Origin of the sequence: Thermus composti (assembly GCF_014647535.1) — a bacterium.
Taxonomy (GTDB): domain Bacteria; phylum Deinococcota; class Deinococci; order Deinococcales; family Thermaceae; genus Thermus; species Thermus composti.
The window spans coordinates 1-109,377 of sequence record NZ_BMPJ01000001.1; the positions used below are offsets into that span (position 1 = coordinate 1).

Below are 109,377 nucleotides of genomic sequence, written 5' to 3' on the forward strand. Positions count from 1 at the left end.
TACCCATCGCCTGGGTAGCTAGGGTGGCGGCGTGAATAGTGTCGGAGCGAATAACCGAAGGGGGGATTCTTTCCTCCTAAGATTTCCGCGCCTTCATGGTATCGCGCGGCCATGAGTGCCTGTTGCCGAAAAGCCCTACCTGCCTAACCGAAGCCTTATAGCGCTCTTCTTATTCCCCTCTCACCTCCTTTCGGGGCCCATTCTTGGGGGCCCTTGGGTCTTCTGTCAACCCCCCCTTTTGGGGGGGTCATCCTTAGGGTGGCCCGGGGGTGTGAAAAGGGCGTAAAGGCTAGCGGCGCTCGTAGGAGAGGACCTGGAAGACCGGCTTCCCGCCTTTCAGGCTCGGTAAGAGGACGGGCCGGTTGGCCTGGGGGATGCGGATGTACACCACCTCCGCCGCCTGCCCGGCGGCGTCGCACTTCGTCTCGTTGCCGGCGCTGGTGGTGCAGAACGTGTTGCTTATGACCGAGCCGAAAAGGACGTTTTTCTTGACCACGCGGAACATGCCCCCCGCGTAGATGGGAGCCATCACGTACTGCCCCTGCTGGTAGACGTTCTTTTCCGCCACGAGGCCCAGGACATGCTCGGGGAAGAGGCCGTGGGCGGTCTGGGGGAGGAGGTTCCCGTTTAGGTCTATGTTCCCCCCCGTGCCCCCATAGGCCAGGACGGCCAGGGTGGCGCTTTTCCGCCCGCCGGGGCCGGAGGCCTTGTACTCCGTGGGCTTATTCAAGACCAGGTCTAGCCCCTCCAGCACCACGTCCCCGTAGACCTCCAAGAGGCCTTGCCCCCCGGAGTAGGTGTACCTGAACCCGCCTTGGCTCCCGTCCGGGCGGGTAAAGGTGCAGTCTATGGTCTTGGTGCCCAGGGTTAAGGTGCCGGAAGTGAGGGCGCTCAAGCAGGAGGGAAGGCTAAGCCCTGGGGGTGAGACGAGGCTCACCACGTTCCCAACCCGCTGGATGCGCAGGGCAGCCTTGGCTTGCAGGCAGGCCCGCCAGGTGCTATAGCCTTGGCAGGCCTCCGAGTCCAGCTTTTGGTCCAGCTCGGGGAAGGAAGGGGGGTTGGCCAGGTCAAAGGCCCCCATGGCCTCGGTGCAGACCCCTTTGTTGTTCTGGCAAACGTCCACGTTGTTCCCGGTAATGTCCTGGCCACCCCGTCCCACGAAGACCCCCTTGACCTTGTTGTTGGGTTCGCCGATTTGTGTGCTGCCGCCCACGGAAATTTTGCCGTACTGCACCCTAAGGCTTGCGCAGAGGTCCTGGGCCCGCTGGTAACTGGGCTCCACTCGGTTGGTAACCTCGGCGTAGGTGGTGAGGTCATACCAGTTGTAAAGGGCGAAGTTGCCGTTGGCCTCTATGACGTACTGGTCCGGGTCGTTAGGGCTTCCCACCACGTAGATCCCGCCCCGGATGGTGGCCCCGCCGTTCAGCCACTTGTTCGCCTGGCCCGCGCCGGCGAAGATAGCCTGCTCCAAGTAGTCCGAGTTGCTGATGCGGAAGGTGGCCTGGACGGTGGCCCGGGCCCCGCCCGAGGTGCCCCGGGAGACCAGGGTGAAGAGCTGGCCGTCGTCTTGGTCCCGGAAGAGGGTCACCGTGTAGCTCCCGATGGGACGGCCCTCGGCGTCCACCACGGGCTCGTTGGTGACCAGGGTGAGCTGGTTGTTGACGAAGGGGGTGGGCGTCCCGTCCCGGTCCAGGTCCAGCCCGGTTACCAAGGAGGTGAAGCACCCCGCCCCACCCCCCGTCTGCCCTTGCTGCTCTCGCCACACGTACTGCTGGAAGAGGACTGCCTTGTACTTCTGCAGGCCGGCCTCGGCGGCGTAGAAGGCCTGGACGGAGGTGGTGTCGTTGCGGGTTACCCAGAGTTCAATCTGGGTGCGGAAAAAAGTGCCAAAGACCAGAAGGGCGATGAGGGCCATCAGGGCCAGGGTGGCTACCAGAGCGATACCTTGCGACCGCATGCTTGCCTCCTTACTCGGGTAGGGGCTTGAGGTTGGGCAAAAGCACCTCTTGCCGAAGGGCGTAGCAGGCCCGCCCGGGGGGGCAGGTCACGGTTTGGCCGGAGACCGTGGTTAGGGAGGCGGGCCCCGCTCCCCGCACCGGCTTTAGGGAGTAGGCCACCACCTCCACGATGGCGGAGCGGGGATAGGCTCCCGTTCCGCAACCGGGGTCGTTCCGCTCCGTGCCGTCGCTGCACCGGTAAACGATGTCCAGGGCTAAAAGGCCGTCCGCCAGGGGCTGGAAGGAGGGGGTGGGGAGGGTGCAATCGCTGCCGGAGGTGGGGGTGGCGTTGACGTCGCTGCGGCGGAGGGTGTCCCCTTGGAAGTCGTAGTCCACCCGGCGGCAGGCCTCTTCAAGGCTACGGAGGCTCGTCACGTAGTAGAGGCTGAGGGTATCCTTGGCCCCGCCGTCCGTGCCTTGGAGGACCTGGCCCAGCGGGAGGGCGAAGGCCCGGTTTTGGCTTCCCCGGTTCCAGTAGCGGGCCCCTGCCATCTGGAGGTCCCCGGCGACCACCTGCATCACCATCCGGACCCGGTCCTGAAGCTCGCTTTTGGCCTGGCTTTCCCGGCCAAGCTCCGCCGTGCTTATGAAGTAACGGGTGGTCACGGCCAAGACGGTGATGAGGATGGCCATGGCCACCAGGATCTCTAAGAGGGTAAAGCCCCGGCGCGTCATTCGCGGCCACCTCCCGGAGGGGGGCAAGGGGCGGGCTTGTCCTGGGTAGGGGAAGGGTAGACATCGTAGCAGGTGACGCGGCGGCCCATGGTGACCCTAGGGCCCCGCTGGTGCTGGGCGGTGACCACCAGGGTCACCACCCCTTCGCCCAGGATGCCGTTTTCCCCATAGATGCGCCAGACCACCTCCACGTTTCCCAGGGTCTCGCTCCCCTGGCAGGGGACGTTGCGCAGGTTGCTGGAAGAGCCCCCCCGTAGGGCCGAGGGGGGGTTAACCCGGGTGGGGCAGCTGTAAAAGTAATCCACGAAGTAAAAGCTTCGCCCCGTGGTGGGATCGTCTGCGTAGAGGGGGTTGGTCGTCGTCTCGCTTTTGAGCACATCGGCGGACTTTTGTTCCAACACTTGGACCGCGGCCGCCTTGGCCTCGGTGGCGAAGCGGCTTTGCGCCGAGGCCCTGAGGTTGCTCACCTGGCTCATAAGCAGGGCGCCGAAGGCGATGCCCACCACCGCCAAGGCGATGAGGGTTTCCACTAGGGTGAGGCCTTTTTCGTTCATGGGATGTTTGCCCTCCCTTGCGAGGAGATCTGGACGGTCCGGGTATAGGTGCCTGCCCGGTTGGCCAGGGTGATGGTAAGGGCCTGGGAGCTGATGGGAATTCCCCGGGAATCAAAGACGAAGAAGGCCTCTGCCGGGCTTTGTAGGCGCACCTGGGCCCAGTCCCCTTGGCCGAAGAGGACGGCTTGCAAGGTGGGCTCGCCGGGGTCGTACTGGCCGTTGTGGTTGGTGTCTAAGAAGACCCGGTAACTCCCGCTTCCGGCGTTGCTGAAAGCCAGGCCCGCGAACTCGTTTTGCCGGATGGCTTCCAGCCGGGCCCGGGTCACCTGGGCGGCCAAGGTCTGGGCCGCTTGGTTCACGGCGGTGCGATCGGAGCGGAGTTGGCCCACACCCAAGGCCAGCAAGAGGCCCAAGATGGCCAGGAGAACGAGGAGTTCTAGAAGGGTGAGGCCCAGGGGCTTCTGCATGCCTAGCTCTCAAGTTAGCCCCGGGTCTTGGGGCGCGCATCCCCCAAATGGGGGGTCACTCTACCCGGGCCCGGCCCTGCTGGCCAACCACCACCTTGCGGGTGGCGTTTCCCGCCCGCAGGACCAGGGTGGCGGTGATGGGCTTGGCGGGGAGGCCCCTGGGGTCAAAGAGGAGGGGAAGGTTGCCCAGGGCGCTCTTCTCCGGGTCAAGGCGCACCCGGGCCCAGTCCCCTTGGCCGAAGGCGACGCGCTGGATTTCCTCTCCCGGGTCGTAGCGCCGGTTTTCGTTGCGGTCCAGGAAGAGGGCGTAGCCCCCTGCCCCTTCGGTGAAGAGGTGGAGCCCGGCAAAGGCGTTCTGCCGGATGGCTTCCAGCCGGGCCCGGGTCACCTGGGCGGCCAGGGTCTGAGCGGCCTGCTCCAGGGCCAGACGATCTGGGGATAGGCGGGGCAGGCCCAAGGCCAAAAGGACCCCTAAAACGGCCAGAACCCCCAGGAGTTCCAGTAGGGAAAACCCCCTTCCTTGCATCTTGCCTAAATTATAAGGTGAGGTATTCCCCAGGTAGTATACTGGCCCCATGGGTGAGGTTTACATCGTCTCGGCGGCGCGTACCCCCATCGGCAGGTTCGGGGGGGCGCTCAAGGACCTAAGCCCCGTGGACCTGGGGGCCCACGCCATGCGGGCCGCCCTGGAGCGGGCCGGGGTGGAGGGGAAGGCTTTGGACCTCTACGTCTTCGGCAACGTGCTAAGGGCCGGGCACGGGCAGCTTCTGCCCCGGCAGGCGGCCCTCAAGGCGGGCATCCCCAAGGAGGTGGACGGCTACCAGGTGGACATGGTCTGCGCCTCGGGGATGATGGCCGCTCTGAACGCCGTCCAGTTCCTGCGCACCGGGGAGGCCCACCTGGTCCTGGCGGGGGGGATGGAGTCCATGAGCCAGGCGGGGTTCTACCTCTCCCACCGGGCGCGGTGGGGGTACAAGTTCCTCATGGGCGCCCCGGAAAACCTCCAGGACATTCTCCTTAGGGACGGGCTTTCCGACCCCTTCACCGGGGAGGCCATGGGGGAGCAGGCGGAAAGGCTTGCCCGGGACCACGGGGTGACGCGGGAGGCTGTGGACGAGGCCGCCTACCTCTCCCACAAAAGGGCGGCGGAGGCCACGGAGAAGGGCCTTTTCGCCTGGGAGATCGCTCCCCTCGAGGTCCCAGGGAAAAAGGGCCCGGTGGTGGTGGACAAGGACGAGGGGATCCGCCCCGAGGCCACCCTGGAGTCCTTAGCGGCCTTGAAGCCCGCCTTCCGCAAGGACGGCCTCCTCACCGCGGGGAACAGCAGCCAGATCTCCGACGGGGCGGCGGCCCTCCTCTTCGCCTCCGAGGAGGCGGTGAAGGCCCACGGCCTGAAGCCCATCGCCAAGGTGCTAGGAGGGGCCTGGGCCGCCGGGGAGCCCTGGCGCTTCCCCGAGGCCCCCATCCCCGCCGCCAAGAGGCTTCTGGACCGGCTGGGGCTGCGGGTTTCCGATTTTGGCCTCTTTGAGAACAACGAGGCCTTCGCCCTGAACAACGTCCTCTTTAGCCGCCTCCTGGGGGTGCCCTACGAGAAGCTCAACGTCTTGGGCGGGGCGGTGGCCTTGGGCCACCCCATCGGGGCGAGCGGGGCGAGGATTCTAGTCACGCTTCTCAACGCCCTAAGGGTGAAGGGGGAGGAAAGGGGCCTCGCCGCCATCTGCCACGGCACCGGGGGCTCGGTGGCCTTCGCGGTGGAGCTCGTCTAGCCTCAGACCAGGCCGTCCAGGTCAAAGGCCTCGAGGCGGAACTCCTCCAGGGCCACCCGGAAGGCCCCGTTTTGCGCCAGGAAGCGGGCGGCCTCTCTCAGGGTCGCCTCCACCCAGGCGGGGTCGTTGCCCAGGACGCTGAAGCCCACCACCTCAAACCCCCAGGCGTCCAGGCCGTAAAGCCTTGCGGCGGAGACGGGGAAGCGGGCCTTGAGCCTTTCCAGGGCCGGCTTGATGAGGGCCCGCTTCTCCTTTAGGCTTCGGGCCGGGGTTTCCAGCCTTGCCGTGTAGAGGCCGAGGTAGGCTTTCATGGCCTTCAGGAACAGTCTCGGGCACGAGGGGCTTTAGGGCAAGGGGCGCGCATCCTTTAAGCTTTCCCCACGGAGCGTCCGCCCTAGGCCAGGCCCTCTTTGGGGCCCCCACCGTGGCGAAAGCCACGGTGGGGTGTTTAGAACATGGGCCCGATGCGGAAGTGGAGGATGCCCGTGGGCTTCTCCGGGCTGAAGGCGTAGTCCAGGCGCAAGGAGGGGAGGAGGACGCCGAAGACGTCCAGGTCCAGCTGCAGGCCCACCCCCGCCCCCCACTTGAGCCCTCCCGTGTTGTCGGCGAGGCCCAGGTCGGTGAAGAGGATGCCGTAGAGGTTGGTCCCCCCCTGGGGGGAGAGGTTGAAGTTGTAGCGGTACTCGGCGCTTCCCGTGGCGAAGAAAAGCCCGCCGTACTTGCGGTCGTCGTAGCCCCTTAGGAGGAAGGCCTCGGCCCCGCTCCCCGAGAGGTAGAAGCGCTCGCTTGTGGGCGGGGCCCCCAAAAGGGTGCCCGTGGAGAGGCGGAGGGCCAGGGCCTGGCGCTTTTCTGCATCCAGGCCAAAGTAAGCCTTGCCCGTGGCCACCAGGGGGACATAGGCCTGCCGGCCGCCGGTGTCGGGGAAGGAGACGCCGAGGCCGGTGTTCAGGCTAAGCTCGTAGCCCTCGGTGCGGAAGCGGGGGTTGTCCACCTGGAGGTAGCCTAGGCCGGTGTCCAGGCGGAGGTTCCAGGCGGGGGTGGGGAGGAGGCTTTGGGCTAGAGAGGGGTTCTTGTACCCGGTCCCGTCGCAGTAGCGGGGGTTCGTGGTGTCGGTGATGGCGGGGTCACAAGGGGCGCCCGAATCGTAGACCTCGAGGGCGTACCGCAACCTTTGCGCCGAAAGGCCGAAGGAGACCCGGAGGTTGGGGAGTTCCCGGGAGAAGGGCCGGGCTACGGAGAGGGTGAGGCCGGTGCGCCGCTCCGTGTACTGCCAGCCCGTGTCCGTGGTGCCGTCGTAGAGGATGTTGTTGCCCACGGGCACCGTGTAGGCGCTAAAGGAGACCTGGGTCCGCACTTCCTTGAGGTCCCCTAGGTCCAGGTAGAGCCAGGGGATGGCGTAGCCCAGGGAGAAGGAGAGGTTGTCCCGGGCGTCGTTTTGGATGAAGGCCAGATCGGCGCTTACCTGGTGGGCCAGGCCGAAGAGGTTGATCTCCTTGAAGCTCAGGGTTCCCGACCACCCTTCCAGGGAGCTCCAGCCGATGGCGGGTTGGAAAAGCCCGGTGCGGGCCTCCTTGAGGCTTAGGACCACGTAGACCTCGTCGGGGTTTTCCCCGGGGGCGAGGGAGACGCGGGGCGGCTCGGCGAGAAGCCCCGTGGAAAGGAGGTTGGCGATTCCCCGGCGGAGGGCCTGGACGTTGAAGAGGCTTCCCGGCTTGGGAAGCTCCCTTAGGACCACCTCCTCCTGGGTGCGGTGGGGGCCTTCCCACGCCAGGCGGTAGCCCGCCACCTTGAGCTCCACCACCTCGAGGCGGTAGACCCCGTCCTGGAAGCCGTAGCGGATATCCGCCACCTCGTAGCCCCTTTCCTGGTAGTAGCGGGCAAGCCTTTGGGCGTCCTCCTGGGCGAGGGCGGGGGTGTAGACCTCCCCGGGCTTGAGGCGGAGGAGGGAAAGGAGCGTCTCCGTGGGGAAGGCGGTGTTCCCGGAAAGGTCCACCCGCTCAATGGTGCCCCCCTCGGGGCCGGCCTCGAGGCGGACCACCACCCCTTCCCCTTCCGGGACCAGGGTGAAGTTGACGATGCGGGAAAGGCGCTTGGAGAGGGCCTGTATCCCCTCCAGGAGGGCGTTATAGTTCAGGTAGTCTCCAGGCTTCAAGGGGAAGTCCTCCAGGGGAAGGTCCTCCCCCTCCACCCGCACCACCTTAAGTTCCCGCACCCGCACCGTGAGGACGCCCCCTTCCAGGGCGCTCGCCTCGGGGTTAGGACCGCTAAAGCGGTAGCCCGCCTCCTCGTACCGCCGGGCGATGGCCCTCAGGGCCTCCTGGTACTTGGCGAAGTCAAAGGGGCCCTTTAGGGGCTCTAGAAGCTTGAGGAGTTCCGCCTCGGGCAGGAGGCTTGCCCCTAAAAGGCGCACCTCCTTCACCTCCGGGCTTTCCTGGACCCGGAAGGTGAGGCGCATTTGGCCTCCCACCTCCTTGGCCTCCACCTCCACCTGGGGGGCGAAGGGGAAGCCGTTTTGCCGGTAGGCCTGGGCGAGGGCCTGGGCCGCCTCCTGGGCGCGAAGGGGGTTGTAGGTGGCTTCCTTTCCGATGGCGAAGTTCTCTTCCAGGAAGCTTAGCAGGCGCTCCTCGGGGAAGGCCTTGGCCTCCACCTTGACCTCGGCGATGGGGGGGTAGGGGACGAGGACCATCTTCAGGACATCCCCTTCCAGGGAAAGCTGGACCTCTCGGAAATAGCCCGTGGCCAGGATGGCCTTGCGGGCCTCCTCCAGATCCCCCGGCTCGTCCCCCACCCCGAAGGGCAGGGCGGCCTGGGCCAGGGCTTGGAGGACGGGGTCCGCCCCTTCCACCACAATTTCCCGTAGGGGGGCTGCGAGGGCCAGAAGGGCGAAAAGGCCCAGGGCAAAGAGGCGCTTCATGGACGGAAGCTTACCCAAAGGCCGTTAAGCCTGCGTGAGAGTAAAATGCCGGGTATGGAGCTCTACCACAAGATCCAGGAGGCCGTGGCCTACATCCGCTCCAAGACGGATTTCGCCCCCGAGGTGGCCGTGGTCCTGGGCTCGGGGCTTGGGCCCTTGGCCGAGGAGGTGGAGAAGGTGGCCGAGATCCCCTACGGGGAGATCCCCCACTTTCCCGTCTCCACCGCCCCGGGGCACGCCGGGAGGCTCATCCTAGGGCGCCTCGAGGGCAAGCCCGTCCTGGTCTACAAGGGTCGGGTCCACTACTACGAGGGCTACTCCGCTGAGGAGGTGGTCTTCCCCGTGCGGGTGGGGTTTTTCCTCGGGGCCAAGACCTTTATCCTCACCTCCGCCGCCGGGGGGCTTAACCCCAGGTTTCGGGCGGGGGGGATCATGCTCCACCTGGACTACATCAACTTCGCCGGGGCGAACCCCCTTCGGGGCAAAAACGACGAGCGGCTTGGCCCCCGCTTCCCCGTGATGTTTGAGGCCTACGACCCGGAACTCATAGAGCTTGCCCGCAAGGTGGCGCGCAGGCAGGACCTCCACCTCTTTGAAGGGGTCTACGCCTGGTTCATGGGGCCAAGCTTCGCAAGCCGGGCGGAGCTTAAGCTTCTGCGGGAGCTCGGGGCGGACGCCATCGGCATGTCCACGGTGCCCGAGGTGATCGCCCTCCGCCACCTGGGGGCTAGGGTCCTGGGGCTTTCCACCATCACCGACATGGCGGTGCCGGAACGGGAGCACCACGCCACGGAGGAGGAGGTCCTTAGGGTGGCGGCGGAGACCGGGCCCGTCTTCCGCCGCCTGGTGCGGGGGATTCTGGCGGCGCTTTAAATGGGGCTTCCTGAGGTCTTGGACAAAATTGCCCAGGCTTGCCGGCGGGCGGGGCGGGACCCCAAGGAGGTGCGCCTGGTGGCGGTGACCAAGGGGCGCTCGGTGGAGGAGATCCAGGAAAAGGTCCTGGCTTACGGGGCCTTCCCCTTGGGGGAAAGCCGGGTCCAGGAGGCCTTGAAGAAGATGGACCTCCTAAAAGCCGAGTGGCACCTCATCGGCCACCTGCAGCGCAACAAGGCCAAGCACGCTCCCCGCTTCGCCCTCATCCACTCCTTAGACTCCCTGCGCCTGGCGGAGGCCCTGGAGGGGGTGGGGGAGAAGGCGGGGGTGCGGCTTCAGGTTTTGGTGGAGGTGAACCTGGGCCGGGAGCCCCAGAAGCACGGGGTCTTGGAGGAGGAGCTTCCCGAGCTCATGGCCCGCCTAAGGGAGATGCCCCACCTCGAGGTCCTGGGCCTCATGACCGTGCCCCCCATCGGCCCCGAGGGGGTGGTGCGCCCCATCTTCCGCAGGCTTTCTGAGCTCGCCGACCGCTACGGCCTTCCCGAGCGCTCCATGGGCATGTCCGACGACTACGAGTGGGCCGTGGAGGAAGGGGCCACCTTGGTGCGCGTGGGCCGGGCCCTTTTTGTAGACTAGGGACACATGGACCTGACGCCCTTGGACGTTCGCTACCAGGAGTTTCCCGTGGAGTTCCGGGGCTACCAGAGGCGGGCGGTGCGGGAGTACCTGGCCCGGGTGGCCGAGGTCATGGAGGGGCTTCTCCGGGAGAACGAGGCCCTAAGGCAGCGGATCCAGGCCCTGGAGGAGGAGGCGGCGCGCCTCAAGGAGACCGAGGGGGAGCTCAAGCGGGCAGTGGTGGCCGCCGAGAAGATCGCCCGGGAGCTCAAGGCCCAGGCCGAAAGGGAGGCGGAGCTCATCCGCAAGGAGGCGGAGGCCACCAAGGAGGAGATCCTTCGCCAGGCCATGGAGGAGCTTAAGCGCCTCAAGGGGGAGATGGAGCGGGCGAAGCAGGAGAAGGCCTTTTTTCTGAGCCAGGCCAAGGCCCTGGTGGAGGGGTACCTGGAGGCCCTGCGCCGTTTGGAGAAGGCTCCTTGAAGGGCTTAAGCCCCAGGTAGAGCCAGAGGCGGTAGAGGGTTTCCCGCATCCAGTAGGCCAGGGAATAGTGGCCCTCCACGGGGTAGCCGTCGGCCTTCAGGCCAAGAAGCCGCGCCAGAAAGAGGGCCCGCTTCAGGTGGGGGGCGTCGGTGATGAGGAGGACCCTTCCCTTGAGGTAGGGCTTGAGGAAGAGGAGGTTCTCGTAGGTGCTTTGGCTTTGGGTCTCGCAAAGGAGGGCCTCTTCCGGTACCCCGTGGTCTCGGAGGTAGCGGCAGCCCACCTCCCCTTCGCTCCAGAGGTCCCCTTTGGCCTTCCCCCCGGCCACGGCGATCCTGGGGGCGAGGCCCTTTTGGTAAAGGGCGAGGGCCGCCTTCAGGCGGCGCTCCAGGGCGGGGGAGGGCCTTCCCCCGTACTGGGCCGCCCCTAGGACCACCAAAAAGGCGTAGTCCTGGGCCAGGGCCGGGAGAAGAAGAAAGAGGAGAAGAGCCCAGCGCACGGGGTTACTTTACGCCTTGGCCTCGCCCTTTTGCTATACTGAAGGGGCATTGGAGAAGATCTACGGGAGGACCCAAGGGCTCAAGAAGAGCGAGCTTAAAAGGCTTTCCAACCTCTACCGCAGGCGCTTGCCCCCCGAGCGAGTCCTCACCCCCGAGCTGGCCCTGGTCCTGGCGGGGCTTTCCCAGGAGGTGGGAAGGCCCATAAGCCTCCTTCTGGACCGGGAGGGCCGGGTGGTGCGGGTGGGGGTGGGGGACGCCAAGGACCTGCCCATCCCCGAGGGGATGAGGGGGGAGTGGCGGCTTTCGGGCTACCGCCTCCTCCACACCCATCTTTCCCCCGGGGGGCTTTCCCGGCCGGACCTCTCCGTCCTCTTCCTAAACCGGCTGGATAGCCTGGCCGCCCTGGAGGTAGAAGGGGGAAGGCCCACCACCTTGCACCTGGCCTTCCTCTCCCCGCCCAAGGCCCTGGAGGAGGACTGGCGGATCCTTCCCCCAAGGCCCTACTTCCAGTACCTGGACCTGGACCTAAGGGCCGAGGTGGAGGCCTTGGAGGAGGAGCTCGCCCGCCAGGCCCGGGTGCGGGAACTCCAGGACGGGAGCGGGGAAAGGGCCATCGTGGTGGGGGTGGACACCGGGGAGGGCCCCGAGGCGGAGGCGGGCCTAAGGGAGCTCGCCGAGCTCACCCGCACCGCCGGGGGGGTGCCGGTGAAGCAGGTTCTCGTTTACCGCCCTCACCTGGACCCTCGGTACCTGGTGGGCCTCGGCAAGCTGGAGGAGCTCAAAAGCCTCGCCTACCACGAAAACGCCTCCACCCTGATCTTCGGCCTGGAGCTATCCCCCACCCAGGCCCGGGAGATAGAAAAGGCCACGGGGCTAAAGGTCCTGGACCGCACCCAGCTCATCCTGGACATCTTTGCCCTCCACGCCAAGACCCCGGAGGCCCAGGCCCAGGTGGAGCTGGCCCAGCTCAGGTACCTCCTCCCCCGCCTGGTGGGGAAGGGGAAGGAGCTTAGCCGGCTTGGGGGCGGGATCGGTACCCGGGGCCCCGGGGAGACCAAGCTGGAGGTGGACCGGCGCCGGCTCCAGGAGCGGATCGCCCACCTCACCCGCAAGCTGGAGGCCTACGCCCAGCGGCGGGAGGAGACCCGCAGGCAACGGCGCCGCCGGGGGGTGCCCCTCATCGCCGTGGTGGGCTACACCAACGCCGGCAAGACCACCCTCCTCCAGGCCCTGGCCCGGGGCGGGGAGCCGGGGGAGGACAAGCTCTTCGCCACCCTGCGCCCCCTCACCCGAAGAGGTTTTCTGCCGGGGGTGGGGGAGGTGCTCTTCACCGACACCGTGGGCTTCATCCGGCGCATGCCCGAGGAGCTCCTCACCGCCTTCCGGGCCACCCTCGAGGAGGTGCGGGAGGCGGACCTTCTGGTCCACGTCCTGGACGCTTCCGAGGAGGGGGCTTTGGAGCGCTACCGGGTGGTGGAGGCCCTTCTGGGGGAGCTCGGGGTGGAGGCCCCCAGGGTCCTGGCCCTTTCCAAGGCGGACCGGGCCGCCCCCTACGACCTCCTCTACCTGGGGGAAAGGCTTGGCGGGGTGCCCGTCTCGGCCCTCAAGAGCACGGGGCTTGCCGAGCTCAGGAAGGCCCTGGCCGAGGCCCTCCTTAAGGCGGGGGTGGAGCCCCAGGCCTGGGCTCAGTACACGTGAAACCCCTTAAGCCCCGCCTCCTCGGCCCAGTGGACCTCCACCTCCTCCACCCGGGCCAGGCGGGGGCCCTGCCTTAGGTGCTGGAGGAAGACCTCTAGGTCCTCCTTGGGGCCTTCCGCCACCACCTCCACCCGGCCGTCGGGGAGGTTTTCCGCGTAGCCGGAAAGGCCTAGCTCCAAGGCCTTCCTCTGGGCGAAGGCCCGGTAGCCCACCCCTTGCACCTTTCCCTTGACCAAGGCCAAAAGGCGCGGCATGAGGGCATTTTAACCCGCCTCACCCCCTCTTTTTCATCTCCCTCGCCTATCCTTGGGAAGGATGCGGCGCCTCTGGCCCTTGGGGGTCTTCCTCTTCCTCCTTCTTCTCCTTTCCTGGCCACCCCTCCTTCAGGGGGTGGTGGAACGGGGCTTTGCCCTTGCGGGCTTCCAGGGGCGGGTGGGGGCGGTGCGGGGGAATCTCCTTTTCGGCCTCTCCCTGGAGGGGGTGGTCCTGAGGGGCCCGGGCCTTGCCCTTGAGGCCCAAAGGGCCGTGCTCCGCTACGATCTCCTGGGCCTTTTGCGGCGGGAGCTTCCCTTAAGCCTCCGCCTCGAGGGGGCCCGGCTGAGCCCCACCTGGGAGGCCCTCCTCCCACAAAGGCCGGGCCCCCCGCCCGCCCTAAGGTTTGTCTTCCGGAGCCTGGTCCTAAAGGACACGGAGGTGGTCCTGCCCCGGGGGAAGCGGCTTTTCCTCCCCTCCTTGCGCCTTGCGCTTCAAGGGGAAAACCCCTACCGCTTCCTGGCCCGGCTCCCCGGGGGGAGTTTCCAGGGGGAGGCCAGGGCCCTTTCCCCAGACCTCTCCGCCTGGGAGGTGGGCTACCGGGGGGAGGTCCGGGGGCTTTCCTTCTTCTACGAGGGGCTTAAGGGGGGGAGGCTTTCGGGGACGTGGCGGGTGGGCCCCGAGGGGGTCTTCGGGGAAAACCTCGTGGAGGGGGGAGTGGTGGAGCTCGTGGGCTTCACCCTAAGGGAGGTGCGGGGGCCCATCCGCTTCCAGAAGGACCGGGTGGAGGCGGCCCTCACGGGGGTGGGCCTCGAGGGGCCCCTTTGGGCCCGGGCCGAGGTGGACCTGGGGAAGGAGCGCTACCGCTTCACCCTGGAGGGCCGCCCCAAGCTTCCCGCCCTGGCCCGCCACTACGGGCTAAGCCTTCCCGTGGAGGGGGAGGGGCGGCTAAGCCTTAAGGGCGAGGGCTGGGACGAGGTGAAGGTCCAGGGGGCCTTCGCCGGGGAGGGAAGGCTTCTTGGGGAGCCTTTCCGCCACCGGGGGACCCTTTCCTTTGACCGGGTCTTCGGCCTCGAGGCCGAGGCCGAGGGGCGCCTTTTTGACCGCACCTACACCCTGGCTTTGGACCTCCTGGGAGGGCGCTATGGGGTGCGCTACCGGGACTCCCGGGGAAGCGGCCTCTCGCTTGTTGGGGAAGGGGAAGCGTATAGGGGCGAGGGGCAGGCCGCCTGGCCCAAGCCCTTGGAGGGGCTTGCCAAGGTGGCCTTCTCGGGGAAGGGAAGCCGCTGGGAACTCCGGGTGGAAAGCCCTAAGGTGGCCCTTCCCCTCTTCAAGCCCTTGGACCTCTCCGGGGAGGTGCGGGGGGAAGGGAGCCGGGTCCAGGGGCGGCTTGGGCCTTTGGGGCTTTCCGGCACCTGGGAGGCCCTGGCCCTCACCCTCGCCCCCACCCCCTTGGCGGTGGGGCGCCTCGAGGGGGAGGGAAGGTGGCTTGGGGGAAGGCTTTCCGCCGAACTCCGCTACGCCTCCCCCTACGCCGCCTTTCCCGTGAGGGTCCTCCAGGGGGAAAAGGGCTTCCGCTTCCAAAGCCCCTACGGGGAGGGGAGCTACCAGGGCGGGGTTTTGGCCTTGCGCCTAAGGGACCTTCCCATCCAGGCCCTGGACGCCCTCCGGCTTTCCGGGGAGGCCCGCTACGGGGAAGGGGGGCTTTCCGGGAGCCTCCGCCTCCTGGGCCGCTACCTGGAGGCGGAGGCCCGGCTTGAGGGCCTGGGGGCGGAGATCCGGGGGAGGCTTGCCACCCCCTTGGGGGACCTGTCCTTCGCTGGGGCCTACGATCCCTCGGGGCTTCGGCTAAGGGCCCAGGGGCTTTCCCTGGTCTACCGGGAGGGCGTAAGCCTCAAGGGGGAGGCGCGCCTTGGGGGCTTCGCCTTGAGGGCCGACCTGGCCTATGGGGAGGGCTTTTCCGGCTTCGCCGAGCTCAAGACCCCTTACGGGGTGGAGGCGAGGCTTTTAGGGGAGGGGAAGCGGCTTGGCCTCGCCCTCGAGGGGTACGTGGAAGGCGGGGGGGAGGTCTATCCGGAGCTACGCCTTTCGGGAAGGCTTCTACCCCCTTTGCCCGAGGGGCTAGCCCTTCCCCCTTTGGCCTTCACCCTGGACCGGGAGGCCTTGCGCATGGCGGGCGTGGGGGAGGTGGGCCTAGGGGGGCGGTTTCCCTTTCGGCTTTCCCTTCCCTTCCGCTACCGGGGGCTAGAGGGGCACCTCCAGGCGGAAGGGGACCTGGAGGGGGGAAGGGTGCGCCTCGCCACCCCTTACGGGGCGGTGGAGGGGAAGGGGCCTTGGCGGGCCTTGGCCTTGGAGGGGGAGGGAAGCCTGCCGGGCCTGGGGCCCTTGCGCCTTGGGGGGGCGGCGGACCTCCCGGCCCTGGCCTACCGGGGGGAGGTGGGGCTTGACCGGCTTGGCCTCACCCTGGGCGTCTTCGGGCAGGGGAAGGCCTTCCGGCTTCGGGGGGTGGGGCCTGGGCTAAGGATCTTAGGGGGCTACGGGGAGGAGCTTAGCCTCCTCCTCCAGGCGGAAGACTGGGACCTTTCCCCCTTGGGCCTCCCCTTGAAGGCCACGGGCACCTGGGGGGATAGAGGGGGTAGGCTTCGCCTGGTGAGCCCCTACGGGGAGGCGGAGCTTAGGGGAGAGGGCCTCCTCTCGGCCCGGGTGCGCTTTTTGGGGCCCTACCTGGAGGGGGAGGGCGCCCTTTCCCCGGAGGGCTACGCCCTGGACCTGAAGGGGCGCTACCGGGCGGGCGGGGTGGAGGTCCAGGGGGAGGCGCGAGGGGAGGGTTCCTGGGAGGCCTTGGCCTTGGCGGTGAGGGGCGAGGCGCGCCTTCCCTACCTGGGGCTCCTTCCCTTCCAGGGGCGGATCTGGGGAGAAAAGGGGGTGCGCTACCGGTTGGAGGGCCCGGTGCGCCTGGAGGGGGAAGGGGCCTCCTACCGGGGAAGCTTTTCCGTGCCCGTCCAGGTCCTGGGAAGGGAGGGGGAGGTTTCGGGGCGGTTCCAGGGGGAAGGCCTCCAGGTGGCGGCGGAGGGGGAAGGGGTTTTCGCCGGGCTTCCCTTTTCCTTCCAGGGAGGCTATCGGGACAAGCCCTTCCTCGCCCTCCGCTACGCCGGGGGGGAGGTGGTTTGGGAGGGGGAGGGGGTGCGCCTGGCCCTGGAGGAGGTGGCCCCCTTGGCGGAGGCCTTGGGCGTGGACCTTTCCGGGCGGGTCCAGGGGCAGGTGGACCTGGAGGGCGGGGGGGAGGTCCTGGGGGAGGTTGCCCTTTCGGGGGAGCCCTTGAGCCTGGCCTATGGGGAAAAGCGCCTTCGCCTCTTCCTTCCCCGGCGGGGCCTGGGGCTTCTTTGGGACATTCCCAAAGAGAGGGTGGAGGGCCTTGGGGACCTCCAGGGCGGGGGCAGGCTCTCCTTTAGGGAAGTGGAGGCCACCTTCCGCTACCGGGGCCTCGAGGCCGCCCTCCAAGGCCCTTGGGAGGTCCTGGCCCTGGGGGTGCGCTACGGGGGGGTGGGGGAGACCGCCCTTGAGGCCACCCTGGACCTTCCCGCCCTCAAGGGGGAGGGGCGGCTCCGCCACGCCTCGGCCTACGGGGAAGGGGCCTTGGACTTGCGCTGGGAAGGGGCCCGCTATTGGGGAGAGGGGCGCTTCCAAAGCCTCCTCTACCTCCGGCAGGAGGGGGCCCTCCGGCTGGAAGGGGAAGGCGGCCGGGCCCGCCTGGTCTGGGAGGCTCCCCTTTCCCTGGAGGCGACCTACGATAAGGGGCTTTCCTTGGCCCTCGAGGGGGAAGGGGAGGTGGCGGGGTTTGGGGTGCGGGCCGACCTCGCCTATGGGGAAAAGGGGTATAGGGGGTGGCTTCGGGCGGAAGGGCGGGGGCTTCGCCTCGAGGCCCTTGGGGAGGGTCCTTTGCGCCTTTCCTTGAGGGGGGAGGAGCTTCCCGGGGAGGTGGAGGGAGAGGCCACCCTGGAGGGGCTTCGCCTCCTGGGAAGCGCCCGCTACGGTTGGCGCCTCGGGGCGGCAAGCCTTGAGGCGGAGGCCCGCTTCCAATGGGACCTGGCCCAAAGGACCCTGGAGGTCCTGGGGGAGGGGGCCTTGGTGGGGGAAGGGGAGAGGGTTCCCTTCCGCTTCGCCCAGGAAGGCTTCTCCCTGGCGGGGCTTCGCCTATGGGGGGAAGCCCCGGGCTTCCGCTTGCGGTTGGAAGGGGAGAGGCTTTCCCTGGCCCTGGACAAGGACCTCACCCCCTTTGGCCTGCCCGCCCGGGCCAAGGCGGAGGCGGAAGGCCCCTGGCAGGGCCCCGTGGCCTTCCGCCTGGAGCGGCCGGAAGGGGCTGTGGCGGGAAAGCTTTGGCTTCTCCCCTTGCGGGCATCCTTCTCGGGGGAGGTCTACGGGGAGGCCTTGGCGGGGGCGTACGGGGCGGAGGGGCTTGTCCTTCGCTTTTTGGGGCCCAGGCTTTCCGGGGAGGCCCGCTATGGGGAGGGGCTTTCGGGGCGGCTTGCGGTGGCCTACGCCCTTTCCCTAGGGGCCCTGCGGGGGGAGGTGGACCTGGGGGCAGGGACCTTCCGCCTAAAGGGAGAAGGGGGGCTTACGGGGGAGGTGGAGGGGGGGTTTTGCCTGCCCAAGCCCTTTGGGGGGTGCTCGGGCCTCGAGGCCTCCCTGGCCGGGGCCCTGGCCTACGGGGAGGTGGGCCTGGAGGGGCGCTACCGCTACCGGGCCGAGGCGGGGTACCTGGGGGTTCTGAGCGGGGAGGGGCGGCTTGCCACCCCTTACGGGGGGGTGCGCCTCCTCGGGCGGGGGCTCGGGTTGGACCTGGCGGGCGAGGGGCTTCCCCTTTCCGGGAGGCTGGACCTTTCCCCCTTCCGCCTGGCCTACCGCTACCAGGGGGCCTTGCCCCAGGGCCTCGGGGTTTTGGAGGCGGAAGGCGTCTACCCCGGGGCCTGGCTTAAAGGGGTGTACCGGTACGGGGAGGTGGCCTTAGGCCTTAAGGGGCTTCCCGGCTTCCGGGTGGCCTTGGAAGGGGAGGGGCTTAGGGGGGAGGTGGGGCCGGAAGGGGTGAGGCTGGACCTGGAGGGCTTCGCCTACGGGCCCTTGCGCCTAAAGGGGCAGGTGGCGGGCCCCTGGCGGGAGGTGGCCTTGGCCTTGGACCTGGAGGCCTTAGGCCGCAAGGCCCACCTAGAGGGCCGCTACGGGGAAGGGCGCCTAAGCCTGGATTTCTCCGGGGACCTTTCGGGCCAGGTGGCCTGGGACGGGGTTTGGCGGGGGGAGGTGGCCTTCCGGGAAGGGCGGCTTGCCCTTTCCGGCGAAAAGGCCCTGCCCCACCTGAAGGGAGAGGTCTTGGGGCAGGCGGTGGCCTTGGCCTGGCCCCACCTCCTTCTGGGGGGGCTTAGCCTGGACCTGGTGGAGCGCCGGGCGGAGGGGGAGGCCCGTCTGCCCGGAGGGGTGGAGGCCCTGGGGGAAGGGGAGGGGCTCGCCTTCGCCTACGAGGTGCCGGGGCTTGGCCTGCCCCTAAGGGCCCGCCTGGACCTGAAAACCCTTGCCCTGGAGCTCACGAGCCCGGAAGGGGAAGGGGCGCTCCGCTACGCGGAAGGAAGGGTTTCCGGGGCCTTGGCCCTGGGCCTTGGGGATGTGGCCCTGAGGCTTGGGGGGGAGGGGGAGCGGGTGGCCCTCTGGGGGGGTCATCCCGCCTCGCCCTGGTGGGTGGCGGGGGCGGGGGAGCTTGCGGGGTGGGTGGGCCTGGACGGGGCCTACCGCCTGGACTACCGGGCGGGGGCGCAGGCCTTAAGCCTGGAGGGGAGGCTCCTTTCCGCCCGCCTCTTGGCCCAAGGGCCCTACCTGCAAGGGGAGCTCACCTACCCCTCGGGAGGGTCGCTGGCCCTGGACCTGCCCCTCCCTCCCTTGGAGGCCCGCTTCCAAGGGCGCATCGGGGGGGAGGGCTACCGGGTGGAGGGGGTCTTGGCGGGCGGGGTGGGCCGGGTCCAGGTGAAGGGAAGCCTCCTGCCCCTTAAGGCCGAGCTCCTCTTGGAGGAGGCGGCCTTGGAGGACTTCGCGGGGCGCTATGCCCCATACCTGAAGGGCCGGGTCTCGGGGCGGCTTCTCCTGGAAGGGATGCGGGCCCAGGGGAGCCTCGAGGGGCGCATAGGGGTTGGGGAGGACGTCCTTCCCTTCGCCTTCACCGGGAGGGTGGGGCCCGGAAGCCTCCAGGGGGAGGGGCGCCTTGGGGAGAGTTCCTTTAGCGTGCGCCTGGCCTCGAGGCTTCTGGAACTTCGGGCCACCCCCAGGGGCTTCCCCCTTCACCTCCTCCTCGCCGCCGTGGCCGGACCCTTGGAAGGGGAGGCCTACTGGACGGGGGCGGTGCGGCTTCGCCTGCCCCTCGCCGACTGGCGGCAAGGGGAGGGGGTCTTGGTGGGGGAAAACCTGGTCTTCCGCGGGGGCGGGGACGAGCTTAAGGGGCGGGCCGCCTTCCGCTTTGCGGGGGGGCGGTTGAGCGTGGACTACCTCCGCCTTTCCGGCAAAGGGCTTTGGGAGGGCGGGGGGTACTGGAGCCCCGAGGGGAGCGACCTCTACCTCTCCCTAAAGGACACGGTCTTCACCCCCGTGCTCCAGGTGGTGCCCGCCCTCAAGCCCTACCGGCCCGAGGGCTCGGGGACCCTGGACTTGCGCCTTACCTCCCAAGGGTTCCAGGTGGGCTTCCGGGACTTCCGCTTCCGGCTTGGCCCCGTGGCGGGGTACCTCCCCCAGGGGCTTCTGGCCCTCAACGGGGGGGCTAGGGCGGAAGGGGAACTGACCCTCACCGCCCCCTTCCCCGGGCGGGCGAGGCTTGGCCTCGAGGGCACCCTCCAGGACTTCCGCCTCACCGCCAAGGGGGAGGTCTCCCTCCCCGGCCTCCAGGAGACCACCCCGGCGGAGGTGGCCTTCCGCTACCCCGCGGGCCTCACGGAGGTCCGCCTAGGGGGGCTGGAGGTCCAGGGGACCCTCTTCCCCTTGCGCCTTGCGGGGTACGGGCGGGTGAACCTTTCCTACCCCGGGCTTTACCTCCAGGAAGGCTTGTTGCAGGTGGAAAACTTCTTCCTCTACCAGGAGGGAGGAACCTACCACCTTACCGCCAGCGCCAAGATCCTCCAAGCCCGCCTGGCCCTCGCTTCCCGTCAGGGGGAAAAACGGGTCCAGGGGGCCGAGCAGGAGCCTATACCCTTGGTCTTTGAGGGGGTTCGCCTTTACGCCGAACGGGGGGTGTTGATCCAGGAAAGCCTGGCCCAAGGGGAGTTCCGCGGCGAGGTTTACCTAGGGGGCACCTACGCCGACCCCTTCCTTTCGGGGGAGGCCAGGCCGCTTTGGGGGAGCCTGCGGCTTTGGGACGTGCTCTTTTCCGTGGATCCGCAGGGAAGCTACCTCCGCTTTAGCCCCGACCGGGGAATCTTGCCGGAGTTCCATCTGAAGGCCTCCGGTGAGGCGCGGGGCCACACCCTCTATCTGGAGGCGGAAGGGCGTTTTGTTCGCGAGGATGGGCGGGTGAAGGTGGAGCTCAACCCCAGGTTCACCTCCGATCCCGAGCTCACGGAGCCCGAGATCTACGCCCTTTTGGCCCTGGGAAGCCCCGATCTTTCCCAGGTGGGGGAAACCCTTCCCCAGACGGCCCTGAACGCCGCTTTGGCAAACTTCATCCTGGGCCAGCTGGAGAAGGAACTGGCCCAGGCCCTGGGGCTAGACCAGATCCAGATCTCTACCCCGGTGTTCCAGGGGGGGGCGCTGGAGGACACGCGGTTTTCCGTGGGGAAGTACCTGAACCCCAACGTCTTCCTAGGCTACGAGGTGGACCTCCGGGGAAGCCAGTCGGTCCACGCCCAATACCAGCGAGACGGACTTACCCTAAGCCTAGTCTCCCGGTTCCCCGTCGGGGAGAACGTGTACCAGAGCCTGGCGCTGGGCGTGGGCTACCAGCTTACCCCTCAGCTGGGGCTTTCCTTGGAGCTGGAGACCGGGGAGGCCCTGCGCTTTAGCGTGGGCGCCCTCTACCGGTGGTAGCATGGCAGCCGGTATGCGCGCCTTGGCCAAGCTGGCCCCGGAAGCGGGCCTAACCCTGGTGGAGCGCCCCGGGCCCGAACCGGGCCCGGGGGAGATCCTGGTGCGGGTGGAGGCGGCCAGCATCTGCGGCACCGACCTCCACATCTGGAAGTGGGACGCCTGGGCGAGGGGAAGGATCCGCCCGCCCCTCGTCACGGGCCACGAGTTCAGCGGGGTGGTGGAGGCCGTGGGCCCCGGGGTGAAGCGCCCCCAGGTGGGGGACCACGTGAGCCTGGAAAGCCACGTGGTCTGCCACGCCTGCCCCGCCTGCCGCACCGGGAACTACCACGTCTGCCTGCAGACGGAGATCCTAGGGGTGGACCGGGACGGGGGGTTTGCCCAGTACGTGGTGGTGCCGGCGGAAAACGCCTGGGTGAACCCCAAGGACCTCCCCTTTGAGGTGGCGGCCATCCTGGAGCCTTTTGGCAACGCCGTGCACACGGTCTACGCGGGAAGCGGGGTCTCGGGGAAAAGCGTCCTCATCACGGGGGCGGGGCCCATTGGCCTCATGGCGGCCATGGTGGCCCGGGCGAGCGGGGCGGGGCCCATCGTGGTCTCCGACCCCAACCCCTACCGCCTGGCCTTCGCCAAGCCCTACGCCGACCGCCTGGTGAACCCCTTGGAGGAGGACCTCCTCGAGGTGGTTCGGAAGGTCACGGGAAGTGGGGTGGAGGTGCTTTTGGAGTTTTCCGGGAACGAAAGCGCCATCCACCAGGGCCTCATGGCCCTGATCCCCGGGGGAGAGGCCAGGATCTTAGGCATCCCCTCGGACCCCATCCGCTTTGACCTGGCGGGGGAGCTCGTCATGCGGGGGATCACCGCCTACGGCATCGCCGGAAGGCGGCTTTGGCAGACCTGGATGCAGGGCACCGCCTTGGTCTACGCGGGCCGGGTGGACCTCACCTCCCTCATCACCCACCGCCTCCCCCTAAGCCGCTACCAGGAGGCCTTCCAGCTATTGGCCTCGGGCCAGGCGGTGAAGGTGATCCTGGACCCAAAGGCCTAAGGGCCTTTGGGGTAGCCTCTCCCCTAAAGGGGGGAAGGATGACGAGACGGCGTTTCCTCGCGGCCCTTTCCGCTTTGGCCCTGGCTCGAGGGCAAGGGCGGGTGGAGGAGGTGGTGGGGGGGCTTCAGGTCCCCTGGGCTTTGGCCTTTTTGCCGGACGGGGGGATCCTCGTCTCCGAGCGGGTGGGGAGGATCCAGCTTCTTAGGGGCGGGCGGCTTACCACCTACGCTGAGCTTCCCGTTTACCACCGGGGGGAGTCTGGGCTTTTGGGGCTTGCCCTCCACCCCCGTTTTCCCCAGGAGCCCTTCGTCTACGCCTACCGCACCGTGGAGGAGGGGGGCTTGAGGAACCAGGTGGTGCGCCTGAGGCACCAAGGGGAAAGGGGCGTTTGGGACCGGGTGGTCCTGGACGGGATCCCCGCCCGGCCCCACGGCCTCCACTCGGGGGGCAGGATCGCCTTTGGGCCCGACGGGATGCTCTACGTGACCACGGGGGAGGTCTACGAGCGGGAGCTCGCCCAGGACCTCGCCTCCTTGGGCGGGAAGATCCTGAGGATCACCCCGGAAGGGGAGCCCGCCCCGGGAAACCCCTTCCTGGGGCGAAGGGGGGCGCGGCCCGAGGTCTACAGCCTGGGCCACCGGAACCCCCAGGGCCTCGCCTGGCATCCAGAGACGGGGGAGCTTTTCGCCAGCGAGCACGGGCCGAGCGGGGAGCAGGGCTTCGGCCACGACGAGGTGAACCTCATCGTCCCCGGCGGCAACTACGGCTGGCCCCGGGTGGTGGGCCGGGGGAACGACCCCCGCTACCAAGACCCCCTTTACTTCTGGCCCGAGGGCTTTCCCCCGGGAAATTTGGCTTTCTGGCGGGGGGCCCTTTACCTGGCGGGCCTTAGGGGGGAGCGCCTTTTGCGCCTTGTCCTGGCGGGGGGGAAGGGGAATTGGCGGGTTTCGCGGGTGGAGACGGCCCTTTCCGGCTACGGGCGCCTTCGGGAAGTCCAGGTGGGGCCGGACGGGGCCCTTTACGTCACCACCTCCAACCGGGACGGCCGGGGCCAGGTGCGCCCCAACGACGACAAGATCCTCCGCCTCCTATAGGCTTAGGGCGTGGAACGGGTTTTGCCTTTCCGCTTTGACGAGGGGGAGGGGGTCTTCTGGCTTTTGGACCAGAGGCGGCTTCCCCTGGAGGAGGTCTGGGTCCCGGTGCGCACCGCCCGGGAGATGGCCGAGGCCATCCGGGCCATGGTGGTGCGGGGGGCGCCCGCCATCGGGGTTTCGGCGGCCTTCGGCATGGTCTTGGCCCACCTTGGGGGGGAAGACCCTAAGGAGGCGGACCGACTCCTCCGGCAAAGCCGCCCCACGGCGGTAAACCTCTTTTACGCCCTGGACCGCATGCGCCCCCACTGGGGGGACCGGGAGGGAAGCCTTAGGGAGGCCAGGGCCCTATGGCGGGAGGTGGAGGAGACGGAAAAGGCCATCGCCCTCCACGGGGCCAGGGTCTTGAGGGGCCAGGTCCTCACCCACTGCAACACCGGCCCCCTAGCCACCGGGGGGTACGGCACCGCCCTTGGGGCCATCGTGGAGGCCCACCGCCAGGGCCGAATAAGCCACGTCTGGGTGGACGAGACGCGGCCCTACCTGCAAGGGGCCCGCCTCACCGCCTACGAGCTGAAGAAGGCCGGGGTCCCCGCCACCCTCATCGCCGACAACATGGCGGGCTTCCTCATGGCCCAGGGCAAGGTGGACGCGGTCATCGTGGGGGTGGACCGCATGGCCCTAAACGGGGACTTTGCCAACAAGATCGGCACCTACGCCCTGGCGGTCCTGGCCCACCACCACGGGATCCCCTTCTACGCCGCCCTTCCCCTTTCCTCCGTGGACCCTAGGCTTAGGAGCGGGGAGGGGATCCCCATTGAGGAAAGGCCCCCGGAGGAGGTCCTGACGATCCGGGGCCTACGTCTAGCCCCAGAGGGCTTTCCCGCCTACCACCCGGCCTTTGACCTGACCCCCCACCGCTTCCTCACGGGGATCATCACGGAAAAGGGGGTGCTTTACCCGCCCTTTGACGAGGCGCTTCGGGATGCTTTGGGCCTGGCTTGAGGCGCTTCTAGGCCATGCCTGCCCGGGGTGCGGGGGGAGGCTGGACCGGCCCCTCCTCTGCGCCGCCTGCCGGATGGGCCTTCGGGCCAAGGCCTGGGGGGAGGTGGTCTACCTGGGCCCCTACGGCCAGGTGGGGGGGCTGGTGCGGGCCCTGAAGTACGGGCGGCGCTTGGGCCTCGCTCCCCTCCTCGCTTTTCCCCTGGCGGAGGCCGTCCGGGCCCAGGGGTGGGACCTAAAGGGGGTGACGGCGGTACCCACCCTGCTTCCCCGGCTTCTCCTTAGGGGGTACAACCCCCCCGAGGCCCTGGCCCAAGAGGTGGCCCGCCTCCTCGGCCTCCCCTACCGGCGGGTCCTAAGGCGGGTGCGCTACGCCCCAAGCCAGCCCACCCGGGGGCGGGCGAGGGGGCGGCTTCCTTCCGGGCTTTTCGCTCCCAGGCTTCGGGTGGAAGGGGCATGGCTTTTGGTGGACGACGTCCTGACCAGCGGGGCCACCTTCCTGCGGGCCAAGGAGGCCCTCCTCCGGGCGGGGGCAGCCCGGGTCTACGGGGCCTTCCTGGCGGTGCGCGACCCCGGGGCCTTGGGGCCCTACCGCTAGGGGGCACACTTTCCTTTTTCCCTTCCCCCTAGACTGGGGCAAGGAGGTTCCCATGGGAAAGCTCCGCCGCCTTCAGGACCTCCTCCCCTACATACGGGAGGGCCGCTACCGCCTGGGCCCCCACGTGGCCAAGCACATGCTCCAGGAAGGGTTCACCGAGCTGGACGTTCTCAGGGCCCTGGAGTGGGGCCGGGAGCTTTGCGTCTACCCCGAGGACCAAAGGATGCTGGTCCTGGGCTACATGGTCTTCCCCCCGCGGCTAAAGCTTCCCCTGCACGTGGTTTTGGAGTACGCCAAGCCCCGGCACGTGGACATCGTCACCGCCTTCATCCCCAAGGAGCCCTATCGGGTCTACTCCAAAAGGCGGCTTGCCGCCATCCTCCGCTTTGACGGGGCCTTGGAGGAGGTGTGCTGGACGGGGCCCAAGGAGGCCCACCCCTTCCGGGGCTAAGGGGCCCCCACGGCGGCTTTTGCCGCGGTGGGGTGCTTAGGCGCACTCCGGGCAGCGGCCGTAGACCGTGACCTCGTGGCCCTCGGCCTGGAAACCGGGGGGGAGGTCGGCCTTTAGGCCGCAGCCGGAGAGCTCGTACACCCGGCCGCACCGGCGGCAGAGGAAGTGGTGGTGGTGGCCCTGGCCTGCGGGCTCGTACCGGGGAGGCTCCCCGGGGAGGGCCACGGCGGTCAGGAAGCCTTCCTCCACCAAGCCCTTTAGGGTGCGGTACACGGTGGCCAGGCCCAGGGAGGGGACCTTCCTGCGGGCGAGGCTTAGCACCTCCTGGGGGGAGAGGGGGCGGCCGGCCTCCAAAAAGGCCTCCCGGATGGCCCGCCGTTGCTTGGTGGACCGCTCCATGCCCTAAGGATACCCCCATGAGAACCTTTTTTCATCTGGGCCCGGTAGAGTGGACCCATGCGCTTTCTGGTTTTGGGGATCCTCCTTTTTCTGCCCGCCCTGGCCCAGGAGGGGCGGTACGCCTTCGGCAGGATCCTGGCCCTCGAGGAGGGCAAGGCGGAGGTCCAGGTGGAAGGCCGTCTCCTCGAGGCCCTCCTGCCCACGGACGGGGGCGGGTACCGGGTGGGGGACCGGGTGGTGGTCTACCTGGAGGGGGAAAGGGCCTACGTCACCGAGCCCGACCGGCTGCCCTGGCTTGGGGGGCTTCTTTTCCTCTTCGCCCTTTTGGCGGTCCTCCTCGGGCGGGGCAAGGGGGTGCGGGGGCTTCTCGGCACCTTCTTGAGCCTTCTGGTGGTGGTCTACTTCGTGGTGCCCCGGGTGGCGGCGGGGGGGGATCCCCTTCTCTACGCCCTTCTGGGAAGCCTCGGGGTGCTCCTCCTCACCCTTTACCTGGTCCACGGGGTGAACCCCAAGACCACGGCGGCCCTGGCGGGGACCTTCTTTTCCGTGGGGGCGGTCCTCCTTTTGGCCCGGCTTTTCGTGGGGGGGATGGGTTTCACCGGGCTCGCCTCGGAGGAGGCCCTCCTCCTCAGGCAGTGGGGCGGGGTGGACCTCCTTGCCCTCTACCTGGCGGGGGTGGCCGTGGGGGCCTTGGGGGCCCTCACCGACGTAGCCATAACCCAGGCTGCGGTGGTCCAGGCCCTAAGCCGGGCCAACCCCGGGCTTGGCCTTTGGGAGCTTTACCGGAGGGGGATGGAGGTGGGTTATGATCACATCGGAAGCCTGGTGAACACCTTGGTTCTGGCCTACGCCGCCGGCGCCTTGCCCCTTTTCCTTCTCCTCACCAAAGACCCCACCCCCTTGCCCGTCCTCCTCAACACCGAGCCTTTCGCCGCGGAGATCGCCGCCATGGTCTTGGGCTCTTTGGGGCTTCTCCTCGCCGTTCCCTTCACCACCTTTTTGGCCGCTTGGGCCTTCCGGGGAGGGAGGGGAGGAGGCGAAAAGGAACCACCCCACTTCCACTAGGCATAATGGGATCCGTGCGCCTTCTCCATACCGCCGACTGGCACCTGGGCAAGGTCTTGAAGGGGATAGACCGCACCCCCGAGATCGCTCAGGCCCTGCAGGACCTTCTGGAACTGGTGCGGAAGGAACGGGTGGACCTGGTGGTGGTCTCGGGGGACCTCTTTGACCGGCCCCAGGTCTCCGCCGAGGCCGAGGGGCATGCCCTGGAGTTCTTCCTGCGCCTTCGGGAGCTTGGGGTGCCCGCCTTGGTCATCGCCGGCAATCACGACCCCAAGGAGCGCCTCGAGGCCATGGCCCCCCTCCTCGCCCTGGCCGGGGCGGTGGTGCGGGGCAGGCCCCTCTTCCGGGAGGAGGGCGGGGTGGTGAGGGTGAAGGGCCTCGAGGCGGCCCTTTTGCCCTTCGTCTCCGAGAGGGTTCTGGTCAAGCAGGTGTTCCAGGAGGCGGAGGAGCGCCACCGCACCTACGCCGAGGCCATGCGGCGGATCCTCGCCAACCTGGAAAGCCCCCTGATCCTGGGCCACTTCGCCCTGGAAGGGGTGCGCCCTGGGGGCGGGGAGTTCGCCTTCCACCTTTCCGAGGCCTACGCCGTCCCCCCCTCGGCCCTGCCCCTTAAGGCCCGGTACGTGGCCTTGGGGCACGTTCACCGGCAGCAGCAGGTCTCGGAGGCCCCGGTGGCCTGGTACCCGGGAAGCCTCGTCCAGCTGGACTTCGGCGAGGGGGAGGAGGCGGAGCGGGGGGCCCTTCTGGTGGAGCTTCCCCAGGAGGGCCCCCCCAGGGTCCACCCCCTTAAGGAGCGGTGGGGGAAGCCCCTTAGGACCTTCCGTCTCCGTCCCGAGGAGCTGGACGGGCGGCTTTCCGAGCTGGAGCGCTTCCCCGGCTACCTCAGGCTCGTGGTGGAGGGGGGGCTTTCCCCTTCGGTGAAGGAGGGGCTCTACCGGGCCCTGCCCCACCTCCTGGCGGTGGAGGCGGCGGGGGTGGCCCCGAGGGAAGCCCAGGAGGAAGGGGCGGTGCCCCCTTCCTTGGCGGAGGCCTACCGGGACTACCTGAGGGCGGAGGGCCGGGAGGAGGAGGCCCTTTGGGAGCGGTTTGTCCAGGTGCTGCGGGAGGTGGAGCTTGAGGCCCTTGCGCTTGGTGCTTGAGGGGTTTGGCCCCTACCGGGAAAGGCAGGCGGTGGATTTTTCCGATGTGGAACTCTTCGCCATCACCGGCCCCACGGGAAGCGGCAAGAGCACCCTCCTGGACGCCATCGCCTTCGCCCTTTACGGGCGGGTGCCCCGGCTTGGGCGGAGCGTGGGGGAGCTCGTCCATCCCGCCGCCCAGGAGGCCCGGGTGGAGCTCACCTTCGCCCTGGGGGAGCGGGTCTACCGGGTGGCCCGCACCCGGGGGAGGCGGAGCGAGGGGCGGCTTTTCCTCCTGGAGGGCGGTAAGGAGGTGCTCGTCCCCGTGGAGACCCTAAGCGAGCTCAACGAGAGGCTTCAGGACCTCCTCGGCCTCTCCTACGAGGCCTTTACCCGGGCCCTCCTCCTCCCCCAGGGGGAGTTTGACCGCTTCCTCAAGGGGGAGGCCAAGGAGCGCCGGGGGATTCTTCTGGACCTTTTCGGGCTTGCCCGCCTGGAGAAGGCCCGGGCGAAGGCCCAGGAAAGAAAGGCCGCTTTGGCCGCGGAGAAGGAGAGGCTGGAGGGGGAGCTTGCCGCCTTGGCCTGGGCGAGCCCCGAGGAGGAGGCGCGCCTTGTGGCGGAGCTCGCCCAGTTGGAAGGCCGCCTTGCCCGCCTGGCGGAGGAGGTGGAGGGGGCCCGGAGGGCCTTGGAGGAGGCCAAGGCCTTAAGGGACCGGGCCGCCGAGTGGGCGGCCCTCCAGGCCCGGCTGGCCCGCCTGGCGGCGGAAAGGGAGGAGATGGAGGGCCTCGCCCGCAAGCTGGAAAGGAGCCGGGAGGCGGAAAGGGCCCTCCCCCTTTGGCAGGACCTCCGGGCCAAGGAGATGGCCTTCCGGGGGACCGAGGCCGAGCTCCAAGGGGCCGAGGAGCGCCTTAAGGCCCTCCAGGCGGAGCGGAGCGCCCTGGGCTACGATCCCAAGGCCCTGGAGGAGGCCCAAAGGGAGCGCCTCGAGGCCCAGGCCCTAAGGCCCTTGGAGGAGCTTTGGGAAAGGGTGGGGGTGCGGGACCACCCCGCTCCCCGCCACGACCCCGAGGCCCTGAAGGCCCTTTTGGCCCGGGAGGCCGCCTTGGAGCGGGAGGTTTTGGGGCTTAGGGAGGGGGTGGCCCTCCTCCGGGACCTCCGGGAGAAGGAGGAAAGGCTTCGGGAGCTTAAGGAGGCCTTAAGGCGCCTCGAGGCCCAGGGCAAGGAGGCCAAGGCCCGGGCGGAGGCCTTGGAGAAGGCCTTGAAGGAGGCCGAGGCCCACCGCCTGACGGAGGAGATCCTTTCCCTGGAGGCCCGGCTTGAGGCTTTAGGGCGGGAGAAGGAGGCCTTGGAGCGGGAGCGCGCCGCCTTGGCGGAGGCGGAAAGGCGCTTAGGCCTTTTGGCCTACCACGATCTCCTGAGGCCCGGCGAGCCCTGCCCCCTTTGCGGTGCCCGGGTCCACGCCCTTCCCCCAAAGCCCGAGGCCGTAGACCCCGCCCCCAGGCGGCGGGCCCTGGAGGAGCGGCTTCGGGAGGTCCTGCGGGCCTTTGGGGCCCTGGAGGGGGAAGTCCAAAGGCGCAAAGAGGCCCTCCTGGCCCTGGGCGTGGCCCCCAGGCCCGGGGACCTCGAGGCCTTGAGGAGGGCCCTGGAGGAGGCCAAGGGGGCCCTTGAGGCCCTGCGGGAGGCCTACCGGGAGGCCTTGGGGGAGGCCCGGGCCCTGGAGAAGGAGGTAGAGCGCCTTAGGGAAAGGGCTTCGCGCCTCGAGGACAACCTGGAGGGGCGGCTTGCGGAGCGGGAGGCGGAGCTTTCCCGGCTCGGGGAGGAGAAAAAGGCCCTGGGGGCGGGGCTTTACCGCCACCTGCGGGCGGCCACCCGGGGGATGGGGGTTGGGGCCTACCTGGAGGCCCTGGAAAAGGAGGTGGGGCGCTTAAAGGACTTGGAGGGGCGGCACCAGGAGCTTTTAGCCCAGGAGGAGAAGCTAAAGCGGACCCTGGAGGCCCTTAGGGCCCGGCTTTCCGAGCAGGCCAAGGCCCTGGAGGAGGCCCGGGCCCGGACCCAGGGGCTCATGCCCGAGGCGGAGGCCCGGGCGGCCTTCCTTCCCCCCGAGGCAAAGAGGGCCCTGGAAGAGGCCTTGCGGCGCCACGGGGAGGAGTGGGCCGAGGTCCAGGCCCGCCTCAAGGCCCTTCCTCCCCCAAGCCTCTCCTTGGAGGAGGCGGAAAGGCGGCTTGGGGAGGCGGAAAGGCGCCTTCAAGCGCTAAACCGGGAGCGGGAGGCGGCCTTGGTGCGGCAAGGCGCCCTGCGGGAGAACCTGGAAAAGGTCAAGGAGGCCCTGAGGCGGAGGCGGGAGGCCGAGGCCAGCCTCGCCGGGGTGGTGCGGGAGCTCGCCCTTTGGGAGCGGCTCGCCCTGGACCTTCAGGAGCACCGCTTCCCCACCTACCTCCTGGGCCTCAAGCAACGGCACCTGGTGGAGCGGGCCGACCACCTCCTCGCCACCCTTTCCGGGGGGCGGTACCGGCTTCTCGCCCGGGGGGACGAGTACTGGGTCTACGATCTTTGGAACGGGGCGGAGCGCCCCGTGCGGACCCTCTCGGGAGGAGAAAGCTTCCTGGCGAGCCTCTCCTTGGCCCTGGCCCTTTCCGAGGAGCTTTCCCGGGGGAGGCTTGGGGCCCTCTTCCTGGACGAGGGCTTCGGCACCCTGGACCCCGAGGCTTTGGAAGGGGTGGCGGGCGTCCTCGAGGCCCTCCCCACCCGGGGCCGCCTGGTGGGCATCGTCACCCACGTGGCCGCCCTGGCGGAACGGCTTCCCGCAAGGCTCGTGGTGCGCAAGCACCCCTCGGGAAGCCGGGTGGCCTGGGCTTGACAGGAGGGAGGAGGGCGGCTATCCTTAGGCCCAAGATGCGCTACGCCCTCGCCCTATCCCTAGGCCTGGCCCTAATCGTAGGGCCAGCGGGGGGTAGGGCGTAGCGTTTAAGGGCGCATCCCAAACCCCCCGGACAACCGGGGGGTTTTTAAGTTTAGGAGGGGTCCATGAAGGGAGCGGAGGCACTTTTAAAGGCGCTGGAGCGGGAAGGGGTGGAGGTGATCTTCGGCCACCCGGGCGGGGCCATCATGCCCACCTACGACGCCCTCTACGATAGCCCCATCCGCCACATCCTGGTGCGCCACGAGCAAGGGGGGGTGCACGCCGCCACCGCCTACGCCCGGGCCTCGGGCAAGGTGGGGGTGGTCATGGCCACCTCGGGCCCCGGGGCCTTGAACCTGGTCACGGGCCTGGCGGACGCCATGATGGACTCCACCCCGGTGGTGGCCATCACCGGGAACGTCCCCCGGGCCCTCATCGGCACCGACGCCTTCCAGGAGGCGGACGTCACCGGGGTCACCATGCCCATCACCAAGCACAACTACCTGGTCCAGGACGTGAACGAGATCCCCCGGGTGGTGAAGGAGGCCTTCCACATCGCCGCCACGGGCCGCCCGGGTCCCGTGCTCATAGACATCCCCAAGGACGTCCAGCTGGAGGAGTTCACGGGAAGCTTTGACGTGGTCCTGGACCTTCCCGGGTACAAGCCCACCCTCATGGGCCACCCCAAGCAGATTGAAAGGGCTTTGGACGCCTTGGAGAAGGCGGAAAGGCCCATCCTCATGGTGGGGGGTGGGGCCCAGCACGCCCACGCCGAACTCCTCGCCTTCGCCGAGAAAACGGGGCTTCCCGTGATCACCACCTTAATGGGCCTCGGGGCCTTCCCCGGGAACCATCCCCTTTGGCTTGGCATGCCGGGGATGCACGGCACCGTGGCCGCCAACCGGGCCATCCACCACGCCGACGTGATCCTGGCCATCGGCCTCCGCTTTGACGACCGGGTGACGGGCAAGGTCTCCCGCTTCGCCCCCCACGCCCACACCATCATCCACGTGGACATTGACCCGGCGGAGATCGGCAAGGTGGTGCGCACCCACATCCCCATCGTGGGGGACTCGAGGCTCGTGCTCAAAGAGCTCCTCAAGGGGGCGAAGCCCCTTAGGCTCGCCGCCTGGTGGCGGGAGCTTGAGGAGTGGCGCACCCGCTACCCCTTGCGCTTCAAGCCCAAGCCCCACTTGCAAAGCCAGGAGGTGATCCGGGCCTTCCACGAGGCCACCGGGGGGCACGCCATCGTCACCACGGGGGTGGGGCAGCACCAGATGTTCGCCGCCCAGTTCTTCCCCGTGACCCGCCCCCGGAGCTTCCTCACCTCGGGGGGCCTCGGCACCATGGGGGTGGGGCTTCCCTTCGCCATCGGGGCCAAGATCGCCCGCCCCGAGGAGCTGGTCCTTGACTTTGACGGGGACGGCTCCTTCCAGATGACCCTGCAGGAGCTGGCCACGGTGGTGAAGTACAAGCTGGACGTGAAGATCGTGATCCTCAACAACGGCTACCTGGGCATGGTGCGCCAGTGGCAGGACCTCTTCCACGCCAAGCGCTATAGCGAGGTCTACCTGGCGGACTCCAACCCCGACTTCGCCCGCCTGGCCGAGGCCTACGGCATCCGGGGCATAAAGGTGGAGCGGAAGGAGGACCTGAGGAAAGGCGTGGAGGCGGTCCTTAACGCCGACGGCCCCGTGGTGGCCGAGTTCAAGGTCTACCACGAGGAGGGGGTCTTCCCTATGATCCCCGCCGGGGGCGCCGCCGAGGACATGATCATAGAGCACCCCGCGGAGCGGGAGGAGGTGGAGGCGTGAGGCACGTTATCTCCGTCTTGGTCCAGGACCACCCCCGGGTCTTGAACCGCATCACGGGCCTTTTCGCAAGGCGGGGCTTCAACCTGGAAAGCCTCGCCGTGGGCACCACCCACATCCCGGGGCTTTCCAGGATCTGCCTGGTGGTCTCGGGGGACGACCACACCTTGGAGCAGGTGGAGAAGCAGCTCAACCGGCTCATTGAGGTCCTGAAGGTCACGGACCACGCCGAGCCCCACGTGGAAAGGGAGCTTTGCCTGGTCAAGGTCCACGTGGCGGGGGTGGAGGAGCGCCTCGCCGTCAAGGACATCCAGGAGGCCTTCCGGGCGAGGGTGGTGGATGTGGCCCAAAGGAGCCTCATCCTGGAGCTTACCGGGGACTCCAAGAAGGTGGACTCCTTCATTGAGGCCCTGAGGCCTTACGGGATCCTCGAGGTCATGCGCACCGGGGCCGTGGCCATGAGCCGCGGGGAGAGGACCCTTAAGGTCAGGGAGAAAAAGGAGGCGGTATGAAGGTTTACTACGAGCACGACGCGGACCTTGGCTTCATCCTAGGCAAGAAGGTGGCGGTCTTGGGCTATGGCTCCCAGGGGCACGCCCACGCCCTGAACCTGAAGGACTCGGGGGTGGACGTGCGGGTGGGCCTGCGCAAAGGGTCTAGGAGCTGGGAGAAGGCGGAGGCGGCAGGCCTTAGGGTCCTCCCCGTGGCGGAGGCGGTGGCCGAGGCTGACATCGTCATGGTCCTCCTCCCCGACGAGCGGCAGGCCGAGGTCTACCGGGAAGCCATCGCCCCCCACCTGAAGGAGGGAGGGGCCCTGGCCTTCGCCCACGGGTTCAACATCCACTTCGGCCAGATCAAGCCCCGCAAGGACCTGGACGTGTGGATGGTGGCCCCCAAGGGCCCGGGCCACCTGGTGCGCTCGGAGTACCAGAAGGGAAGCGGGGTTCCCGCCCTGGTGGCCGTCCACCAGGACGCCTCGGGAAGCGCCTTCCCCACCGCCCTCGCCTACGCCAAGGCCATCGGGGCGGCGAGGGCCGGGGTCATCGCCACCACCTTCAAGGACGAGACGGAGACCGACCTCTTCGGGGAGCAGGCGGTGCTTTGCGGGGGGCTCACCCGACTCATCCGGGCGGGGTTTGAGACCCTGGTGGAGGCGGGCTACCCCCCGGAGATGGCCTACTTTGAGACTGTCCACGAGGTGAAGCTCATCGTGGACCTCATCTACGAGGCGGGGCTTAAGGGGATGCGCTACTCCATCTCCAACACCGCGGAGTACGGGGACTACACCCGGGGCGACCTCTCCGTGCCCCTGGAGGAGACCAAGCGCCGCATGCGGGAGATCCTCCGCCAGATCCAGTCCGGGGAGTTCGCCCGGGAGTGGATGCTGGAGAACCAGGTGGGTAGCCCCGTCCTCGAGGCCAACCGCAAGCGCTGGGCGGAGCACCCCATTGAGGAGGTGGGGGCTAGGCTTCGGGCCATGATGCCCTTCCTCAAGGCGAGGGTATTGGAGGAGGTAGGCTAAGGGCTTGGACGGGGCCCCTTCGGGGGCCCCTGTGCGTTTTTGGGAGGTGAAGGAAGATGGAAGAGCGGCACATCCGGATCTTTGACACCACCCTCAGGGACGGGGAGCAGAGCCCTGGCGTGGCCCTCTCCTTGGACCAGAAGCTGGAGATCGCCCAGGCCCTGGCGGACCTCAACGTGGACATCATTGAGGCGGGCTTCCCCGTATCGGGGCCCTTGGAGTTTGAGGCGGTGCGCCGCATCGCCGCCGAGGTCAAAGGCCCCATCATCGCCGCCCTTGCCCGCACCCACACCCTGGACATTGACCAGGCGGCCAAGGCCTTGGAGAAGGCGGAAAAGCCCCGGATCCACGTCTTCACCTCCGCCTCCAAGGTCCACCTCCAGTACATGCTGAGGAAGACCGAGGAGGAGGTCCTGGAGATGGCGGACAAGATGGTCCGCTACGCCAGGCGGTACGTGGACGACGTGGAGTTTTCCGCCCAGGACGTGATGCGGGCGGACTGGGAGTTCGTGAAGCGGCTTTACGAGGTGGCCATTGAGGCCGGGGCCACCACCATCAACATCCCCGACACCACGGGCTACGGCACGCCCCAGGAGTACGGGGCCCTGATCCGCCGGATCCGGGACGAGGTGGTCCGGGGCCGGGACGTGGTCATCTCCACCCACACCCACGACGACCTGGGCATGGCCACAGCCAACGCCCTGGCGGGCGTGGAGAACGGGGCGGGGCAGATTGAGTGCACCATCAACGGCATCGGGGAGCGGGCGGGGAACTGCGCCCTCGAGGAGGTGGTCATGGCCCTCTACGTCCGCCGGGACTGGTACAAGGCCAAGACCCAGATCAACACCCGGGAGATCTACCGGGTAAGCCGCCTGGTGGAGCGCTACACCGGGATGCCCATCCCCCCCAACAAGGCCATCGTGGGGGACAACGCCTTCGCGCATGAATCCGGCATCCACCAGGACGGGGTTCTCAAGCACCGCTCCACCTACGAGATCATGGACGCCGAGCTCATCGGAAGGCGCCCCGCCGTCCTGGTCCTGGGCAAGCACTCGGGCCGGGCGGCCTTCAAGAAGGCCCTCGAGGACCTGGGCTACAAGGACCTTTCCGAGGAGGAGCTTAAGAAGCTCTTCGCCCGCTTCAAGGAGGTGGCCGAGAAGAAGGGGCCCCTTTCCGCCGAGGAGCTCCAGGCCCTGGTGGAGAGCGAAAGGGTGCCCGCTTCCCACTTCTTTACCCTGGAGCACGTCCAGTTCTTCTCTGGCTCCGGCCTCCTCCCCACGGCCACGGTGAAGGTGAAGACCCCGGACGGGGAGAGGCTTGCCACCCACACCGGGGACGGGCCGGTGGACGCCGTCTTCAAGGCCATCCAGGAGGCCATCGGCCTTAAGCCGGAGCTTGAGCTTTACCGGGTGGAGGCCATCACGGGGAGCACCGAGGCCCTGGGCCAGGTGACGGTGCGCCTCAGGCTTGGGGAGCTCCAGGCGGTGGGGGTGGGGGTCTCCCCGGACATCGTGGAGGCCAGCGCCCGGGCCTTCCTGGACGCCGCCGGGAAGCTGGCTTCAGGCCGGGCCACCCGGCACCCCCCCTCCGTTGAGGAGGTCCACCGCGGGGTTTAATACCATCCCATCCCGGCCCAAGCCGGGATGGGGGCCCCAAAAAAGAGGGTGCCCTATGCGGAAAGCTTAAGGGGTAAGCATGGTGGAGATCCTGGACACCACCCTGCGGGACGGCACCCAAGGGGAAGGGGTGAGCCTCTCCGTGGACGATAAGGTGGCCATCGCCAAGCGCTTGGCCGCCTTCGGCATCCACGTGATTGAGGGGGGCTGGCCCGGCTCCAACCCCAAGGACGCCGAGTTCTTCCAGCGCATGAAGGGGGTGGACCTGGGGGCGGTGCGGCTTGCCGCCTTCGGGGCCACCCGCAGAAAAGGCCTTTCCCCCGAGGAGGACCCCTCGGTCCTGGCCCTTTTGGAGGCGGAGACCCCCGTGGTGGTCCTCTTCGGCAAGAGCTGGACCCTCCACGTCCTGGAGGCCTTGGAGACCACCTTGGAGGAGAACCTCCGCATGATCCGGGAGACGGTGGCCTTCTTCGCAAGCCGGGGCAGGCGGGTCATCTACGACGCCGAGCACTTCTTTGACGGGTACAAGGAGGACCCCGCCTACGCCCTCGCCACCCTCGAGGCCGCCCGGGAAGGCGGGGCCGACACCCTGGTCCTCTGCGACACCAACGGGGGAAGCCTCCCCGAGGAGGTCTACGCCATCACCAAGGCCGTGGTGGAGCGCTTCCCGGGGGTCCGGGTGGGCATCCACCCCCACAACGACGCCGAGCTCGCCGTGGCCAACGCCCTTGCGGCCGTGAGGGCCGGGGCCACCCACGTCCAGGGGACCATCAACGGCTACGGGGAGCGTTGCGGGAACCTGAACCTTACCAGCTTCCTCCCCACCCTGGTCTTCAAGTACAAGATCCCCGCCCTGCCCCCCGAAAGGCTTAGGGGCCTTAGGGAGCTATCCCACTTCGTGGACGAAAGGGCCAACCTCACCCCAAACCGCCGCGCCCCCTACGTGGGGGAGGCGGCGTTTGCCCACAAGGCGGGGGTGCACGTCTCCGCCGTCCTCAAGAACCCCCGCACCTACGAGCACATCCCCCCGGAGTGGGTGGGCAACCAAAGGCGCTTCCTGGTCTCGGACGTCTCGGGCCGCTCCAACCTCCTCGCCAAGCTCCAGGAGCTGGGCGTGGACCTTTCCCGGGAGGAGGCCAGGCGCCTTTTGGAGGAGGTGAAGGCCTTAGAGTACGAGGGCTACGCCTTTGAGGGGGCGGAGGCCAGCTTCTACCTCCTGGCCCACCGCCTAAAGGGGGGAAGCCTTCCCTTCAGCGTGGAGGGGTTTAGCGTCTTCGTCCACGGCAGGGGCCTGGACACCGCCTGGGCCGAGGCCACGGTGCGGGTGCGGGTGGGGCAAAGCCTCCAGCACACCGCTGCGGAAAGCCCCTTTGGGCCGGTCTCCGCCCTGGACAGGGCCTTCCGCAAGGCGGTCTTGGGGTTTTACCCGGAGCTTGCCGACGTGGAGCTCACGGACTACAAGGTGCGGATCCTCTCGGGGCAGGAGGCGGGGACCAACTCCGGGGTGCGGGTCATGGTGGAGATGAAGCGGGGGGAGGAGCGCTTCAGCACCGTGGGGGCGAGCGAGAACATCCTCGAGGCCTCCCTCAAGGCCCTCACCGACGGCTACGCCTACGCCCTCCTCTTTCCCATCCGCCAGGCTACGCCCAAGGAAGCCTGACCTCGGGGAAGGCAGCGGGGCTTGCCGCCTCCTCGGGGGAGAGGAGGCGGATCTCCCGGTACCGCCCGCCCCGGGGGTCCCGGTGAACCTCGAGGAGGTTCTCCTGAAGGTTCACGAGCCACACCTCGGGGATGCCCGCCTCGGCGTAGAGGGGAAGCTTCACCTCCTGGTCAAAGGGGAGGGAGGTGTCCGCCATCTCTATGAGGAGGAGGACGTCCTCCGGGGTGGGGAGGCGCTCCGCGTAGCGCTCCAGAGGGGGCTTGAGCACCATGAGGTCCGGCTCGGGCTCGGAGTCTTCGGAAAGGCGGAGGGGGGATTGGACCGCCACTAAAGCCCGGTTGCCCAAGGCCTCCTTAAGCCTGTGGTCCAGCCGCATCACCGCGAAAACGTGCTTGGGTCCGATGGGGCTCATCTGGTACACCTCTCCCCGAAGGAGCTCCACATGGGGCACCCCCTGGAAGGCCCGTTCAAACTCCCCCACGCGGAACCGGTACCGGGTGGCCATACCTTCATGGTAGCCCATCCGAAGGGAAAGCTCCCCCCAAGGGGTTTTCGGGGCCCCCATCCTGGCGCAAGCCAGGATGGGGTGGCCTTATGCCCCGTGGCCCGCGTAGTGCTTTAGGCCAAGGCGCCAAAGGAGCCGCCATAGGAGAAAAAAGACCCCGCCCCAAAAGAGCATGACCCCTAGCCCCGGGAAAAGGGCCACCTCCTGCCCGGCGAGGAAGGCGGCGGGGAGGTAGACCAGGTAGGGGAAGGGGGTGAGGAGGGCGAGGCTTCGCAAAGGCTCCGGGAAGACCTCGAGGGGGGCAAGGGTCCCCGAGAGGAAGAGGTAAAGGAGGAAGAAGACCTCCTCCACCGCCGTGGCCCGCTCGCTCCAGAAGGTGAGGAGGGCGGTGGTGTACTGCATCAGGTAGCGGAGGAGAAAGGCGAGGACCGTGAGGCCAAGCCCCAGGAGAAAGGGAAGGGGCTCGGGGACGAAGCGGGCCTCGGGGAAGAGGAGGAAGAAGAGGAGGGTGAGGAGGAGGACGAAGGGAAGCCGGGCGAGCCTTTCCGCCACGTGGGCTGCCAGGTGGTCTAAGAAGGGGTCCAAAGGCCTTAGAAGCCGGAAAGAAAGCCTTCCCTCCACCACATCCCGCTCAAACTCCCACACCACCCAGACCACCGTGGCCTGGCGCACCAGGAAGACCATGAGGAAGTAGCGGGCAAACTCCCCCGGGGAAAGGGGAAAGGCACCGCTTTGGGCCGCCTCCACCCAGACGCCCATGAGGATCAAAGGCAGGGTTCCCGCCAGGGCCCAGAGGAAGAGCTCGGCCCGGTACTCCAGCATGTAGGCCAGGTAGACGCTAAGGAGGGTCTTGGCCTTTCTCATCGGGGCTCCTCCACGTGGCCCTCCTGGAAGACCCGGGCGATGACCTCCTCCAAGGGGGGTTCTTTGACCTCGAGGTCCTCCACGGGAAGCCTTTTTAGGATCTCCGCCACCCTTTCCATAAGCCTTTCCCGGGGCACGAGAAGCCTCGCCTCCCGCCCCTCCACCTCCCGCACCTCCCCGAAGGCCCTTAGGGCCTCCTTGGGCAAGGGGCTTTTAAGGGTAAGCCCCACCTCCCGGTAGGGGGCGAAGCGCTCCAGGAGGCCTTCCAAGGCCCCGTCATAAAGGAGCCTTCCTTGGTGGATCACCAGGACCCGGGGGCAGAGGGCGGCGATGTCCGCCATGTAGTGGCTGGTGAGGAGGATGGTGGCCCCGTAGCGGCGGTTGTACTCCTTGAGGAAGTCCCGCACCGCCACCTGGGCGTTCACGTCCAGGCCTAAGGTGGGCTCGTCCAGGAAGAGGACCTCCGGGCGGTGAAGGAGGGCCGCAAGGAGCTCCGCCTTCATCCTCTCCCCTAAGGAAAGCTTCCGCACGGGCTGGTGGAGCTTCCCTTCCAGGGCCAGCATCTCCGCAAGCTCCCCCACCCTTTTCCGGAATTCCCCTTCCGGGATCTCGTAGATGGCGGCGTTCAGGCGGAAGGTGTCCATGGCGGGAAGGTCCCAGACAAGCTGCTGCTTGTTGCCCATCACCAGGGTGATCTTCTTCAAAAAGGCCTTCTCCCTCCTCCAGGGCACGTGCCCCGCCACCCGGGCCGTCCCCTTTGTGGGGTGGAGGAGGCCCGTGAGCATCTTGAGGGTGGAGGTCTTGCCCGCCCCGTTGGGCCCCAAAAAGCCCACCACCTCCCCCGGGGCGATGGCCAGGCTCACCCCCTCCACGGCCCTTACCAGGCGGTACTCCCGGAAGAAGAAGTGGCGCAGGGTGGCGAGGAGGCTTTCCTCCTTTAGGGCCACCTGGTAGTGCTTGGTGAGGTCCTGGGCGAAGACGATGGCGTCCTCCGACACGCCACCCAGTCTACCCTGTGGTGTAATGGGTTTCGTGCGCTACCTAAGGGTCTTCCTCCTCTTCCTGCGCCTTTCCCTGGCGGCGGAGATGGAGTACCGGCTCAACTTCCTCCTGGGCCTCCTCTCCTCGGCGCTCACCCTCTTGGGCTCGGTCTTCGCCTTGACCCTCCTGTACCAAGGGGGGTACCGGCCCGGGGGGTGGGCTTTGGAGGAGGCCCTTTTGGTCCTCGCTGCCTTCACCCTCCTTCAGGGCCTTGCGGCCACCCTCCTCGCCCCCAACCTCAACAAGATCGTGGAGCACGTGCAGCAGGGCACCCTGGACTTTGTCCTCTTGAAGCCCTTGGACCCCCAGTTCTGGCTTTCCCTAAGGGTCTTTTCCCCTTGGGGCCTCGGGGACTTCCTCCTGGGGCTTGGCCTTCTCCTCTACGGGGGAAGCCGGCTCGGCCTAGACCCAGGGGGCTACCTCCTTTTCGCCCTTTACTGGCTCCTTGGCGCCCTCATGCTCTATAGCCTCTGGTTCCTCCTGGCCACCACCAGCGTCTGGTTCGTGAAGATCTACAACGTCACCGAGGTCCTCAGGGGGCTTTTGGAGGCGGGGCGGTTTCCTGTGGGGGGCTACCCCGCCCTCTACCGGGTCTTCTTCACCTTCGTGGTGCCCGTGGCCTTCCTCACCACCGTGCCCGCCGAGGCGGCTTTGAGGAGGGGGGAGGCCCCCCTCCTCGCTTTGGGCATAGCTCTTGGGCTTTTCTTCCTCGCCCGGGGCTTTTTCCGCCTGGCCCTGAGGAGCTACACCTCGGCGAGCAGCTAAGCCTCCGCACGTTGCTTTTTCCAAAGACGCCCCCTGGTTTTAGCCTATGCGCACGCCCTTTTGGGGTCTCCACCGCGGTGAAGGCCGCAGTGGGGTACTTAGCAAAGGAAGGGCTGGTTCCACCCCCAAATGGGGGGGTACAATCGCTTTCCATGGAGGGCGTTTTCCTGGCCTTGGCGCTGGCTTACCTCTTTGGCTCCATCCCCGCCGGGGTTTTGGTGGCCCGCACCTACGGGGTGGACATCCGCAAGGTGGGCTCGGGGAACATCGGGGCCACCAACGTCCTCAGGGCCTTGGGGTGGGGGCCAGCCTTGGTGGTGGCCTTTTTTGACGTTTTCAAGGGGGGCATCGCCGTGCTCCTCGCCCGGGCGGTGGGGGTGGAGGGCTGGCTTCTGGGCGGGGTGGCCGTGGCGGCCGTTTTGGGCCACAACTATTCCCTTTTCCTGGGCTTTCGGGGGGGCAAGGGGGTGGCCACCAGCTTCGGCACCCTCCTTTTCCTGGACCCCGTCTTGGCCCTTTGGACCCTGCCCATCGGCCTTTCCGTGATGCTCCTCACCCGCTACGTCTCGGCGGGGAGCATGACCGGGGGAGTCGCCGCCTTCGTCCTCTCCCTGGCCTTGGGAAGGCCCCTTTGGGAGGTGGCCACGGTCTTCCTCATGGCCCTCCTCATCTTCTGGACCCATCGGGAAAACCTGAAGCGCCTCCAAGCGGGGACGGAAAGGCGCTTAGGGGAGCGGGTGGAGGTGAGGGATGCTTGACCTTTTGGTGATCGCCCCTCACCCCGACGACGGGGAGCTGGGGTGCGGGGGGACTTTGGCCCGGGCCAAGGCGGAGGGGCTTTCCACGGGGATTCTGGACCTCACCCGGGGGGAGATGGGCACGAAGGGCACGCCTGAGGAACGGGAAAAGGAGGTGGCCGAGGCGAGCCGCGTCCTGGGCCTGGACTTCCGGGGCAACCTGGGGCTTCCCGACGGGGGGCTTTCTGACGTCCAGGAACAGCGGCTCAAGCTTGCCCAGGCCCTGAGGTGGCTTAGGCCCCGGGTGATCCTGGCCCCCCTCGAGGCCGACCGCCACCCCGACCACACCGCGGCAAGCCGCCTGGCGGTGGCGGCGGTGCACCTGGCGGGGCTTAAGAAAGCCCCCCTGGAAGGGGAGCCCCACCGGGTGGAAAGGCTTTTCTTCTATCCCGGCAACCACCCCTTCACCCCCAGCTTTTTGGTCAAGATCTCCGCCTTCATAGACCGGTGGGAGGCCGCGGTCTTGGCCTATAGGAGCCAGTTTTCCGGGGAAGGGGTGAGCGAGACCGTGGGGCCTAAGGGGGTGGGGGCCCGCAAGGCCATGCGCCGCTACTGGGGGAACTATTTGGGGGTGGACTACGCCGAGCCCTTCGTAAGCCCCCTTCCCGTGCTCTACGTGCCCTGGTCCCGGGCCTGAAGGCCTTGCATAAGTTTGCAGGGTTGGGGTATCCTATAGGCCTCATGGGGGGAGACGCCCTGACCCTGCCCAAGGACCTTTTGGACTTTTCCGGCTACGGCCCCAAGGAGCTTCTCGCCCTTTTGGCCCTGGCGGAGAGGCTTAAAAAGGAGCGCTACCGGGGGGAGGACCTAAAGGGAAAGGTCCTCGCCCTCCTCTTTGAGAAGCCCTCCTTGCGCACTCGGACCACCCTCGAGGTGGCCATGCTCCACCTGGGGGGGCATGCGGTCTACCTGGACCAAAAGCAGGTGGGCATCGGGGAAAGGGAGCCCGTAAGGGACATCGCCAAGAACCTGGAGCGCTTCGTGGAGGGAATCGCCGCCCGTGTGTACAGGCACGAGACCGTGGAGGCCCTAGCCCGCCACGCCCGGGTGCCGGTGGTGAACGCCCTTTCCGACCGGGCCCACCCCTTGCAGGCCCTGGCCGACCTCCTCACCTTGAAGGAGGCCTTCGGGGGATGGGAGGGCATCGAGGTGGCCTGGGTGGGGGACGGGAACAACGTCCTCAACTCCCTCCTGGAGGTGGCCCCCCTCGTGGGCCTTCGGGTGCGGGTGGCGACCCCTAGGGGCTACGAGCCCGATCCCCTGCTTCTCAAACGGGCGAACGCCCACTTCACCCACGACCCCAAGGAGGCCGTCTTGGGCGCCCACGCCCTCTACACCGACGTCTGGACCAGCATGGGCCAAGAGGATGAGCGGGAAAAGCGCCTCCGGGACTTCCAGGGCTTCCAGGTGAACGGGGAACTCCTAAAACTCCTCCACCCCGAGGGCATTTTCCTCCACTGCCTCCCCGCCCACTACGGGGAGGAGACCACGGAGGAGGCGGTCCACGGGGAAAGGAGCCGGGTCTTTGACCAGGCGGAAAACCGCCTCCACACCGCCAAGGCCGTGCTCCTCACCCTGCTAAAGTAGGGGTATGGTCCGGCCCTACCGCTTTAGCCTGGAGGAGTTCCTGAAGCTTCCCCTTCCCGAGCGGGGGGTGGAGCTTCTGCAAGGGGAGATCTACCAGATGGCGCCCATAGGCCCTCGCCACGCTTACGCGGTGAACCGGTGGAACCGACTTTTGGTGGAACATTTCCCCGCCCTCTTGGTCCAGGTCCAGGGCCCCTTGGCCCTCGCCCCCGACACCTACCTGGAGCCGGACCTGGCCCTGCTTCATCCTGGGGATTACCGCGAGCGCCTTCCGGGTCCCGGGGACGTCCTTTGGGTGGTGGAGGTGGCCGACGCTTCCTTGGAATACGACCTGGCTAAAAAGCTCCCCCTCTACGCCAAGGGGGGTGTGCCTGAGGTCTGGGTGCAGGACCTTTCCGGGGGGCGGCTTCTTCTCTTCCGCACCCCCCAGGGGGACCACTACCGGGAGCAGATCTGGGTCCGGCCCGGCGAGAAGGTAGCCCCCTTGGCCTTTCCCGAAACCTTTTTGGAGGTGCCGTGGTAAGGGTGGGGGTCCTGGGGGCCTCGGGGTACGGGGGGGCGGAGCTCCTTAGGCTCCTCAAGGCCCACCCTGGGGTGGAGCTGGTGGGGTTTTCCAGCCGCAAGTACGAGGGCAAGCCCCTCTCTTCCGCCTGGCCCCAGCTTTGGGATGAGAGGCCCTTTATTCCTCAGGAAGAGGTCTTGGAGCGGGCGGAGGTGGTCTTCCTGGCCCTGCCCAACGGGCTTGCCATGGGGATCGTCCCGGAGGTCCTCAAGGCGGGGAAACGGGCCATAGACCTCTCGGGGGACTTCCGCCTGCCCCCCGGGGTTTATGAAGCCTGGTACGGCATCCCTCACAAAAGCCCAGAGCTTTACGCCGAAGCGGTCTACGGCCTTCCCGAGCTCCACCGGGAGGAGCTTAAAGGGGCAAGGCTCGTGGCCAACCCCGGCTGCTACGTGACCGCCGCCACCCTGGCCCTCGCCCCCTTGGCGGCGGAAGGGGTCCTGAAGGGGGCCTTCGTGGTGGGCCTAAGCGGGGTCTCGGGGGCGGGGCGGGAAGGGGAGGGCACCTTCTTCGCCGAGGTGAACGAGAACCTGAAGCCCTACAAGGCGGGGGGCACCCACCGGCACATCCCCGAGATGGAGCAAAACCTAGGCCGCCTCCTGGCCCAGGGGAGGCGGGCGCGCACCCACGGGGAGGCGAAAGCGGTGCGGCTTTCCTTCACCCCCCACCTGGTGCCCATGACCCGGGGGATCCTCATCACCGCCGAGGCGGAGGTGGAGGGAGGCTGGGACCAGGAGGCTTTAAATACCCTTTACCGGGACTTCTACGCCCAAGAGCCCTTCGTGCGGGTGGTGGAGGGGCTTCCCGAGACCAAGGGCACCCTGGGGAGCAACCGGGTGGACCTCAAGCCCCTTTACGAGGAAAGGACGGGGCGGGTTTTGGTCTTCGCCGCCCTGGACAACCTGGTGAAGGGCATGGCGGGGCAGGCGGTGCAAAACTTTAACCTGATGATGGGCTTTTCCGAGGAGACCGCTTTGCCCAAGGAGGGGCTATGGCCGTGAGGCTTCCTAGGGGCTTTAGGGCGGGGGCCACCCGGGCGGGGATCAAGCCCTCGGGAAGGCCCGACCTCGCCCTTTTGGTCTCGGGGCTTCCCGCCGTCTGGGCCTACGCCGCCACCAAGAACCTGGCGGCGGCCCCTTCCATCCATAGGGGAAGGGCCCTTTACGCCTCGGGGAAGCCCCTTAGGGCGGTGGTGGTGAACGCCGGGAACGCCAACTGCGCCACCGGGGAAAGGGGCTTCGCCGACGACCGGCGCATGGCGGAGCTCGCCGCCTTGCGCCTTGGGCTTGCCCCGGAGGAGGTCCTCACCGCCTCCACCGGGGTGATCGGGGTGCCCTTGCCCGTGGAAAAGGTGGAGAAGGGCCTGCCCCAGATAGACCTCGCCCCCTTCGCCGACCCCTTCGCCGAGGCCATCCTTACCACGGACACCCGCCCCAAGGTGGCCGAGGCCGAGGTGGAAGGGGCGAGGATCGTGGGCATCGCCAAGGGGAGCGGGATGATCCACCCCGACATGGCCACCATGCTGGCCTTCTTGGTGACGGACGCTTCCCTTCCCCAGGAGGCCTTGAGGGAGGCCTGGCGGGGGATCGTGGAGCGCACCTTCAACCAGGTGACGGTGGACGGGGACACCTCCACCAACGACCTGGCCGTGGTCCTGGCCAACGGGGCCTACGGGGAGGTGCCCTTGGAGCCGTTCCTGGAGGCTTTGGAAGGGGTGGCCCGAAAGCTCGCCAAGGCCATCGCCCGGGACGGGGAAGGGGCCACCAAGCTCATGGTGGTGCGGGTGGTGGGGGCGGCCACGGCGGAGGAGGCCAGGCGGGCGGCCAAGCAGGTGGCGGGAAGCCTTCTTTGGAAGAGCGCCCTTTACGGGAACGACCCCAACTGGGGCCGGATCCTGGCCGCCTTGGGCCGCTCGGGGGCCCGGTTTGACCCCCTTCGGGTGCGGATTTCCCTCCAGGGAATTCCCCTCTACGCCGGGGGGGTGCTTCCCTTTGACCGGGAGGCCGCAAGCCGGGCCATGGGGGCCGAGGAGGTGGTGGTCCTGGTGGACCTCCAGGAAGGCCCGGGGGAAGGGGAGGCCTACGGCTGCGACCTCACCGAGGAGTACGTGCGCATCAACGCCCTCTACACCACTTGAAGGGAAGGGCTTTTAGCCTCATAATGGGAAAAGCCAGGATTGCCTGGCAGAAAGGAGGTATAGGTATGCTTCGGTTGAAGACACTGGTTTTGGCGGCACTTCTGGCCTTCGGTGCGGCTTTTGCCCAAGGCCGCCTCTACGGGGAAGCCCTCGGCGGGGAGCTTGCCCTAGCCCCTAACTTCGAGCTTTCCCTGGGTGTGCAGGCGGGGGCGGAGGAGGTGCTGGGCCCTGTGGGTCTGAGGGGTGGGCTAAGCGTGCTTGCAGGCAATAATGCCACCCTCTTGGGGTTTGCCGTGGATGCCCTTTACCCCTTGCCCCTGGAGCTGGCCCAGAACCTGAAGGTGGACGTCGGCTTGGGCCTGGGGTTGACCTTCGCTTCCGTGGGCGGGGCTTCCTCCACGGACTTCGGCATCCGGGGGCTTATCGGCCTCGAGGTGCCTGTCCAGGGGGCCTTGGCCCTGCGGTTAGAGCCCACCTTCACTTACCTTTTTGACGCTCAGCAAGCCACCTTCGGTATACAGTTCGGTCCCCGGGTGTACCTTAAGTAGTTGGGCCGGTAGCATAAGGGGGATGCGGCGGCATCCCCCTTGGCTCTTTTTGCTTCTCCTTGCGGGCTGCGCCAGGCCCGACACCGCCCCGCCCCAGGTGGGCCTGGTGGCCCCTTTGGGGGGCGGGGTGGCCCCGGGGCGGGCGGTGGCGGCGGAGGGGTACGCCTTTGACCCCTCGGGGGTGGCCCAGGTGTGGGTGAACGGGCAGGCCGTGCTCCCCCCGGAGGAGACGGGCGAGCGCCTGGTCCGCTTCCGCTTCCGCCTCCAGGCCCCAAGCTCGGGCCGGGTGGAGCTCCTTTTGGAAGCGGAAGACCTAAGGGGAAACCGCGCCCAGAAGCGGATTCCCCTGGTCCTGGACGCAAGCCCTCCCCGGATCCTTCTGGAGCGGGTGGAGCGGGAAGGGGGGGTTTACCGGGTCTACGGCCGGGTGGAGGACAACGTGGGGGTGGACCGGGTGGTGGCCCGGGTGGGGGAGCGCTACGTTCCCCTTTCCCTTCCCAAGGGGGCCGAGGTGGTCTTTTCCGTGGAGGTGCCCCCCGGGGCCGCCCTCATCGCCGTGGACGCCGCCGGGAACCGCGCAAGCCGCACGGTGCCTTAGCGGCCTCTCGTGGTACACTCCTTAGGCCATGGAGGAGACCCTCGAGGCCCTGGCCCAGGCCCTGCGGAAGACCCCGGTGGAGGCGGCCTCCATTCCCCGCTTCCTGGAGCTTTCCCGGCTCCTCCACCGCCTTCCCCCCACCCGGGAGCGGGACGGGCTTTTGGCCTTGGTCTACCTCCGGCTTTACCAGCTCCGCCGCGAGGAGGAGGACTTCCTCCTGGGCTATAGCTACGCCCGCACCTCGAGGGTGGAAGCGGTGCGGCTTCTGGCGGAGCGCCTCAAAGGAGAGGGCCTATGAAGGACCTGCTTGGGCTTTTGGCGGTGTGGAGCATCGGGCTTTCGGGTCTTAGCCTTCTTTGGGGGGTTTGGTTCATCCGGCGGGGAAAGCGGGAGGCCCACCACCGGGCGATGCTCCTGGCCACGGCCTTGGCTGCCCTCTTCCTGGTCTTTTACCTAGCCAAGTGGGGGCTTTACGGGACCACGGCCTACGGGGGGCCTGAGGCCTGGCGGGGGGCCTACTACTTTGTCCTCCTCACCCACACCCTCCTCGCCGCCCTCAACGGCCCTTTGGCCCTTTACGTGATCTACCGGGCCCTTAGGGGGGAGTTCGCCCTGCACAAGCGCTGGGCCAAGGTCCTGGTGCCCATCTGGCTCTACGTGGCCCTCACGGGCTGGGTCATCTACCTGGTCCTCAAGCGCTACGGGGTGGAACCGGGGGGGATTTCCTTTTAGCCCAGGGCTCCACCACGATCCGCCCTTCCTCCACCCGGGCGAGCTCGGGCCCGGGGGCCTTCTCCCCCTCGGGGGCCTGGGCCAGGTGGGGGCCGATGCGCACCTGCTTGGCGGCGAGCTCCAGGGCGAAGATGAAGCGCGCCTCGTCCCCGTAAGCGCCGGCGTGGGCCAGGCCCCTAAGCTTTCCCACCACGATCACATCCCCCCCCGCCACCACCTCGGCCCCCGGGTTCACGTCCCCCAGGACCACCACCGTCCCCGGGTGCTCCACCCGCTCGCCCGAGCGGAGGGTCTTGGCCACCACCAGGGTGCCGGTGGAAGGCCGGTTCCTCGGGGGAAGGAGGGTGAGGGGGCGGCCCAGGGCGAGGAGGGTTTCCAGGACCTCCTGGGACACGGGGCCCGCCACCTCCACCTCAAGGGGTAGCCCCTCGGGCAGGGGAAGGGCCCGGATGGCCTCGGGGGTTTCCCCGCCGTCCAGCCTCAGGGCCAGGGCTTTGGGGGTGGCGCGGAGCCGCATAGGGCCATTCTAACGGTCCTTCACCTTCCAGTAGGCCTCCATCACCTTGCGCACCGCCGGCAGGGCCACCCGGCTTCCTTCCCCGCCGTTCTCAAAGAAGGCCACCACGACGAGGGGCGGGTAGGGGCTCCCGTCGGTGGGGCCGTAGCCCATGTACCAGGCGTGTTCCAGGCCCCGGCGCTTGCCCGGGGTCTCGGCGGTGCCCGTTTTGCCCCCCGTGGGCACGGGGAAGTCTCCCAGCACGTGCCGGGCCGTGCCCTCGGTGACCGTCTTCCTTAGGCCTTCCTGGAGGACCTTCCAGTACCGGCCTGGGACTTTTTCCCATTGGGGCTTTACGGGAACGCCCCCGATGGCCTTCACCAGGTGGAGGGTGGGCTTATCGCCCCCGGTGGCGATGGTGGCCAGCATCCGGGCGATCTGGGCGGGGGTGGCGAGGACGGCTCCCTGGCCGATGGCCACGGAGAGGGTCTCCCCGGGGTACCAGGGCTCGTCCAGGGCTTTTCGCTTCCACTCCCGGGTGGGGAGGAGGCCGGTTTTTTCCGCCACCTCTAGTCCTGTGGGCTCGCCCAGGCCCAAAAGCTTCGCCCGCCTCGCCAGCCGGTCCACCACCCCTAAGGGGTCCTGGGCCACCGCCTGGTAGTACCAGGTGTTGCAGCTCCAGGCGATGGCTTCCCTCACGGTCATGGGGCCCATATCCCGGCTTGCCCAGTTGCGCCGCACCTGGCCGCCGAAGACGATGTAGGGGCTGCAGCGGTAGGTGGTCGCCGGGGTCACATAGCCCTCCTCCAGGAGGGCGTAGCTGGTGGCCAGCTTGAAGGTGGAGCCGGGGGTGTAGGGCTGGAGGGCGCGGTTGAGGAGGGGGAGGTCCTTGTCCTGGAGGAGGGTCTGCACCTCCTTGGGCACGGGGCGCTGGGCGAAGAGGTTGGGGTCAAAGGAAGGGGCGCTGGCCATGGCCAGGACCTCCCCCGTGGTGGGGTCCAAGGCCACGATGGCCCCCTTGGCCCGCCTTTCCTCGGGGAGGCCGTTAAGGCGCCTTCCGGCGTTGATGTCGGCCAGGGCCTCCTCTAGGGCCCTTTCCGCCGCCTTTTGCAGCTCTAGGTCCAGGGTGAGGACCACGTCCTGGCCCGGGGTGGGTTCCTCCAGTACGGTTTCCCGGAGGCGCTCCCCCCGCACGTTCACCTCCACCGCCCTAACCCCCCGCTTGCCCCTCAGGTAAGGCTCGAGGGCGGCCTCGAGGCCCGCCTGGCCCACCTGCTCGTCGGGGCTATACCCCCTTTTTACCTGCTCGGCGTTGGCCTGGAGCACGTAGCCTAGGACGGGCCCGGAGATGGGGTTTGGGTAGAAGCGCTCAATCCGCTCCTTCAGGTACAGGTTCTTCTGCCCGGCGGTGAGCTCGGCCAACGTGGGCAGGAGGTGCTCCGGCACCCCCGCCTTGAGGACCGTGGGCTCCTTCACCTGGGGAAGCTCCTTGAGCCCCAAAAGGGGGAGGAGCCTTTCCTTAAAGGCCACCTCGCCTCCCTCGTAGACCAGGTCCACCACCAGCCGGTCCTGGGCGATAACCCGGCCCTTCCGGTCTAAAATCCTTCCCCTGGGGGCGGGAATGCCCTCGGTCTTCAGGTAGTTTCCCTGGCTCCGCAAGGCGTACTTCTCGTGCTCCAGCACCTGGAGCTGCCAGGCCCTCAGGCCAAGCAGGCCGAAGGCCAGAAGGAAGAAGGCCATGAGGGCGTAAAGCCGCGGGGTCATGGCGCCTTGTCCCTATGTAGAAGGCGCAGGGCCAGGAGGAAGAAGGGCAGGGTGAAGAGGCCCTCCAGGACGAGGTCCCCGGGCCAGAGAGGGGGGAGGTCCAGGCGGAGCCAGTAGGCCACCAGGAAATAGCCGAGCCACTTGGCCCCGAAGGCGAAGGCGAAGGCCCCCGCCTGCCCAGCCTCCCAGGCGGCAAGGCGCCTCGAGGCGGCGCCGTAGGCGTAGGCGGCCAAAAGGAGCCCGGTGGCGTGAAGCCCTAAGAGGCCGAAGCCCAAAAGGTCCTGGAGAAGCCCCAAGGCGAAGGCCAGGGGCAGGCCCAGGTAGTAGGGGCGCCCCTGGACCAGGAGGAGGGTGAGGACCAGGAAGAGGTCGGGGCCCATGAGGCCCTGGGGCCAGAGGGCCCCGAGAAGCCCGGAGAGGAAGAGGGCGAGGAGGAGAGCGAGGAGCGTCATAGGGGCCGGAGCACCACCACCTCTTCCACCAGGGAGAGGTCCACCAAGGGCCTGACCCAGGCCCTGAGCTTAAGCCCGCCCTGGGCCCGCTCCACCCGTTCCACCCGGCCCACGGGGAGGCCGTCGGGGAAGAGGCCGAGCTGGGCCCCCGTCACCAAAAGCTCCCCCGGGGCCAGGGAGACCGAGGGGGGGAACTCGGCCAAAAGCCGGTCCGGCGGGCTTCCCCGGGCCACCCCACGGCCCCGCCCCCCTTGGGGGCGCACCCCCACCTGGCTTTCCGGGTCCAAAAGGGTGCGCACCAGGGCCCGCCTTTCCTCCACCGCCACCACCAGGCCCACCAGGCCCTGGGGGGTGGTGACGGGCATGCCCACCCGGAGCCCGTCCCGCTCCCCAAGGCCTAGGATGAGGCGGCGGTAAAGCCCCGAGACGTCCTCCCCCACCACCGGGGCCACGGCCACCACCCCGGGGGCCTGGGCCTGGCGTACTTCCAGGGCCCGGGTGAGGCGGGCCACCTCCTCTTTTAGGCGCAGGTTTTCCGCCCTGAGGGCCGCCACCTCCTCCCTTAAGGCTTGGTTTTCCCGGTAGAGGTCGCGCCGGTTGGCAAGGACCGAAAGCCCCGCCCGGAGGTTCTGCCCCAGGCGGTGGCCCAGGGCGGTGAGGGGGGCGGTGAGGGGGGAGAGGGAGAGGCTCACCTCCGGGGCCAGGGGACGGGTGAGGGCGGAAAGGCTTAGCCCCAGGGCCAGGAGGGCAAGGCCGAGGGCGCGCCGGAGGACCCCTTCCCTCACGGCCTAAACCCCCTTTCCCAAAGGAGGGCGAAGACCCGGGAGACGGGGAGGCCCACCACGGTGTAGAAGTCCCCCTCCACCCGCTCCAAGAGGGCCATGCCGAGCCCTTGCGCCCCGTAGCCCCCCGCCTTGTCCAGGCCCTCGCCGCTGTCCACGTACCAGGCGATCTCCTCCTCGGAAAGCGGCCGAAAGAAGACCTTGGCCGTGTGCACCTCCTCCACCACCCCCTTTGGGGTGCGGAGGTAGAAGGCGGTGTGCACCAGGTGGGCCCTTCCCGAGAGGCGCCCGAGGAAGCGGCGATTTTCCTCCGGGTCCTTGGGCTTGCCGAGGACCTCCCCGTCCAGGTCCACCACCGTGTCCGCCGCCAAAACCCATTCCCCCTCCACCGCCTCCCCTTTGCGCCGGGCCAGGGCCCGGGCGAGTTCTTGAGGGGGTAGGGCCAGGTCCTCCTCGGCCACCCCGGGGACCACCACCTTTAGGGGGTAGCCCAAGGCCTCGAGGAGGGCCTTCCGCCTGGGGCTTCCCGAGGCCAGGACTAAAGGGGTTTGCCCGCTTCCCAAAGCCTTAGCACCTCCTTCCGGTAGCGCTCCGCCAGGCTCGGGCTTTTGAGCACGAGGAGGTTCTCGTTGTTCACCTGGTAGGCCCGGGCGGAGAAGTTGTAGCTTCCCGTGATGACCCATTCCCCGTCCAGGACCATGACCTTGTGGTGCATGGTGTAGGGGTTGGCGTCCTGGCGCACGGGGACCTTCCCCTTAAGGAGGGTTTCTTCCCGGCTGCTTCCGAGGTTTCTGCTTTCCAGGAGGACCCGCACCGCGGCGCCCCGCCCTTGGGCCTCGAGGAGGGCCCTTAGGATTTCCCGGTCGGTGAGGACGAAGGCCGCCACTAAGACCTCCCTTCGGGCCTGGGCGAGGCGTTCCAGGATGGCCTTCCGGGCAAGCGCCCCTCCTTTGGGGCTGAAGTAGGCCACCCCTTCCACCCCTTCCAGGGCGAAGGCCACGGGCTGGCCTAGGCCCCGCTTTTCGCCCCCGAAAAGGGCGGAAAACTCCCGGGCGTAGCCTTGGGCCAGGGTGGGGGAGGGGAGGAGGAGGCTGTTTTCGTTGTTGCGGGCGAAGGCGTTCCAGGTCATGTTGGTGCTTCCCGTCCAAAGGGCCTTCCCGTCCACCACCAGGAACTTGTGGTGCATGAACCCCTCCCCCTCGTCGTAGCAGATGGGGATGCCCACGATTTCCTCGCAGTCTGCGGAGAGGGGCCTGACCCCTTCCCGGAGCTGGGCGAACCCGACGCGGGGGGGTTCCCGTTCCTGGCCCAAAGCGGCCGCCACCAGGTAGCGGCGGAAGTCCTCCCGGTAGTCGCTTTCCCCGTAAAGCCGCACCCTCACGCCCCGGGCTTTCGCCCTTAGGAGGCCGTGGGCGATCTCCAGGTCGCGGAACTCGTAGAAGGCCCCCTCGAGGCTTTCTTTAGCCCCGTCCATGAGGGCAATTAGGCGGGCCTTGGCCCGTTTCCCTTCCTCCGGCATGAAGTAGACCTCGGCCGAGCCCGCCTCCGGGGGGGCCGGGGCGGGGCCGGGCCGGAGCTCCTGGAAGAGCCAGACCAGGAGGAGGACCAAAAGGAGGAGGTAGCCGGGAAGCCCGGCGATGGTCTTCCTGCCCCGGCGCCTCCTAGTACCCAAGGTTCCCTCCTTCCCCCGCCACCAGGGCCACCCCGCTGGAGGTGCCAAGCCGCGTGGCCCCGGCCTCCAGGAGCTTTAGGGCCATCTCCCGGGTGCGGATCCCCCCTGCCGCCTTCACCTGGGCCCGGCCTTGGGCCACCCGGACGAGGAGCTCCACGTCCTCGAGGCTCGCCCCCCGGGGGCCGAAGCCCGTGGAGGTCTTGAGGAAGTCCGCCCCGCCCCGGATGGCGGTCTCCGCCAGGCCCTCCAGGGCCTCGGGGGAGAAGTACCCCGTTTCCAGGATCACCTTGAGCACCGCCTGGGGCACGGCCTGGCGCACGGCCTGGACTTCCCTCTCCACGTAGGCCAGGTCCCCCGCCGAAGCCCTGCCCAGGTGGATCACCATGTCTATCTCTTGGGCCCCGCGGGCGTAGGCCAGACTGGCCTCCAGGGCCTTCGCCTCCATCTCCTGGTAGCCCAAGGGGAAGCCCACCACCGTCACCAGGCGGAAGGGCGCATGGGGGTAGCGGGCCCGCACCCACCCCACGTAGGAGGGGGGGATGCAGAGGCCATAAAAGCCGTACTCCAGCGCCTCCTCTGCCGCCTTCGCCACCTCCTCCGGGGTGGCCGTGGGCTTGAGGAGGGTGTGGTCAATGTAGGGGGCGAGGTCCATACCCTGCCATCATACCGAGGCCCCGTGATAGGATGGAAAGAGGCCCCGCTTGGGGCTTTTTTTGAGGTCCGAAGATGCTTGCCGTGGGAATCGTAGGTCTACCCAACGTGGGCAAGTCCACCCTTTTCAACGCCCTGACCCGGGCGAACGCCCTGGCCGCCAACTACCCCTTCGCCACCATAGACAAGAACGTGGGGGTGGTGCCCCTGGAGGACGAGCGGCTTTACGCCCTGCAGAAGGTCTTCGCCAAGGGGGAAAGGGTTCCGCCTGTGGTCCCCACCCACGTGGAGTTCGTGGACATCGCCGGGCTCGTCAAGGGGGCCCACAAGGGGGAGGGCTTGGGCAACCAGTTTTTGGCCCACATCCGCGAGGTGGCGGCCATCGCCCACGTCCTCCGGTGCTTTCCCGACCCCGAGGTGGTCCACGTCATGGGCCGGGTGGACCCCTTGGAGGACGCGGAGGTGGTGGAGACGGAGCTCCTTTTGGCCGACCTTTCCACCCTGGAAAGGCGCTTGGAGCGCCTGAGGAAGGAGGCTAGGGCCGACCGGGAAAAGCTTCCCCTCTTGGAGGCGGCGGAAAGCCTCTACGCCCACCTCCAGGCGGGAAAGCCCGCCCGCACCTTCCCCCCTTCCGAGGAACTGGCCCGCTTCCTCAAGGAAACCCCCCTCCTCACCGCCAAGCCGGTGATCTACGTGGCCAACGTGGCCGAGGAGGACCTGCCCGAGGGGGAGGGGAACCCCCACGTCCGGGCGGTGCGGGAAAAGGCTTTGGCGGAAGGGGCGGGGTTTGTGGTGGTTTCCGCCCGCCTCGAGGCGGAGCTCGCCGAGCTTCCCCCGGAGGAGGCCAAGGAGCTCCTTTCCGCCTATGGCCTGAAGGAAAGCGGGCTACAGCGCCTGGCCCGGGCGGGCTACGCCGCCTTGGGGCTCATCACCTTCTTCACCGCCGGGGAGAAGGAGGTGCGGGCCTGGACCGTGCGCCGGGGCACCAAGGCTCCCGAGGCCGCCGGGGAGATCCACTCGGACATGGAGCGGGGCTTCATCCGGGCCGAGGTCATCCCCTGGGACAGGCTGGTGGAGGCCGGGGGGTGGGCCAGGGCCAAGGAAAGGGGCTGGGTGCGCCTCGAGGGCAAGGACTACGAGGTCCAGGACGGGGACGTGATCTATGTCCTCTTTAGCGCCTAGGTCTGGGTGGTTTGACCTGGGCCCGTTCGTTGGGCTAAAATCCCCTCTGGGCCTTCGGCCCTTCGCTGGGGCGTCGTCTAACGGCAGGACAGCGGACTTTGGATCCGCCGGTGGTGGTTCGAGTCCACCCGCCCCAGCCATTCTTTCTTTTTCACAGGTTTTTTGCCAAGGCCGGGTAAGCTGGCCCTGTGGCGGAGCCGTTCCCCGGTCTCCTTCTCCTGACCCGAAACGAGGCCTTAAGGGCCTACGTGGACCTGGTACTCTCGGAGCAGAAACTTTCTTTTCGCCATTTTGACCTGGCCCGGGAGGGGCTTTTCTGGCTTAAGGACCACACCCCCCGCTATATCCTTTTGGACACCGATTTGGACCTGGACCCCTTCGCCGTGGCTGCCCGTATCCGCCACGTGCGCCGCCTTAAGGAGGTGCCCTTGGCCGTTCTGATCCCTCCTTCCGAGCGGCTTCGCGCCACCGCGGAGGTGGTCCGGGTGGTCGCCATAGAGAAACCCCTAAGCCGGGAGAAGCTTTTCCACTTCCTGGGCCTTTCCTCGGCCCTTGGGTAAACTGGTGGGCGTGCGGGCGCTGCGCCTTTTCCTCTTCCTTCTGGCCGGCCTGGGGACCGGGTCGGGGTTGGGGTTGGGCTATCTGGTCTACGCCTACACCCGTAACCTCCCCGATCTTTCCCAGTTTGAGCGCCTGCGCCTCACCGCCACCTCCACCCTCTACGCCCGGGACGGCACCCTCCTCGCCCAGATCGCCAGCGTGGAGGAGGGGCGGGCCATCCACCGGAGCCTGGTGCGCCTAAGTGAGGTCTCCCCGGCGGCGGTGGCGGCCATCGTCTTCTCCGAGGACCGCCGCTTCTTTCAGCACTACGGCCTGGATCCGGTGCGCCTTCTGGGAGCCCTTTGGGCCATCCTCCAGGGGGATCTCCAGGGAGGAAGCACCATCACCACCCAGGTCATCAAGAACACCCTCCTCAGGGAGCTGGCCCAGGTCCGCACCCTGGAGCGGAAGGTGAAGGAGTGGGCCTTGGCCTTGGAGCTAGAACGGCGCTACACCAAGAAAGAGATCCTGGAGATGTACCTGAACGTGGTCCCCTGGGGGGGGAACGCCGTGGGGATCAAGGGGGCGGCGGAGGCCTACTTCGGCAAGGACCCGGCGGCCCTAAGCCTGGCGGAAGGGCTCTATTTGGCCTCCCTCATCCCTGCCCCCAACGCCCGCTACCAGGACCTGAAGGGGGTGCGGGAAAGGATGCGCCGCCTCCTGGACGAGATGGTGGCGGAAGGCTGGGTGAGCCGGGAGGTGGCCGAGGCCTCCTGGCGGGAACCTTTGGTGCCCAAGGGGTGGCAGGCCCGCTACGACGGGGAGGGGAACCTCCTCGAGGCCCGGCTGGTGGACCCGGAGGCCCGCATCCTCAGGCAGGTGGACTTCCGCATGGCCTCCCACTTCGTTCTGGAGGTGCGCCGCTTTCTGGAGGAGCGCTTCGGTAAGGAGAAGGTCTACGGCGAAGGAGGGCTCCGGGTCTACACCACCTTGGACCCCGGAATGCAGCAGGCCGCCGAAAGGGCGGCCCGGGAGGCCCGCCTCCCCGAGGGAGCGGACCTGGCCCTCGTGGGCCTGGACCCCGAAACCGGGGAGGTTTTGGCCTTGGTGGGCGGGGTGCGGCGGGAAAACGACCAGTACAACCGGGCCACCCGGGCCCTCCGGAACCCGGGGAGCGCGGTGAAGCCCTTCGTTTACGCCACCGCCCTCGAGGCGGGCTGGACCCAGGCCACCTTGGTCCCCGACCGTCCCCTGGAGTTCCCCGACCCGAGCCAGCCCGGAGGGGTTTGGCGGCCCAAGAACTTCTCCGGGAGGTTTTTGAGCCGGGAGATCACCCTCCGCTACGCCCTGGACCTCTCCCTAAACCTTCCCGCCGTTTACACGGCGAACGCCATCGGGATCCAGCGGGTGGCCGAGAAGCTCGCCCAGGCCGGCTTCGTGGTCAGGTACCCCACCCTGGCCATCGCCATCGGGGGGGCTTCCATCACCCCTGTGAACCTGGCCGCCGCCTACGCCGCCTTCGTCAACGGGGGCTACCGGGTGACCCCCCTTTACGTGAAGCGGGTGGAGGACGCCGAGGGCCGGGTTCTCTACGAGGCCTATCCCCAGAGGCGCCGCCTCTTTAGCCCCCAGGTGGCCTACCAGGGGTGGGACCTCCTCAAGGGATACATCTACGACCTGGGGGAGAAGGGCCTCGCCAAGGGGGCCCGGATCCCGGGCCGGGTGGTGGGGGGGAAGACGGGCACCACCAACGAGGCCCGGGACCTCTGGTTCGCCGGGGTGACCCGGGGGCTTTCCGCCGTGGTCTGGGTGGGACGGGACGACAACCAGCCCCTGAGGATGGGGGGAAGGGAGCCCTCTAGCTCCGTGGTCAACCCCCCCATCTGGCGGGCTTTCGTGGCCGAGGCCCTAAGGGGCCGTCCCGCAGGGGACTTCTCCCCGCCTCCTGGGCTTGTAAAGGCCCGGGTGGACCTCCTCACGGGAAGGCCTTCCCCTCAAGGGGTGGAGATGTGGTTCCCCGAGGGCCAGGTGCCCTTCCCGGAGGAGGCCCCTTCCCAAATGGAGGAACCCCATGGAACGACGCCCTGACCTGAGCCGGGTGCGCATCGTCTTGGTGGAGCCCCAGGAGCCCATGAACCTGGGGGCGGTGGCCCGGGCCATGCGCAACTTCGGGCTTTCCCGGCTTTACGTGGTCAACCCCCCGCCCCGGGTGGGCCCCCCCTGGGCCAAGGAGGCTTACTGGCTTGCCGTCCACGCCGAAGAGGTTTTGGAGCGGGCGGTGGCCGTGTCCAGCCTGGAGGAGGCCCTAAAGGGGGTGGCCTTCGTGGTGGCCACCACCGGGAGGCCTCGGGAGGTCTACCCCGCCCCGGTGGTCCCGGCCTGGGAGGTGCCCGGGCACGTCCTAAGGGTGAAGGGAGAGGTGGCCCTGGTCTTCGGCCGGGAGACCTTTGGCCTCACCAACGAGGAGTTGGAGCCCGCCCACCTCATCGGCACCATCCCCGCCGCCCCTGAGCAGCCCTCCTTGAACCTGGCCCAGGCGGTGGTGGTCTTCGCCTACGAGCTCTACAAGGAGGCCCTCCGGCAGGAGTGGCGGGCCGGGGAGGACTTGGCGGAGGTGGAGGCTTTGGAGGGCTTTTTCCAGGACCTGGGCCGCTACATCCTGGAGATCGGCTTCACCGATGAGAACCGCTACCCCTACGCCATGCGCCGCCTGAGGCGCATCTTCCACAAGGCCCGGCTCACCCCGGGAGAAGTGCAGATGCTCCGGGGGCTTCTCCACCAAAGCCGCTTCGCCCAGGGGAAGAAGGATGGCTAGCCACAGCGTCTACCGCCTGGTCCGCCTGGCCCAGAAGTTTTTGCCCCCAGCCATCGCCCTGGTGGTGGTGGCCTTTGAGCTCGCCCTTTCCCCCTTTGATCACACCAGCGCCCTCTTCTGGCTCCGCCTAGGCTTCTACGGCCTGGTGGGGCCCCTGGTCACCTACGCCGTTTTGGAATGGATCGCCCAGGAGGTCCTGGAGAAGGACCGGGCGGAAAGGGCCCTGGAGGAGGCCAACCGCAGGCTTCTCGCCTCGGGGCGGATCTTCCGCGAGGCCTTGGAAAGCGAGAACCTGGAGGAGGCCCTCCAAAGGATCGCCCGGGCCTTGGAGGAGACCCTCGGCTACCCCGTGGCCCTCGAGGCCGAGGGGGTGCGCTCGGGGGAGGGGTGCGGGGGGGTGCGGGTGGACCTCCCCGGTCTCAAGGGGTACCTGGAGGCCTGCCCCCCGGCCCCCGAGCGGGCTTTTCTGGAGGTCCTGGCCCACGAGGTGGCGGGGGCCCTCCAGTCGGTGGTGGCCCGGAGCCGGGACCTCCTCACCCTCTTTGAGGTGAACCAGGCCCTGAAGGCCGAGGCCAACCTGGACCGGCTTCTGGAGGGCCTCCTGGAAAAGATCCGCTCCTGGGCCGAGGCCGAGGGGGGCGGGGTCCTCCTCTTGGACGAGGAGGGGTTTCTGGTCCCCCGGGTGGCCCAGGGGTTTTCCCTCCCGGGCCATCCCTTCCTCCCCGAGGGGCCCTGGAAGGGGGCCTTGGAAGGCCCGGTCTTCGTGGAGGAGGGGGTCCTGGCCCTCCCCTTGAAGGCCCGGGAGCCGGTGGGGGTTTTGGTCCTTAAGGGGAAGGGGCTTTCCCGAAGGATCCCCTTCCTCTCCTTCCTGGCCTCCCAGGTGGCCCTGGCGGTGCGGAACGCCCAGGCCTACCTGAAGGCGGAGGAGCTCGCCATCAACGAGGAGCGCACCCGCATCGCCCGGGAGATCCACGATGGCCTGGCCCAAAGCCTCGCCTTCATGGCCTTGAAGCTGGACCTGGTGGAAAGGCTTCTTTCCAAGGACCGGGAGGCGGCCCTAAGGGCCCTGGCCGAGGTGCGGGAGACCCTGAGGGCCCAGATCCGGGAGGTGCGCCGGAGCATCTTCGCCCTAAGGCCCATAGACCTGGAGCGCTACGGCTTTTTGGAGTCCCTGCGCCGTTACGCCCAGGCCTTCGCCGAGCAGGCGGGGTTCCGGGTGGCCCTCTCCCTTCCCGAGGCGGTGGGCCTGAGCCAGGCCAGCGAGCTGGTCCTCTTCCGGGTCCTCCAGGAGGCCCTCACTAACGCCGCCAAGCACGCAAGGCCCACCCGGGTGGAGGTGGTCTTGGAGCCTTTAGGGGAGCGGGGGGCAAGGCTCCTCGTGCGGGACAACGGCCGGGGTTTTTCCGCCCCCGAGGCCCAAGGGCTTGGAGGGTTTGGCCTCACCCAGATGCGCGAGAGGGTGGAGGCCCGGGGCGGGCGGTTCTGGGTAGCCTCGGAGCCGGGGAGGGGGACGGAGGTGGGGGCGGAGCTTCCCTACTAAATACCCCAAGGAAAAGGAGGGGGGCTATGATGGGAGGCATGGACCGCCCCATCCGCGTCCTTTTCGTCTGCCTGGGCAACATTTGCCGTAGCCCCATGGCCGAGGGCATCTTCCGCAAGCTCCTCAAGGAGCGGGGCCTCGAGGCCTTCTTTGAGGTGGACTCGGCGGGGACCGGGGCCTGGCACGTGGGCGAGCCCATGGACCCCCGGGCGAGGCGGGTTCTGGAGGAGGAGGGGGCCTACTTCCCCCACGTGGCCCGGAGGCTAAGCCGGGAGGACGTCCAGGCGTACGATCACATCCTGGTCATGGACCGGGAGAACCTGGAGGAGGTCTTGAGGCGCTTCCCCGAGGCCCGGGGCAAGGTGCGCCTGGTCCTGGACTTCTTGGGCGGGGGAGAGGTCCAAGACCCTTACTACGGGGACCTCCAGGACTTCCGGGAGGTTTACTGGACCCTGGAGGAGGCCCTTAAGGCCTTCCTCGAGGCCCATGGACCCGTTAAGCCTTCTCCGGAAGGCCGGGCTTAGCGCCCAGGGCCCGGCCCTCCCCCTCCACGGGGGGGATATGGCCCGGGTCTTTCGGGTGGGGCCCTATGCGGTGAAGCTGGCCCCAAACCCCCCGAGGGGGCTTTTCCAGGCCGAGGCCCAGGGGCTTTGGGCCTTGGAGGAGCGGGGGGTGCGGGTGCCCCGGGTGTACTGGGTGGGGGAGGAGGGCCTGGTCCTGGAGTACCTGGAGCCGGGCCCCGAGGACTGGGAGGGCCTGGCCCGGATGCTCGCGGCCCTCCACCGGAGGCGGGAGGCGGCCTACCGCGCCGAGCCTGGCTTCCTCGGCACCTTCCCCCTTCCTGGGCGGGAGGGCGGGGAGTGGACCACCTTCTTCTACGAGCGGTGCGTCCTTCCCCTCCTTAAGGCCACCTGGGACCGGCTTCAGGGCCTTGGCCCCAAGGTGGAGGCCCTCTTCCAAGACCCCTTGCCCGCCGAGGGGCCCGCCCCCCTCCACGGGGACCTCTGGCACGGGAACGTCTACTTCAGCCGGGAAGGCCCGGCCCTCCTGGACCCTTCTTTCTTCGTGGGGGAAAGGGGGGTGGACCTGGCCATGATGCGGCTTTTCGGGGGGTTCCCGAAGGCCTTCTGGGAGGCCTACCGGGCCCTTTACCCCGTGCCCGAGGAGGTGGAAAGGGCCCTTCCCCGCTACCAGGTCTACTACCTCCTGGCCCACGTCCACTTCTTCGGCGAGGGGTATCTGGGGGCGTTATGGAGGGTGATTTCCGCCTCCTAGGGCCCATAGACCTCCTCCAGCTCCTGGCCCAGGGGAGGCGGACGGGCCTTTTCGCCGTGGAGGGCCGGGAGGCGGGGGAGGTGTATTTGGAGGGGGGCCGGCCCGTCCACGCCCGCTTCGGAGGGAAGGTGGGGAAGGAGGCCCTTTTGGAGATCCTGGCCCTGAAGGAGGGGGTTTTTCGCTTCCACCTCGGGGCCAAGGCCCCCCTCACGAGCCTCGAGGGCCCCTTGGAGGCCTACCTCCTCGAGGCGGTGCGGCGTTTGGACGAGAGGGTGGAGGTGGGCCCCTTTGACCTGGTGCGGCCCGCACCCCGCCTCCAGGCCTTGCGGGGCACCCTGGCCCCCGAGGAGCTCGCCCTCCTTTTGGCCTTGGGTCCGGGAAAAAGCCCCTTGGACCTGGCGGGGGAGGGGCTTTCCCTGGAGGAGGTCCTTAGGCGGCTTGGGCAGCTGGCCCGGCTCCGCCTGGTGGAGGTCCAGCCCCGCATCCCCCGCACCGCCAGGCTCCGGGTGGTCCTGGGCGGCAAGGGGGCCCAGGTGGAGGCCCTCCTCCTCAAGGCCTGGCGGGCCCACTACGGGGCCTTCCCCCGGGTGCGGGTCAAGGGGGCCAGGGAGTTTAGCCTAGAGGTGGTGGGCGTGGAGGGGCTTGGGGTGGAGCTTCGCCTCGCCCCTGAACTCCTCCTCTTCCACGGCCTTCGGGCCGGGGAGGAGGTTTTGGCCTGGCCTGAGGTATAGTGGCCCCATGCCGGAAGCCTTGGTGGCTTTGGAGTCGGCGGTCCTCACCCACGGCCTGCCCTACCCCTTAAACCTCCAGGTGGCCTTGGCCCTGGAAGAGGCGGTGCGGGAGGAGGGGGCCATCCCCAAGACCATCGCCCTTTGGAAGGGAGAGGTGCGGGTGGGGCTTTCCCGGGAGGAGATGGAAAGCCTCGCCCAAGGGGGGGCGGAGAAGGCGAGCCTTTGGAACCTGGCGGCCCTTCTCGCCCAGGGGAAAAGCGCCGGGACCACGGTGGCGGCCACTCTCCACCTGGCCCACCGCCACGGGATCTCCGTCTTCGCCACCGGGGGGATCGGGGGGGTTCATCCCGAGCCCTACCACGAGAGCGCCGACCTCTGGGCCCTGGCCCGCGCCCCCATCCTGGTGGTCTGTAGCGGCCCCAAGGCCATCCTGGACCTAAAGGCCACCCTGGAGCGCCTGGAGACCCTGGGGGTGAGCGTGGTGGGCTACCGCACGGACCGCCTGCCCGCCTTTTTCTCCCCCGCCTCCCCCTTCCCGGTGCCGGCCCGGGTGGACACCCCTATGGAGGCGGCTCGGGTCTTCCTCGAGGCTAAGGCCCTGGGCCTGGGGGCGGTCTTGCTGGTGAACCCGGTCTCGGAGGGCCTCCCCTACGAGAAGGTGGCGGCCTGGGTGGAGGAGGTCACCCACCGGGCGGCCCGGGAAGGGATCCACGGCAAGGCCCTCACCCCCTTCCTCCTCCGGAGGCTTTCCGAGCTTTCCCAAGGGGAGACGGACCGGGTGAACCAAAGGCTCCTTTTGGAAAACGCCCGCCTGGCGGCCCGGGTGGCCCTGGCCCTTTCCGGGATAGAATAGGCGGTGTGCGAGCTTGGGGAAAGGCTAAGAGCGGCCCGGGAGGAAAAGGGCCTCAGCCTCAAGGAGGCGGCCCGCGCCCTGGCCTTGCGGGTGGAGGTCCTCGAGGCCTTGGAGGCCTGCCGCTTTGAGGACCTTCCCGAGCCCGCCCTCGCCCGGGGGTACCTGCGCCGCTACGCCCACCTCCTGGACCTGGACCCCGGGCCCCTCCTCGCCCTTTTCCCTCAAAGCTCCATGCCAAGGCCGCCCGAGGCCAAGCCCCAGAAGAAGGCCCCTTGGCTTTGGATCCTCCTCTTCCTAGTCCTGCCTCTTGCTTTCGGCGGCTACCTCCTTTTCCAGGCCCTGAGGCCCGCCCCTCCCCAGGTGGTGGAGGTGGCCCCCCCACCTCCCAAGCCCCCGGAGCGCTACCGCCTGCGGGTGGTGAGCACCCCCCCCGGAGCCCGGGTCTACCTGGACGGGTTCTACCTGGGGCAGACCCCCCTGGAGGCCCCGCCCGTGGAGGGAGGCAGGCGGCTTTTGCGCCTGGAGCTGGAGGGGTTTGAGCCCGTTGAGGCCGAGGTGGTTTTAGACCGGGACCGGAACCTCTCCTTCTCCCTCAAGCCCCTGCCCAAGCCCGAGGCTTCCCCGCCCGAGGGGGGGGCGGGCAAGCTGGTCCTTAAGCTGGAGGGGCGGAGCTGGCTTAGGGTGCGCCGGGGAGAGGAGAGGCTTTACGAGGGGATCCCCGAGGTGGGGGCGGAGCTTTCCTTTGACCTGCCCGTGGAGGTGCGCGCCGGGAACCCGGGGGCGGTGCGGGTCATCCTCGAGGGAAAGGACCTGGGGCCCATGGGGGAGCCGGGCGTTCCCTTAACCCGTACCTTCGGAAGCCCCTAGGCTTCTATACTGGGGGATTGTTGGGGCGAGGGCCCCTTAAGGAGCGCTATGGCCAAGATCGGTTTCGTAAGCCTTGGGTGCCCCAAGGCCCTGGTGGACTCCGAGCAGATCCTCTCCCGGCTCAAGGCCTTGGGGTATGAGACGAGCCCGAGCTACCAGGAGGCCGAGCTCGTCATCGTCAACACCTGCGGCTTCATCAACGAGGCGGTGGAGGAGAGCCTCGAGGCCATCGGGGAGGCCTTGCGGGAAAACGGCAGGGTCATCGTCACCGGCTGCCTGGGGGCGCGCCCCGAGAAGATCCGGGAAAACCACCCCGAGGTCCTGGAGGTCACGGGTCCCGGGGAGGTGGAAAGGGTCCTGGAGGCGGTGCAAAGGGTCCTCCCCGCCCCCAGAGACCCCTTCTTGGACCTCATCCCCCCCCAGGTCAAGCTCACCCCCCGCCACTACGCCTACCTGAAGCTTTCCGAGGGGTGCGACCACCGGTGTAGCTTCTGCATCATCCCCAAGCTCCGGGGGCCCTTGCGCTCCCGGGACGCCGCCGACGTGCTCGCCGAGGCAGCGAGGCTGGTGGCCACGGGCACCAAGGAGCTCCTCCTCATCGCCCAGGACCTCTCCGCCTACGGGGTGGACCTCGGGCACCGGGCAAGCTTCTGGGGGGACCGCCTGGTGCGGGCGGAGCTTAAGGACCTCCTGGCCCACATGGCCGAGCTTGGGGCCTGGATCCGCCTCCACTACGTCTACCCTTACCCCCACGTTAAGGACCTCCTCCCCCTCATGGCCGAGGGGAAGGTCCTGCCCTACCTGGACGTGCCCCTGCAGCACGCTTCCGAGAGGATCCTCCGCCGCATGCGCCGCCCCGGGGGGTACCAAAGCCACCTGAAGACCCTGAAGGCCTGGCGGGAGGTGGTGCCCGAGCTCGCGGTGCGCTCCACCTTTATCGTGGGCTTTCCCGGGGAGACGGAGGAGGACTTTAGGATCCTTCTGGACTTCCTGGAGGAGGCGGAGCTGGACCGGGTGGGGGTCTTCGCCTACTCCCCGGTGGAGGGGGCGGAGGCCAACCGCCTGGAAGGCCACGTCCCCGAGGAGGTGAAGGAGGAGCGCAAGGCCCGCCTCCTCGAGGTCCAGGCCCGGGTGAGCCTAAGGAAGAACCGGCGCTTCGTGGGCAAGACCCTGGAGGTCCTGGTGGACGACCTCCTGGAGCCCGGCCTCGCCGTGGGCCGCACCTACCGGGACTCCCCGGGCATTGACGGGGTGGTCTACGTGGAGACCGACGGCACGGTGCGGGTGGGGGACCGGATCCCGGTCCGGATCACCCAGGCGGAGGTCTACGACCTCCGCGGGGTCCAGGTTTAGCATAGGGGCGGGATGTACATCGTCATCGCCGGCGCTGGGGAGGTGGGGGGCGCCTTGGCCAAGGCCCTGGAAAGGCCCCACGAGGTGGTGGTCATTGACCGCAACCCCGAGGCCAAGGAAAGGCTTTCCACCCTGGACGTGAAGGTGGTGGTAGGGGGGGCCACGGACCCCGACACCCTGAGGGAGGCGGGGGTGGACCGGGCCGACCTCTTCATCGCCAGCACCGACTCCGACGAGATCAACCTCCTGGCCTCCCTCCTCGCCAAGGGGCTTGGGGCCAAGGAAGCCCTCTGCTTCGTGGGCAAGGGGGGGTACGTGGAGGTGCTCACCGACCCCCGCACCGCCGAGATCCTGGGCACCCGCATAGACAAGGTTCTCTGGCCCCAAAGGGCCATGGCCCAGGAGATCGTGGAGGTGATCCTGGTCCCCGGGGCGGTGGACGTGGAGGTCCTGGCGGAAGGGCGGCTCCGCTTCGTGGAGTACCGGGTGGTGGAGGAGGGCCCGTATTTTCACCGGCTCCTGAGCCAGGAGGTCTGGCCCGAGGGCGTCTTTCTGGTGGGGGTGGTGCGGGAGGGGGCGTTTTTGTCCTTCGCCCACCCCGACCTGCCCGAGGTGGTCTTGGAGCAGGGGGACAAGATCCTCTTCCTCGCCACCCCCAGGGCCTTCCCGGAGCTGGAGGCCGCCTTCGCCTTCGGCCGGGGGGTGCGCCGGGTCATGGTGATCGGAGGGGGGAACGTGGGCTACATGGTGGCCCGGGAGCTTCTTCGGCGCCGCCTCGAGGTGGTGATCGTGGAGGCCAGCTTAGAACGGTGCCAGTGGCTTTCCCAGGAGCTGGAGAGGGCTTTGGTCATCCAGGGGGACGGGACGGACCTGGAGCTTTTGCAAAGCGAGGGCATCACCGAGGCCGATGTGGTGGTGGCGGTGACGGACAACGACGAGAAAAACCTCCTGGCAAGCCTTCTTGCAAAGCAGCTGGGCGTGCGCAAGGTCATTACCCGGTGTTCCCGGTCCGAGACCCGGAGGCTCTTTGAGCAGGTGGGCATTGACCTGGCCCTTACCCCCCGCCAGGCGGCGGTGCGGGCGGTTTTGGACTTTCTGGGGCCCGAGAACGTGGAGCACGTGGCCACCATGGACGAGAACATAGAGCTTTTGGAGGTGGAGCTTCCCGAGGGGTTTTCCCCGAGGCCTTTGGGGGCCCTGGTGGAGCCCAACGTGGCGCCGGCGGCCTTGGAGCGGGACCGGAGGGTTTTCTTCTACCGGGAGGACCTAGAGGCCCGTCCCAAGGACCGCCTCTACCTGGTGGTGGCCCGCGAGGTGGCCGATGAAGTCCTGGCGCGCCTCCTCGGCTAGGCAGGGTTTCCGGGCCAGCCTCTTCCTCCTGGGCCTCACCTACCAGGGGTTTGGCGGGCTTTCCCTGGGGTTCGCCCTCCTGGCGTGGGCCTTGGGGGAGGACACCCGCGGGTTCGCCCTGGCGGCCCTTTTGGGTTTGGGCCTGGGGCGGCTTTTCCAGCTTCTGGGCCACCCCGAGGCCGAGCCCCGCCGGGCCGAGGTCTTCGCCAGCGTGGCCTTGGTGTGGCTCTTGGTCCCCGTTTTAGGGGCGGTGCCCTACTGGCTTTCCGGGGGGCTAAGCTACCTGGACGCCCTTTTTGAGTCTGTTTCGGGCTTCACCACCACGGGGGCCACGGTCCTCGCCGACTTCGGCCGGTTCGGCGAAAGCCTCCTTCTCTGGCGGGGCTTCACCCAGTGGATGGGGGGCGTCGGTATCGTGGTGCTCTTCTTGGTAATCTTCCCCCAGCTCCAGGTGGCGGGGCGCCAGGCCTTCTTCGCCGAGAGCACCGGGGTGGAGAAGGAAAGGCTTACCCCCAAGCTCCGCCAAACGGGGCTTGCGGTCCTTAAGGTCTACCTCCTTTTGACCTTGGCCGCTTTTTTGGCCTACGGGCTTTCCGGCATCCCCTGGTTTGAAGCCCTGGCCAACGCCCTGGCCACGGCCCCCGCGGGGGGGTTTAGCCCGAACCCCTTGAGCTTCGCCGCCTATTCGCCCCTCGCCCAGTGGCTGGCGGTGGGGTTCATGTTCCTGGCCGGGGTGAACTTCCTGCTCCAGTACCGTTTCCTCTTCGGGGGGGAGGTGCGGCCCCTCCTCAAGGACGCGGAGTTTCGCGCCTACACCGGGGTGGTCCTTCTTTTTGGGAGCCTTCTCGCCTTCTACCTTTACACCCACCACCTTTATGGCCTCGAGGAAAGCCTCCGCCACGCTTTCTTCCAGGTGGTTTCCGTTCTCACCACCACGGGGTTCGCCAGCGTGGACTTCGCCGCCTGGGTGGTTCCCGCCCAGGCGGTTTTGGTCTTTCTCATGTTCCTGGGGGGGAGCGCGGGCTCGGCGGCGGGGGGGATCAAGCTGGTGCGCTGGCTCCTTTTGGTGGGCCTTTTGCGCCGGGAGGTGACCCGCACCCTTCACCCCAAGGCGGTGCTCCCCTTGCGGCTGGGAAGCCGGGTCATCCCCGAGGAGGCCATGCGCCAGGTGGCGGTCTTCATCTTTCTTTACACGGTGCTTTTCGGCCTCGGGGCCCTGGCCTTGGCCCTTTTGGAGGGGGATTTCGTGGTGGCCTTCACCGCCAGCGCCCAGGCCATCGGCAACATCGGCCCGGGGCTTGGGGAGGTGGGGCCTATGGGCTCTTACGCCGGGCTTGCCCCCCTTTCCAAGCTAATCCTTATCTTTCTGATGTGGGCGGGACGGCTGGAGATCCTGCCCGTGGCCCTGCTCTTTAGCCCCGAGCTTTGGCGCAGGCTCCGCTAGTATAATCGGGGCCATGAAGGTCCTTGGACACATCACGGCCATGCCGGAGCTTCCCGAGCCCCTCCGGGGTTTGAAGGAGCTCGCCTATAACCTTTGGTGGAGCTGGAACCCGGAGGCGGCGGAGCTTTTCCAAGAGATGGATCCTTTGCTCTGGAAGCGTTTCCGAGGGAACCCGGTGAAGCTCCTCCTGGAGGTGGACCCGGCCCGCCTCGAGGCCCTCGCCGGCACCAGCTACCCCGCCCGGGTGGAAGCGGTGGTGGGGGCCCTCCGCCGCTACCTGAAGGAGCGGGAGGCCAAACAGGGCCCCCTGGTGGCCTATTTCTCGGCGGAATACGGTTTCCATAGCTCCCTTCCCATCTACGCCGGGGGGCTTGGGGTCCTGGCCGGGGACCACGTCAAGGCGGCCAGCGACCTGGGCCTGAACCTGGTGGGGGTGGGGATCTTCTACCACGAGGGCTACTTCCACCAGCGCCTCTCCCCGGAAGGGGCCCAGGTGGAGGTCTACGAGCCCCTTCGCCCGGAGGAGCTTCCCTTGCTTCCCGTCCGGGATGAGGAGGGAAGGCCCCTAAGGGTTTCCTTGGACCTGCCGGGGCGCACCCTCTGGCTTTCCGCCTACCGGGTCCAGGTGGGGGCCGTGCCGGTCTTCCTCCTCACCGCCAACCTCCCGGAAAACGCCCCCGAGGACCGGGCCATCACCGCCAGGCTCTACGAGGCGGGCCAGGAGATGCGCATCCAGCAGGAGATGGTGCTGGGGATCGGGGGGGTGCGGCTTCTGCGCGCCTTGGGCCTCCACCCGGAGGTCTTCCACATGAACGAGGGGCACTCCGCCTTTTTGGGGCTGGAGCGGGTGCGGGAGCTGGTGGCCGAGGGGTATCCCTTCCCCTTGGCCTTGGAGCTGGCCAGGGCGGGGGCCATCTTCACCACCCACACCCCGGTGCCCGCGGGGCACGACGCCTTCCCCCTGGATCTGGTGGACCGGTATTTAGGGGGGATCTGGGAGCGCTTGGGCACGGACCGGGAGGGGTTTTTGCGGCTTGGCCTCGAGGAGAAGCCTTGGGGCCCGGTCTTCTCCATGTCTAACCTCGCCCTGGCCACCAGCGCCCAGGCGGGCGGGGTCTCCCGGCTCCACGGGGAGGTTTCCCGGCGGATGTTCCGCCACCTTTGGCCGGGGCTTTTGGAGGAGGAGGTGCCCATCGGCCACGTCACCAACGGGGTCCACACCTGGACCTTCCTCCACCCCAGGCTCCGCCGCCACTACGCCGAGGTCTTCGGCCCGGAGTGGCTGAAGCGCCCCGAGGACCCCGAAACCTGGAAGGTGGAGGCCCTGGGGGAGGCGTTCTGGCGCATCCACAAGGAGCTTCGGGGTGAGCTGGTGCGGGAGGTGCGGCAGCGGCTTTACGAGCAGCGGCGCCGCAACGGGGAAAGCCCAAGCCGCCTGCGGGAGGCGGAAAGAGTTTTGGACCCCGAGGCCCTCACCATCGGCTTCGCCCGCCGCTTCGCCACCTACAAGCGGGCGGTCCTCCTCTTCAAAGACCCGGAGCGGCTTCTCAAGATCCTCCGGGGCCCCTACCCGGTGCAGTTCGTCTTCGCCGGCAAGGCCCACCCCAAGGACGAGCCCGGGAAGGCTTACCTGCAAGAGCTCATCGCCAAGATCCGGGAGTACGGCCTCGAGGACCGCATGGTGGTCCTGGAGGACTACGACATGTACCTGGCCCGGGTCTTGGTCCACGGCTCGGACGTCTGGCTCAACACCCCCCGCCGCCCCATGGAGGCCTCGGGGACGAGCGGCATGAAGGCCGCCTTGAACGGGGCCTTGAACCTGAGCGTCCTGGACGGCTGGTGGGCCGAGGCCTATAACGGCAAGAACGGCTTCGCCATCGGGGACGAGCGCACCTACGAGAGCGAGGAGGCCCAGGACATGGCGGACGCCCAGGCCCTCTACGACGTGTTGGAGTGGGAGGTCCTGCCCCTCTTCTACGCCAAAGGGCCCGAGGGGTACTCCTCCGGGTGGCTCTCCATGGTCCACGAGAGCCTGCGCACCGTGGGCCCCCGCTTCAGCGCCGCCCGCATGGTGGGGGAGTACCTGGGTCTATACCGGAAAGGTGCGGAGATGGCCCGGAAGGCCAAGGAGGGGGTGGAGGCGCTTCGGGGCTTCCTCGAGGCCCTCCCCGCCTTCTTCGCCTTGGGCCTGAAGGTGGAGGCTCCGGGCCACCTCACCCTGAACGGCGAGCCCCTGCGGGTCCAGGCCCGCCTGGAAGGGGAGGTGCCGGAGGCTCTGAGGCCCTACCTGGAGGTCCAGCTGGTCCTGAGGCGGAGCACGGGGGAGGTGGAATGGGTGCCCCTCACCCCCCAGGGGGAGGGGTACGGGCTCCTCTACCGCCCAAGCCGCCCCGGGAGCTACACCTACGGGGTGCGCCTGGCCCTCCGCCACCCCCTCACCGGGCGGGTGAACTGGGTCCGCTGGGCCTGACTTGCTCCTTGCGGCCTTGGGGGTATAATCTTGCGGTGTACGCAAGGGGAGGTGCGCTGTGAAAAAGCTTCTAATGGCAGTGGGCCTTCTGGCGCTTTCCCTGGGGTTCGCCCAGGTGCGGAACCTGGACCAGATCAAGCGCTCCGGGGAGATCCGCATCGGCACGGAAGGGGCCTTCCCCCCCTTCAACTACTTTGACGAGAAGAACCAGCTCACGGGCTTTGAGATAGACCTGGGCAACGCCATCGCCAAGCAGCTGGGCCTGAAGCCGGTCTGGATCACCCAGGCCTTTGACAGCCTCCTCATCCAGCTCAACCAGGGGCGGTTTGACTTCGTCATCGCCTCCCACGGGATCACCGAGGAGCGGGCCAAGGCGGTGGACTTCACCAACCCCCACTACTGCACCGGGGGCATCATCGTGAGCCGGAAGGGCGGCCCCAAGACGGCCAAGGATCTCCAGGGCAAGGTGGTGGGGGTGCAGATCGGCACCACCTACATGGAGGCGGCCCAGAAGATCCCCGGGGTCAAGCAGGTGCGCACCTACCAGAAAGACCCCGACGCCCTGCAAGACCTCCTGGCAGGCCGCCTGGACGCCTGGATCACCGACCGCTTCGTGGCCAAACAGGCCATCAAGGAAAGGAAGCTGGAGAACGCCTTGCAGTTTGGGGAGCTGATCTTCCAGGAGAAGGTGGCCATGGCCGTGGCCAAGGGCAACAAGAGCGTCCTGGACGCCCTCAACCAAGCCTTGGCGGACCTCATGCGCAACGGCATCTACGCCCAGATCTCCACGAAGTGGTTCGGGGAGGACGTGCGCTGCCGCTAGCCTTTTAGCCGCCCGGGGCCCGGGTGCCCCGGGCCTTTTTCCGCCATGAAGCGCCTTCTTGCCCGACTTTCCCTGCTCGCCCTTTGGGTTTTGGGGCTTTTGGGCGGTTATTACCTCCTCTTCGCCTTTTTGACCCGGGTTTTGGAGGCCTACTTCCTGGCCACGGGGTTCGGTCCCGAGCGGGCGGCCTCGGCGGGAGCGCTTCTGGCCCAGGGGGCGGAGATCACCCTGAAGCTCACCCTGATCTCGGGCCTGGCGGGCCTGGTCATCGGCGTCCTCGCCGGGATGTCCCGCCTCTCCTCTCGGCTTTGGGTGCGGCTTCCCGCCACCTTTTACGTCTGGGTCACCCGGGGGACGCCTCTTTTGGTCCAGATCCTCTTCGCCTACAACGCCCTGCCCCTCCTCCTGCGCCCCCTTTGGCCCGAGGCCCAGCAGGCCCTCACCCCCTACTGGGCCGCTTTCCTGGCCCTTTCCTTCAACGTGGGGGCTTACAACGCCGAGGTGGTGCGGGCCGGCATCCAGGCCATCCCCAAGGGGCAGTGGGAGGCGGCCTGGTCCTTGGGGCTTTCTCCGGTGGATACCATGCGTTTTGTGATCCTTCCTCAGGCCTTGAGGATCGTGGTGCCTCCCTTGGTCAACAACCTGGTGGCCCTGCTCAAGGACTCTTCCTTGGCCAGCGTCATCGCTCTTCTGGAACTTTCCCTCTCCGGGCAACGCATCATCTCCGCCACCTTCCGCCCGGTGGAGGTCTATGTGGCGGTGGCCGCCATCTACCTCTTGCTCACCACGGTGCTCACCGCCTTCACCAACCGCCTGGAGGAGCGCTTGAAGGTGAGGTCCCGCTAGGGCTTGCCAGGGTAAGGCGGCCCCGGATATACTGCCTGGGACGGAAGGAGGGAAAGGTATGCGAGGAAAAGGCTGGCTGCTAGCGGGTATCGCCCTGATGGGCCTGGGTCTGGCCCAAGAATTTATCACCATCGGCTCCGGGGCCACCACGGGGGTCTACTTCCCCCTGGCCACGGGGATGGCCAAGCTGGTGAACGACGCCAATGTGGGCATCCGGGCCAACGCCCGCCCCACGGGCGGGAGCGTGGCCAACATCAACGCCATCGCCGCGGGGGAGTTTGAGGTGGCTCTGACCCAAAACGACATCGCCTACTACGCCTACCAGGGGTGCTGCATCCCCGCCTTTGAGGGCAAGGCGGTGAAGGGGATCCGGGCCCTGGCCGCCCTCTACCCCGAGGTGATCCACATCGTGGCCCGCAAGGACGCTGGCATCCGCACCGTGGCCGACCTCAAGGGCAAGCGGGTGGTGGTGGGGGACGTGGGCTCCGGCACGGAGCAGAACGCCCGGCAGATCCTCGAGGCCTATGGCCTCCGCTTTGAGGACCTGGGCCAGGCCATCCGGGTGAGCGCCACCCAGGGCATCCAGCTCATGCAGGACAAGCGGGCGGACGCCCTCTTCTACACCGTGGGCCTGGGGGCCTCGGCCATCCAGCAGCTCGCCCTCACCACCCCCATCACCCTGGTGGCGGTGGACCTGGCCAAGGTCCAGGCCATCGCCAAGAAGTACCCCTTCTACGTGGGCTTCAACATCCCGGGGGGCACCTACAAGGGCGTGGACGTGACCACCCCCACGGTGGCGGTCCAGGCCATGCTCATCGCCTCGGAGAAGCTCTCGGAGGAGACCGTCTACAAGTTCATGAAGGCGGTCTTTGGCAACCAGGAGGCCCTCAAGAAGATCCACCCCAACCTGGAGCGCTTCTTCAGCCTGGAAAAGGCGGTGCGGGGCCTGCCCATTCCCCTGCACCCCGGGGCGGAGCGCTTCTACAAGGAAGCGGGGGTTCTGAAGTAAACTGAGGCGTCTATCCCCGGGGGCCCCGTCCTGGGGCCCCTTTTTTGAGGTGGCCATGGAAAAGGATGCCTTTCTCCTCGCCGAGGAAAGCGAGCTGGGCGGGCGGAAGCCCAAGGGATTAAGCCGTCACTTGCTTTTCGCCTTGGGCGTGGCCTGGAGCCTCTTCCAGCTTTGGGCCACGGAGCTGGGCACCCTGGACCCCATCCGCCTGCGGGCGGTCCACCTGGCCTTCGCCCTGGCCCTGGCCTTCCTGGCCTACCCCGGGAGGCGGGGCCCCAAGGACCGGGTGCCCCTTTTGGACTGGCTTTTGGCCCTTCTGGGGGCGGCGGGGGCCCTTTACGTGGTGGCCGACTACTACGGCATCACCCAGCTTCGGGGCGGGATCCCGAGCGAAAGGGACGTGGTCATGGGCACCCTCACCCTCCTCGTTCTCTTCCTGGCGAGCTGGCGGGTGGTGGGGCCCGCCCTGCCCATCATCGCCACCTTCTTCGTCCTCTACGCCCTCACCGGGCCCAAGGGCCTCATCCCCTACATGCTCCCCTCCTGGCTCCAGCTCCACGCGGGAAGCCAGTGGGGCCAGCTTGTGGGGCAGCTTTACACCACCGCGGAGGGGATCTTTGGGGTGCCCTTGGGGGTTTCCGCCACCTTCGTTTTCCTCTTCGTCCTCTTCGGGGCCCTTTTGGAGAAGGCGGGGGCGGGACGGTTCTTCATCCAGGTGGCCTATGCCCTTTTGGGTCACTTTCGCGGCGGGCCCGCCAAGGCGGCGGTGGTAGCCAGCGCCCTCACCGGGGTGGTCTCAGGGAGCTCGGTGTCCAACGTGGTGACTACGGGCACCTTCACCATTCCCCTGATGAAGCGGGTGGGCTACCCCCCGGAGAAGGCGGGGGCGGTGGAGGTGGCCTCCTCTTCCAACGGGCAGCTCATGCCCCCGGTGATGGGGGCGGCGGCCTTCATCATGGCGGAGTACCTGAACATCCCCTATAGCCAGCTCATCCTCATCGCCCTTGTCCCCGCCCTCCTCGCCTACGCCACCCTCTTCATCACCGTCCACCTGGAGGCCCTGGCCCTGGGCCTCAAGGGGGTGCCGCGGTCGGAGCTTCCCCCCTTGGCCCCGGTGCTCCGCTCGGGGTTCCACTACCTCTTCCCCCTGGCCTACCTCATCTACGCCCTGGTGGGGCTTAGGCTTACCCCCGAGCGGGCCGCCTTGAACACGGTCTTTCTCATGGCCCTCCTGATCCTCCTGCAGGAGGCCTGGCGGGCCTGGCGGGGGGGAGGGGGCTTAGGGTTCGGCCTCCTCCGGGGCTTCCGCCTCCTCCTGGAGGGCCTCGAGGCCGGCGCCCGGGGCATGGTGGGCATCGCCTTGGCCACGGCCAGCGCCGGGGTCATCGTGGGCATCGTCACCATGACCGGCATCGGCTTCGGGCTCACCGACATCGTGGAGCGCCTCTCCGGGGGAAACCTGATCCTGGTCCTCCTCCTCGCCCAGCTCACGAGCCTTCTCCTCGGCATGGGCCTTCCCACCACCGCCAACTACATCGTCATGGCCTCCTTGGTGGTGCCCGTGGTCCTGAACCTGGCGGAGAAGGCGGGGTACCCCGTGCCCCCCGTGGCCGCCCACATGTTCGTCTTCTACTTCGGCATCATGGCCGACTCCACGCCCCCCGTGGCCCTGGCCGCCTACGCCGCCAGCGCCATCGCCAAGTCGGACTTCTGGAAGACGGCGGTCCAGGGCTTCATCTACGAGCTTAGAACGGCCCTTTTGGCCTACATGTTCTTCTTCAACCCCAAGCTCCTCCTCCTGGGGGTGGAGAGCGTGGGGGAGGGGGTCTGGATCGTGCTCACCGCCCTCTTGGGCATGACGGCCTTTAGCGCCAGCCTGGTGGGCTTCCTCCACCGGCGGGCGAACCTCCTGGAAAGGGCCTTGCTCCTGGGGGCGGCCCTCACCTTGGTGGTCCCGGGGCTTCTCACCGACGCCCTCGGCCTGGGCCTCCTGGGCCTCGCCTACGCCGTACAGAGGATGCGAAAATGAGCCAGGTGGAACCCATCGTCCGCATCCGGAACCTGCACAAGTGGTTTGGCTCCCTCCATGTGCTCAAGGGGATCCACCTGGAGGTGGCCCCGGGGGAGAAGCTCGTCATCATCGGCCCCTCGGGCTCGGGGAAGAGCACCCTGATCCGGTGCATCAACCGCCTCGAGGACTTCCAGGAGGGCGAGGTGGTGGTGGACGGCCTGAACGTCAAGGACGAGAGGGCCTTAAAGGAGGTGCGGCGGGAGGTGGGGATGGTCTTCCAGCAGTTCAACCTCTTCCCCCACATGACGGTGCTGGAGAACATCACCCTGGCCCCCATACGGGTGCGCCGCTGGCCCCGGGAAAGGGCCGAGAGGAAGGCCTTGGAGCTTCTGGAGCGGGTGGGGATCCTGGACCAGGCGCATAAGTACCCGGCGGAGCTTTCCGGGGGGCAGCAGCAGCGGGTGGCCATCGCCAGGGCCCTCGCCATGGAGCCCAAGATCATGCTCTTTGACGAGCCCACCTCGGCCTTGGACCCCGAGATGGTGGGGGAGGTTCTGGACGTGATGCGGGACCTGGCCCGGGGGGGGATGACCATGCTGGTGGTGACCCACGAGATGGGGTTCGCCCGGGAGGTGGCGGACCGGGTGGTCTTCATGGACGGGGGGCAGATCGTGGAGGAGGGGAGGCCGGAGGAGATCTTCACCCGGCCCAAGGAGGAGAGGACCCGGAGCTTCCTGGAAAGGGTCCTGCACCACTAGGCCCGTGGACGGCCTTTTCCGCGCCCTCCAGGCCCTTTGGGACCCCAAGGCCCCGGGGGCCCTTAGGCGGCGCGGCCTCAGGCTTTACGCCCTGGGGTTGCTGGGGGTTCAGGGCCTTTTCCTACTGCTCCTCGCCCCTTTTCTGCCCCAGGCCCCCCATCCGGTCCTCGGGGCCTTCGCCCTCTTGGGCGGGGGCTGGCTCTTCTGGCTTGGGCGCAAGGCCTTTCAGGAAGCCCCGCCCGTGGCCTCCCTTGTGGCCGTGGGCCTTGGGGTCGCCGCTTTTTTCTTTCTGGGGGTGATGGGGCTCCTCCTTAGGCCCTGGGGGCTTGCGCTTTGGTTGGTGGGGCTTTGGGCCTTCGGGCACCTTCTCAGGCGGGGCGAGGCCGGCCTCGAGGGAGGCGAAGGAGGTCCTGGGGGCGGAAACGGGCCAGGGCCTGGATCTCCTTGAGGCGCTCTTGGGCCCGCTTTTGCCCCAGCTGGTAGACCAGGGGGAGCTTTTCGTGGTCAAAGGTGTCTATGGGGAAAGGGGGGTTTAGGACGAGGACCAGGTCCGCTTCCTTGAGGGCCAGGTCCTTAAGGCGCCTGCGGCTCGCCTCCCCCGCCAGGAGGGCGGCCTCGAGGGCCGTCCTGGGCGGTTCCTTGGGCGGCGGGTTGGAGACGTCCACGGCCACCACCTTGGGGAAGAGGGCCTTGGCCGCCCGCACCGGCACCTTCTCCGCCACGTCCCCGTCCACCAAAAGCCGCCCCTCCCAAAGGACGGGGGGGAAGAGGCCGGGGATGGCGGCGCTGGCCAGGACCGCCTTCCACACGGGGCCCCGCCGCAAGACCACCCCCTCCCCGGTGAGGAGGTCCGCCGCCTGGATGGCCAGGGGGATGGGGCTATCCTCTAACCGCGCCTCCCCGAAGAGGCGCTTCAGGCCCTCTTCCACCCGGGAGGGGTCCATGAGGCTTGGGCGCCGGAAGGCAGCGAAGAGGCGGGCTAGGAGCTTGAGGTTCCCCGCGCGGCGGAGCTGGGCCACCTCCTCGTCAAAGACCGCTTGGTGGATCTTCCAGGGGTCCTTGTGGCCGAAGGCCCAGGCGGCGGCCGCCAAGGCCCCGGCGGAGCTTCCCGCAAGGGCCCGGATGGGGACGCCCGCCTCTTCCAAGACGGCGAGCACCCCCAGGTGGGCGTACCCCCGGACGCCCCCTCCTCCTAGGGCCAAGGCCACGCCCCGCACGGCCTAGTACCCGAGGCCAAGCTCCTGGGCCTCGCGGGTGAGCTCGTCCAGGATCTCCCGTCCCCGCTTCCTCGAGGCCTCCAGGTAGGCCAGAAGGTCTTTGGCCCGCACCCGGCGGTGGGCGCCTACCTTGTGGTAAGGGATCTTCCCCTCCTCCAGAAGCCGGACCAGGTAGGGCCGGGAAACCCCCAGGAGCTCGGCCGCCTGGCTCGTGGTGAGCTCCGCCTCCAAGGGGACGATGCGCACCGGTTCGCCCCGGGAAAGGGCTTCCAGAAGCTCCTGGAAGAGCTGGACAAGCTCGGGGGTGAGGACCAAGGAGGCTTCCTCGAGGCGCAGGACTTTGCCGGGGGCGAGCTTTTCCCGGAAGACCCTGAGGGCTTCCGCGGAGGGCACAGGGGCGAAGACGAGACCGCTCATACCTACCTCCCGGGTTCCAGCATACCTGATAAACGAAATAAACGCAACAGGGCCTAAAGGTAGCCCTCGTAGGCCCGGAGCGTTTCGGCGAAGGGTCTCCTTCTAGGTAGAATGAGCCCATGCGGCCGGACCTTGCCCGCGTTCCCGGGGTCTTGGGGGAGATCGCTAGGAGAAGGGCCCTGGAGGTGGCCCCCTACCCCTTGCCCGAGGCCCAGGCGGTGCCCTCCTTCAAGGAGGCCCTCCTCCGCCCGGGGCTTTCCGTGATCGCCGAGGTGAAGAAACAAAGCCCCTCGGAAGGGCGCATCCGGGAGGTGGACCCGGCGGAGGCCGCCTTGGCCTACGCCCGGGGCGGGGCCCGGGCCATAAGTGTCCTCACCGAGCCCCACCGCTTCGGGGGAAGCCTTTTAGACCTCAAGCGGGTGCGGGAGGCGGTGGACCTGCCCCTCCTTAGGAAGGACTTCGTGGTGGACCCCTTCATGCTGGAGGAGGCCCGGGCCTTCGGGGCGAGCGCCGTCCTCCTCATCGTGGCCCTTCTGGGGGAGCTGACCGGCGCTTACCTGGAGCGGGCCCGGGCCTTGGGCCTGGACGCCCTGGTGGAGGTGCACACGGAAAAGGAGCTGGAAATCGCCCTCGAGGCCGGGGCGGAGATCCTCGGCGTCAACAACCGCGACCTCGCCACCCTGCGCATAGACCTCGCCACCGCCCCCCGCCTGGGCCGCCTGGCCCGGGACCGGGGTTTTGAGGGGGTCTTGGTGGCGGAGTCGGGGTATGCCCGCAAGGAGGACCTTAGGCCCTTGGCGGGGCTTTTTGACGCGGTCCTCATCGGCACGAGCCTCATGAAAAGCCCCGATCTGGAGGGCGCCCTCCGGGAGCTTGTAGGATAGCCCCATGCAGGTGATCCCCGCGGTGGACCTAAAAGGGGGAAGGGCGGTGCGCCTTTACGAGGGGCGTCCCGAGGCGGAGAGCGTTTACGGCGACCCCCTGGAGGCCGCCCTCCGCTGGCAGGAGGCGGGGGCCCGGCTCCTCCACCTGGTGGACCTGGACCGGGCCCTGGGCACCGGGGATAACCTAAAGGCCCTCCGGCGCATGGCCAAGACCCTTTCCGTCCCCTTCCAGGTGGGCGGGGGGATCCGCTCCTTGGAGGCCCTGGAAGAGGTCTTGGCCCTGGGGGCAAGCCGGGCGGTGGTGGGCACCGTGGCGGTGAAGGACCCCGGGCTTTTGGAGAGGATGCTTTCCCTGGCGGGCCCCGAGCGCCTGGCCGTGGCCTTGGACGCCCGGGGGCTTGAGGTGGTGGTCTCGGGGTGGCAGGAGGCCACGCCCGTTTCCGCCCTGGACCTCCTTAAGGCCTGGGCGGGGATGGGGGTGCGCTGGGTGATCTACACCGATGTTCGCCGGGACGGGACGCTTAAGGGCCTGGACCTGGAGGTGGTGGCCCGGGTGCGGGAGGCCTGGCCCCACGGCCTCATCGCCGGGGGCGGGATCGCCTCGGTGGAGGACCTCCTGGGCCTAAGCCGGCTGGGGGTGGAGGGGGCCCTGGTGGGGAAGGCCCTTTACGAGGGGCGTATCCCCTTGGAGGCCGTGTCGGGTAAGCTGAGGGCACCATGAGGCTCGCCGGATGGATCCTTCTCCTCACCGCCCTCCTGGTGGGGGTGGGGGCGGTGTACCTGGGCCTCCAGGTCCCCTTCCTCGAGGTCCCCTCCCCCTGGGGACCCTTGCCCCTCGCCTTCCTCCTGGGCGGGGGGTACGCCCTCGGGCTCCTCGCGGGCCTGGCCTACGCCCTGGCCTTCTGGGCCCGGGGGGTGGCCCAGGGGCGGGCCTTGCGGCGGGAGATCGCCCGGCTCCAGGGGGAACTGAACGCCCTCAAGCGGGAGCGGATTGAGGAGATCCCCAGGATCCCTGACCGGGACGAGGCATGAGCCGGGTCCTCTGGCGGGTTCTTTCCCTCCCTCCCATTCCGGAGTGGCGGGAGGTGATGGCCGCCTTCGGGGTGGGCCCGGAGGCCGCCTTGGCCTACTGGCACCGGGGGGTGCGGCGCAGGGAGGACCTGGCCCCGCCCCTTAGGCTTCTTCCCCTTAAAGGTCTGGAGGAGGCGGCGGCCCTTTTGGAGGAGGCCATCCGCCGGAAAAAAAGGATCCGCATCCACGGGGACTACGACGCCGACGGCCTCACGGGGACGGCCCTTTTGCTCCGGGGGCTAAGGGCCTTGGGGGCCGAGGTCCACCCCTTCATCCCCCACCGGCTGGAGGAAGGGTACGGGGTGCTGATGGAGCGGGTTCCCGAGCACCTGGAGGCCTCGGACCTCTTCCTCACCGTGGACTGCGGCATCACGAACCACGCCGAGCTCAGGGAACTCTTGGAAAACGGGGTGGAGGTCCTGGTCACCGACCACCACACCCCCAAGGAGACGCCCCCGCCCGGCCTGGTGGTCCACCCCGCCTACACCCCCGGGCTTGCCGAGCACCCCACGGGGGCGGGGGTGGCCTTTTTGCTCCTCTGGGCCCTTCACCAGCGCCTGGGCCTTCCCCCACCCCTGGAGTACGCCGATCTGGCGGCGGTGGGCACCATCGCCGACGTGGCCCCCCTCTGGGGCTGGAACCGGGCCCTGGTGCGGGAGGGCCTTTCCCGCATCCCCGCTTCCCCTTGGGTGGGCCTGAGGCTCCTCGCCCAGGCGGTGGGCTACACGGGGAAGGCGGTGGAGGTGGCCTTCCGCATCGCCCCCCGCCTCAACGCCGCAAGCCGTCTGGGGGAGGCGGAGAAGGCCTTAAGGCTTCTCCTCACCGATAGCGAGGCGGAGGCCCGGGAGCTGGTGGAGGAGCTTTCCCGCCTGAACGCCCGCCGCCAGGCCATTGAGGAGGCCATGTTGAAGAGGCTCCTCCCCCAGGCCGACCCCGAGGCCAAGGCCATCGTCCTCCACGACCCCGAGGGCCACCCTGGGGTGATGGGCATCGTGGCGAGCCGGATCCTCGAGGCCACCCTGCGCCCCGTCTTCCTGGTGGCCCAGGGAAAAGGGACGGTGCGAAGCCTCGCCCCCGTTAGCGCCGTGGAGGCCCTAAGGAGCGCCGAGGACCTCCTTTTGCGCTACGGGGGGCACAGGGAGGCGGCGGGCTTCGCCCTAGACGAGGCCCTTTTCCCCCGGTTCAAGGAGCGCATAGAGGCCTTCGCCGCCCGCTTCCCCGACCCCGTGCAGGAGGTGCCTCTTCTCGGGGTTTTGCCTCCCCCTTCCCGCCTCGCCGAGCTATACCGGGCTTTGAGCGCCCTGGAGCCTTTCGGCGCGGGCAACCCCGAGCCCCTCTTCCTCCTTTCGGGGGCCCCCGAGGACGTGCGCCTTTTGGGAGAGGGGAAGCACCTCGCCTTCCGGTTGGGGGGGGTGCGGGTGGTGGCCTGGCGCATGGGGGATAGGCCCTTGCCCCAGGAGGTGGAGGCGGCGGTGGCGGTTTCGGAAAACCGCTTCAATGGCACCGTGAGCTACGAGGCCCAGGCCCTGGACCTAAGGCCGCCGGGGGAGCTTGTGGCCGAGGGGGAGGCCTTCGCCTTTCCCGTCCCCTTGGAGGAGGCCTTGGCCCGGGCGCGGATGGGGGAGGGGGTTTATATCCCGGAGGAGAACCTCGAGGGCCTGGCCTACGCCCGGAAGCGGGGCTTCCGCCTTCTTCCCCCGGGGGAGGCTTCCCTTTGGCTTGGCCTTCCCCCTTTTCCCGTGTGCCCCAAGCGGGTGGAGGTGGCCCTGGGGGCGGAGACCAGGCGGCGCCTTGCCCTTCCCCCGGCCCTTGCCACCCCGGAGGAGCTCCTTAAGGCCCACATCGCCCAAAGGCTCCTTCTCGCCTACGAGAGGCGGCATCCCGTGCTCTTCAGCGAGGCCCTTTGGGCCTACTGGGAGGTAAGCCGTGTACAGGAGCCCGCGGGAGGCCCATGAGGCCAGGATCTACACCGGAGCCTACCGGGTCTACGGGACCCTCTACCTGGTACCCGGTTCCGGCACCGCCGACCTCCTCAACTAGGAAAGGCCCTACCTGCCCGTGACCGGGGCCCTCCTCTACGCCCCCGGGTTCCGCCACCCCCCGGAGGCCAAGGACCTCAAGGCCTCCCTGGGCTTTCTCGCCCTGCGCAAGGAGCGGATCCAGTGGGTGGCCGGGGGAAGGCCCAGTAAGCCCCGGACGAGCCCCGCCCTCCTGGAGAAAAGGCGCCTCGCCTTCCTCTTCGGGGACTACCTCCTGGCGGGGGCGCTTTGGCTCCCCCGGGGGGTGCGCCTTTCCGACTACCTTTCCCAGGCCAAGCCCTTCCAGTCCCTTTTGGAGGCCTGGCTTTACGTCCTCTCCCCGGAAAAGCCCATGGTGGAGCTGGACCCCATGGAACGCTTCCCCTTCGTCACGGTGAACCTCCGCCTGGCGGAGGGGGTGGCCGAGGCCCCGGGGGAGGATAAGGACCCCCGGCTCACCCTATTTGGCTGAGGGCCTCCCGGATCCTTTCCGCCTGCTCCAGGTTCTCCCTTAGCCGCGCCTCCTCCGCCTCCACCACCTCCTTGGGGGCCTTTTCCTTGAAGCCCGGGGCGGCGAGCTTCCGCCGGCTCCTCTCGGCGAGGGCCAGAAGTTCCTGGAGGCGCTTTTCCTGGCGGCGCCGCCACTCCTCCACGTCCAGAAGCCCTTCCAGGGGCATGCGTACCACCACCTTGGGCTGGGCCTTGACCAGGGCCTTTTCGGGCCTTTCGGGGAGGAGCTCGGCCCGGGCCAGGAAGCGGAAGACCTCGAGGTTCTCCCGCACGGGGGCGGTCTCCCCCTCGAGGTAGACCCGCACCTCCTGGGAAGGGGGAAGGCCGGCCTCGGCCCGTAGAGCCCGCACCGCCGTCACCGCCTGCTTGAGGGCTTCAAAGGCTTCCTCGGCTTCCTCGTCCCTCTCCCCAGGTTCGGGCCAGGCCTCGAGGGCGAGTTCCTCCTTACCCGTGAGGGCCTGGTAGAGCTCGCTGGTGATAAAGGGCATCATGGGGTGGAGGAGCTTGAGGAGGGTGGCCAGGGCCTCCTCCAAGGTCTTTAGGGTGTGGGCGTTCCCTGCCTTGAGGGCGGGCTTGCTGGCCTCCAGGTACCAGTCGCAGAACTCGCTCCAGACGAGCTCGTAAACCTCCCGGGCCGCCTGGGCCAGGTCCAGGGCCTCGTAGAGGGCGGTGATCTCCTCCACGCCCCGGCTTAGGCGGCTTCGCATGAAGCGGTCCGCCAGGGTGGGCTCGTCCCTTTGGGGGGTGAAGCCTTCCCGGGAAAGGAGGACGAAGCGGGCGGCGTTGTAAAGCTTGTTGGCGAAGTTCCGGGCCATCTCCAGCCAGCGGAGGTCCAGCCTTATGTCCTGCCCCCCCGTGGCGAGGTAAGTGAGGGCGAAGCGGAGGGCGTCCGCCCCGTAGCGCTCCACCATCTCCAAGGGGTCGATCACGTTCCCCTTGGACTTGGACATCTTCTGGCCCTTCTCGTCCAGCACGAGGCCGTGGAGGAGGACCGTCTTAAAGGGCCTTTCCCCCATGAAGTGGTACCCCGAGACCTCCATGCGGGAAACCCAGAGGAAGAGGATATCGTACCCCGTGACCAGCACGTCCCCCGGGTAGAAGGCCTTGAGGTCCTCCGTTTCCTCAGGCCAGCCCAGGGTGGAAAGGGGCCAAAGCGCCGAGGAGAACCAGGTGTCAAAGACGTCCTCGTCCCGCTTTAGGCGGGGGCTCCCGCAGGCCTCGCAGGAGGTGGGGTCTTCCAGGTAGCGCTCGGGGCGGGGCACGTTCACGGCGCCGCAGTCCTCGCAGTACCAGGCGGGGATCTGGTGCCCCCACCAAAGCTGGCGGGAGATGTTCCAGTCCCTCACGTTTTTGAGCCAGTCAATGTTGACCTTTTTCCAGCGCTCGGGGACGAAGGCGATATCCCCTCGCTCCAGGCCCTTTAGGACCTCCTCCGCCAGGGGCCTCATCCTGAGCCACCACTGGGGGAAGATGGCGTACTCAATGGGGGTGCCGCAGCGGGAGCAGGTGGCGAGGGCGATGGTGTAGTCCTCCTCCTTCACCAGATGACCCGCCTCCCGGAAAAGCGCCACCGCCTTTTTCCGGGCTTCAAAGCGGTCCAGGCCCCTTAGGGCCTCGGGGACCCTTTCCCCTTCCATCTTCCCCTCGAGGTTAATCACCGAGACCGGTTCCAGGCCGTGCCGCTCCCCGATCTCGTAGTCCAGGGGGTCGTGGGCCGGGGTCACCTTGAGGGCCCCGGTGCCGAAGTCCTTCTCCACGGCGGGGTCGGCCAGGATGGGGATCCAGATCTCGGTGAGGGGGATCCGGGCCTTCTTACCGATAAGGTGCCGGTAGCGCTCGTCCTCGGGGTGGACGGCGATGGCCTGGTCGGCGAAGACCGTTTCGGGGCGGACGGTGGCGATCTCTATGAAGCCGCCCCCTTCCACCTCGTAGCGCAGGGTGTAGAGCTTGCCCGGGGTGGGCTCGGTCTCCACCTCGAGGTCCGAGAGGGTGGTCTCGCACCGGGGGCACCAGTTCACGAGCCTCGGGGCCCGGTAGGCGAGGCCCTCGTGGTAGTAGCGGCTGAAGGCGTAGCGCACCGCGCGGGAGCGCTTCTCGTCCATGGTGAAGGCCTCCCGGCTCCAGTCGGCGCTGGCCCCAAGCCGCTTAAGCTGCTTCAGGATCGTCCCCCCGGACTCCTCCTTCCACCGCCAGACCCTTTCCAAGAATTTCTCCCGCCCCAGGTCGTGCCGGGTCTTCCCCTCCTTGAGGAGGAGGCGCTCCACCACCACCTGGGTGGCGATCCCGGCGTGGTCGGTCCCGGGAAGCCAGACCGCCTCAAACCCCCGCATCCGCTTGTAGCGAATGAGGGCGTCCTGGAGGGAGTTGTCCAGGGCGTGGCCCATGTGGAGGCTTCCGGTGACGTTCGGGGGCGGCATGAAGATGACGAAGGGGGGCTTGCCGCTTTTGGGGTCGGCCACGAAGGGGTTCTTCGCCCACTTCTCCGCCCACTTGGGCTCCACGGACTTGGGATCGTAGGCCTTGGGCAGGTCCATGCTACCCCTCACTTTACCCGATGGGAAGGCTATAGGGCGTAGAGGTAGTACCGCCCTTCCCCCAGGTGGAAGAAGGCCTCCTCGTAGGCTAGGCCCTCTATGGGGGTCTCGGGGGGGATCCTAAGGAGGAAGTCCCCCACCCGGATCCCTTCGGGTAGGACCTCGAGGGGGCCTCGGGCGACCTCTTGGCTTTCCCCCTCGGGGTCGTTTAGGGGGGTGTAGAGGAGGCGGACGAAGAGGCCCTTTAGGCTTAGGAGCACGTTGCTTTCGTCCCGGAAGGGGGCCTTGTGGAGGAGGCGCTCCTCCACCTCCACCACCTCTCCTAGGAGGGCGTAGCGGTCCAGGGGAAGAAGGGCCTTGCCCGTCTCTAAGAGGGCGAGGAAGCGGGCGCGGTCCTCCTCGGAGAGGAGGACGGGGGCCTTGCCCTTTCCTACCCGGGGGTCCTGGTCCAGCCGCTCCCTAAGGAGGCCCTTGGCGGCCTCCAGGGCCTCTTCCCGGGTGGGGTAGAGGCTATAGGGGTTCACCTTGAAGAGGAGCTCGTAGCCCTTGGGGCCTTGGATGAGCCAGGCCAGGTGGAGCTCAAAGAAACGGCGCTTCTTCCAGGCGGGGTGCACGGGAAAAGTATATTGTGCCTTTGGGCCTTGCCCAAAGCTATCGTCCGGTATACTCTAGGCCCGGTATGGCGCTATCCGAAGAGCGGGTCCTCGAGGCCCTCCGCACCGTGATGGACCCCGAGCTGGGCAAGGACCTGGTCTCCTTGGGCATGGTGGGCGAGGTCCGCGTGGAGGGGGGGCGGGTGGATCTCCTGGTGAACCTCACCACCCCCGCCTGCCCCTTGAAGGGCCAGATTGAGGCGGACATCAAGCGGGCCCTCGCTCCCTTGGGGGCGGAGGAGGTGCGGGTGCGCTTCGGCGGCGGGGTCCGCCCCCCCGAGCGCTACGCCCTTCCCGGGGTGAAGCACGTGGTGGCCGTGGCCTCGGGGAAGGGCGGGGTGGGGAAGAGCACCGTGGCCGCCAACCTGGCCCTGGCCCTGAGCCGGGAAGGGGCCAGGGTGGGCCTTCTGGACGCCGACCTCTACGGGCCGAGCCAGGCCAAGATGTTTGGCCTCGAGGGGGCCCGCTTGAAGGTGGACCAAAACCGCAGGATCCTCCCCTTGGAGGCCCACGGGATCAAGGTGCTTTCCATCGCCAACATCGTCCCCCCTGGGCAGGCCTTGGCCTGGCGGGGGCCCATCCTCCACGGCACCCTTAAGCAGTTTTTGGAGGACGTGAACTGGGGGGAGCTGGACTACCTGGTGGTGGACCTCCCCCCGGGCACGGGGGACGTGCAGCTTAGCCTCTCCCAGCTCACCCAGGTATCGGGCGGGGTCATCGTCACCACGCCCCAGGAGGTGGCCCTCATAGACGCCGAGCGGGCGGCGGACATGTTCCGGAAGCTCCAGATTCCCGTCCTCGGGGTCCTGGAGAACATGAGCTTCTTCCTCTGCCCCCATTGCGGCAAGCCCACCCCCATCTTCGGGGAAGGGGGCGGGAAGCGCCTGGCGGAAAGGCTCAAGACCCGCTTCCTGGGGGAGGTCCCCCTCACCCTGGCCTTGCGGGAAAGCGGCGACAAGGGCGTGCCCATCCTGGTCCAAGACCCAGAAGGGGAGGAGGCCCAGGCCTTCCTCAGGGCGGCCCGGGAGCTCGCCGCCGCCCTGAGCGTCCAGACCTTCCTCACCCTGCCCATGGTCTAGCATGGCGCTTCTTTTGGAGGGGACCAAGGAACGGGTTTTGGACCTCCTCCGCGCCCGGCCCCGCACCGCCAAGGAGGTGGCGGAGGCTTTGGGGATAAGCCGCGTCGCCGTTCAAAAGCACCTCCAGGACCTGGAGGCCAAGGGGCTCGTGGCCTCGGAGGTGCGGAGATGCCCGGGCCGGGGCAGGCCCTACCGGCTCTGGCGGGCCCTGGACCCCGAGGCCCCCTACGCCGCCCTCTGCGGGGACGTGCTTAGGAGCCTGGAGCGGGCCTTTGGGCGGGAAGGGGTGGTGCGGGTCCTGTTGGAGCGGAACCGGGCCCTCTTCGCCCCCCTGGGCCTGGAGGGCCTTCCCCTTAGGGAGAAGCTGGAGCGCCTGGCGGCCTTCCTCCGCCAAAGGGGGTACGAGGCGGAGGTGGTGGAGGAGGAAGGGGTCCTTTACCTCTGCCAGCACCGATGTCCCAAGCTCGCCCTTTCCCAGGAGCACGAGGCCCTTTGCCAAAGCGAGCTTCTGGCCTACGAGGAGCTTTTGGGCCTCCCCCTGGTGCGGGAGGAGCGCCTGGCGGAGGGGGGAAGCTGTTGCCGCTACCGGATCGCCCCGGGGAAGGTATCCTGAGGGGTGTGGGTCTACCGTCTGAAGGGCACCGCCGAGGCCCTGGAGGCCCTTCTTCCGGAGCTCTTTGAGCGGGGAGCGAGGGGGGTCTGGGAGCGGGAAGGGGAGGTCTGGGCCTACTTCCCCGCCCCCCTGGACCTCCCCTTTGGGGGGGTGTGGGAGGAGGTGCCCGAGGAGGACTGGCTCGAGGCCTGGCGGCGCGACCTTAGGCCCGCCCTAGCTCCGCCCTTCGTGGTCCTCGCCCCCTGGCACGCCTGGGAGGGGCCGGAGATCCCCTTGGTCATAGAGCCCGGCATGGCCTTCGGCACCGGGCACCACGAGACCACCCGCCTCGCCCTAAGGGCCCTTGCCCGCCACCTCCGCCCTGGGGAAAAGGTCCTGGACCTGGGCACGGGAAGCGGCATCCTGGCCATCGCCGCCGAGAAGCTTGGGGGAAAGGCCCTGGGGGTGGACATAGACCCCACGGTCCTCCCCCAGGCGGAGGCCAACGCCCAAAGGAACGGGGTGCGCCCCCGTTTTCTAGAGGGGAGCCTCGAGGCCGCCCTCCCCCAAGGCCCCTTTGACCTCCTGGTGGCGAACCTCTACGCCGAGCTCCACGCCGAGCTCGCCCCCCGCTACGCCGAGGCCCTCGCCCCTGGGGGAAGGGCCCTCCTCACGGGGATCCTCAAGGAGCGGGCCCCCGGGGTGCGGGAGGCCCTGGCGGGGGCGGGGTTCAGGCCCTTGGAGGAGGAGGCGGAAGGGGAATGGGTCCTCCTGGCCTATGGGAGGTGAGCGTGCGGCCCCACCGCGCCTATAGCCCCGGTCTCACCGGGGTCTTGCCCCTTAGGGAAAGCCATCACCTGGCCGAGGTCCTAAGGGCCCGGGTGGGGGACCGGTTCACCGTCTTTGACGGGGAGCGGGAGGCCCTGGCGGAGGTGGTGGACCTGGGCCCCCCGGTGCGCTACCGCATCCTGGAGGAGCGCCTGCCCCAAAGGGAGGTGGGGGTGGAGGTGGTCCTCTACGTGGCCCTCCTCAAGGGGGACAAGCTTTCCGAGGTGGTGCGCGCCGCCACGGAGCTCGGGGCCACCCGGATCCAGCCCCTCATCACCCGCCATTCCGTCCCCAAGGAGATGGGGGAGGGGAAGCTTAGGCGCCTCCAGGCCATCGCCCTCGAGGCGGCCAAGCAGTCGGGGCGGGTCCAGATCCCCGAGGTCCTTCCCCCCATTCCCTTAAAGGCGGTGCCCCAGGTGCCCCAGGGCCTGGTGGCCCACGTGGGGGCGGGGGCCCGGGTGCGGGAGGTCCTGGACCCGGAAAAGCCTCTCGCCCTCGCCGTGGGGCCGGAAGGGGGCTTCGCCGAGGAGGAGGTGGACTTTTTGGAGGCCCGGGGGTTTACCCCGGTGACCTTGGGCAGGCGCATCCTCCGGGCGGAGACGGCCGCTTTGGCCCTCCTCGCCCTCTGCACCGCGGGGGAGGGGCGGTGAGGGTGGGCGGGCCGGCGATGGCTTGGCTGGCGTTCCTTCTCCTCCTCGCCGGGTGCCGCTACACCTTCCTCCCCCTAGACCCTGGCAAGCCCCCGCCCCCCGAGCGCCCCTTCGTGGTGGCCCGGCTTCTTGCCGAAGGGGAAAGGGCGCGGCTCTCCTTGCGGGTGGAAAGGCTGGACGCTCCCGGCTACCTCCTCCTCCGGTGGTACCGGGAGGAAACCCTCCTCCAGGAGAAGGCCCTTTTCCTGGAGGCGCCTGGCGCCTACGAGGCCTTCTTCCCCTTGGGGGAGGGGTACCACCGGCTTTTGGGGCTTTGGGGGGGGCGGGCGCTTTTTCAGCTGGACCTGGGCACCCCGGGCCTACCGGACCCCGAGGAAGAGGAGCACCAGGGGGATGGTGAGGAAGGCCAGGAAGGTGGAGACCACCACGCTCCGGGCCACCCGTAGGGCATCCCCCCCGAACTCCCGGGTCATGAGGAAGGCGTTCACCGCCACCGGGGTGGCGGACTGCAGGACCAGGACCCGGCGCTCAAGCTCCGGTAGCCCTAGCGCCAGGCCCACCCCGTAGGCCAGAAGGGGGGCGAGGACGAGCCTCAGGGCGCTGGCCGTGGCCTCAAAGGCCCCCACCTGGAAGCGGGTCTTTCCCATCTGCATCCCTAGGGTGAGGAGGAGGACGGGGATGGCCGCCTGGCCCATGAGCCGCACCCCCTCGTCCAGCCGGAAGGGGAGGGCCACCCCCAGGCCCTTGAGGGCGAGGCCCAGGAAGAGGGCGTAGAAGAGGGGGAGGCGCAAGGTGAAGAGGAGGCCTTCCTTGAGGCTTCCTCCCCGGAGGAAGGCGGGGCCTAGGCCGAACATGACCACGCTGGAGAGGATGAAGTAGACCACGGCCCGCCTAAGGCCCTCTTCCCCCAGGGCGAAGTAGGTGAGGGAGAGGCCCATGTTGCCCGAGTTGGGGAAAAGGCTGCACACCAAAAGCCCCTTGGCGCTCTCGGGGGAAAGCCCTAGGAGCCTCCCCACCCCCCGGATGGCGAGGAAAAGGAGGCCGTAGGTGAGGGCGAAGCCCAGCACCAGGCCCAAAAGCCCTTCCCGGGTGTACTCCGCCCGGTACATGGCGTCAAAGATGAGGGCGGGCACCAGGAGGTAGAGGGTGAGGCGGCTTAGGGTGGCGAGGTCCATCTCCAGGCGCTTGCCCAGGAGGTAGCCGGAAAAGACCACCAGGGCCACGGGGACCACGGTGTTGAGGAGGGCTTCCATGTGGGGCATTCTAGAGGCATGCCCACCTACCTCGCCCTGGCCGAGGCCATCCGGGAGGTCCTCGTGCGGGGGGCTTGGGCCCCGAGGCGCCAGGTCCTTCCCATCCCCGAAGGGAGCTTCCTGGTGATGCCCGCAGCAGACGGGGAGCTTGCCCTTTGCAAGCTGGTGACGGTGGAGCCCCGCAAGACCCCTTCCGTCCAGGCGGAGGTTTGGGTGAAGCGGCTTTCCACGGGGGAGGTCTTTCGCCTTCCCGGGGAGGAGCTCACCCGTAGGCGCACCGCCGCCCTTTCCCTCCTTACCGCAAGGCTCCTCGCTCCAAGGCGGGAGGGGGCGCTTCTCGTGGTGGGCCCGGGGGCTTTGGGGGAGGCCCACCTCGAGGCCTTCCACGAGGGCTTTTCCTTAAGCCGGGTCCTGGTGCGGGGCAGGGGGCGGGAGCGGGTTTTGGCCTTTTTGGCGAGGGCCCAAGCCTTGGAGCTTCCCGCCGAGGAGTGGCGGGAAGAGGCCGTCCCTGAGGACGTGGCCTTTATCGTCACCGCCACCCCAAGCCCCACCCCGGTCCTCCCCGAAAGGGTGCCCGAGGGGGTTTTCGTGGCGGCGGTGGGGTCTTTCCGCCCGGGGATGCGGGAGGTGCCCGAGGCCCTGGTGCGGGAGGCGGCCCTCTACTGCGACACCGAGGACGCCCTAAAGGAGGCGGGGGAACTTCAGGGGGTGGAAAGGCCCATCGTCCCCTTGCGGGAAGCCCTTTTGGGTAGGCGGGCCGAGGGGCCTTTCGTCCTCTTTAAGAGCGTGGGCCACGCCCTCTTTGACCTGGCGGCGGCCCGGGCCTACCTGGGCCTATAGCCGGACCACGATCTTGCCCACGTGCCCCCGGTCCAGAAGGGCCTGGAAGGCGGCCTCGGCCTCGGCGAAGGGGAAGACCTTCCCCACCACGGGCCTAAGGGTCTTCCCCAGGCGGGGAAGGAGGAAGGCGAGGGCCTCTTCCAAGAGGGGCTTTTCCCCCAGGAGGGGGGAAAGCCAGAAGCCCACGACCGAGAGGTTCTTGCGCATGAGCCTTAGGGGGTTCACGGGAACCACCTCCCCTTCCGCCGCCCCGATGTAGACCAGGCGCCCTTTGGGCCTGAGGAGGCTTAGGCTTTCCTCCACCGCCTTGCCCCGCACCTCCAGGACCAGGTCCACGCCCCCTAGGGCCCGCACCTTCTCGGGTAGCTCCTCGTAGGTGGCCGCGAGGCCCGCCCCGAGGCTTTGGGGAAGGGCGAGCTTTTCCGCCCTCGAGGCCGCCGCCACCACCTCTAGCCCTAGCGCCCGGGCCACCTGCACCGCCGCCGTGCCCAAGGCTCCCGCCGCCGCCTGGACCAACACCCGCTCCCCGGGCCTCACCCCCGCCTGCTTTAGGGCCAGGTAGGCGGTGAGGAAGGAGACGGGGAAGCTTGCGGCCTCTTCCGGGGAAAGCCCCTCGGGGACGGGGAGGAGGGCTTCCCTGGGCACCGCCACCCGCTCGGCGAGCCCCCCTTGGCCGATGAGGGCGGCGTAGCGCCGGCCTTCGGCCTGGCCCACCACTTCCATCCCGGGGACGAAGGGGGGGGTGGGATCGGGTGAGGTAGGCCCCGAGGCGCATCAGGTGGTCCGCGAAGTTGAGGCCGACGGCCTCCACCCTAAGGACCACCTCCCCTGGCCCCGGCCTCGGGTCTTCCACGTCCTTAAGAGCCAGAGGGGCTCCTAGCTTTTCCTGCACCCAGGCTTTCATTGGGCTAGTTTACGCTATCCTGGGAGCCGTGACAGAGAGGAACCTCGCCCGCTTTTACCAGGTGGCCCAAGAAATTTGGAGCTAGCTTCCCCCTTCGGCCCGTTTCCGTCCCCTGGAGGACGGCAAACTCCTTGCCCGCCACGCTGCCCTCATGGAAACCTGGACCGAGGAGCTGGTCCAGGGGTTCTACGACACCCTTTTCGGCCACCCCGCCACCCGCAGGGTGTTCCGGGAGGGGGAACGGCCCGCCCGGGAGAAGACCCTGAGGGACTGGTACCTGCGCACCCTCCGGGGTCCTTTCAACGGGCAGTACTTCGCCTGGCAGGCCCTGGTGGGGTTGGTGCACGTGCGCCGGGGTGTGACCAACGCCATGATGGCCTCCATGTGGAACTGGCTCACGGAGAAGGTGGCTGAGAAGGCCCGTCAAGCTCTTTCTCCAGAGGAGGCCCAGGCGCTGGTGGACGCTTGGCGCCGCCTGGCCTTCACGGTGATGGCCCTCATCGCCGAGGAGTACCTGGAGGCTTACCTGGAAGCCCTGGCCTTGGCCCAAGGGGAAGACCCCCGAGCCTTTATGGAAAAAGCCCAGGAGATGGCGGGGGCCCTCCTCGCCCAGCTCAGCCCTTGACCGACCCCGCCAGGAGCCCCCTCAGGAAGTAGCGGCCCAAGAAGATATAGACCAAAAGGGTGGGCAGGGCGGCCAGGATGGCCCCCGCCATGGGCAGGTTCCACTTCACCGCCTCACCCCCGGCGAGCTGGGCCAGGGCCACGGTGATGGGCTGGCTCTCGGGCCGGGTGAGGGTCACGGCGAAGAGGAACTCGTTCCAGATCTGGGTGAACTGCCAGATAGCCACCACTACGAAGGCGGGGACCGAAAGGGGCAGGATCACGTGGCGGAAGATGCCGAAAAATCCCGCCCCGTCTATGCGGGCTGCCTCCACAAGCTCGTCGGGGATCTCGCTGTAATAGTTGCGGAAAATGAGGGTGACGATGGGGATGCCGTAGATGACGTGGACCAGGACGAGCCCGAAAAGGTTGCCGTAGAGGCCGATGGACTTCATGAACTGGAAGAGGGGGATGAGGATGCTCTGGTAGGGGATGAACATCCCAAAGAGGATCAGGGCGAAGAGGAGGCCCGACCCCCTAAAGGGCCACTTGGCCAGGACGTACCCGTTCAGTGACCCCACCAGGGCGGAGAGCAGGGTGGCGGAGGTGGCGAGGACCACGGAGTTTTGGAACTTGGGCCGGAAGGCCTCCCAAGCGGTGCGGAAGCTCTCCCAGTAGGGGGGGTGGGGCCACTGCCAGACCGTTTCCAGGGTGATCTTGGCGGGCTCCTTGAGGGCGGTGAGGATTACCAGGTAGACGGGCAGGAGGAAAAACCCCGCCATGAGGAGGAGGAAGGCGTAGAGGAGGACCCGGCCCATCACCGCCGCACCTCCTTCCTGAGCTGGCTCGCCAGGTAGGGAATGACCACTACCGCCACCAGGAGGAGCAGGAGGATGCCGATGGCGGCCCCCTTGGCGAACTGGTTGCCCCGGAAGGCCAGGAGGTACATGTAGATGGCGGGCACATCCGTGGGGGCGTAGTCCAGCCCGGCCATGGCGAAGATGAGGTCAAAGATCTTGAGGGCGATGTGCCCCAGGACGATCATGGCCGAGAGGGTAATGGGGGCCAGCATGGGAAAGATGACCCGGCGGAAAAGCTGCCATTCGCTCGCCCCGTCCACCCGGGCGGCCTCGAGGACCTCCACCGGGATCCCCCTGAGCCCCGCCAGGTAAAGGGCCATGGTGTACCCCGCCATCTGCCAGATGGCGGCCAGGATCACCCCCACCAGGGCCAGGCTGAACCCGTGGGTCTCGGGGTAGGGGAGAAGCTTAAGGCCCCGGCCTAAGGTGAAGGCCCAAAGGAGGAGCACCCCGGCGGAGAAGAGGGCCCAAAGGAAGCGCCTCCTTTCCCCTTCCCGGTAGGCGGCGTGGGCCACGTAAAGGAGGACCAAGGCCACGGCCAAGGCGGTGTAGAAGGGGAGGTGGTTCCAGTCAAAGACCAGGACCTGTTCCCGGGTGGCGAGCCAGGGGAAGGAAAGGGGCGGGAGGCCGAAGAGGGTGGGGAGGACGTTCACCCCGCCTTGGGGCTGGAGCATCCAGCGCCAGATGGTCCCCGTCACCACGAAGGAAAGGGCCATGGGGAAGAGGAAGACGGTGCGGAAGAATCCTTCCCCTTTAGGGGCTCTGTCCACCGCCAGGGCGAGAAGAAGCCCGAGGCCCAGGCTTCCCGCCATGAAGAAGAGGGTGAAGAAGATGAGGTTCACCACGCTTTGGCGGAAGCGCACGTCTACGAAGCCGGTGAAGAGCTCCCGGTAGTTCTCCAGCCCCACGAAGCGGAGCTCGGGCCTTAGGGCCAGGGCCTGGGCCGGGTCCTTGCCCCAGTCGGTGAGGGAGACCCAGAGGTTTTGCCCGATGAAGCCGTAGACGAAGATGCCTATCGCCAAAAGCGAAGGTAGGAGGACCAAGAAGGCCGTGATGCGGTCGCGCATGTTCCCTCGGGGAAAACCCCGTGGGGGCCTAGGCCCCCACGGGGGGAAGGGGCCTTAGCGGCCCAGGCCCACCTGGTCGGCGATGGCCTGGGCGGCGTTGGCCGCCGCCTGGGGGTTCTTGGTCTGGAGGAAGATCTCCATCACCGTGCCGAACTGGCTCATGAAGCTTTCCGGCGCCACCGCCCCGTGGACCAGGGAGCCCACGATGCGGTTAGACCGCCAGTCCTTCATGGCGGACTGGCCGTAGGCGTTGTACTTGCTGGGGTCGGAGTCCAGCCGGGCGGCGATGGAGCCCTTGAGGGGGTTGAAGGTGTCCTGCCCCTCCTTGGAGCCCACGAGCCTGAGCCAGTTGAGGGCGTTTTGCCGGTTCTTGGCCCCCTTGGGCAGGCCAAAGGAGTCGGAGAGCATCATGAAGACCCCCTGGGTGCCGGGGGAGGGGGCCCAGGCGAAGTCGGTCCCGGGCTTGAGCTTGAGGGTGGTGGCCATGTAGCCCGCCGCCCAGTCGCCCATGATGTTGAAGGCGGCCTGCCCCTGGACCACCCGGTCCACCGCCTGCTGCCAGGAAAGCCCGGAGGCGTCCGGGTTGGCGCAGCTCAGGACCTTGCCGAAGGTGTCCCAGACCGCCACCGCCTTGGGATCGGTGAACTTCAGCTTGCCCCTCCAGAGGTTGTTCCAGCCGTCGGGGCCTAAGGTGGCCAGGGCCACGCTCTCCCAGAGGTGCTGCTGGGTCCAGTTCTCCCCTAGGGCCAGGGGGGCCTGCACGCCTTTGCGCTTCAGGGCCTCGCAGGTGGCTAGGAACTCGGCCCAGGTCCTGGGCGGGGTGACCCCCCACGCCCTGAGCCTGGCGGGGATGTACCACATGACGTTGGAGCGGTGGATGTTCACCGGCACACTCCAGATCCCGCCCTTGTAGGAGATGAGGTCAATGAGCCCCTTGGGAAAGACCTGGAGCCACCCTTCTTGGCGGAAGAGGGGGGTGAGGTCCTCCATCCGGTTCGCCACCACCCAGGTGCCGATGAGCTCCATGCCGGCGTGCACCTGGAAGGTGTCCGGGGGGTCCCCGCCCAGCATCCGGGTCTTGAGGACGGCGCGGGCGTTCACCCCGGCCCCGCCCGTCACCGTGCCGTTGATGACCTCCACCCCAGGGTACTTTTGCTTGTAGAGCCGGATCAGGGCCTCCAAAGCGGGGCCTTCGTCCCCCGCCCACCAGGAGAAGATCTCAAGCTTGCCTCCTTGGGCCAGGGCGCTAAGCCCCAGGACCACGCCGATCGCCAAAAGCCACTTCCGCATACCTACCTCCATTGCGACGTGGGCTTTCCGCCCACAGGCCGCCCAGCTCAAAGAACCGCGCCAAGAAGAGGCTCGCCCCGCCCACCGCCGCCGCCAGGTGCCCGTAGGAGGAGGGTTGGACCGGAAGGGTGCGGTGGGCCTGCAAAAAGGCGTGGGCCTCGAGGGCCCGGCGCATAGGGCCTTCCAGAAAGGGGAAAAGCTCCGCCGCCTTGCCCCCCACCACCACCCGGGCGGGGTCGTAGGCCACCGCCAGGTTGGCGAGGAACCGGCCCAAGGCCTCCCCCAGGTGGGCCAAGGAGGCCTGGACCAAGGGGTCACCCTCCTGGGCCTGGGCCCTTAGGGTGTCCACGTCCTCCGCCTCACCCCCGAGGGCCCGGTGGTGTTGGAGCAGGGCCTCGAGGCTAAGCTCGGTTTCCAGGCATCCTTTCCGGCCGCAGGCGCAGCGCCTTTCCCCCTGGCCTTGCCAGTGGCCCACCTCCCCTGCCGCGCCGTTTGCGCCCCGGAGGAGGCGGCCTTCCGCCACCACCCCCACCCCGAGGCCCGTGCTCAACACCAGGTAAGCCAGGTTCTCCTCCCCGTGGAAGAAGACCTCGGAGAGGGCGGAGGCCTTGGCGTCGTTTTCCGCCAGGGTGGGCAGGGGGAAGTCGGCCAGGAGGTCCTTTAGGCTGAGCTCTCGCCAGCCCAGGTTGGGGGCGAAGAGGAGCCTTTCCCCCACCACCACCCCGGGCAGGGTAAAGCCCAGCCCCAAGGCCCCTTCCGTCTTGGGTAAGGCCTCCTGGAAAAGCCGAGCGAAGCGCTCCTCGGGGCCTGCTGCTTTGGGGTGGCGCCACTCCTTGGCCCAGATCACCTCCCCCCGCCAGTCCAGGGCCAGGAGGACCGTGCCCTCCACGCCCACCTCCGCCCCCAGGGCGAAGCGGGCCCCTGGGCGCAGGTGCAAAAGGGTACCGGGACGGCCCAGAGGCGGCGAGGTGAAGGCCCCTTCCTCCAGGAGGCCTTCCTGCAGGAGCTCCTCCACCAGACGGCTCACCGCGCTTTTGGCCAAGCCCGTGAGCCGGGAGAGGTCGGCGCGGGTGAGGGGGCCCCGCCGCAGGTGGCTCAGGATGGCCCGGCGGTTTAGCCTACGGATTTCCTGCGTGTCCCCCTTGCGCACCCAGTGCCGCCTCCTTAGTTCGTTCTCAGGACTAAGTAAACCACCGCCCGCCCTGTCCGTCAAGCCCTTGCCTTTTGGGCGCAAGAGGCCTTAGCCTGGAGGCGAGGCCCGCTAGGGCCTAAAAGCCAAGGTCCCGTAGCCCTGGTGCCTGGGCGCGTAGTCCAGGCTTAAAGTGGGGAAGTCCGGTGCGAGTCCGGCGCTGTCCCGCAACGGTAACCGGCCCAAGCTTCGCGCCCTTCTTCGCAGGCCGGAAGCCCGAATGCCTGCCAGGGCCGCCCACCCTTCCCCGGGGTGGGCACCTCACGCGGATGGGGGAGCCAGGGGGCGAAGGAAGCCTTTTGCCCCTGCCTCCCGGCAGGGGTTTTCCCTACCTCCCCCGGGGCTTTGGCCCTAGCGGCTTTAGGGAGGTAGGCATGAGGCGGTTTTTGGCTTTTCTGGCAGTCCTTTCGGCTTTGGTCTTCGCCTTTCCCCTCACCCTCACCGACGACCTAGGGCGTCAGGTTACCCTTAAAGCGCCTCCCAAGCGGATCGTCACCATGCTGCCCTCGGTCACGGAGACGGTCTGCGCTTTGGGGGCCTGCGACCGGCTGGTGGCCACGGACGACTACTCCGACTGGCCGGAAAGCGTCAAAAGGCTCCCTAAGGCGGGAGGGCTTTACAACCCCAATCCCGAGCTCATCGTCTCCTTGAAGCCCGACCTGGTCCTCGTCTCCCGCTACGGGAGGCTTTACGAGACCCTGGAGCGGGCGGGCCTCACCGTCTTTGCGGTGAAGACCGAGACCTACGAGGACATCTTCAAGACGGTGCGCACCCTGGGGAAGCTTCTCGGCCTTCCCGCCCAGGCGGAAGGTTTGGTGGCCAGGATCCAGAAGGAGGTTTACCAGGAGGAGGCCCGGGCGGCCAAGGCCAAGGCCCGTCCCCGGGTCTACTACGAGATTGACCCCACCCCCTACACCGCAGGCCCGGAGAGCTTCATCGGGGTCCTCATCCAGAAGGCCCGGGGGGTGAACATCGTCCCCAAGGAGCTGGGGCTTTTCCCCAAAATCTCCCCGGAGTTCGTGGTGCAGAAAAACCCCGAGGTCATCGTGGCCACCTACCCAAACGCCCTGGAGACGATCCGCAGGCGGCCGGGGTGGGACCGGATAAGCGCCGTGCGGAACGGGCGCATCTGCGTCTTCACGGGCGGGGAGGACAGCCTCCTCTCCCGCCCCGGCCCCCGGGTGGCCCAGGGGCTTAGGCTTTTGGTGGACTGCTTCCACAGGTAGCCGTGGTCCTCGCCCTTCCCCTAAGACGGGGCCTGGTCTTCCTGGGCCTGGGGGGCCTTTTGGGCCTAGCCCTGGTCCTGGGGGTGGGGGTGGGGGCGGTGGGGGTTCCGCCCCTCGAGGTGGTCCAAGCCCTTCTGGGCCTCAAGGAAAACCCCATCGTCACCGAGCTCCGCCTGCCCCGGGTGCTGGGCGGGGTTCTGGTGGGGGCGGCCTTGGGGGCGGCGGGGGCGGTGCTCCAGGGGCTTTTCCGGAACCCCCTGGCCGACCCCTACCTCATGGGGGCGGCCTCGGGGGCGGCTTTTGGGGTCACCCTTCTGGCCGCCTTCGGAGGGGGGCTCGCCCCGGCCTTCGCCCAGCACGCCGTCTTTCAGGGCCTCGGCCTTTCCGCCACCCTGGCGGGGTTTTTGGGGGCTTTGGGGGCCACCCTCCTCACCCTAGTCCTCGCCGGGGGGGTGGCCCGCACGGGGGAGCTGGTCCTGGCGGGGGTGGTGGTGGGGAGCGTCCTCACCGGGCTCACCACCTACCTGATGCTCCAGGACGCCGACCGGGTGCGGGCGGTCTTCGCCTACACCCTGGGCAACCTGGCCTTTCTGGGGTGGCCGGGGGTGCGGGGGCTTGGCCTCTTCCTTCTTCTCGGCCTTCCCCCCCTTCTCCTCCTGGGCCGGGCCTTGAACGCCTTGCAGCTGGGCGAGGAGGTGGCCCAAAGCCTGGGGCTTCCCCTTGGGGGACTTAAGCTTCTCCTCCTCCTTGCGGCAAGCCTCCTCACCGCCAGCGCCGTGGCCCAGGCGGGGATCATCGGCTTCGTGGGCCTCATCGTCCCCCACCTCCTCAGGCGGCTTCTTGGGGAGGACTACCGCCTTCTTCTACCCGCCAGCGCCCTTCTGGGCGGGGCGCTTTTGGTCCTGGCGGACCTCCTCGCCCGCACCCTCACCCGGCCGGCGGAGCTTCCCGTGGGGGTGGTGACCACCCTTTTGGGCGGACCCTTCTTCCTCTATCTCCTTTGGAGGCAGCGTGGCCGGGCTTGAGGCCAAGGGGATCGTTGGGCCCTACGCCCTTAAGGGGGTGGACCTAAGGCTTGCCCCCGGGGAGTGGCTTGCCCTTTTGGGCCCCAACGGCTCGGGCAAGACCACCCTTTTGCGGGTGATGGCGGGGCTTCTTCGGCCCCGGGCGGGGAGCGTTTGGCTAGAGGGGAAGCCCCTTTGGGCCTACGGGACCTACCAGAGGGGACGGCTTCTCGCCTACCTGCCCCAAAACGGCCCTTACCCCGAGGGGCTTTTGGTGGAGGAGGTGGTGCGCTTGGGGAGGCTTCCCCACCTGGGGCTTTGGCGACGGGAGGGGAAGGAGGACCTTAAGGCCGTGGCCTGGGCCATGGCGGTGACCGGGACGGAGGGCTTTAAAGGGCGGCTTCTTTCCACCCTTTCCGGGGGGGAAAGGCAGAGGGTCCTTTTGGCCCGGGCCTTGGCGGCGAGGCCCCGCTACCTCCTTCTGGACGAGCCCACCACCTACCTGGACCTGGAGCACCAGTACGCCCTTCTCCTCCTCCTAAAGGACCTGGCCGCCCAGGGCCTTGGCATCCTTTCCGTGCTCCACGACCCCAACCAGGCCGCCTTGGCCCACCGGGTGGCGGTGCTCAAGGAAGGGCGCCTCCTCGCCCAGGGCCCTCCCCGGGCGGTGCTCCGGGAGGAACTCCTCACCGCCCTTTACGGCCCCAGGGTGCGGGTGACCCTTCTGGAGGGGAGGCCCCATGTCTATTTGGACGGATAGGGCGAGGCTTTACGTGCGGGGACGGGCCTTCCTCCTGGACCTGGGAGAGGAGGTGGCCTTTTACACGGAAAGCGGTCCCAAAAGGGCCCGCTACCTCCTGGTGGGCAGGCTTTCCCCGCCGGAGTGGTTTAGGCTCGGCCTTCCCCGCCAGGGGGTTCTCCACTACCCCCTGGCCGTGGACCCCCTGGCCTTCCTTTGGGAAGGGGAGACCCTGGTCTTCCCGGGCCTAAGGGTCTACCTGGCGGGTCCTCCGCCCTTCGTGGAGACCCCCTACTACGCCTGGCCCTTGACGGAGGGGGTGGGCCCGGGGTAGGGTGTCCTTACCGACCGGTTGGTCGTGAGGAGGTGGGCATGCGGCTCAAGGACAAGGTGGTCCTCATCACCGGGGCGGCCCACGGCATCGGCCGGGCCACCCTGGAGCTTTTCGCCAAGGAGGGGGCGAGGCTTGTCGCCTGCGACATTGAGGAAGGCCCCTTGAGCGAGGCGGCCTCGGCCACGGGGGCCATGCCCCTTAGGATGGACGTGGCCGATCCTTCCTCGGTGGAGGAGGGCTTCCGGCGGGCTTTGGCGGAGTTTGGCCGCCTGGACGGGGTGGTGCACTATGCCGGGATCACCCGGGACAACTTCCACTGGAAGATGCCCCTCGAGGACTGGGACCTGGTCCTCCGGGTGAACCTCACGGGAAGCTTCCTGGTGGCCAAGGCGGCCTCGGAGGCCATGCGGGAGAAAAACCCTGGGAGCATCGTCCTCACCGCGAGCCGGGTCTATTTGGGGAACCTGGGGCAGGCCAACTACGCCGCCTCCAAGGCGGGGGTGGTGGGGCTTACCCGGACCTTGGCCCTGGAGCTTGGGCGGTACGGGATAAGGGTGAACGCCTTGGCCCCTGGGTTCATTGAGACGCGGATGACGGCCAAGGTGCCGGAGAAGGTGCGGGAGAAGGCCATCGCCGCCACCCCCTTGGGCCGGGCGGGGAAGCCTTTGGAGGTGGCCTACGCGGCCCTCTTTTTGGTCTCGGACGAGTCTAGCTTCATCACCGGGCAGGTGCTCTTCATAGACGGGGGGAGGACCATCGGGGCGGCTCCCGCCTGAGGGCATCCCGTGGCGGCGGGAGGGTGTAGGCTTAGGGCATGCGGATCCTCGGCTGGTTCCTCCTCCTTGCGGGGCTCGTCCTCGCCTGGTTTCTTCTTAGCCCCTTCGTGGCCATCCTCCTCGCCCTCTTCGCCCTCCCCTTAGCCCTCCTCCTCGCCGCCTTGGCCCTTCCCTTAGCCCTCTTCCTCACCCTTTTGGGGGCTTTCCTTAGCCTTTTGGGCTTCTTCGTGAAGTGGCTCTTGCCCTTGGGGCTTCTCCTCCTCGCCCTCTGGCTCCTTTTAAGCCCAAGGAGGCCCGTTCCTGAGGGGTGGTGATGGATTTCCGGAAACTTGACGCCCACTTCCGGCGCATGGTGGAGGAGGGCCTCCTCCCCGGGGCCGTGGTCCTCGTGGCCCGGGGAGGGGAGGTGGTCTTCCAGGGGGTCTACGGGATGCTGGACCCGGAGAAGGGGCTTTCCATGCGGGAAGACGCCCTTTTCCGGATCTACTCCATGACCAAGCCTTGGGTCTCCGCCCTGGCCCTGAGCTTCGTGGAGGAGGGGACCCTCTCCCTTTTGGACCCCGTGGAGAAGTACCTGCCGGAGTTTTCCCGGCTCCGGGTGGGGCGGGAGGTGGGGGAGGAGGTGGCCTTGGAGCCCTTAAGGGCTCCCCTCACCCTCTACGAGCTTTTGCGCCACACGGCGGGCTTCACCTACGGGGTTTTCTTCCGCTCCCCGGTGAAGCGGCTTTACCTCGAGGCCGGGGTGGACCGCTTTGACCTGGACCGCAAGACCTTTTTGGAGCGCCTCGCTGCCCTTCCCTTGCGCTTCCAGCCGGGGGAGGCCTTTGAGTACGGGCTTTCCACCGATGTGCTGGGGCATGTCCTCGAGGCCCTCTCCGGGAAAACCTTGGACCAGCTTCTGGAAGAGCGCCTCTTCGCTCCCTTGGGCATGAAGGACTCGGGCTTCCAGGCCAAGGACCCGGCCCGCCTGGCCCAGCCCTTTCCCAAGGACCCGGAGACGGGCCGAAGCGTGCGCCTGATCCCCGTGGACACCCCCCCGCCCCGCTACGCCGGGGGGATGGGCGGGGTGAGCACCGCCCGGGACTACCTGCGCTTCCTGGAGGCCTTGCGCACCGGCGAAGGCCTCCTCCACCCCCGCCTTTCCCGCCTCATGACCCAGGACCACCTGGGCCCCCTCTACGCCGAGGGCCTCAAGCGGGGGCCGGAGTACCTGCCGGGACCCGGGTACGGCTTTGGCCTCGGGGTGGCGGTGCGCCTGGGGGAGGCGGGGCTTTCCCCGGGAAGCCCGGGGGACTTCTTCTGGTCCGGGTTTGGCGGCACCTACTTCTTCGTGGACCCCGCCTTGGGCCTCACGGCCCTCCTCATGGCCCAAGCCCCGAACCTCCTTTCGGTCTTGGAACCCCCCAAGGCCCTCCACTCGCGGCTTGGGGCGAGGCTCCACCACCTTTTCCGCGTCCAGGTCTACCGGGCCCTTTAGGCGGGTAGGGCTAGGCGCTTGGAGCCTTCCTGGGGGGCGGGAACCCTCACCGCCGGCGCCTAGCCTAAGGGCTCCACCCCCACCGCCTGGGCCAGGGCCTGAGGAAGGAGGAAGACTTCCCCTTCCACCTCCACCCGCACCCCGTCTTCGTGCGCCAAAACCTTTAGGGACTTTCCCGGGAGGAGGCCGATCCGGGCGAGGAGGTTCAGGGTGCCCCGGTCCTGGGCCAAAGCCCGAACCACCCGTGCCCGCCCCAGGGGGGCCTGGGAGAGGGGGAGGGCCTTGGCCTCGGGCAGGGTCAGGTCCTTGGTGGGGATGGGGTCCCCGTGGGGGTCAAAGGGGGGGTGGCCCAGGTACTCGGCGATCCTTTCCTCCAGGGCCTCGCTGATCACGTGCTCCAGCCTTTCCGCCTCCTCGTGGACCTCCTCCCAGCCGTACCCCAGGGCCTGGTGGAGGTAGGCCTCGAGGAGGCGGTGGTGGCGCAGGACCTCGAGGGCCACCCGCCGGCCCGCCTCGGTGAGCCGTGCTCCCCGGTAGGGGAGGTACTCCACCAGGCCCAGGGCCGCCAGCTTCTTCAGCATCTCCGTCACCGAGGGGGGGCGTACCCCAAGCCGCTCCGCCAGGGCCTGGGTGGGGACCGGCACCTGGCCTTCCTCCAAGAGGAGGAGGTGCTTCAGGTAGTCTTCCTGGGCCTCGGTGAGGGGCGGCCTTGCCATCCCCCTCAAGGTAGCATGGGAGCATGGACCTCACCCACTACCCCTACCCCTCCCGCCGCCCCGTGGTCCTGGGGAAGCGGGGTGCCGTGGCCACGAGCCAGCCCCTCGCCGCCCTGGCGGGGATGGAGATGCTCCTAAAGGGGGGAAGCGCCGTGGACGCCGCCCTTGCCATGGCCGCCTGTCTCACGGTGGTGGAGCCCACCTCCAACGGCATCGGGGGGGATCTTTTCGCCATGGTCTGGGACGGGAAGCTCCACGGCCTAAACGCCTCCGGCAAAAGCCCCCTGGCCCTCACCCCGGAGAGGCTTCCCGGGAGGATGCCGGAAAGGGGCTGGCTTCCCGTGACGGTGCCGGGGGCGGTCTCGGGCTGGCGGGCCCTCCACGAGCGCTGGGGCAGGCTTCCCTTCCCCGAGGTCCTGGCCCCCGCCATCCGCTACGCCGAGGAGGGTTTTCCCGTGGGGCCGGAGACGGCGAGGGCTTGGCGGCGGGCAGAAGGCGTCTTCCTCCCCCTGGAGGGGCCGGAGTTTAAGGCCTTCCAGGAGGTGTTTTTCCCCGGGGGAAGGGCCCCCCGGGCGGGGGAGGTGTGGCGGAGTCCCTTGCACGCCAAGACCCTCAGGGAGATCGCCGAGACCTACGGGGAAAGCCTTTACCGGGGGGCCTTGGCCGAGGCCCTGGCCCGCTTTAGCGGGGATACCGGGGGGCTTCTCACCCTTCAGGACCTAAAGGCCCACGCCCCGGAGTGGGTGACGCCCCTTTCCACGGAGTACAAGGGGCTCACCGTCTGGGAGCTTCCCCCAAACGGCCAGGGGGTGGCGGTCCTCCTCGCCCTGAACCTTTTGGAGGGGTTTGACCTGAGGCCGGAGGACCCTTGGAGCTACCACGTCCAGATTGAGGCCATGCGCCTCGCCTTGGCGGACACCTACCGCTTCGTGGCCGACCCCCGCCACATGGAGCTTGACCCCAAGGCCTTCCTCTCCAAGGCCTACGCGGCGGAAAGGAGGAGGCTTATCGGGGAAAAGGCCCTTCCCCGGGTCCTTCCCGGGCTAAGGCCTGAGGGGACGGTCTACCTGGCGGCGGCGGACGGGGAGCTCATGGTCTCCCTCATCCAGTCCAACTACCAGGGGTTTGGCTCCGGGGTCTTGGTGCCGGGGACGGGGATCGCCCTGCAGAACCGGGGCCTGGGGTTTTCCCTGGAGGAAGGCCACCCGAACCGGGTGGGGCCGGGAAAGAGGCCCTTCCACACTATCATCCCGGGCTTTCTCACGAGGGAAGGAAAGCCCCTTGGGCCCTTCGGGGTCATGGGGGGGTTCATGCAGCCCCAGGGGCACGTCCAGGTGGTGGTGGCCCTGGCGGACTTCGGCCTGAACCCCCAGGCGGCCCTGGACCGGCCCCGCTGGCAGGTGGTGCCGGGGGACGAGGTGCTTCTTGAGCCTGGCATCCCCCAGGCCACGGCCCTCTTCCTCAAGGACCTGGGGCACCGGGTGCGCTACGAGGCGGAGTACGGGCTTTTCGGCCGGGGGCAGGCGGTCTTCCGCCTGGGGGAGGCCCTGGCGGCGGCCTCGGACCCTAGGGCCGAGGGGCTTGCCTTGGCGTGGTAAGGAGGGGGTCATGAGGTGGATGGGGCTTCTTTTGCTTCTCGGTTTTGGGATGGGCGGGGCTTCGGAGCCGGACCTTTCCGGGGAGGTTTTGGCGCGGCTTTTCACCCAGGAGGTCCAGGAGGCCTGGTTCTCGGAGGACTTTTTGGCCCAGGTGCCCGTGGGCCAGGTGGAGGCCATCTTGGCGCAGCTTGAGGCCCAGCTGGGGGCTTTCCAGGGGATTAGGCCGGTGGAGCCCGGGCGGTACCTGGTGGTTTTTGAGAAAGGGTACGTCCCTGCCCAGATCGGCCTGGACGCTCAGGGGCGCATCGCAAGCCTTTTCTTTGAGCCTCCGGTGGCCCGGCTTCCCAGCCTCGAGGCCGCCCGAGAAGCTTTCCGCGCCCTTCCTGGCCGGGTGGGGCTCTGGGTGGAGCGAAACGGCCAGGAGGTTCTGGCCTTGAACCCCGAGGCCCCCTTGGCGGTGGCCTCAGCCTTCAAGCTCATGGTCCTGGCCCTGGCTTTGGAGGAGGTGGAGGCCAGCCGCTGGCGATGGGATCAGGTGGTGCGCCTCCAGGAAGGCTGGAAGAGCCTCCCCTCGGGCATTCTTCAGGACTGGCCAGCCCAAAGCCCCCTCACCCTTCACACCTTGGCGGCCCTTATGATCTCCCTTTCCGATAACACCGCCGCCGATGCCCTCATGCACCTTCTAGGGAGGGAGCGTCTCGAGGCCCATGCCCCCCAGAACCGGCCCTTCCTCACCACCCGGGAGGCTTTTCAACTTGCGGCTGGTACCAACCGGGACCTCTTGCGGGTTTACCGGGAGGGAGACCTGGAGGCGCGCAGGCGGGTGTTGGATGAGCTCCGAAAAAGGCCCCTTCCCAAGGTGGGAGATCTGCCGTTAGACCCTGCTCGGTGGCCTCAGGAGGCGGACTGGCGCTTCACCCCAAGGGAGCTATGCGCCTGGATGGGGCGGGTGGCGGACCTGCCCCTTCTTGGCATCAACCCCGGGCTCACCCTTTCGGGGTGGGATGGCATCGCCTTCAAGGGAGGGTCTAGGCCTGGGGTTCTCAGCTTGGTTCACGCCCTGAAACGGAGAGAGGACCGGTATTGCGCGGCTTTTGTTTGGAATAATCCCCAGGGAGTGGAGACCCTTCAGGCCCTCACCCTCTACGGTGGCCTTTTGGACCTACTCCCCTAAAGGGGGTAGGCGAACCCCAGGAGGCTTTTCCCCCCAAGCCGCTCCCGCAGCTCCGGGGATAGGGGCGAAAGGCGGGCCCGCTGCAGGGCCAGGTGTTCTTTGAGGGCCTTGGCCAGGGCGTTCCGCCAGGAGGCAGGGGCGGCCTCCCCCAGGCTCAGGTAGGCCCGGACGGGCCTACCGGCGAAGGCCCTTCCCCAGAAGTCCGCCAGGGCAGCGGGCACCCGGCCCTCGGGTACGGGCAAGGGGGGTAGGCGGAGGCGGTCTTCCTCCAGGGCGAAGAGGGCGTAAAGGCCCAGGCGCAAGGCCAGCCCACCCCCTGGGGGGAGCCAGCCCTGGCGCCTTAAGGCCTCGGGGTCGGCGGAGGCCAGGTAGAGCCGGCCCTCCCTTTCCACCCGCCGCAGCTCGGCCAGGAGGTCTTCCGGGTCTGCCTTGCCCAGAAGCTCCTGGGCCCGCTCGTGGAGGGCCCTTAGGCCGGGGCCCAAGAGGGGGGTGGGGTGGAGGAGGAGGCGGCTTGGGTAGCGTTCCCGGAGGCTTTCCGCCAGGGACAGGTGGGCGCCGAAGGGAGGTCGGGTGACGAGGAGGAGGACCCGGTCGTAGAGGGCGAGAAGCCGCCTGCAGGCGCCCTCGAGGCTCTCCCTCAAGGGGTCCCAGACGAAGGGGTCGTCCTCCCGAGCAAAACCGCTCGGTTCCGAGAGAAGCCCCAGTTCCATCGGGGGGGATTCTATGGGGAGGTTCCGGGGACGAATGTCCTGAACCCGGTACAGCTTATCCCCTGGCCGAGCCCCAGGGCTACCAGGTGGAGGTGGCCCCGGCGGACCCCAACCCGCCCCTGAGCTGCCCGGCCCGCTGAAAAGCCCCTTGGCCCTCGGGGTCCGGGAGGCCGCCTTTAGGGCTTCACCTTCCTTCAAAGAGCCCCCCTGTCCAGGGGGGTGGCCCTAGGCCCAGAAGCCCCTTTAGGCCCAAGGCGGCCTCCACCCCTTGGGTGCCGTAGTTGTTGTTGAAGATGACAAAGACCCGCTCGGCCCTTTCCGCTAGGATGCGGGTGGCCTCGGCCAGGTCTTGTAGCTCCTCCTCGGAGTAGCGCCAGTTGAAGCGCTCGTAGGGCTTCTGGTGGGGGCCTTTCCAGGTTTCGGCGTTTCTCCCGTGGCAGCGGAGGACGGCCACGGGGTGGGTGGGCTCCAAGACCCTGGGCGGGGCCTCGGGGTGGGGCGGGGCGTCCACACTCACGTGGACGAGGCCCAGGCGCTCTAGTTCCCGCTTCACGAAGCCCCAGGCGGCGTACCACCTGGGGTTCCGGAACTCCACCGCCACCAGGTAGCCCCGGGTCCTTTCCGCCAGGCGTTCCAGGTACCGGAAGCTACGGGGCTTGGGCTCGGCCCAGGGGGGGAGGCCGAAGTGGAGGTAGCCCAGCTTGTCCGCCTCCCTTAGGGGTTCTAGGGCTTGGAAGAAGCGTCGCCAGGCCTCCTCCACCACTTCTTCGGGGACTTCCTTTTGGGAAAGGTGGCCCTCCTTGGGAAGGAGGGCCCTTAGGTCCTTGGGGAGGGCGCTTGCCTCCAGGCCGTGCCCGGTGAAGGCGGAAAAGGCCTTGACGTTAAAGAGGAAGCCTTTGGGCGTGCGCTCGGCCCACTTCCGCACCACCTCGAGGCGGGGCAGGGCGTAGAAGGTGCTGTCCACTTCCACGGTGTCAAAGCGCTGGGCGTAGTAGCGGAGGCGCTTTTCCGGGTGGTTTTTCACCTCGGGGGGGTACCAGCCGGAGGCGAGGAGGGTAGGGTCGGTCCAGCTCGCGGTGCCCACCCGGATCTCGGCCACGCCCCCATGGTACCCCGGGGATTGTCGGCGGGGCTACGGGGTGGGGAGGGGGGCCCGGGGTAGATTGGGCCCTATGGAACCTGTCTGGCCCAAGCCCCGGGTGGTGGTGAGCGCCTGTTTGGGCTTCGCCGCCGTGCGCTACTCGGGGGAATGCATCCCCGACCGGGCGGTGACCGCCCTAAGGGAGTTCGTGGAGTTCGTCCCGGTCTGCCCCGAGGTGGAGATCGGCCTCGGGGTCCCAAGGCCCGTGGTGCGCCTGGTGCGGGGGGAGGAAGGCCCCCGGATGGTCCAGCCCAAAACGGGGGAGGACCTCACGGAAAGGATGCGGGCCTTTAGCGGGCGCTTCCTTTCGGGGCTTGGGCCTGTGGAGGGGTTTATCCTGAAAAACCGCTCTCCCAATTGCGCCCTAAAAGACGCCGAGGTCTACGCCCGGGCCGACGAAGGAGGGGTGGTGGAAAGGGGCCCCGGGCTTTTCGCCCGGGCGGTGGAGGAGGCCTTCCCCCTCCTCCCCAAGGAGGACGAGGGGCGGCTTACCAACGCCCGGATCCGGGCCCACTTCCTCACCCGGATCTTCGCCCTGGCCCGGCTTCGCAGGGTGGAGGACCTTCCTGGCCTCATGGCCTTTCACGCCCGCTACAAGCTCCTCCTCCTGGCCTACCACCCGGGGGAGGCCCGGGCCTTGGGCAGGCTTCTCGCCGAGGCCAAGGGGAGGCCTTTCCCCGAGGTGCGCCGGGCCTACGAGGAGGGGTTCCTTAGAGCCACCCGGCTTCCTTTCCGCCTCGGAGCCATGACGGATGCCCTCCTCCACGCCTTCGGGTACTTTAAGAGGGCCCTTTCCCCCAAGGAGAAGGCCCATTTTTTGGATCTTATTCGGGGCTTTCGGGAAGAGCGGCTTCCCCTCGAGGCCCCCCTCGCCCTCCTTTGGTCCTGGGCTTTGCGGGTGGAGGAGGGCTACCTGGAGGCCCAGGCCCTCTTTGAACCCTTTCCCTGGGCCCTCATGGACCTGAGGAGTTCCTAGAGGAACCGGGCGAAGACCCGGGCCAGGGCCCTCAGGTCGTCTAGATTTTCCCGGAGAACCCGGTGGACGATCCTCCGGTCTATGTCCAGGTACTCGTGCACCAAGAGGTTGCGGAAGCCGATCATCCGGCGCCACTTTTGGGCCAGGGCTTCGTCCACGTACCCGTGGGCCAGAAAGAGGTCCACCAGGTCCTTGGCCCGCTCAAAGGGGCCTAGGTTCTCGTCCGAGGCCACGTGGGCGGCCATGTCGGTGAGGGCTTCTATGGAAAGTTGGAGGAAGCGCTCTGCGGCCCCGTAGCGCTCCGGGTTTTCCAAAAACTCCTCCAGGCTGTAGCGGGAAAGGTCCTGGAGGATGTTTAGATAGGCCTCCAGGTGGGAAAGCCTCCGCCGAAGGACCTCAGGCCGGGTCAAGCCACCTCCGCTTCAGGGCTTCCCGCTGGACCTTTAGAAGGGGTTCCAGGTCCCACCACTCCCGGGCCACCCGGGAGACGTAGCTTCCCAGGTCAAACCCTTCCCGCACGAAGAGGGGTTTTCCCCGCACGGCCAGAAAGGCCAAGAGGGGCGGGGCTCGGTGGAGGAGGAGGAGGTCCACCCGCTCAAACCCGGCCTCCACCAGGGCTTCCAGGACCTCGAGGGTGGGGTCGGGTTCCGGGGGAGAGAGGTAGAGGGCCAGGTCCCAGTCGCTTTCCGGCCGGGCCCGCCCTTCGGCCCGGGAGCCGAAGAGGAAGGCGGCCTGGACCTGGGGGAAGCGGGCGAGGATCTGGCCGAGGCGCTTTTCCTCCTCCACGGGGCCATTTTACACCCGCTCCACCCGCCCCCGGGCCTCCTTGGGGGTCTTGGCCCCGATGGCGAAAAGGGCGGTGCGCATCTCCTGGAGGTCCAGGCCATGGCCGCCTCCGCCCCCTCCAGGGCGGGCCTTAGGAGGGGCCTCGCCACCGCCACCAGGTCCGCCCCCAAGGCCAGGGCCTTCACCGCCTCGGTGCCCGTGTAGACCCCGCCCGAGGCGATGAGGGGGAGGTGGGGGAGGATTTCCCGCACCTCGAGGATCGCCTGGGCGGTGGGGATGCCGATCTCGCAAAGCTCCGGGTGGCGCACCTCCCCGAAGCGCACCCACTCCTCCACCCGGGCCCAGCTTGTCCCCCCGGCCCCGACCACGTCCACCGCCGCCAGGGGAAGGTCCCTTAGGGCCAAGGCCGCTTCCCGGGAAAGCCCGTGCCCCACCTCCTTGACGAGGACGGGGAAGGGGAGGGGAAGGAGGTCCTTAAGGCGCTCTAGAAGCCTCCTAAAGTCCGTGTCCCCCTTCTGCACCGCCTCTTGGAGGGGGTTCACGTGGAGGGCCAGAGCGTCCGCCTCTAGGAGCTCCACGAGCCGGAGGAGGTCGTCCCGCCCGTAGCGGCGGAGCTGGACCAGGCCCAGGTTGGCGATGAGGAGGCCCCTTGGGGCCACCTTCCGCACCCGGAAACTCCTCAGGGCCTCGAGTCTTTCCAGGACCACCCGCCCCGAGCCCAGCCTCATGCCCACGCCGAGGGCCTCGGCGGCCTCGGCCAGGGCCAGGTTGATCCGCTCCCCCCTTTCCTCCCCCCCGTCATGGCCCCGATGAGGAAGGGGGCCTTTAGGGTCTTGCCCAAAAAGGGGGTGGTGAGGTTCACCTCCTCCAGGGCGAGGCCCTCTTCCGCCGGGGCGTGCGCCTTTGGGGGCCGGAAGGGGCGGTGGAGGGCCTCCTCATCCCCGTCCTCCAGGCCATCGGGGAGGCCTGGCACCGGGGGGAGGTCTCCGTGGCCCAGGAGCACCTGGCCTCCACCTTCCTTAGGGCCCGCCTCCAGGAGCTTCTGGACCTGGCGGGCCACCCCCGGGGGGCCCCCATCCTGGTCACCACCCCCCCGGGGGAGCGGCACGAGATCGGGGCCATGTGGGCCGCCTACCGCCTCCGCCGCCTGGGGCTTCCCGCCCTCTACCTAGGCACCGACACCCCCTTGCCGGACCTGAAGGCCCTGGCCCACCGCCTGGGGGCCCGGGGCGTGGTCCTCTCCGTCCTTTTACCTGAGTCCCTGAAGGCCCTTCCCGATGGGGCCTTAGAGGGCCTCGCCCCCAAGGTGGTCCTTGGGGGAAGG

The 109,377-nt window shown here is 68.2% G+C and carries 104 protein-coding genes, 1 tRNA gene, 5 pseudogenes and 1 riboswitch (1 of these 111 only partly in view); of the genes and pseudogenes, 74 read left to right on the forward strand and 36 right to left on the reverse strand.

What is annotated here, in order from left to right; translation table 11 throughout:
- Positions 1–289: 289 nt before the first annotated feature.
- From IEX93_RS00005 to IEX93_RS00025, 5 genes are read right to left on the reverse strand one after another with little or no spacing between them, the layout of a single operon-like run.
- Positions 290–1,957 (reverse strand): competence protein ComZ, encoded by a 1,668-nt coding sequence (locus tag IEX93_RS00005; protein ID WP_188845121.1) that lies wholly within the window; start codon positions 1,955–1,957, stop codon positions 290–292.
- Between the two features lie 10 nt (positions 1,958–1,967).
- Positions 1,968–2,672, reverse strand: coding sequence for a PilW family protein (locus IEX93_RS11680; protein ID WP_188845124.1), 705 nt, complete (start codon positions 2,670–2,672; stop codon positions 1,968–1,970).
- Positions 2,669–3,226, reverse strand: a complete 558-nt coding sequence (locus IEX93_RS00015) for a type IV pilus modification PilV family protein (protein ID WP_188845126.1) — start codon at positions 3,224–3,226, stop codon at positions 2,669–2,671. The genes IEX93_RS11680 and IEX93_RS00015 overlap by 4 nt, the downstream gene beginning before the upstream one ends.
- On the reverse strand, positions 3,223–3,693 hold the full coding sequence (locus IEX93_RS00020; protein ID WP_188845128.1) for a GspH/FimT family protein: 471 nt from the start codon (positions 3,691–3,693) through the stop codon (positions 3,223–3,225). The genes IEX93_RS00015 and IEX93_RS00020 overlap by 4 nt, the downstream gene beginning before the upstream one ends.
- 55 nt (positions 3,694–3,748) lie before the next feature.
- Positions 3,749–4,219: a GspH/FimT family protein gene (locus tag IEX93_RS00025; RefSeq protein ID WP_188845130.1), complete on the reverse strand. Its 471-nt coding sequence runs from the start codon at positions 4,217–4,219 to the stop codon at positions 3,749–3,751.
- Between the two features lie 49 nt (positions 4,220–4,268).
- Here IEX93_RS00025 and IEX93_RS00030 point away from each other — a divergent pair, with 49 nt between their 5' ends.
- Complete coding sequence (locus tag IEX93_RS00030) at positions 4,269–5,459, forward strand: thiolase family protein (RefSeq protein WP_188845132.1); 1,191 nt, start codon at positions 4,269–4,271, stop codon at positions 5,457–5,459.
- Positions 5,460–5,461: 2 nt separating this feature from the next.
- Here IEX93_RS00030 and IEX93_RS00035 read toward each other — a convergent pair whose 3' ends face one another.
- Both IEX93_RS00035 and IEX93_RS00040 read right to left on the reverse strand, forming a co-directional pair.
- Entirely contained in the window at positions 5,462–5,770 is a 309-nt protein-coding gene (locus IEX93_RS00035) for a DUF503 domain-containing protein (RefSeq protein WP_188845135.1), read from the reverse strand.
- 137 nt (positions 5,771–5,907) lie between these two features.
- A complete protein-coding gene (locus IEX93_RS00040) occupies positions 5,908–8,373 on the reverse strand; it encodes a BamA/OMP85 family outer membrane protein (protein WP_188845139.1) in 2,466 nt (821 codons plus the stop codon).
- Between the two features lie 45 nt (positions 8,374–8,418).
- Between IEX93_RS00040 and IEX93_RS00045 the strand changes: the two genes are divergently transcribed.
- From IEX93_RS00045 to IEX93_RS00055, 3 genes are read left to right on the forward strand one after another with little or no spacing between them, the layout of a single operon-like run.
- The gene (locus tag IEX93_RS00045) at positions 8,419–9,246 is read left to right on the forward strand and encodes a purine-nucleoside phosphorylase (protein ID WP_188845140.1); all 828 of its coding nucleotides are present in this window, start codon (positions 8,419–8,421) and stop codon (positions 9,244–9,246) included.
- The gene (locus tag IEX93_RS00050; RefSeq protein WP_188845141.1) at positions 9,247–9,882 is read left to right on the forward strand and encodes a YggS family pyridoxal phosphate-dependent enzyme; all 636 of its coding nucleotides are present in this window, start codon (positions 9,247–9,249) and stop codon (positions 9,880–9,882) included.
- 6 nt (positions 9,883–9,888) lie between these two features.
- Positions 9,889–10,341, forward strand: a complete 453-nt coding sequence (locus tag IEX93_RS00055) for a DivIVA domain-containing protein (RefSeq protein ID WP_188845143.1) — start codon at positions 9,889–9,891, stop codon at positions 10,339–10,341.
- On the opposite strand, the gene IEX93_RS00060 is transcribed toward IEX93_RS00055, so the two are convergent.
- Complete coding sequence (locus IEX93_RS00060; RefSeq protein ID WP_188845145.1) at positions 10,229–10,837, reverse strand: YdcF family protein; 609 nt, start codon at positions 10,835–10,837, stop codon at positions 10,229–10,231. The two genes, IEX93_RS00055 and IEX93_RS00060, sit on opposite strands and share 113 nt — an antisense overlap.
- A 49-nt stretch (positions 10,838–10,886) precedes the next feature.
- Here IEX93_RS00060 and hflX point away from each other — a divergent pair, with 49 nt between their 5' ends.
- On the forward strand, positions 10,887–12,536 hold the full coding sequence (gene hflX / locus IEX93_RS00065; protein WP_188845147.1) for a GTPase HflX: 1,650 nt from the start codon (positions 10,887–10,889) through the stop codon (positions 12,534–12,536).
- Here the strand turns inward: hflX and IEX93_RS00070 are convergent.
- The gene (locus IEX93_RS00070; protein WP_188845149.1) at positions 12,524–12,790 is read right to left on the reverse strand and encodes an acylphosphatase; all 267 of its coding nucleotides are present in this window, start codon (positions 12,788–12,790) and stop codon (positions 12,524–12,526) included. The genes hflX and IEX93_RS00070 overlap by 13 nt on opposite strands.
- 61 nt (positions 12,791–12,851) lie before the next feature.
- Here IEX93_RS00070 and IEX93_RS00075 point away from each other — a divergent pair, with 61 nt between their 5' ends.
- Genes IEX93_RS00075 through IEX93_RS00100 form a run of 6 tightly spaced genes read left to right on the forward strand, consistent with a single transcriptional unit; the run spans position 12,852 to position 25,027 of the window.
- Entirely contained in the window at positions 12,852–20,840 is a 7,989-nt protein-coding gene (locus IEX93_RS00075; RefSeq protein ID WP_188845158.1) for a translocation/assembly module TamB domain-containing protein, read from the forward strand.
- Between the two features lie 13 nt (positions 20,841–20,853).
- Positions 20,854–21,885: an L-threonine 3-dehydrogenase gene (tdh, locus tag IEX93_RS00080; protein ID WP_188845160.1), complete on the forward strand. Its 1,032-nt coding sequence runs from the start codon at positions 20,854–20,856 to the stop codon at positions 21,883–21,885.
- 38 nt (positions 21,886–21,923) lie between these two features.
- Positions 21,924–22,979 carry a PQQ-dependent sugar dehydrogenase gene (locus IEX93_RS00085; protein WP_188845162.1) on the forward strand — a complete coding sequence of 352 codons (1,056 nt, stop codon included), beginning with the start codon at positions 21,924–21,926 and terminating at the stop codon, positions 22,977–22,979.
- 9 nt (positions 22,980–22,988) lie between these two features.
- A complete protein-coding gene (gene mtnA / locus IEX93_RS00090) occupies positions 22,989–23,981 on the forward strand; it encodes an S-methyl-5-thioribose-1-phosphate isomerase (RefSeq protein WP_188845164.1) in 993 nt (330 codons plus the stop codon).
- Positions 23,962–24,576 carry a ComF family protein gene (locus IEX93_RS00095; protein WP_188845425.1) on the forward strand — a complete coding sequence of 205 codons (615 nt, stop codon included), beginning with the start codon at positions 23,962–23,964 and terminating at the stop codon, positions 24,574–24,576. Before mtnA ends, IEX93_RS00095 begins: the two co-directional genes overlap by 20 nt.
- A 52-nt stretch (positions 24,577–24,628) precedes the next feature.
- On the forward strand, positions 24,629–25,027 hold the full coding sequence (locus IEX93_RS00100; protein WP_188845166.1) for a DUF4258 domain-containing protein: 399 nt from the start codon (positions 24,629–24,631) through the stop codon (positions 25,025–25,027).
- Between the two features lie 36 nt (positions 25,028–25,063).
- Here the strand turns inward: IEX93_RS00100 and IEX93_RS00105 are convergent, their stop codons facing one another.
- Positions 25,064–25,426, reverse strand: a complete 363-nt coding sequence (locus IEX93_RS00105; RefSeq protein WP_188845168.1) for a zinc uptake transcriptional regulator — start codon at positions 25,424–25,426, stop codon at positions 25,064–25,066.
- Between the two features lie 57 nt (positions 25,427–25,483).
- Here IEX93_RS00105 and IEX93_RS00110 point away from each other — a divergent pair, with 57 nt between their 5' ends.
- From IEX93_RS00110 to cimA, 8 genes are all read left to right on the forward strand, one after another.
- Positions 25,484–26,491: a YibE/F family protein gene (locus IEX93_RS00110; RefSeq protein WP_188845170.1), complete on the forward strand. Its 1,008-nt coding sequence runs from the start codon at positions 25,484–25,486 to the stop codon at positions 26,489–26,491.
- A gap of 14 nt (positions 26,492–26,505) precedes the next feature.
- Positions 26,506–27,630, forward strand: coding sequence for a metallophosphoesterase family protein (locus IEX93_RS00115; RefSeq protein ID WP_188845172.1), 1,125 nt, complete (start codon positions 26,506–26,508; stop codon positions 27,628–27,630).
- Positions 27,605–30,466 (forward strand): AAA family ATPase, encoded by a 2,862-nt coding sequence (locus IEX93_RS00120; RefSeq protein WP_188845174.1) that lies wholly within the window; start codon positions 27,605–27,607, stop codon positions 30,464–30,466. The genes IEX93_RS00115 and IEX93_RS00120 overlap by 26 nt, the downstream gene beginning before the upstream one ends.
- A gap of 167 nt (positions 30,467–30,633) precedes the next feature.
- Positions 30,634–32,322, forward strand: coding sequence for a biosynthetic-type acetolactate synthase large subunit (gene ilvB / locus IEX93_RS00125; RefSeq protein ID WP_188845176.1), 1,689 nt, complete (start codon positions 30,634–30,636; stop codon positions 32,320–32,322).
- Positions 32,319–32,831, forward strand: a complete 513-nt coding sequence (gene ilvN / locus IEX93_RS00130; protein ID WP_188845183.1) for an acetolactate synthase small subunit — start codon at positions 32,319–32,321, stop codon at positions 32,829–32,831. The genes ilvB and ilvN overlap by 4 nt, the downstream gene beginning before the upstream one ends.
- Complete coding sequence (gene ilvC, locus IEX93_RS00135; protein ID WP_188845185.1) at positions 32,828–33,841, forward strand: ketol-acid reductoisomerase; 1,014 nt, start codon at positions 32,828–32,830, stop codon at positions 33,839–33,841. Before ilvN ends, ilvC begins: the two co-directional genes overlap by 4 nt.
- 56 nt (positions 33,842–33,897) lie before the next feature.
- A complete protein-coding gene (locus IEX93_RS00140) occupies positions 33,898–35,457 on the forward strand; it encodes a 2-isopropylmalate synthase (RefSeq protein ID WP_188845187.1) in 1,560 nt (519 codons plus the stop codon).
- Between the two features lie 79 nt (positions 35,458–35,536).
- On the forward strand, positions 35,537–37,117 hold the full coding sequence (cimA, locus tag IEX93_RS00145) for a citramalate synthase (RefSeq protein ID WP_188845189.1): 1,581 nt from the start codon (positions 35,537–35,539) through the stop codon (positions 37,115–37,117).
- Here the strand turns inward: cimA and IEX93_RS00150 are convergent.
- From IEX93_RS00150 to IEX93_RS00160, 3 genes are all read right to left on the reverse strand, one after another.
- The gene (locus IEX93_RS00150; RefSeq protein WP_188845192.1) at positions 37,098–37,622 is read right to left on the reverse strand and encodes a Uma2 family endonuclease; all 525 of its coding nucleotides are present in this window, start codon (positions 37,620–37,622) and stop codon (positions 37,098–37,100) included. The genes cimA and IEX93_RS00150 overlap by 20 nt on opposite strands.
- 87 nt (positions 37,623–37,709) lie before the next feature.
- Positions 37,710–38,486 (reverse strand): ABC transporter permease, encoded by a 777-nt coding sequence (locus IEX93_RS00155; protein ID WP_188845194.1) that lies wholly within the window; start codon positions 38,484–38,486, stop codon positions 37,710–37,712.
- Positions 38,483–39,484, reverse strand: coding sequence for an ABC transporter ATP-binding protein (locus IEX93_RS00160; RefSeq protein ID WP_188845196.1), 1,002 nt, complete (start codon positions 39,482–39,484; stop codon positions 38,483–38,485). Before IEX93_RS00160 ends, IEX93_RS00155 begins: the two co-directional genes overlap by 4 nt.
- Before the next feature lie 34 nt (positions 39,485–39,518).
- Here IEX93_RS00160 and IEX93_RS00165 point away from each other — a divergent pair, with 34 nt between their 5' ends.
- From IEX93_RS00165 to IEX93_RS00215, 11 genes are all read left to right on the forward strand, one after another.
- A complete protein-coding gene (locus IEX93_RS00165) occupies positions 39,519–40,292 on the forward strand; it encodes an ABC transporter permease (protein WP_371863134.1) in 774 nt (257 codons plus the stop codon).
- A 152-nt stretch (positions 40,293–40,444) separates the two neighbouring features.
- Entirely contained in the window at positions 40,445–41,050 is a 606-nt protein-coding gene (gene plsY / locus IEX93_RS00170) for a glycerol-3-phosphate 1-O-acyltransferase PlsY (protein ID WP_188845200.1), read from the forward strand.
- Positions 41,043–41,726, forward strand: coding sequence for a bacillithiol biosynthesis deacetylase BshB1 (gene bshB1 / locus IEX93_RS00175; protein ID WP_188845202.1), 684 nt, complete (start codon positions 41,043–41,045; stop codon positions 41,724–41,726). Before plsY ends, bshB1 begins: the two co-directional genes overlap by 8 nt.
- A 44-nt stretch (positions 41,727–41,770) precedes the next feature.
- Positions 41,771–42,676: an ornithine carbamoyltransferase gene (gene argF, locus IEX93_RS00180; protein WP_188845204.1), complete on the forward strand. Its 906-nt coding sequence runs from the start codon at positions 41,771–41,773 to the stop codon at positions 42,674–42,676.
- A gap of 4 nt (positions 42,677–42,680) precedes the next feature.
- Positions 42,681–43,199 (forward strand): Uma2 family endonuclease, encoded by a 519-nt coding sequence (locus IEX93_RS00185; protein ID WP_188845206.1) that lies wholly within the window; start codon positions 42,681–42,683, stop codon positions 43,197–43,199.
- Between the two features lie 2 nt (positions 43,200–43,201).
- Positions 43,202–44,239 carry an N-acetyl-gamma-glutamyl-phosphate reductase gene (gene argC / locus IEX93_RS00190; protein ID WP_188845427.1) on the forward strand — a complete coding sequence of 346 codons (1,038 nt, stop codon included), beginning with the start codon at positions 43,202–43,204 and terminating at the stop codon, positions 44,237–44,239.
- Positions 44,230–45,375: a bifunctional glutamate N-acetyltransferase/amino-acid acetyltransferase ArgJ gene (argJ, locus tag IEX93_RS00195; RefSeq protein WP_188845208.1), complete on the forward strand. Its 1,146-nt coding sequence runs from the start codon at positions 44,230–44,232 to the stop codon at positions 45,373–45,375. The genes argC and argJ overlap by 10 nt, the downstream gene beginning before the upstream one ends.
- Positions 45,376–45,440: 65 nt before the next feature.
- On the forward strand, positions 45,441–45,923 hold the full coding sequence (locus tag IEX93_RS11380) for a hypothetical protein (protein ID WP_229906058.1): 483 nt from the start codon (positions 45,441–45,443) through the stop codon (positions 45,921–45,923).
- Between the two features lie 22 nt (positions 45,924–45,945).
- Positions 45,946–46,521 (forward strand): hypothetical protein, encoded by a 576-nt coding sequence (locus IEX93_RS00205; protein WP_188845210.1) that lies wholly within the window; start codon positions 45,946–45,948, stop codon positions 46,519–46,521.
- A 28-nt stretch (positions 46,522–46,549) separates the two neighbouring features.
- Positions 46,550–46,819 carry a hypothetical protein gene (locus IEX93_RS00210; protein WP_188845212.1) on the forward strand — a complete coding sequence of 90 codons (270 nt, stop codon included), beginning with the start codon at positions 46,550–46,552 and terminating at the stop codon, positions 46,817–46,819.
- Positions 46,816–47,253 (forward strand): DUF420 domain-containing protein, encoded by a 438-nt coding sequence (locus tag IEX93_RS00215; protein ID WP_188845214.1) that lies wholly within the window; start codon positions 46,816–46,818, stop codon positions 47,251–47,253. Before IEX93_RS00210 ends, IEX93_RS00215 begins: the two co-directional genes overlap by 4 nt.
- Here the strand turns inward: IEX93_RS00215 and IEX93_RS00220 are convergent.
- Genes IEX93_RS00220 through deoC form a run of 7 tightly spaced genes read right to left on the reverse strand, consistent with a single transcriptional unit; the run spans position 47,213 to position 53,071 of the window.
- Positions 47,213–47,770 (reverse strand): septum site-determining protein MinC, encoded by a 558-nt coding sequence (locus tag IEX93_RS00220; RefSeq protein ID WP_188845216.1) that lies wholly within the window; start codon positions 47,768–47,770, stop codon positions 47,213–47,215. The genes IEX93_RS00215 and IEX93_RS00220 overlap by 41 nt on opposite strands.
- A gap of 9 nt (positions 47,771–47,779) precedes the next feature.
- Positions 47,780–49,513 (reverse strand): penicillin-binding protein 2, encoded by a 1,734-nt coding sequence (gene mrdA, locus IEX93_RS00225; protein WP_188845218.1) that lies wholly within the window; start codon positions 49,511–49,513, stop codon positions 47,780–47,782.
- Positions 49,510–49,965, reverse strand: a complete 456-nt coding sequence (locus IEX93_RS00230; protein ID WP_188845220.1) for a rod shape-determining protein MreD — start codon at positions 49,963–49,965, stop codon at positions 49,510–49,512. The genes mrdA and IEX93_RS00230 overlap by 4 nt, the downstream gene beginning before the upstream one ends.
- Positions 49,962–50,750 (reverse strand): rod shape-determining protein MreC, encoded by a 789-nt coding sequence (gene mreC, locus IEX93_RS00235; RefSeq protein ID WP_188845222.1) that lies wholly within the window; start codon positions 50,748–50,750, stop codon positions 49,962–49,964. The genes IEX93_RS00230 and mreC overlap by 4 nt, the downstream gene beginning before the upstream one ends.
- On the reverse strand, positions 50,747–51,310 hold the full coding sequence (locus IEX93_RS00240; RefSeq protein ID WP_188845223.1) for a Maf family protein: 564 nt from the start codon (positions 51,308–51,310) through the stop codon (positions 50,747–50,749). Before IEX93_RS00240 ends, mreC begins: the two co-directional genes overlap by 4 nt.
- On the reverse strand, positions 51,286–52,419 hold the full coding sequence (locus IEX93_RS00245; protein ID WP_188845225.1) for a phospholipase D-like domain-containing protein: 1,134 nt from the start codon (positions 52,417–52,419) through the stop codon (positions 51,286–51,288). The genes IEX93_RS00240 and IEX93_RS00245 overlap by 25 nt, the downstream gene beginning before the upstream one ends.
- Positions 52,409–53,071: a deoxyribose-phosphate aldolase gene (gene deoC, locus IEX93_RS00250; RefSeq protein WP_188845227.1), complete on the reverse strand. Its 663-nt coding sequence runs from the start codon at positions 53,069–53,071 to the stop codon at positions 52,409–52,411. Before deoC ends, IEX93_RS00245 begins: the two co-directional genes overlap by 11 nt.
- A 74-nt stretch (positions 53,072–53,145) precedes the next feature.
- On the opposite strand from deoC, the gene ychF reads away from it, so the two are divergent.
- The 21 genes from ychF (at position 53,146) to IEX93_RS00355 (ending at position 75,385) form a co-directional block, all read left to right on the forward strand.
- Positions 53,146–54,252 carry a redox-regulated ATPase YchF gene (ychF, locus tag IEX93_RS00255; RefSeq protein WP_188845229.1) on the forward strand — a complete coding sequence of 369 codons (1,107 nt, stop codon included), beginning with the start codon at positions 53,146–53,148 and terminating at the stop codon, positions 54,250–54,252.
- A gap of 66 nt (positions 54,253–54,318) precedes the next feature.
- Positions 54,319–54,392 (forward strand) — tRNA-Gln (locus IEX93_RS00260).
- Between the two features lie 48 nt (positions 54,393–54,440).
- Positions 54,441–54,812: a response regulator gene (locus IEX93_RS00265; RefSeq protein WP_188845231.1), complete on the forward strand. Its 372-nt coding sequence runs from the start codon at positions 54,441–54,443 to the stop codon at positions 54,810–54,812.
- 4 nt (positions 54,813–54,816) lie between these two features.
- Positions 54,817–56,880 (forward strand): transglycosylase domain-containing protein, encoded by a 2,064-nt coding sequence (locus tag IEX93_RS00270; RefSeq protein ID WP_188845437.1) that lies wholly within the window; start codon positions 54,817–54,819, stop codon positions 56,878–56,880.
- A complete protein-coding gene (locus IEX93_RS00275) occupies positions 56,864–57,607 on the forward strand; it encodes an RNA methyltransferase (protein ID WP_229906059.1) in 744 nt (247 codons plus the stop codon). The genes IEX93_RS00270 and IEX93_RS00275 overlap by 17 nt, the downstream gene beginning before the upstream one ends.
- The gene (locus IEX93_RS00280) at positions 57,600–59,147 is read left to right on the forward strand and encodes a sensor histidine kinase (RefSeq protein WP_188845233.1); all 1,548 of its coding nucleotides are present in this window, start codon (positions 57,600–57,602) and stop codon (positions 59,145–59,147) included. Before IEX93_RS00275 ends, IEX93_RS00280 begins: the two co-directional genes overlap by 8 nt.
- A 38-nt stretch (positions 59,148–59,185) precedes the next feature.
- Positions 59,186–59,671, forward strand: coding sequence for a low molecular weight protein-tyrosine-phosphatase (locus IEX93_RS00285; protein ID WP_188845235.1), 486 nt, complete (start codon positions 59,186–59,188; stop codon positions 59,669–59,671).
- Positions 59,634–60,422, forward strand: a complete 789-nt coding sequence (locus tag IEX93_RS00290) for a fructosamine kinase family protein (protein ID WP_188845237.1) — start codon at positions 59,634–59,636, stop codon at positions 60,420–60,422. Before IEX93_RS00285 ends, IEX93_RS00290 begins: the two co-directional genes overlap by 38 nt.
- Positions 60,398–61,153, forward strand: a complete 756-nt coding sequence (locus IEX93_RS00295; RefSeq protein ID WP_188845239.1) for a DUF4388 domain-containing protein — start codon at positions 60,398–60,400, stop codon at positions 61,151–61,153. The genes IEX93_RS00290 and IEX93_RS00295 overlap by 25 nt, the downstream gene beginning before the upstream one ends.
- 7 nt (positions 61,154–61,160) lie before the next feature.
- A complete protein-coding gene (locus tag IEX93_RS00300) occupies positions 61,161–62,006 on the forward strand; it encodes a pseudouridine-5'-phosphate glycosidase (RefSeq protein WP_188845241.1) in 846 nt (281 codons plus the stop codon).
- A 3-nt stretch (positions 62,007–62,009) separates the two neighbouring features.
- A complete protein-coding gene (locus IEX93_RS00305) occupies positions 62,010–62,873 on the forward strand; it encodes a RodZ domain-containing protein (protein WP_188845243.1) in 864 nt (287 codons plus the stop codon).
- Between the two features lie 48 nt (positions 62,874–62,921).
- Positions 62,922–64,226 (forward strand): 30S ribosomal protein S12 methylthiotransferase RimO, encoded by a 1,305-nt coding sequence (rimO, locus tag IEX93_RS00310; protein WP_188845245.1) that lies wholly within the window; start codon positions 62,922–62,924, stop codon positions 64,224–64,226.
- 12 nt (positions 64,227–64,238) lie between these two features.
- Positions 64,239–65,576 (forward strand): Trk system potassium transporter TrkA, encoded by a 1,338-nt coding sequence (trkA, locus tag IEX93_RS00315; protein WP_188845246.1) that lies wholly within the window; start codon positions 64,239–64,241, stop codon positions 65,574–65,576.
- Entirely contained in the window at positions 65,548–67,020 is a 1,473-nt protein-coding gene (locus tag IEX93_RS00320; RefSeq protein WP_188845249.1) for a TrkH family potassium uptake protein, read from the forward strand. The genes trkA and IEX93_RS00320 overlap by 29 nt, the downstream gene beginning before the upstream one ends.
- 13 nt (positions 67,021–67,033) lie before the next feature.
- The gene (gene glgP, locus IEX93_RS00325; protein ID WP_188845251.1) at positions 67,034–69,490 is read left to right on the forward strand and encodes an alpha-glucan family phosphorylase; all 2,457 of its coding nucleotides are present in this window, start codon (positions 67,034–67,036) and stop codon (positions 69,488–69,490) included.
- Positions 69,491–69,548: 58 nt separating this feature from the next.
- Positions 69,549–70,313: an ABC transporter substrate-binding protein gene (locus IEX93_RS00330; RefSeq protein ID WP_188845253.1), complete on the forward strand. Its 765-nt coding sequence runs from the start codon at positions 69,549–69,551 to the stop codon at positions 70,311–70,313.
- Between the two features lie 45 nt (positions 70,314–70,358).
- Positions 70,359–71,159, forward strand: coding sequence for an amino acid ABC transporter permease (locus IEX93_RS00335; RefSeq protein WP_188845255.1), 801 nt, complete (start codon positions 70,359–70,361; stop codon positions 71,157–71,159).
- Positions 71,160–71,217: 58 nt separating this feature from the next.
- Positions 71,218–72,168 (forward strand): TAXI family TRAP transporter solute-binding subunit, encoded by a 951-nt coding sequence (locus tag IEX93_RS00340; protein WP_188845257.1) that lies wholly within the window; start codon positions 71,218–71,220, stop codon positions 72,166–72,168.
- A gap of 55 nt (positions 72,169–72,223) precedes the next feature.
- Complete coding sequence (locus tag IEX93_RS00345) at positions 72,224–74,197, forward strand: TRAP transporter permease (RefSeq protein WP_188845259.1); 1,974 nt, start codon at positions 72,224–72,226, stop codon at positions 74,195–74,197.
- A complete protein-coding gene (locus IEX93_RS00350; RefSeq protein WP_275943678.1) occupies positions 74,194–74,937 on the forward strand; it encodes an amino acid ABC transporter ATP-binding protein in 744 nt (247 codons plus the stop codon). The genes IEX93_RS00345 and IEX93_RS00350 overlap by 4 nt, the downstream gene beginning before the upstream one ends.
- Positions 74,938–74,941: 4 nt before the next feature.
- Positions 74,942–75,385: a hypothetical protein gene (locus IEX93_RS00355; RefSeq protein WP_188845261.1), complete on the forward strand. Its 444-nt coding sequence runs from the start codon at positions 74,942–74,944 to the stop codon at positions 75,383–75,385.
- Here the strand turns inward: IEX93_RS00355 and IEX93_RS00360 are convergent.
- Both IEX93_RS00360 and IEX93_RS00365 read right to left on the reverse strand, forming a co-directional pair.
- Positions 75,306–76,154 (reverse strand): patatin-like phospholipase family protein, encoded by an 849-nt coding sequence (locus tag IEX93_RS00360; protein WP_188845263.1) that lies wholly within the window; start codon positions 76,152–76,154, stop codon positions 75,306–75,308. The genes IEX93_RS00355 and IEX93_RS00360 overlap by 80 nt on opposite strands.
- Before the next feature lie 3 nt (positions 76,155–76,157).
- Positions 76,158–76,571, reverse strand: a complete 414-nt coding sequence (locus IEX93_RS00365) for a helix-turn-helix domain-containing protein (protein WP_188845265.1) — start codon at positions 76,569–76,571, stop codon at positions 76,158–76,160.
- Between the two features lie 119 nt (positions 76,572–76,690).
- On the opposite strand from IEX93_RS00365, the gene trpC reads away from it, so the two are divergent.
- The 5 genes and pseudogenes from trpC to IEX93_RS00390 all read left to right on the forward strand — a co-directional run bounded on the left by trpC (position 76,691) and on the right by IEX93_RS00390 (position 81,016).
- Positions 76,691–77,455 (forward strand): indole-3-glycerol phosphate synthase TrpC, encoded by a 765-nt coding sequence (gene trpC / locus IEX93_RS00370; RefSeq protein ID WP_188845267.1) that lies wholly within the window; start codon positions 76,691–76,693, stop codon positions 77,453–77,455.
- A 4-nt stretch (positions 77,456–77,459) separates the two neighbouring features.
- Positions 77,460–78,176, forward strand: a complete 717-nt coding sequence (hisA, locus tag IEX93_RS00375; RefSeq protein ID WP_188845269.1) for a 1-(5-phosphoribosyl)-5-[(5-phosphoribosylamino)methylideneamino]imidazole-4-carboxamide isomerase — start codon at positions 77,460–77,462, stop codon at positions 78,174–78,176.
- Positions 78,173–78,487: a hypothetical protein gene (locus IEX93_RS00380; RefSeq protein ID WP_188845272.1), complete on the forward strand. Its 315-nt coding sequence runs from the start codon at positions 78,173–78,175 to the stop codon at positions 78,485–78,487. Before hisA ends, IEX93_RS00380 begins: the two co-directional genes overlap by 4 nt.
- Positions 78,484–80,481 carry a single-stranded-DNA-specific exonuclease RecJ gene (gene recJ / locus IEX93_RS00385; protein WP_188845273.1) on the forward strand — a complete coding sequence of 666 codons (1,998 nt, stop codon included), beginning with the start codon at positions 78,484–78,486 and terminating at the stop codon, positions 80,479–80,481. The genes IEX93_RS00380 and recJ overlap by 4 nt, the downstream gene beginning before the upstream one ends.
- Positions 80,453–81,016, forward strand: a pseudogene (locus IEX93_RS00390) (DUF6812 domain-containing protein). The gene recJ and the pseudogene IEX93_RS00390 overlap by 29 nt, the downstream one beginning before the upstream one ends.
- Here the strand turns inward: IEX93_RS00390 and IEX93_RS00395 are convergent.
- Positions 81,000–83,588 (reverse strand): valine--tRNA ligase, encoded by a 2,589-nt coding sequence (locus tag IEX93_RS00395; RefSeq protein ID WP_188845280.1) that lies wholly within the window; start codon positions 83,586–83,588, stop codon positions 81,000–81,002. The pseudogene IEX93_RS00390 and the gene IEX93_RS00395 overlap by 17 nt on opposite strands.
- Before the next feature lie 29 nt (positions 83,589–83,617).
- The gene (locus tag IEX93_RS00400) at positions 83,618–84,202 is read right to left on the reverse strand and encodes a hypothetical protein (RefSeq protein ID WP_188845283.1); all 585 of its coding nucleotides are present in this window, start codon (positions 84,200–84,202) and stop codon (positions 83,618–83,620) included.
- A gap of 65 nt (positions 84,203–84,267) precedes the next feature.
- Here IEX93_RS00400 and IEX93_RS00405 point away from each other — a divergent pair, with 65 nt between their 5' ends.
- Genes IEX93_RS00405 through IEX93_RS00425 form a run of 5 tightly spaced genes read left to right on the forward strand, consistent with a single transcriptional unit; the run spans position 84,268 to position 87,836 of the window.
- Positions 84,268–85,320 (forward strand): Mrp/NBP35 family ATP-binding protein, encoded by a 1,053-nt coding sequence (locus IEX93_RS00405; protein WP_188845285.1) that lies wholly within the window; start codon positions 84,268–84,270, stop codon positions 85,318–85,320.
- Between the two features lies 1 nt (position 85,321).
- Positions 85,322–85,933, forward strand: coding sequence for a helix-turn-helix transcriptional regulator (locus tag IEX93_RS00410; RefSeq protein WP_188845287.1), 612 nt, complete (start codon positions 85,322–85,324; stop codon positions 85,931–85,933).
- Positions 85,934–85,936: 3 nt separating this feature from the next.
- On the forward strand, positions 85,937–86,701 hold the full coding sequence (locus tag IEX93_RS00415; RefSeq protein WP_188845289.1) for a 50S ribosomal protein L11 methyltransferase: 765 nt from the start codon (positions 85,937–85,939) through the stop codon (positions 86,699–86,701).
- 2 nt (positions 86,702–86,703) lie between these two features.
- Entirely contained in the window at positions 86,704–87,390 is a 687-nt protein-coding gene (locus tag IEX93_RS00420) for a 16S rRNA (uracil(1498)-N(3))-methyltransferase (RefSeq protein WP_188845291.1), read from the forward strand.
- 17 nt (positions 87,391–87,407) lie between these two features.
- The gene (locus IEX93_RS00425) at positions 87,408–87,836 is read left to right on the forward strand and encodes a hypothetical protein (RefSeq protein WP_188845292.1); all 429 of its coding nucleotides are present in this window, start codon (positions 87,408–87,410) and stop codon (positions 87,834–87,836) included.
- Here the strand turns inward: IEX93_RS00425 and IEX93_RS00430 are convergent.
- Complete coding sequence (locus IEX93_RS00430; protein ID WP_188845294.1) at positions 87,750–88,652, reverse strand: AEC family transporter; 903 nt, start codon at positions 88,650–88,652, stop codon at positions 87,750–87,752. The genes IEX93_RS00425 and IEX93_RS00430 overlap by 87 nt on opposite strands.
- Before the next feature lie 9 nt (positions 88,653–88,661).
- Here IEX93_RS00430 and IEX93_RS00435 point away from each other — a divergent pair, with 9 nt between their 5' ends.
- Positions 88,662–89,483: a Rossmann-fold NAD(P)-binding domain-containing protein gene (locus IEX93_RS00435; RefSeq protein WP_188845296.1), complete on the forward strand. Its 822-nt coding sequence runs from the start codon at positions 88,662–88,664 to the stop codon at positions 89,481–89,483.
- On the opposite strand, the pseudogene IEX93_RS00440 reads toward IEX93_RS00435, so the two are convergent.
- Positions 89,478–90,387: pseudogene (locus IEX93_RS00440) on the reverse strand (zinc-binding dehydrogenase). The gene IEX93_RS00435 and the pseudogene IEX93_RS00440 sit on opposite strands and share 6 nt — an antisense overlap.
- Positions 90,388–90,415: 28 nt before the next feature.
- Here IEX93_RS00440 and IEX93_RS00445 point away from each other — a divergent pair.
- Positions 90,416–91,012, forward strand: a pseudogene (locus IEX93_RS00445) (protoglobin domain-containing protein).
- Here IEX93_RS00445 and IEX93_RS00450 read toward each other — a convergent pair.
- From IEX93_RS00450 to IEX93_RS00465, 4 genes are read right to left on the reverse strand one after another with little or no spacing between them, the layout of a single operon-like run.
- The gene (locus IEX93_RS00450; RefSeq protein ID WP_188845297.1) at positions 91,002–91,808 is read right to left on the reverse strand and encodes a carbohydrate ABC transporter permease; all 807 of its coding nucleotides are present in this window, start codon (positions 91,806–91,808) and stop codon (positions 91,002–91,004) included. The pseudogene IEX93_RS00445 and the gene IEX93_RS00450 sit on opposite strands and share 11 nt — an antisense overlap.
- Positions 91,808–92,917 carry a carbohydrate ABC transporter permease gene (locus IEX93_RS00455; protein WP_188845299.1) on the reverse strand — a complete coding sequence of 370 codons (1,110 nt, stop codon included), beginning with the start codon at positions 92,915–92,917 and terminating at the stop codon, positions 91,808–91,810. Before IEX93_RS00455 ends, IEX93_RS00450 begins: the two co-directional genes overlap by 1 nt.
- Before the next feature lie 54 nt (positions 92,918–92,971).
- A complete protein-coding gene (locus IEX93_RS00460; RefSeq protein ID WP_188845308.1) occupies positions 92,972–94,207 on the reverse strand; it encodes an ABC transporter substrate-binding protein in 1,236 nt (411 codons plus the stop codon).
- Complete coding sequence (locus tag IEX93_RS00465) at positions 94,164–95,357, reverse strand: ROK family transcriptional regulator (RefSeq protein WP_188845310.1); 1,194 nt, start codon at positions 95,355–95,357, stop codon at positions 94,164–94,166. The genes IEX93_RS00460 and IEX93_RS00465 overlap by 44 nt, the downstream gene beginning before the upstream one ends.
- A gap of 125 nt (positions 95,358–95,482) precedes the next feature.
- Positions 95,483–95,642: riboswitch (cobalamin riboswitch) on the forward strand.
- Between the two features lie 128 nt (positions 95,643–95,770).
- Here IEX93_RS00465 and IEX93_RS00470 point away from each other — a divergent pair.
- From IEX93_RS00470 to IEX93_RS00500, 7 genes are read left to right on the forward strand one after another with little or no spacing between them, the layout of a single operon-like run.
- Positions 95,771–96,622 (forward strand): ABC transporter substrate-binding protein, encoded by an 852-nt coding sequence (locus IEX93_RS00470; protein WP_188845312.1) that lies wholly within the window; start codon positions 95,771–95,773, stop codon positions 96,620–96,622.
- Positions 96,623–96,624: 2 nt separating this feature from the next.
- Positions 96,625–97,647, forward strand: a complete 1,023-nt coding sequence (locus tag IEX93_RS00475; RefSeq protein ID WP_188845313.1) for a FecCD family ABC transporter permease — start codon at positions 96,625–96,627, stop codon at positions 97,645–97,647.
- Positions 97,634–98,386 (forward strand): ABC transporter ATP-binding protein, encoded by a 753-nt coding sequence (locus IEX93_RS11835; protein ID WP_188845315.1) that lies wholly within the window; start codon positions 97,634–97,636, stop codon positions 98,384–98,386. The genes IEX93_RS00475 and IEX93_RS11835 overlap by 14 nt, the downstream gene beginning before the upstream one ends.
- Complete coding sequence (locus tag IEX93_RS00485; RefSeq protein ID WP_188845317.1) at positions 98,367–98,699, forward strand: hypothetical protein; 333 nt, start codon at positions 98,367–98,369, stop codon at positions 98,697–98,699. The genes IEX93_RS11835 and IEX93_RS00485 overlap by 20 nt, the downstream gene beginning before the upstream one ends.
- A 38-nt stretch (positions 98,700–98,737) precedes the next feature.
- Positions 98,738–99,475 carry an SDR family oxidoreductase gene (locus IEX93_RS00490; protein ID WP_188845319.1) on the forward strand — a complete coding sequence of 246 codons (738 nt, stop codon included), beginning with the start codon at positions 98,738–98,740 and terminating at the stop codon, positions 99,473–99,475.
- Between the two features lie 38 nt (positions 99,476–99,513).
- Positions 99,514–99,789 (forward strand): hypothetical protein, encoded by a 276-nt coding sequence (locus tag IEX93_RS00495; RefSeq protein ID WP_188845321.1) that lies wholly within the window; start codon positions 99,514–99,516, stop codon positions 99,787–99,789.
- On the forward strand, positions 99,789–100,952 hold the full coding sequence (locus IEX93_RS00500; RefSeq protein ID WP_188845323.1) for a serine hydrolase domain-containing protein: 1,164 nt from the start codon (positions 99,789–99,791) through the stop codon (positions 100,950–100,952). The genes IEX93_RS00495 and IEX93_RS00500 overlap by 1 nt, the downstream gene beginning before the upstream one ends.
- Positions 100,953–101,011: 59 nt before the next feature.
- On the opposite strand, the gene mntR is transcribed toward IEX93_RS00500, so the two are convergent.
- Positions 101,012–101,668, reverse strand: a complete 657-nt coding sequence (mntR, locus tag IEX93_RS00505; RefSeq protein ID WP_188845325.1) for a manganese-dependent transcriptional regulator MntR — start codon at positions 101,666–101,668, stop codon at positions 101,012–101,014.
- A 23-nt stretch (positions 101,669–101,691) separates the two neighbouring features.
- On the opposite strand from mntR, the gene IEX93_RS00510 reads away from it, so the two are divergent.
- Positions 101,692–103,266 (forward strand): gamma-glutamyltransferase family protein, encoded by a 1,575-nt coding sequence (locus IEX93_RS00510; RefSeq protein WP_188845326.1) that lies wholly within the window; start codon positions 101,692–101,694, stop codon positions 103,264–103,266.
- Positions 103,267–103,276: 10 nt separating this feature from the next.
- Positions 103,277–104,440 carry a serine hydrolase gene (locus IEX93_RS00515; RefSeq protein ID WP_188845329.1) on the forward strand — a complete coding sequence of 388 codons (1,164 nt, stop codon included), beginning with the start codon at positions 103,277–103,279 and terminating at the stop codon, positions 104,438–104,440.
- Here IEX93_RS00515 and IEX93_RS00520 read toward each other — a convergent pair.
- Positions 104,437–105,150, reverse strand: a complete 714-nt coding sequence (locus IEX93_RS00520) for a hypothetical protein (protein WP_188845331.1) — start codon at positions 105,148–105,150, stop codon at positions 104,437–104,439. The genes IEX93_RS00515 and IEX93_RS00520 overlap by 4 nt on opposite strands.
- 184 nt (positions 105,151–105,334) lie before the next feature.
- Entirely contained in the window at positions 105,335–106,249 is a 915-nt protein-coding gene (locus tag IEX93_RS00525) for a DUF72 domain-containing protein (RefSeq protein WP_188845333.1), read from the reverse strand.
- A 73-nt stretch (positions 106,250–106,322) separates the two neighbouring features.
- On the opposite strand from IEX93_RS00525, the gene IEX93_RS00530 reads away from it, so the two are divergent.
- Complete coding sequence (locus IEX93_RS00530) at positions 106,323–107,267, forward strand: YbgA family protein (protein ID WP_188845335.1); 945 nt, start codon at positions 106,323–106,325, stop codon at positions 107,265–107,267.
- Here IEX93_RS00530 and hepT read toward each other — a convergent pair.
- The 3 genes and pseudogenes from hepT to fni form a co-directional block, all read right to left on the reverse strand.
- Positions 107,264–107,677, reverse strand: a complete 414-nt coding sequence (gene hepT / locus IEX93_RS00535; protein WP_188845337.1) for a type VII toxin-antitoxin system HepT family RNase toxin — start codon at positions 107,675–107,677, stop codon at positions 107,264–107,266. The genes IEX93_RS00530 and hepT overlap by 4 nt on opposite strands.
- Positions 107,664–108,053 carry a type VII toxin-antitoxin system MntA family adenylyltransferase antitoxin gene (mntA, locus tag IEX93_RS00540; RefSeq protein ID WP_188845339.1) on the reverse strand — a complete coding sequence of 130 codons (390 nt, stop codon included), beginning with the start codon at positions 108,051–108,053 and terminating at the stop codon, positions 107,664–107,666. Before mntA ends, hepT begins: the two co-directional genes overlap by 14 nt.
- 9 nt (positions 108,054–108,062) lie before the next feature.
- Positions 108,063–108,933: pseudogene (gene fni / locus IEX93_RS00545) on the reverse strand (type 2 isopentenyl-diphosphate Delta-isomerase); the annotation flags it as partial.
- Here fni and IEX93_RS00550 point away from each other — a divergent pair.
- A pseudogene (locus IEX93_RS00550) lies at positions 108,916–109,377 on the forward strand (cobalamin B12-binding domain-containing protein); its annotated part runs 90 nt beyond the window's last position; the annotation flags it as partial. The pseudogenes fni and IEX93_RS00550 sit on opposite strands and share 18 nt — an antisense overlap.

Bases quoted from the DNA above. Each gene is read 5' to 3' on its own strand.
- IEX93_RS00035 (WP_188845135.1), bottom strand. From the start codon at position 5,770: ATGAAAGCCTACCTCGGCCTCTACACGGCAAGGCTGGAAACCCCGGCC.
- IEX93_RS00530 (WP_188845335.1), top strand. From the start codon at position 106,323: ATGGAACCTGTCTGGCCCAAGCCCCGGGTGGTGGTGAGCGCCTGTTTG.
- IEX93_RS00510 (WP_188845326.1), top strand. From the start codon at position 101,692: ATGGACCTCACCCACTACCCCTACCCCTCCCGCCGCCCCGTGGTCCTG.
- IEX93_RS00105 (WP_188845168.1), bottom strand. From the start codon at position 25,426: ATGGAGCGGTCCACCAAGCAACGGCGGGCCATCCGGGAGGCCTTTTTG.
- IEX93_RS00020 (WP_188845128.1), bottom strand. From the start codon at position 3,693: ATGCAGAAGCCCCTGGGCCTCACCCTTCTAGAACTCCTCGTTCTCCTG.
- IEX93_RS00405 (WP_188845285.1), top strand. From the start codon at position 84,268: ATGGCGCTATCCGAAGAGCGGGTCCTCGAGGCCCTCCGCACCGTGATG.
- IEX93_RS00205 (WP_188845210.1), top strand. From the start codon at position 45,946: ATGCGGCGGCATCCCCCTTGGCTCTTTTTGCTTCTCCTTGCGGGCTGC.
- IEX93_RS00320 (WP_188845249.1), top strand. From the start codon at position 65,548: ATGAAGTCCTGGCGCGCCTCCTCGGCTAGGCAGGGTTTCCGGGCCAGC.
- bshB1 (WP_188845202.1), top strand. From the start codon at position 41,043: ATGCTTGACCTTTTGGTGATCGCCCCTCACCCCGACGACGGGGAGCTG.
- hisA (WP_188845269.1), top strand. From the start codon at position 77,460: ATGCAGGTGATCCCCGCGGTGGACCTAAAAGGGGGAAGGGCGGTGCGC.
- IEX93_RS00290 (WP_188845237.1), top strand. From the start codon at position 59,634: ATGGACCCGTTAAGCCTTCTCCGGAAGGCCGGGCTTAGCGCCCAGGGC.
- IEX93_RS00395 (WP_188845280.1), bottom strand. From the start codon at position 83,588: ATGGACCTGCCCAAGGCCTACGATCCCAAGTCCGTGGAGCCCAAGTGG.
- IEX93_RS00485 (WP_188845317.1), top strand. From the start codon at position 98,367: ATGTCTATTTGGACGGATAGGGCGAGGCTTTACGTGCGGGGACGGGCC.
- IEX93_RS00215 (WP_188845214.1), top strand. From the start codon at position 46,816: ATGAAGGACCTGCTTGGGCTTTTGGCGGTGTGGAGCATCGGGCTTTCG.
- IEX93_RS00410 (WP_188845287.1), top strand. From the start codon at position 85,322: ATGGCGCTTCTTTTGGAGGGGACCAAGGAACGGGTTTTGGACCTCCTC.
- IEX93_RS00155 (WP_188845194.1), bottom strand. From the start codon at position 38,486: ATGAGAAAGGCCAAGACCCTCCTTAGCGTCTACCTGGCCTACATGCTG.
- recJ (WP_188845273.1), top strand. From the start codon at position 78,484: ATGAGCCGGGTCCTCTGGCGGGTTCTTTCCCTCCCTCCCATTCCGGAG.
- IEX93_RS00295 (WP_188845239.1), top strand. From the start codon at position 60,398: ATGGAGGGTGATTTCCGCCTCCTAGGGCCCATAGACCTCCTCCAGCTC.
- IEX93_RS00455 (WP_188845299.1), bottom strand. From the start codon at position 92,917: ATGCGCGACCGCATCACGGCCTTCTTGGTCCTCCTACCTTCGCTTTTG.
- IEX93_RS00040 (WP_188845139.1), bottom strand. From the start codon at position 8,373: ATGAAGCGCCTCTTTGCCCTGGGCCTTTTCGCCCTTCTGGCCCTCGCA.
- IEX93_RS00380 (WP_188845272.1), top strand. From the start codon at position 78,173: ATGAGGCTCGCCGGATGGATCCTTCTCCTCACCGCCCTCCTGGTGGGG.
- tdh (WP_188845160.1), top strand. From the start codon at position 20,854: ATGCGCGCCTTGGCCAAGCTGGCCCCGGAAGCGGGCCTAACCCTGGTG.
- IEX93_RS11380 (WP_229906058.1), top strand. From the start codon at position 45,441: ATGCTTCGGTTGAAGACACTGGTTTTGGCGGCACTTCTGGCCTTCGGT.
- IEX93_RS00470 (WP_188845312.1), top strand. From the start codon at position 95,771: ATGAGGCGGTTTTTGGCTTTTCTGGCAGTCCTTTCGGCTTTGGTCTTC.
- IEX93_RS00070 (WP_188845149.1), bottom strand. From the start codon at position 12,790: ATGCCGCGCCTTTTGGCCTTGGTCAAGGGAAAGGTGCAAGGGGTGGGC.
- IEX93_RS00140 (WP_188845187.1), top strand. From the start codon at position 33,898: ATGGAAGAGCGGCACATCCGGATCTTTGACACCACCCTCAGGGACGGG.
- IEX93_RS00350 (WP_275943678.1), top strand. From the start codon at position 74,194: ATGAGCCAGGTGGAACCCATCGTCCGCATCCGGAACCTGCACAAGTGG.
- plsY (WP_188845200.1), top strand. From the start codon at position 40,445: ATGGAGGGCGTTTTCCTGGCCTTGGCGCTGGCTTACCTCTTTGGCTCC.
- IEX93_RS00515 (WP_188845329.1), top strand. From the start codon at position 103,277: ATGAGGTGGATGGGGCTTCTTTTGCTTCTCGGTTTTGGGATGGGCGGG.
- cimA (WP_188845189.1), top strand. From the start codon at position 35,537: ATGGTGGAGATCCTGGACACCACCCTGCGGGACGGCACCCAAGGGGAA.
- IEX93_RS00185 (WP_188845206.1), top strand. From the start codon at position 42,681: ATGGTCCGGCCCTACCGCTTTAGCCTGGAGGAGTTCCTGAAGCTTCCC.
- IEX93_RS00075 (WP_188845158.1), top strand. From the start codon at position 12,852: ATGCGGCGCCTCTGGCCCTTGGGGGTCTTCCTCTTCCTCCTTCTTCTC.
- IEX93_RS00230 (WP_188845220.1), bottom strand. From the start codon at position 49,965: ATGACGCTCCTCGCTCTCCTCCTCGCCCTCTTCCTCTCCGGGCTTCTC.
- IEX93_RS00495 (WP_188845321.1), top strand. From the start codon at position 99,514: ATGCGGATCCTCGGCTGGTTCCTCCTCCTTGCGGGGCTCGTCCTCGCC.
- IEX93_RS00500 (WP_188845323.1), top strand. From the start codon at position 99,789: ATGGATTTCCGGAAACTTGACGCCCACTTCCGGCGCATGGTGGAGGAG.
- argJ (WP_188845208.1), top strand. From the start codon at position 44,230: ATGGCCGTGAGGCTTCCTAGGGGCTTTAGGGCGGGGGCCACCCGGGCG.
- IEX93_RS11680 (WP_188845124.1), bottom strand. From the start codon at position 2,672: ATGACGCGCCGGGGCTTTACCCTCTTAGAGATCCTGGTGGCCATGGCC.
- IEX93_RS00045 (WP_188845140.1), top strand. From the start codon at position 8,419: ATGCCGGGTATGGAGCTCTACCACAAGATCCAGGAGGCCGTGGCCTAC.
- IEX93_RS00005 (WP_188845121.1), bottom strand. From the start codon at position 1,957: ATGCGGTCGCAAGGTATCGCTCTGGTAGCCACCCTGGCCCTGATGGCC.
- IEX93_RS00345 (WP_188845259.1), top strand. From the start codon at position 72,224: ATGGAAAAGGATGCCTTTCTCCTCGCCGAGGAAAGCGAGCTGGGCGGG.
- IEX93_RS00275 (WP_229906059.1), top strand. From the start codon at position 56,864: ATGGAACGACGCCCTGACCTGAGCCGGGTGCGCATCGTCTTGGTGGAG.
- IEX93_RS00425 (WP_188845292.1), top strand. From the start codon at position 87,408: ATGGCTTGGCTGGCGTTCCTTCTCCTCCTCGCCGGGTGCCGCTACACC.
- IEX93_RS00520 (WP_188845331.1), bottom strand. From the start codon at position 105,150: ATGGAACTGGGGCTTCTCTCGGAACCGAGCGGTTTTGCTCGGGAGGAC.
- ilvC (WP_188845185.1), top strand. From the start codon at position 32,828: ATGAAGGTTTACTACGAGCACGACGCGGACCTTGGCTTCATCCTAGGC.
- ychF (WP_188845229.1), top strand. From the start codon at position 53,146: ATGCTTGCCGTGGGAATCGTAGGTCTACCCAACGTGGGCAAGTCCACC.
- IEX93_RS00365 (WP_188845265.1), bottom strand. From the start codon at position 76,571: ATGAGCGGTCTCGTCTTCGCCCCTGTGCCCTCCGCGGAAGCCCTCAGG.
- IEX93_RS00030 (WP_188845132.1), top strand. From the start codon at position 4,269: ATGGGTGAGGTTTACATCGTCTCGGCGGCGCGTACCCCCATCGGCAGG.
- IEX93_RS00150 (WP_188845192.1), bottom strand. From the start codon at position 37,622: ATGGCCACCCGGTACCGGTTCCGCGTGGGGGAGTTTGAACGGGCCTTC.
- IEX93_RS00055 (WP_188845143.1), top strand. From the start codon at position 9,889: ATGGACCTGACGCCCTTGGACGTTCGCTACCAGGAGTTTCCCGTGGAG.
- trkA (WP_188845246.1), top strand. From the start codon at position 64,239: ATGTACATCGTCATCGCCGGCGCTGGGGAGGTGGGGGGCGCCTTGGCC.
- glgP (WP_188845251.1), top strand. From the start codon at position 67,034: ATGAAGGTCCTTGGACACATCACGGCCATGCCGGAGCTTCCCGAGCCC.
- IEX93_RS00460 (WP_188845308.1), bottom strand. From the start codon at position 94,207: ATGCGGAAGTGGCTTTTGGCGATCGGCGTGGTCCTGGGGCTTAGCGCC.
- IEX93_RS00025 (WP_188845130.1), bottom strand. From the start codon at position 4,219: ATGCAAGGAAGGGGGTTTTCCCTACTGGAACTCCTGGGGGTTCTGGCC.
- ilvB (WP_188845176.1), top strand. From the start codon at position 30,634: ATGAAGGGAGCGGAGGCACTTTTAAAGGCGCTGGAGCGGGAAGGGGTG.
- IEX93_RS00335 (WP_188845255.1), top strand. From the start codon at position 70,359: ATGAAGCGCCTTCTTGCCCGACTTTCCCTGCTCGCCCTTTGGGTTTTG.
- IEX93_RS00450 (WP_188845297.1), bottom strand. From the start codon at position 91,808: ATGGGCCGGGTCCTCCTCTACGCCTTCCTCCTCCTCATGGCGGGGTTT.
- IEX93_RS00015 (WP_188845126.1), bottom strand. From the start codon at position 3,226: ATGAACGAAAAAGGCCTCACCCTAGTGGAAACCCTCATCGCCTTGGCG.
- IEX93_RS00285 (WP_188845235.1), top strand. From the start codon at position 59,186: ATGGACCGCCCCATCCGCGTCCTTTTCGTCTGCCTGGGCAACATTTGC.
- mntR (WP_188845325.1), bottom strand. From the start codon at position 101,668: ATGGCAAGGCCGCCCCTCACCGAGGCCCAGGAAGACTACCTGAAGCAC.
- IEX93_RS00085 (WP_188845162.1), top strand. From the start codon at position 21,924: ATGACGAGACGGCGTTTCCTCGCGGCCCTTTCCGCTTTGGCCCTGGCT.
- IEX93_RS00435 (WP_188845296.1), top strand. From the start codon at position 88,662: ATGCCCACCTACCTCGCCCTGGCCGAGGCCATCCGGGAGGTCCTCGTG.
- rimO (WP_188845245.1), top strand. From the start codon at position 62,922: ATGGCCAAGATCGGTTTCGTAAGCCTTGGGTGCCCCAAGGCCCTGGTG.
- mrdA (WP_188845218.1), bottom strand. From the start codon at position 49,513: ATGACCCCGCGGCTTTACGCCCTCATGGCCTTCTTCCTTCTGGCCTTC.
- IEX93_RS00210 (WP_188845212.1), top strand. From the start codon at position 46,550: ATGGAGGAGACCCTCGAGGCCCTGGCCCAGGCCCTGCGGAAGACCCCG.
- trpC (WP_188845267.1), top strand. From the start codon at position 76,691: ATGCGGCCGGACCTTGCCCGCGTTCCCGGGGTCTTGGGGGAGATCGCT.
- IEX93_RS00220 (WP_188845216.1), bottom strand. From the start codon at position 47,770: ATGCGGCTCCGCGCCACCCCCAAAGCCCTGGCCCTGAGGCTGGACGGC.
- IEX93_RS00430 (WP_188845294.1), bottom strand. From the start codon at position 88,652: ATGCCCCACATGGAAGCCCTCCTCAACACCGTGGTCCCCGTGGCCCTG.
- IEX93_RS00050 (WP_188845141.1), top strand. From the start codon at position 9,247: ATGGGGCTTCCTGAGGTCTTGGACAAAATTGCCCAGGCTTGCCGGCGG.
- IEX93_RS00280 (WP_188845233.1), top strand. From the start codon at position 57,600: ATGGCTAGCCACAGCGTCTACCGCCTGGTCCGCCTGGCCCAGAAGTTT.
- argF (WP_188845204.1), top strand. From the start codon at position 41,771: ATGGGGGGAGACGCCCTGACCCTGCCCAAGGACCTTTTGGACTTTTCC.
- IEX93_RS00100 (WP_188845166.1), top strand. From the start codon at position 24,629: ATGGGAAAGCTCCGCCGCCTTCAGGACCTCCTCCCCTACATACGGGAG.
- IEX93_RS00490 (WP_188845319.1), top strand. From the start codon at position 98,738: ATGCGGCTCAAGGACAAGGTGGTCCTCATCACCGGGGCGGCCCACGGC.
- IEX93_RS00340 (WP_188845257.1), top strand. From the start codon at position 71,218: ATGCGAGGAAAAGGCTGGCTGCTAGCGGGTATCGCCCTGATGGGCCTG.
- IEX93_RS00095 (WP_188845425.1), top strand. From the start codon at position 23,962: ATGCTTTGGGCCTGGCTTGAGGCGCTTCTAGGCCATGCCTGCCCGGGG.
- deoC (WP_188845227.1), bottom strand. From the start codon at position 53,071: ATGGACCTCGCCCCCTACATTGACCACACCCTCCTCAAGCCCACGGCC.
- IEX93_RS00300 (WP_188845241.1), top strand. From the start codon at position 61,161: ATGCCGGAAGCCTTGGTGGCTTTGGAGTCGGCGGTCCTCACCCACGGC.
- IEX93_RS00110 (WP_188845170.1), top strand. From the start codon at position 25,484: ATGCGCTTTCTGGTTTTGGGGATCCTCCTTTTTCTGCCCGCCCTGGCC.